The sequence below is a fragment of the Streptosporangium sp. NPDC002544 genome (assembly GCF_040295965.1).
Lineage (GTDB): Bacteria > Actinomycetota > Actinomycetes > Streptosporangiales > Streptosporangiaceae > Streptosporangium.
Window position 1 is genome coordinate 1 of sequence record NZ_JBEOWJ010000015.1, and the last position, 111826, is coordinate 111826.

Sequence of the window (111826 nt, forward strand, 5' to 3'; positions counted from 1 at the left end):
TATGAGCGAGCTGTTCGGGGGTCACGCCCGCATCGAACCACCACACGACCAACCCGACCAGCCACAACAGGCTGACCTAACAAAGCACTACTAGGGTGTGTTTGTGGATCTTTCCGCCTACCGCGGTCGCCCAGACGGCGTCCCGCGGCGGCGTTGTCGTCGTCGCCCATAACTCCGTTATGAGCTCCTTCTCCGCCTTGCGGGGCATCCGTCTGGGCGATCCTCGCCACGGCGAAGATCCACAAAACACACCCCCGGGCGTCCGGTGCCCCGGCGCTCCGTGATCAGGCGTGGCCCGCGGGGATGGTGCCGAGGCGGCCCGCCTGGTAGTCCTCGAACGCCTTGGCGAGCTCCGCCTGGGTGTTCATCACGAACGGCCCGTAGTGCGCGACCGGCTCGCCGATCGGGCGCCCGCCGAGCACGATGACCTCCATGTTGGGGCTCCGGCTCTCCTGGGTGCCGGCCGCCGACAGCGTGATGGTCTCGCCGTCGGTGCCCAGCCCCGGAAGGCTGCCGAAGCCGTCGAAGACGGCCAGCTGGCCAGACTCGATCGGCTGCCGGTCGCCGCCCGCGGTGCCGTGGCCCGACAGGACGTACGCGAGCGCGTTGAAATCCTTGCGCCAGGGGAGCGTCAGCCGGGAGCCGGGGCTCAGCGAGGCGTGCAGCAGGGTTATCGGTGTCCTGGTGGAGCCGGGGCCGGTGAACTCGCCGACCTCGCCCGCGATCAGGCGGACCAGTGCCCCGCCGTCGTGGCTGCTGAGCAGGACGACGTTGGTCCTGCCGATGTCCTGGTACTTCGGTGCGACCATCTTCTCCTTGCCGGGGAGGTTGACCCAGAGCTGGATCCCGTGGAACAGGCCGCCCTTGGCGACCAGCCACTCCGGGGGAGCCTCCTTGTGCAGGATTCCGCCGCCGGCCGTCATCCACTGGGTGTCGCCGTCGGAGATCGTGCCGCCGCCGCCATGCGAGTCGGCGTGCTCCATCACGCCGTCGATCATGTAGGTGACGGTCTCGAAGCCCCGGTGCGGGTGCCAGGGGGTGCCCTTGGGCTCGCCCGGTGCGTAGTCGACCTCGCCCATCTGGTCCATCATGATGAACGGGTCGAGATACTGGGGCTTGATCGTCGCGAGTGCCTTGCGGACCGGGAAGCCCTCTCCCTCGAATCCGCTCGGGGCTGTGGTGATCGCCAGCACCTGGCGCTCGCGGACCGCGTTCAGCGGCTGCGGCAGGCGGGGCAGGGTCAGTAGGTTCTCTACGGTCACGGCCGGCATTGTGGATTCCTTCCTGCGATGTTCGCAGGCGACAACTCAGTTGATGTTTCAACTATTCCATGGCGGACGAGATCGGGGAAACGGGCCGGTCGCGGGTCAGCCGAAGACCGCGGGCGGGGGGACCGGGGTGACCACGGCGTCGCCGTCGTGCAGCGGGCGGGCTCCGGCGATGAACCTGACGATGTCCTCGCCGTACACGCAGCGGGCCTGGGTGAGGCCGCCCGCGGCCCTGCGGGTCAGGTCGGAGACGGGGAGCGGCATCCGGGAGGCGGCGACGATGAGGTTGCCGAAGCGGCGGCCCCGCATGATGCCCGGCTCGGCGAGCAGCGCCACCTGGGGGAAGGTTTCGCGGACGGTGGCGAGCACCCGGCGGGTGAAGGCCAGCCCCTTGCCGTCGGCGACGTTGATCAGCACGGTGCCGGTGGCGCGCAGGACGCGGGCGACGTCTCCCATGTACTCGGAGGTGGCCAGCTCGATCGGCATCGTGGCACCGCTGAAGGCGTCCAGCACGAGCAGGTCGGCCGAGTCGTCCCCGAGCCCGGCGGTGGCGGTGCGGCCGTCGAGGAGCCTGACCTTGAGCCGGGGCACCGACTTCAGCCGGAGCTGGTCCCTGACGAGCTGGACGAGCCCCTCGTCGGGCTCGGCGACGATCTGCCGGGACCCGGGACGGGTCGCCGCGACGTAGCGGGGCAGGGTGCAGGCGCAACCGCCCACGTGCACCGCGTCCAGCGGACCCTCGGCGAGCAGGTCGACGACGTCGGCCATCAGCTGGACGTACTCGAAGTCGAGGTAGGTGGCGTCGTCGAGGTCGACGTACGACTGCGGCACGCCGTCCTTGGAGACCACCCAGCCGGAGGGCCTGTCGAGGTCCTGCAGCAGGTCCACCTCGCCGAAGGTCACCGGATACCGTCCCGGCATCGGCTCTCGCGCTTCCCGCCTGCCCATCAGCTGGATCCTCTTTTCCGCGACGTGAACCCGGAGAGAAACCATATGCCCCGTTTCCACTACGGCGGGTCCCGGCTGGAGGGGACGCCGCTCCACGGCCGCGGCGTGTAGGGAGAATCACAACCTACGATGACGTAACTTACGCTACCGTAGGTTTATGGCCACGACCGTCGCAGAAACGCTCGCCGAGTCCGTCAAGCCCCGCCTCCGCGGCTGGTTGCACGCCGGGGCGCTCCCCGTGGCGCTCGTCGCGGGATTCGTCCTGGTCGCGCTGGGGCCCACTCCGCAGGCGAGGATCGCCGCCGCGGTCTACGCGATCACCTCCGGCCTGCTCTTCGGAATTTCGGCCACCTACCACCGGGGGGTGCTCTCCCCGCGCACGGAGGAGGTGCTCCACCGGCTCGACCACGCCAACATCTACCTGATCATCGCGGGCACCTACACCCCGTTCGCGCTGCTCGCCCTGGACGCTCCGGCCGACGCGGTGGTGCTCGGCGTGATCTGGGCGGGTGCGATCGCCGGGGTGCTCTTCCGGGTGCTGTGGGTCAACGCCCCCCGGTGGCTCTCGACCGCCCTCTACATCGGCCTCGGCTGGACCGCTGTCTTCGTGCTGCCGCAGCTCGTGCGGGGCGCGGGCGTGGTCGCGGTGGCCTTGGTCTTCCTCGGCGGGGTGCTCTACACGGCGGGCGGCGTCGTGTACGCCATGAGGCGGCCAGACCCCTCCCCCCGGTGGTTCGGCTTCCACGAGGTCTTCCACGCCTTCACCGTCGCCGCCTACCTGGTGCAGTACGTGGCGGTCTCCCTGGTGGTCTACGCGGCGGCGTAACGTGCCGTTCTCCGGCGAACTGACCCAGCCCAACCTGCGGCAGGTTGATTTGACTGATTTGTGGTCTCGGAAGGAGTGGTCCCCGGGAAGGGAGACGGTCATCGAGAGGGGCTCGGGCCGTTCGGTCCCGGCACCAGGGCATACATGCCCAGAGTGTCGTTAAACCGAAAAATCTTCACAAGAACCGCCTCCAGCGCGTAATGTCTCCGTGTAGATGTGTCAATGACGGGGGATCATCTCTTCGGATCACCGTGGAGGGGACATGGACGTGCACGCCCGTCTCGCTCGTCATCTACTCGTCGACGGCTACCGGCTGGTGCTGGACCTCGAACGGAGCCGAGGTTCCCGGCTCGTCGACGCCCACACCGGCCGGAGCTACCTGGACTTCTACAGCTTCTTCGCCTCGGCCCCGCTCGGGGTGAACCCGTTCGACGACGACCCCGAGTTCCTGGCGCTACTCGGCCACGTCGCCGCGAACAAGCCCGCCAACTCCGACCTCTACACCTCCCACCTCGCCGACTTCGCCGACACGTTCGCCAGGGTGCTCGGTGACCCCGAGCTGCCGCACCTGTTCTTCGTGGAGGGCGGAGCCCTCGCCGTGGAGAACGCGCTGAAGTGCGCCTTCGACTGGAAGAGCCGTCTCAACGCCTCGCGGGGGCGCTCACCCGAGCTCGGCGGCAAGGTGCTCCACCTCACCCGCGCCTTCCACGGGCGCAGCGGCTACACGCTCTCGCTGACCAACACCGACCCGATCAAGACCGACCGGTTCCCGAAGTTCGACTGGCCCAGGATCGAGGTGCCCGCGATCCACCTCGGCGACGTCGAGGCGGCCGAGGAGAGATCCCTGGCCGCGGCGCGGGCGGCCTTCGAGCGCCATCCCCACGACATCGCCTGCTTCATCGCCGAGCCCATCCAGGGGGAGGGCGGCGACAACCACATGCGGGCGGAGTTCCTGCTCGCGATGGAACGGCTCTGCCACGAGTATGACGCCCTCCTCGTCCTGGACGAGGTGCAGACCGGTGCCGGGACCACGGGCACCCCCTGGGCCTACCAGCAGCTTGGCCTGAGTCCCGACGTGGTGGCCTTCGGGAAGAAGGTCCAGGTGGGCGGGATCATGGCGGGCCGCAGGGTCGACGAGGTGCCGGACAACGTGTTCCAGATCAGCGGCAGGATCAACTCGACCTGGGGCGGAGGGCTGGTCGACATGGTCCGCTCCCGCCGGATGCTGGAGATCGTGGAGCGCGACGGCCTGATCCCGCGTGCGGGCAGGCTCGGCGCCGAGCTCCTCAAGGCGCTGCTGGAGATCCAGGCGGGCTTCCCCGGCCTGGTGGAGAACGCCCGGGGGCGCGGCCTGATGTGCGCGTTCGACCTGCCGGACGCCGCGCGGCGCGACCTGTTGGTGGCCACGCTCAGGGAGGATGAGGGCGTGCTGGTCCTGCCCTGCGGCGAGCGCTCGGTACGGTTGCGTCCGGCGCTCTCGATCGCCTCCGAGGAACTGAGGGAGGGCACGTCCGCCATCGCCCGCGCCCTGGAGGTCTCCCGCCGCCCGAGGCGCCCCGCCCGGTCGGGCCCGACGGCTCCGAAGCGGTCCGGAGACGTCGTGCCGCCCTTCAGCAGTGCTGAGGGTCCTCGCGCGCGGCCCGTTCCAGCCACAGATCGATCGCGGTGACCCGCGAGTCGACCCCCAGCTTGGCGTATATCCGGTTCACATGGTTCTTCACGGTCTTCTCGCTCAGAAACAGGTGCTGGGCGATCTGCCCGTTGGAACGACCCGTCGCGATCAGTTCCATGACCTCGGTCTCACGCCTGCTCAAGCCCGTCACGACTGTGGGTTCCGCGTCGAACGTGGCATCGTCGACTCTCATCCGGCCTCCGTGGTTGCAACACGGTCAGGTCGCCGAAACCCCCGATCCTACGGCGTAGCGATAGCTGCGAGCATAACCCGCAATATCCACTTTTGGTGGGTAACGGGAGTGGAAATGCAGAACGACCGGTCCCGAGGGACCGGCCGTTCTCATGGGGTGAGCGAGGGGACTTGAACCCCCGGCATCTAGGACCACAACCTAGCGCTCTGCCAACTGAGCTACGCCCACCATCGCCGCCGTGGCAGCACATGAAAAGTGTAGCGGTCTTTGGGAGTCGTTTCGTACCGGGTTTCCCGCGAGCCGGTCAGGGTTTTCGCGCGGACACGGTCTCGGCCAGTTCCCTGGCGGTGGCGGAGTCGGGTCCCGGCTGGGGTACGAAGACCGCCGCGCGGTAGTAGCGCAGCTCCCGGATGCTCTCGACGATGTCGGCCAGCGCGCGGTGGCCGCCCTGCTTCTCGGGCGAGGCGAAGTAGACCCGTGGGTACCAGCGCCGGGCCAGCTCCTTCACCGAGGAGACGTCGATCATCCGATAGTGCAGGAAGGCGTCCACGGCGGCCATGTCCCGGGAGAGGAACGACCGGTCGGTGGAGATGGAGTTGCCGCACAGCGGAGCCTTCTTCGGCTCCTTGATGTGTCCCTTGATGTATTCGAGCACCATGGACTCGGCCTCGGCCAGCGTGACGCCCTCGCTCAGCGCGTCCAGCAGGCCGGAGGCGGTGTGCATCTCGCGCACCACCTCCGACATCTGCTCGATGGACTCGGGCGGGGGTTTGATGACCACGTCCACACCTTCGTCAAGCTGGTTCAGCTCGCCGTCGGTGACCACGCAGGCCACCTCGACGAGCGCGTCACGGCCAAGGTCAAGCCCGGTCATCTCACAGTCGATCCAGACCAGCAGGTCACTCATAGCCTTCAGGGTAGTACTCCGTTACGAGAGCTTGAATGACTTGATCACCTTGTCCACCGTTGAGATGCCGAGATTGTCGGGCACGCTGATGTAGGCCAGCGCCGCTCGGCTGCCCTCACCCCGGTCGACGATCAGGAACGCGGCTCGCTCCCGCTTCCACTTCCAGCCGTTGGCCTCGGACTGCTCGGAGAAGTCCAGGTCGAAGACGAACAGCCAGGCGTCCTTGCCGCTCACCTTGACCGCCTTGTCCTCGACGATCTTCCGGCGGTGCGGAGGGCTGTAGAAGTTGGGCTCCACGACCTGCAGCAACGTCGCGGCGACCGAGCGCATGCTCTCGACACCCTGGTAGCCGTACTGGTCGGGAAGCTCGCCGGTCAGCACGTTGCCGACCCAGTTGCCGCCCTTGCCGTCGAAGTTCTCCTGGGCGGTGGCGACGACCGCGCTGGTCCAGGTGAACCCGAGCCCGCTGCCGGGGCTGGGAGGTACCTGCCACGGCCCTTCGGGGATCTGGTAGGACAGGCCGGTCACGGGGTCGGTGATGCGCCCGTCCACCGGCTGGGGCGGCGGGCTCTGCGAGGGCGTCGGCTCGGGGGTCGGCTCCCGGCTGGGTTCCCGGCTCGCCGAGGGAGGCGGCGTACGGGGCGTGACGGGCTCGCCGGCCTCGTTCCTGCTGTCGGGGTTGATCAGATACATCGCGGCGACCACGATCACGACGATCAGGACCAGCGCGCCGCCACCGCCGAGGATCCACGGGAGCGGACCGCTCTTGCGCGGCGGCGGCCCGGACAGGTGAACGCCGTACGGCGGGAGGGGCATCTGCGCCGTGTTGCCGTTCGGCTGCCCAGTGCCCGCCGGCCCCTGCTGCATGGTCTGCTGGTTCCACTGGCCGGTCGGGCCCGTTCCCGCAGGCTCTCCCGGCGAGGGCGCCGTCGCCTGTCCCGCAGGGGGAGGCTGGGAGGAAAAGGGGCCGGTCTGCGATCCCTGAGGCATGCCCTGCCCTGTGGGGACATCCGTCTGATGGGTGGCATCGGTCCACTGGTGGCCGTCCCACCACCGCAACAGCGGCGAGCCGTAGGGATCGGGGTACCAGCCGGAGGGGGTCTGCGTGGTCATGGCCGTCAGAGTAGTAAGAACGGCTTTGTACCGCATTGTGGACCTTGCGGATCACTCATGAACATTTGTAGGTGAAGGTGGCTCTGTCCTGGATCTTCTTGCCCTCGGGGGCCGGCGAGAGCAGCGACAGGGTGATGGTTCCCTTGAAACTTCCCTCGCCCTTGACCGTCCAGTCCAGGCTCACCTTGTGCGAGGTCGCCCCGGACGAGATCTGGTCGGTCTGCACGATCGGCTCCTTGCGGTCGCTCCGCTTCCACTGGTAGCTGACCTCCCCGCCCGCGCCGTTGGTGTGCAGGACACCGGTGATCTTCACCGTCGTGTCGCAGCCCTGGGTCTTCCTGGGGGCGCTGACGTCCACCTTCGTCACCTCAAGCGGTGTCGACGAACCGCGGAACAGCCAGAGCGCCAGCGCGCCCACGACCATCAGCGCGAGGATCGCCGAGGAGAGGATCGTACGACCGCGACGCCGCCGGGCACGGGGGACCGCGGCGGCCCTGAGCCTGTCGGAGGGCGGCTCGGTCTGCTGCTGGTCCCGGCCGGCCCGCCAGATCTGGGCGGCCGTGGTCTCGGCGGGCACCCCGGGGCCGAACCGCAGGACCACGTCCTCGGGCTGGTGCTCGTCGGCCCCCAGGGTTCGCTGCTCGCCGGTTCCCGGAACGTGGAGCAGCGTGACGATCTCCCCCTCGTCGGGGGCGGCCGGCACGGGCGGCGGGGGCCCTCCCCGGCCGGGCGCCTCATACGTCGGCCATCGGTGCAGGGTCTCCGCGAGCCTGTCACGGGTGGTGAACCCGGAGGGCAGCACGTCACGCCCGGCGAGCAGGGCGTCGCGCGCGGCGGCGAGCCCCCGGATGGAGGCCGTCGCCGCCACCCGTTCCAGCAGCCCCGCGGCTTCCCGGTCGGCCGAGGCCCAGGTGGCGGCCAGCCCCCGGGCGAGTGACGCCCAGGCGGCCACGTCCCGCTCCGGCGCGGGCGGGCGGCCGAGCAGCGCGTCGAGCAGCCCCCGCTCGGCGAGCAGCGCCGACCCGTCCGGGGCGATCACCACGGTGCCCGGGTGAAGCTCACCGTGGACGAGCCCGGAGGAGTGGACGGCCAGCAGCGCCCGCGCCGTCTCCATCAGGACCGTGGCCGCGCTGCCCGCGTCGGGCCCGGGTGATCCAGCGGCTATGGACAGCAGGTCGCGCACCGTCGGTGCCGCCGGTTCCGAGGTGATCAGCCAGATCTCGTCCTGGGCCGTGATGAGGTCGGCGATCGGGACCAGCCCGGCCAGGCCGCTCTGCGTGAGCCTGCGGTCGGCGACCACGGCCGCGATCAGCCTCTCGCGGGCCGAGGGATCGGCGACCAGTCGCGGGTCGAACCTGAGCGCGCCTCCCCGCCGTCCGTCGGCCGCGACGGCCGACGACCAGATTCCCAGGTCACCGGCCCAGGTAGGACCGGTCAACCGGAATCCGGCGACGCCGCCCTGGTCAGTGTTCATGATTCTGCCCGTTCCCTGGTTACCGGCGTCTCCTGTGCCGTCCCGCCACGCCGCGCTTGACGGCCAGTGTGACCGGCACGGCACCGCTTGTCACCAGGCCCAGCGCGAGGAGTGCCGAGGGGGCCGTCTCGACGGGGGGCAGGGGCGAGCTGGTGAGCCGAGGGGTTTGCTCGGAGGTCGGGGTTCCCTCGGGGTCCGTCTCGGAGGGGGCGGGTGAGGACGTGGTCGGCCGCGTCGTCGGCTGCGTCCGGGTGGGCGAGGCCGACGGCTGGGTCGGGGCCGTCGTCGGAGCCGTCGTCGGGGACGGCGATCTGGTCGTGGGGGTACTCGGGTTGCCGGGATTGCTGAGCGTGGAGCTCTCCTCGGGGGAGGGAGACTCGGCCGGCTTCCCGGTCGGCTTGCTGGTCGGCCGCGCGGTCGGCTTCCTGGTGGGCGTCGCCGACGCCTTGGGCGTCTTGGAGGGCGTCTTGGAGGGAGTCGTGGTGGTCGGCGCGGGCGGGAGGCCCGAGGCGGTGCTGCTCGGCGTGGGCGTCGCGGAGGGCGCGCCCGCGGTCGGTGACGCCTCCGCGGGCTCGTCAGGCTCGTCGAGCTCGTCGCCGTCGTCCCCGGGGAGCACCGTCTCCAGCGGGTCCGAGGGGGTCGGGTCCTTCGTGACGGCGGAACTCTGCGGCTGGATCTTCGTGGTGCCGCCCGATCCGACCAGTACCACGGTCAGCCCGCCGATCACCGCGATGCAGCCGACGCCAATGAGGATCTTGACGCTCAGCTTGCTGAGCGAGGAGGTCCTTCCCCCCTTGCCGCCGAGCTCGGTCGTGGCCAGCGAGGTGTCGGCCGCCGGGGCGGGCGCGTCCAGCGGGAACAGCCCGGCCAGCAGCCCGACGATCCCCGCCAGGCGGCGGCGGCCGCGCTCCTGCCAGTCGGGGCCGTAGGCGTCGGCGGCCACGGCCTCCAACTCGGTGAGGAACGCGGAGGCGGTCGGCGGCCGGTCGGCGGCGTGCTTGGCCAGGCCGCGCTCCACCAGCCCCTGCAGGGCCGGGGGCACCTCCTCGACCGGCGGCGGCATGACCTGGTGCTGGCGGGCCAGCGCGGCGATGTTCGTGGCCCGGAAGGGGCGGGTGCCGGTCAGGCATTCGAAGAACACGACGGTGGCGGCGTAGACGTCCGTGGAGGGCCCGGCCGGTCCGCCCACCCACTGCTCGGGGGCCATGTAGGGCGGGGTGCCCGCGGGGGCGTCGCCGTCGCCGGAGCGGAGCGCGATGCCGAAGTCGACGAGCTTGCTCTTCCCGTCCGCCTCCACCATCACGTTCTCGGGCTTGAAGTCGCGGTGCACCACGCCCGCCGAGTGCGCGGCGGCCAGCCCCATGAGCGAGCCCTTGAGCACGAGCAGCGCCGCCTCCGGGCCGGTCGGCCCCTCCGAGCGCAGCAGCGCGCGCAGGGCGACGCCGTTGATCAGCTCCATGACGATGGCCGCGCCGTCGCCGGTCTCGACGTAGTCGTAGAGCCGGACGGAGTGCGGGCTGTTCAGGGTGTTGAGCACCCTGGCCTCGTGCCGGAAGCGCGCCACGAAGCCGACGTCGCCCCTGAGCTCGTCGGACAGGTACTTGATCGCTACCAGGACGCCGTCGGCATCGTGCCGCGCCATCACCACACGCCCCGCCGCGCCGGTGCCCAGTTCGCGGATCTCGGTGTATCCGGGGACTCGCCAGGCCGATGGCGTGCCGTACATAACGGTCTCCTCAGTTGTCTGGGCCCCCACCCATAACAGACGGACCGTAGCTTAGCCATAGAGAAACGCATTTCGCGCATTAATCGCGAATCAGTCTCACTTCATAGGGTGATCGGTACGAGCGGCGGGGTCTCGCACGGACAGGCGTGCCCCATGGTGCGTCGTCCCGCCGCGGAGGCTTAACGAACGGGCATGGTTCGTGACGCGATGTGCGCGGGGACGGCCAGGTCCCCGGTCATCGCGGGATCGGGCTCGGGAGCTCCCCAGACCTGGTGGAGCGGCAGGACCCCCGCCCAGATCGGCAACTCGTAGTCCTCCTCCTCGTCGATCGGCGGGCCCTGTCGCACCTTCACCGACGCCTCGGCGAGGGAGAGGGCGAGCACTGTGGTCGCGGCGAGTTCCTTCCTGGTGGGCGCGCGGCTGGCGTCCCACTGGCCGGGGGCCAGCTGCTCGGTGATCGCCCGCAGCCCGGCCAGGTGCTCCTCGCCCTCCTCCACCCGGCGGACACGGCCGTAGACCATGGCGCAGCGGTAGTTGAGCGAGTGGTTGAAGGCCGAGCGGGCCAGCACGATGCCGTCCAGGTGGGTCACCGTGACGCAGACCTCGTCCGCGTTCCGCAGGGAGGTGGCGCCGGTGGAACCGTGCACGTAGAGGGTGTCGCCGATCCGGCCGTAACCGGTGGGGACGACCATGGGGAAGCCGTCGACCACGACGCCCAGATGACAGACCAGCCCGGCGTCCAGCACCGCGTACAGATCCTCGCGAGAGGTCAGGCCCCTGTTCTTCGAGCGGCCGAGGGTGGTGCGGGGAGTCGTAGAGAGCATGGCACTAGCCTAGAGAGAAGTGGATACCGAGAACATGTCCACTTCCATGCGCTTATAGGAGACCACTTTGCCGCGCCTCGCCGTCGACCTGCCCGTTTCGGTGGACCGCGAGTCCGGCACGGCACTCGCCGTCCAGCTCGGTGACCGCCTCAGGGCCGCCATGCGCGACGGCGCCCTCGCCTCCGGCGAGCGACTGCCCTCCACCCGTGCCCTCGCCGGCCAGCTCGCGGTCAGCCGTACCGTCGTCACCGAGGCCTACCAGCAGCTGTACGCGGAAGGCTGGCTCGAAGGACGCCACGGCTCCGGCACCTACGTGGCCGACATGGTGGTCCCTCCCGCGAACGAGCGCGCTCGCGGCCCCCTCGCGCCACCTCCCGCCCTTTCCGGCCAGGATGTCCCGCCGGGGGACGGCGGGCGGGTGATCGACCTGCGTCCCGGGCGGCCGTGGGTCCACGACTACGACCGGGCGGCCTGGCGCAGGGCCTGGCGCGGAGCGGCCGACCTGCCGCCGGCGAGCGACCCCGATCCCCGCGGCCTGCCCAGGCTCCGCACGGCCCTGGCCGAGCACCTGCGCAGGACCAGGGCGATCCCCGTCGGGCCGGAGAACATCATGGTCACCCGGGGCACCGGCAACGGGCTCGACCTGGTCGCCGCCACGCTCCTGCGGCCCGGTGACCGGGCCGGCGTCGAGGAGCCCGGCTACCGCGTCGCCAGGAACGTCTTCGCCGGGAGGGGAGCGGAGATCGTGCCCTGCCCGGTCGACGAGGACGGGGTCGTCGTCGACCGCCTCCCGGATGACCTGCGTGTCCTCTACACCACTCCGGCCCACCAGTACCCCCTCGGCGGCCGCCTGCCCATCCCGCGCAGGGAGCGCCTTCTCGCCTGGGCCCGCCGCACCGGTGCGATCCTCGTGGAGGACGATTACGACGCCGAGTTCCGCTACGACGTCGCGCCGCTGCCCGCCCTGCACGGCCTCGGTCCCGAGCGGGTGGTGCTGCTGGGCAGCCTGAGCAAGGCCCTGACGCCGGACATCGGCGTCGGCTGGCTGGTCGCCCGGCCGAGCCTCATCGAAGCCATCGCCCTGACCAGGGACGGCCTGGCCGACCGCACCGGCGGCCCGGCCCAGCAAGCGGTGGCGGTGCTCTGCGAGAGGGGGGACCTGGACCGGCACCTGCGCCGGATGCGGCTGGAGTACGCGCGCCGCCGGGCCGTGGTCGTCGACATCCTCGGCTCCAGGGTCATCGGCGACACCGCGGGCCTGCACGTCATGGTGGAGCTCGCGGAGCACGCGGTCACGCCGCTGGTCGAGGCCGCCCGTGCCCGTGGCGTGCTGCTCGACTCGATGACCCGCCACTACCACGGGCCGCAGCTGCGGCACGGCCTGGTGATCGGCTACGGCTCCGCGTCGCAGGCGGACGTCAGGCGGGGCGTCTCGGTGGTCGCCGAGCTGATCGGGTGAGAAAGGACCGTTCCCACACCGCCGCGAACCCTGCTCAGGGGGATTGCAGGGACGTTCGCAGGCGGCCGTACGTCTTGAGCGCACGGTCGGCGGTGGTGCGCAGGAGCGGGTTGGCCAGGACCGTGCCACGTGCCTTGCGCACCGGCACCCGAAGCATCCAGTGGACCCCGGCGCCGGGGCTCAGCCGGGCGACCCGGCCCTCCGAGACCTCGTACTCGCCGTTCTTCAGCTTCTCCTTGTACTCCTTCTCCCCGCGGCCCATGTCGATGACTCCGATCCCGGCCTCGGCGGCCTTCTCGGCCATGGCCAGGTGGTGGATCAGGCCGGGGGAGTACTTCGCGAAGGCGGTGTCGTAGGCGGGGAACCAGCCCGCGAGCGTGGTGCCGGTGCGCAGGCCGAAGTGCCCGGCGACCGGCCGGTCGTCCACGTACACCATGTCGAGGACCCCGCCGAAGTGCTCGGTGTCGGTGGCGAGGAACCGTTCGACCAGCTCCACGATCCACGGCCGGGCGAACCTGTCGGTGCGGCCGGTGCGCCGGTACTGCTCGGTCTTCCAGCCGAGCAGCGTGCGCAGCGGCGCCAGGTCGGTGGTGGCGTAGTCGTGCCGGAGCGGCCCGGCGTCACGCTGGAGCTTGCGGCTCTTGTACGCCGTCGAGCGGTAGGTCTTGCCGGAGGTCACCTTGATCGTCTCGATGTACGACTCGAAGCCGTCGCGGAGATCGATGATCGGTGAAGGGTGCCTGCTGTGCCCCGGCTGGAGCAGCGGCTGCCCGGCGATCAGGTGGTCGAACTCGTAGACGGCCAGGCCGCACGCCCTGATCAGGCGCTGCGCGTCGATCTCCACGTCCTTGGCGTGGACCAGCCCCTGCGCGTCGGTCAGGCCCGCGGCCACGGGCATGCCGATGCCCATCGGATGACGTTCGAAGGGGAAGAACCCCACCACGTCCTGTCCTTCGTGCAGCACCGCGACCCGGACGCGTTCCTGCAGGGCGCCGACGGTGACTGTGAATTCCGGCGACAGGAACGGGCTGTCGAAAGCGGCGTCGGCACCCTGGAGAGTTCTCCAGCGGTCGATGTCGACCGGTCCTAGATCACGGGGTTGAACGATTGAGACGCGCATGAGCTCCTACTGGGATGTGCGGGGTCCCCTTACGTCATCCTGTGCAGGATGCCGTAAAGCTCAAGCATGCTGGTAGGGACGTAATGTAACGATAAAGTACGGAAGGGATCTCACGCTGCCAGGGGAGGCAACGTTTCGGGATCTCATTGTGGGGCCTCGGCTGGCGCAGCCAACCCGAGTGGCGTTCTAATGGGGGCCATGAGCACCCCTGGCATCGACTGGTCCCGCCTCGTCGAATGGATCGCGGTCAACGTTCCCGGCGTCGGCGAGCCCACCGGGGTCTCCCTGATCGCCGGCGGCAGATCCAACCTGACGTACGTCGTCGAGGCCCCCGGGCGCCGCCTGGTGCTGCGCCGGCCGCCGCTGGGCCACGTGCTGCCGACCGCCCATGACATGAGGCGCGAGTGGCGGGTGATCTCGGCGCTCGCGCCGACCTCGGTCCCGGTGCCGGAGCCGGTCGCCTTCTGCGACGACCAGGAGGTGATCGGGGCGCCGTTCTACCTCATGGCGCACGTGGACGGCGCGGCCGTGCGGAGCCGGGAGGACACCCGGGATCTCACCCCCGAGCAGGCCCGGAGACTGTCGGAGCGGCTGGCCGAGGTGCTCGCCGCGATCCACGCGATCGACTACGAGAAGGCGGGCCTGGGGGACTTCGGACGCCCCGAGGGATATATGGCCCGCCAGCTGGAGCGCTGGGGACAGCAGTGGGAGCGGTCGAAGACCGGCGAGTTGCCCGCCTACGACCGCCTGGTGGCCCTGCTGCGCGAGCGCCTGCCCGCCCGCTCGGCCTCGACGCTGGTCCACGGTGACTACCGGCTCGACAACACGCTCGTGCGAATCTCGCCGGACCCCGACATCCTCGCCGTCGTCGACTGGGAGATGTCCACGCTCGGCGATCCCCTGGCGGACCTCGGCCTCACCCTCACCTACTGGCAGGACCCCGGCGACACCGAGCGCGCCTCGATCCCGGTCGCGGCGGGCGTCACCGTGGCCCCCGGTTTCCTCACCGCCCGCGAGTTCGCCGCACACTATGCCAAGGTCTCCGGCGCCGACCTGTCCGACCTGGACTTCTACCTGGCCTTCGGCAACTACAAGCTCGCCGTCATCGTGGAGGGCATCCACGCCAGGTTCAAGCAGGGCAAGACCGTCGGTGAGGGCTTCGAGCACATCGGCGCCGCCGTTCCCACGCTCGTCCACCGGGCGCTGCGGGTCCTGGAGGGCTGAACCCGAGGTCACGGTTCCCGACCACTTTCGGCCCCGTGGAGTGCCGCACGGCCCGGTGACCATGGGCGCGACGGGAACTACTTCTGGGTTTCAACCGTCATGCAAGTCGCCATGGATACGCTGGCGACGCGGCCGGTAACGCTTGTCTGTGAAGCAGCTCAGCTCACCGTCACGTCCGTTGTCGCTATGGAACGCTACATTCGTTGACCTGCGAGGATTGAGGAATCGGTGATACCGACTAACGGACGGCACCAGCGACGGCGCCCGGCCTGGCCGGTCGCACTGGGAGCGATGGCGGTAACGGTGGTGCTGGTGGTGGGCATCATCGCCTTCGCCGCCAAACCGGACATTCCCCGTGGACAGCGTATGACAATTCCTCCCACGCAGGCGGCGCCGACACTGGAGGAACCACCCGCGGTCCAGGACTGGCCACGCTGGGGCATCACCCACACCGAGTTCAGCGCCGACAACGAGAGCGGCGAGGTCACCGAGGCCGCCTCCCACATGCTCAGCCGGGTCCCGATGCTGCAGAACCAGCACATCATGGGCTGGGGCGCGGGCAACCCCGAGCCCGCGCCCGGCCAGCACGACTTCCGCGACCTCGACCGTCGCATCAAGTTCATGTCCAAGTCCCAGGCCATCCCGATCATCACGCTCTGCTGCTCGCCCGACTGGATGAAGGGCGGCACCTCCGGCCGGACCGACTGGACGCAGTTGGAGACGGCGCCCCGGCGCGAGCACTTCGACGACTACGCGAAGCTCGCCGCGACGGTCGCCAGGCGCTACCCCACGGTCAAGCACTTCATGGTCTGGAACGAGCTGAAGGGTTTCTGGAACAACGCTCAGAACCGCTGGGACATCGAGGGCTACACCGAGCTCTACAACAAGGTCTACGACGCGCTGAAGGCCGTCGACAAGGACATCAAGGTCGGCGGGCCGTACGTGTCGGTCGGCAGCACCACCGCTCCCGAACAGGGGGCGGAGATCAAGGGGCCGTGGGGGAGCGTCATCCAGCGTGACCTGGAGGCGGTCGAGTACTGGATCGAGAAGAAGAAGGGCGCCGACTTCATCGTCGTCGACGGAGCCTCGGTCACCAGGGAGGCCGGTGCCTACCCCGACGAGTTCACCGCCCTGGGCAAGTTCGGAGCCCTCACCACCTGGCTGCGGCAGAAGAGCGGCGACCTGCCGGTCTGGTGGGCCGAGTGGTACGTCGAGCCGGACAGCAGGGACTGGAGTGAGGAGCGCCGCATCGCGGTGCAGACCGCGGCGATGATGGAGTTCGCCACCAGCGGCGTCACCACCTCGCTCTACTGGAGCCCCCAGCGCAAGTCCACCGGCGACGACCAGGTCTGCCTGGGCTGCCTGTGGCACCCGAGCACCGGTGCGGAGATGCCCATGGCGGGCATCCTGAGCGGCTTCACCAGGTGGTTCCCGCTCGGGACCGAGCTGGAGACGGTCACCTCCTCCAACGAGAAGGTGCGAGTCCTCGCCCAGGAGCGGCAGCTCGTGATGGTCAACACCACCGACGCGGTCGCGAGCACCACCGTGGACGGCAAGCAGTTCGAGCTGAAGCCGTACGAGGTCAGGTGGAGCGAGCGCACCGGCGCGTGAGCCTCGCCGCACCGCTACGGCCCGATCCACCTGGCAGGCTAGGCCCTGTCCTGCGGATCTTTTGCCTACTGCGGTCGCCCAGGCGGCGCCTCGCCGCGTTGTCGGTCACCGCAGCACGCTGCGGCTCCCTCCTCCGCCTTGCGAGACACCACCTGACCGATCCTCGCCACGGCAAGATCCGCAGGACAGGGCCTAGGCGCGCTCAGGACGGGAGGGTCTGCGCCAGTTGGTGAACCAGCGCAGTAGCCATTCCACGGGCCCGTACTGATGGCGGCTCAGCCACCACCGGCTCCACACGGCCTGGACCGTGAAGATGGCGATGCCGATCGACACCACGGTGAACGGGCTGAGCTGGTCGACCAGGCTCATCCCGTAGCCGGTGAAGATCAGTGAGCTGATCAGCGACTGCCCCAGATAGTTCGTCAGTGCCAGCCTGCCGGGAGGCGCGAGCGTCCCGGCCAGGCGAGGTGCCGAGGGGAGCAGACGCAGCAGGGTGGCGGCGTAGGCCGCGGCCAGCAGCGGCGCGGTGACCAGGTTCACCGACTGGCCGACCATGTGGTACGCGTGCCCGCCGTCCGACCAGGTCGCGTGCGTGTAGACCACGGCCCCGGCGAGACCGACGGTGAACCCCGCCCACTGCAGCCGCCGCAGCGTCACGGTGTGCCCGGACAGGTCACCCAGCAGGCGCATCTTGCCCAGTGCCAGCCCGACCAGGCAGGCGGCGAGCACGGTGGGCCCCTGGAAGAAGACCCGCAGCACGAAGATCCTGGCCAGTTTGTGCAGGTGCTCGTTGATGATCATGGATGCGGAGCCGTGCAGGGCCCGGTCGGACATGGCGGCCTGGGCGGCGTTCTCGGAGACCGCCCTCGATGCGTCGGTGCCCAGCGTCGCCAGTAAGGCCAGCAGCAGCATCCCCACCGCCAGCGCCACGGTCAGCGCGATCGCGGAGATCATCGCGGTGCGCGGGGTGATCCGCCGCACCGTCAGCAGGACCAGCCCCACCACCGCGTAGGTGGCCAGGATGTCACCGGGGAACAGCAGGATGCCGTGGGCGAGGCCGAGCAGGAACAGCCCGCCCAGGCGGCGCAGGAACCTGGGGACGAACGCCGTCGCGGAGGCGTGGGCCGAGTCGAGCTGGAGGGTGAAGCTGTAGCCGAACAGGAAGGCGAAGAGCAGATAGAACTTGTTCTCGAAGAACAACGAGACGACCCAGCGCACCTCCCAGTCGAGCGGCGCGGAGAACGACGGCGCCGCCAGCCCGGCCATCCGGTATCCGGAGGCGAGGTAGGTGATGTTGACCACCACGATGCCCAGCAGCGCGAAACCGCGCAGCGCGTCGACCGCCGCGATCCGCCGTCCCGTGCCCTGAGTGGAGGTCCCCGCCAGGCCACGGGGTTCCCCTGTGAACATCCAACCGTCCTTCGACCAGGCTCTGAGACAGGCGTCTCCCGGCAAACGGTGCTCAGTATGGCGCGGGGAGGCCGCCGGCCAAGTGACTTTGTCCTTTATTGAAGTTGGTAGCCGATGACGATGAAGCGCTCCGCGATCACCGCGAGGGCCAGCACGAACGCGGGCACCGCGACGAACAGGATGCGTCTTCTGGTCCGCCGCCCACTCTCGCGGCCGCCCAGGCGGAACACCTCGTAGACGAACAACGCGATCCAGGTCACACCCAGCGCGGCCAGGCCGACCGGTGTCCACGGCGAGGTCGGGTCGCTGCCACCGAGCGGTACCCCGCGCTCGGGGATCTCGGTGCCCTCGGGGAAGGACTTGAGCGTGTAGACGGCGGCGTCCTCGCCGTTGAACACCCGCTTGAGGTCCTTGTGGGCATCCAGCGCGACGCGGAACCGCGGGGCCCAGTCATCGGGGTAGCCGTGGTTGAGCTGCAGATATCCGGCCTGCGCGCGGGTCGCCACCAGGTAGGTGTTGGGCGGGGACGCGCGGAGTTTGTCGAGCACCGAGGAGAGCTGGGCCGGATCCTTGTGCACCAGCACCTGCTCGTAGGAGATCTTGTCGAAGTCCCGTTCGCCCCAAGGAATGATGGGCGTGACCTCCGGACCGAGCACCGGGGAGAGGAAGAGGACGCGGGCACTGGGTTCGTCATGGTCGTAGATGTAGTGCATCGCCGCGACCTCACTCGCCGAGACCCGCTCGAACTGCTCGTTGCCGTACCGGGCGACCAGGAAGACCATCGCCAGGGCCATGGCGCATCCGGCGGCCAGCAGCAGCGAGATCCGGCGCGTCAGCTCCGGGTTGAACCGGATGTTGCGCCTGCGGATCGGCACCGTCTCCTCCGGCGCGTCCTCCGTGCCGGCGGGAAGGTTCGGGAAGAAGGCGTAGGCGGCCAGGATGCAGGCGCCGGGCAGTGCGAACAGGTAGATCCGCAGGCCGATCTCGCCGCCGTAGTTCTGCAGCCCGAGCGCCAGCACCGGGATGCAGAGCAGAAGCAGCGCCGCGCGGTCGCCGACACCGCGCCGCACGCGGCGCAGCAGGCCGATGGCGGCCAGCGTCAGGATGACGCCGCAGATGCCGAGGCGGGCCATCAGGACGAGGGCGTGCCTGGGGTCGCTGCCGTCGATCCGGTCGCCGGTGTTGCTCTGCAGGTTCTGCAGGATCCGGCCCAGCCCGCCGAAGAGCTGGTCGATGTGCCCGCTCCAGAAGGTGACCGTCTGGTAGCTGATCCACGACAGCACGATCAGGCCGAGGAAGAACGGCAGCGCCCAGCTGAGCGAGGTGCGCCGGAGCAGCAGCAGGCCGGTCAGCGCGCCGAGCATCATGAACGGCGTGATCTGGTGCGAGGCGGTCGCGGTGCCGAACAGGCCGATCAGCACGATCAGCATGATCACCCGGTCGTAGGCGCCGGTCGAGTGGGGTAGCTCGCCGGGGGTCAGCCCGTCCAGGCGGGCCAGCAGCCGCCGGACGCGCCCCTTGGCCGGCATCGGTTTGTCGCGGGGCTCGACCTTGCCGAACCAGCGCAGCACGATCGCCACGAAGGCCAGGTAGATCGCGTACGTGAAGCCCTGGGAGGAGAAGTAGTCCTGGCCGATCCACTGGACGATGACGAACAGCAGGGCGGCGAACCAACGGGCCCGGGTGGTGGCGACCACCTGGCGCAGGATCAGCACGAACGGCAGCAGGTACAGCAGGTTCGACAGCAGCGGCGTCCACCGCATGATCGTCGCCAGGTCGGTGACCCCGGCGGCCTTGGTGACGAACGCCACCAGTGCGAAGAACCCGGGCCAGGCGAGGCGGGCGTCGAGGATCGCGGACGACTCGCCGGTGCGGTTGATGTACTCCACGAAGCCGGCGTGCACGTAGGCCGTGGGGAACCTGGCCTCGTCCGAGATCAGGGCCGACGCCCCGTGCAGGGCGAAGGTGATCGCCGCGATCTGGAAGAGCAGCAGGAACTTGCGGTCGGTGTTCTGCGCGATCGTGACGAAGAACGCGACGAGCATCAGCAGGATCGCGGCGAACGCGGTCAGTGGCATGGCCGAGATCAGGCCCAAGGCGTCGATCTTGGTCACGTCGACGCCCCGCAGCGGGCCCGGCGCCACGCGCAGGGCCAGCACGTACATGATCAGACCCTCGATCGTGAGCAACGGGGGCAGCCACACCGCGGCCGACCGCATCACCGTCGTCATCCGCGACGGCCTGGCGGCGGCCGGAGCCGCCTTCTCCGGGCTCCGCTGCGTGCTCTGCGACTCCCGATGGTCCGCTGGAGCCGCCATGGCCTCCGAGGCGGTCTCAGGGGTCCCTGGAAGCGGGCTGGACGTCGCGACGGCCCTTTCCCACGGCCTTCGCTCCGGTGTTCCGCCTTCCGCGGTCACCGGTTCCGCGAGTTCCGGTTCCGCGGGCTCCGGCTCCTCGGGTTCCGGTTCCGCGGGTTTCGGCGTCGGGCGGAGTGGTGCCGAGGGCAGACGCATCTCCGTCGTGGTGTCGATCTCGCTGCCGGAGGCGTCCTCGGCCTCGGGAGCGTCCGCCATGGGCGGTGAGATCGGGCGTGCGGGCAGCCGGATGACGGCGGTGGTCTCCGAGTCGTCGCCGTCGAAGGTGTCCGGAGCCCCGCCGGGAGCCTGGTCGGAGATCACCTCCGGTGGCGCACCCGGCGCGTCGTCGGCGTCATCGGTGTCGTCCGATGCGCTGTCGCCGTCGTCACGAGGACTCTTGGTGGCCTCGCCGCCGGAAACCCCGCCCTTCGGAACCTCGCCGTCACGGCTGTCACCCGGTGCGGCGTGATCGGGAACCCCATCGTCGGGCGCCTCCTCCGGAACCTCCGGAGCCTTGGAGGGCGCCGTGCCGACAGGCTCGCCGCCGGACCCGGCCCGCGCTCCGTCCGAGGGCGCGGGCTGGGTGGGATCGGTCTCCCCGACCTCGGCAGTTTCCGCCGCCGGTGTCGTCGTCACGTCATTACCTGCCCGTTGCCTCACGTCTAACATCATGGCGGCTACGCGGACCGAGGTGCGACGAGCGAACACGAAGTTACGCCATGTTCGACTGCTTTGCGTAGACCGTTGAAGAGCAATACCGCGACCGAATTCCCGCCCGGTGGCACCTGTCCCGCCGCCTTCGCTCCCTCGGGGAAGCGAAGACGAGGGCGGAGAGGGGTGGGCGCACCCGGGAGGGCACCGGCCCGCGGGCCACGCCTCTCCCAGATGCGGACCGGCCGCTCACACCTGGCCGCGCACCCGGCGCAGGCCGTATCTCGTACGTCTGACGACGGCGTACCCCTTCGTCAGCATCCGTTCTCTCATGTAGATCAGCGGGACCTGGTTTCCCTCGACGGCCCGGCTGAACATTCTCATCGACGTGCCCTCGGCGACGGTCAGGCGCGGTAGCGCGAGCACGTCGTGCCGGTCGGCGGCGATGGCGTTGTTCACCGCGCAGGCGGCCCAGTAACCGGCCCGCCTGACCTCGCGCCGCACCCGCACGCTGGAGTAGCCGTACGGGTAGGCCATCGTCGAGACCAGGGAGCCGATCTTGTCCTCGAGCAGGGACTTGTTGCGCCGCAGCTCCTGACGGAGCTCGTCGTCCGGAAGCTGGTCGAGCTGAGGATGGCTGTGGCTGTGCCCGCCGATCTCGATGCCGCACGAGGCGGCCTCGCGCGCCTGGCTCCACGACAGCATCGTGTCCAGCGGCCTGCCCGCCGCGTCCTTGCCCGCGTCGCTGACCCACCCGCTGGTCAGGAAGACGGTCGCGGGGAAGTCGTACTGCTCGAGCAGGGGCAGCGCCTCGCTATGGAAGTCGGCGTACCCGTCGTCGAAGGTCACCACCACCGGCCGCTCCGGGATGGAGCGGCCGTTGTTCTTGTGCAGCGAGGCGACCAGGTCGGCCACCGTCAGCGGCGTGAACCGGTTCTCCTTCAGGTAGGCCAGTTGCTCGGCGAAGGCAGAGGGCCGTACCGCCAGTGGCTTCGTCTCGGCGTTGGGCCGGTCGGAAACCGAGTGGTACATCAGGATCGGTACGCGGATCATGAACGCACCCGCTTCAGTCGAAGGGAACCGATGACGTAACCCCAGGTGGTCCAGGCGAGGCCGACGACGATCGCGCCGGCCCTGCCGAGACCGGACAGATCACCCCGCAGCGCCTCGCCGATCCCGCGCAACGCGCCCAGCGGCAGCGCCTTCATCGCGTGCGCCCGCTCACTCGACAGCCCGTCGCCCGCCCCCACACTCTGGGTGACCAGCGCCTTGGACAGGCCCTCCGCGTAACACCGCGAGCGGAAGTAGGCGAAGGTGGCGCGCGCGGCCGGCACCTTGTGGCCGATCACCGCGGCGGGTTCGAACAGCATCCCCGAACCGGGCATCCGTTGCGAGAGCCGGATGCAGAACTCGGTCTCCTCACAGCCCAGCGGGCGTGGCTTGCGCCCCTGCACGCTGCGGCCGATGCCGGTGTGGAACCCACCGACCTCCTGCACGGCCTCCCTGCGGAAGGCCGCGTTGCCGCCCATGACATTGCGGATCCGCGCCCGCTGCGTGGGCATGCCGCGATAGCTGCAGCCCACGGTCCAGTCGAACTCGTAGGGATACCAGCCGGGCCGGTGCCCGGTGCCCCACAGCGGCCTGGTCAGCCCGCCCACCCCCACGATGGTCGGGTCCTGGAAGCCCTCCTCCAGCGCTTCCAGCCAACCCGGCTCCGCGACGGCGTCGTCGTCCAGGTATGCCACGATGTCGCCGGAGGCGGTCGCCGCGCCGGTGTTCTTGCCACCGGACAGCCCCTTCTCCTGAGTGTTCTCCACCACGACGACGCCGGGGTACTCCTTCTTCAGCCTCAGATGGAGGTCCGGGTTGTAGTCGACGACCAGGATGATCTCGTGCGGCCGGCGGCTCTGGTTCTCGACCGACTCGACGGCTGCTCGGATGTCCTCCCAGCGTTCCTCGGTGTAGACGCAGATGACGACACTGCTTCTCATGGCTACGCGGCGCCCTGGTCCGCCGCGCGGGAGGTGGTGGCCGGCTCGTGCGCCACGGGAGCCGGGTTGCTCCGCCACTCGCGGATGATGGTCTTCAACACCCGGATGCCGTCGCGGACGGCATGCAGGTTGCTCTCGCCGTGGATGCGGCAGCGCTCGTGGCTGGGCACCTCGTGAACCTTGAGCCCGGCCTTGGCGGCGCGGACGTTCATCAGGGTCTCGATCTCGAAGCCGTCGCAGTCGAGGTTGAGCACGTCCAGGTGGCGGGCCCAGAAGGCGTTGTAGCCGTAGCACAGGTCGCTGTAGCTGGTGCCGTACATCCTGTTGACCAGCGCGGTCAGCGTCTTGTTGCCGAACTTGCGGATGAACGTCAGGTCGTCGCTGCCGCCGCCGGACGCGTAGCGCGAGCCCTTGACGAAGTCGGCCCCGGTGACCAGCGCGCCCACGAACTGGATGATCTCACGGCCGTCCGTGGACCCGTCGGCGTCGATCATCACGATGATGTCGCCGGTGCAGGCGGCGAATCCGGCCGAGAGCGCGTTCCCCTTGCCCTTGCCGGTCTGGCGGACCACGCGGATGTTGGGGCGCAGTTTCCTGGCCACGGCGACGGTGTCGTCCACCGAGTTGCCGTCCACCAGGACGATCTCGTCGATCCACTGCGGCAGCGTCGCGAAGACGTGCGGAAGGTTCTCCGCCTCGTTCATGGCCGGTACGACGACGCTGACAGTCGGGGAGATCGCCATGTTGGGGGTGATGGGGGTGAACCGCTCGATGGGCGGCACCGCCCTCAAGGGCGGCTTGTTGTTGTAGTGCTTGGCGACTTCGGGACTCATGATGACGGATGTCCTTCCGGGCGGTCTGTCGTCAGGGGCGACTGGCGGACGGACCCGGGGCCATAGACGATCGAAACGATCGGGGGAAATGGCGAATGCGATGAGGGATGCATGCGAGGGTCCTGGCGAATGGGGTGCGATGACGGGAGCGGTCTAACCCACTCCCCATGGTTCCTTGACGACCGGAGTGCTTGATTGGTTCTGCGCGGGGGAGCGCATACGGCCGAACCCCTTCAGCACACGGTCAGCAAGCCTGTACAAATGCGGGCGATCCGTAACGATCGTTCGTGCTTTGTTGACCGGGGTACGGCCGATCCAGTGGACGGCGGCCGCGGGGGAGGGACGCGAGACGCGGCCTTCCGCGACGAAGAGGTCACCGCTCTTCAGCCAGCTCTTGTACTCGCGCCCGCCCTTGCCCATGTCGACCTGCTGCAGCCCTGAGCCGGCGGCGTGCTCGGCCATGTGCAGGTGGTGCATGATGCCGGGGGAGTAGCGCGCGAACTCGGTGTCGTAGGCGGGAAACCAGCCCACCAGGGTCGTCGCGGTACGGAGGCCGAAGTGCCCGGCGACGGGCCTGTCTCCGGCGTAGACCATGGTCAGGACACCCGCGAAACTCTCGGACTTCTCGGCGTGCATCTCGTCGAGCAACTGGACGATCCACGGCTGGGCGAAGCGGTCGACGCGGCCCGTCCTGCGGTACTGGTCGGACTTCCAGTTGGTGAGCGTGCGGAGCGTGCCGAGGTCGGACGAGTCCCACTCGAAGCGGATCTCGCCCTGCTCGCGGCCGAGCTTGCGCTCCTTGTAGCGGACGGTCTTGAGGTTCTTCGGCGAGTTGGCCTTCACCTGCTCGATGTAGGCCTCGAAACCCACGCTGAGGTCCATCACCGGCGCCGGTCGCACGTCGGACTCGTACGCCGCGAACGTCGGCTGGCCGGGGACCAGGTGGTCGAAGTCGAAGACCGAGAGCCTGCAGGCGCGCAGCAGGGTGCGGACATCCAGGTCGAGCCCGGGAACCGAGATCAGTCCGTGGCAGGTGGTCAGGAAGCCGCCGAGCGGCTTGCCGATCCCGAAGCTGTGCCGTTCGTAGGGGAAGAATCCCACGATCTTGCCGTCGTCCTGGATGACCGCGACGCGGACGTAGTCGCGCAGGCGCCCCATGGCGAGCGCGAACTCCACGGAGAGGAAGGGGTTGTCCAGCGACGGGTCCGCTACCTGTAACTCCCGCCATCGTGAGATCTCGGACTCCCCGAGGTCTCCCGGGCGAACGATGACGATGTTCACCTTGACCTGACCCCCTGTTCGGTCTGCAAGCTCCCGCTCCCCCGATACAACACGCGTAGTACGTATATGAAACCGCCGAGCACCGCGATCGTCGCAACTCCGGCACGAGGCGACCACGCGTCAAAAGTGAGCATGGCAGCGGCCAAGAGAACGTTCACAACCAGGCTTGCCGCTGCCCCCACTGATAGTGCCGCAAGAGGGTCACGATCACGCAACAGTCCTACCACTGCGATGCCTGGGACCGCCAACAGGAACAGGGGGGTGAGAACCAGGCGTAACGGGGTGTCGATGTCCACCAAGGCGATCACGGCCCCCGCGACACATGCGAAGGTGAGCGCCCATTTGAGCACTCTGCGGTTGATCGACATCTCCGAAACTCCCGGTTGGTAATGACGTGACTGATCGCGCCTTCATGTGATCAATCACTCAGCATGGACGTCAATGCCGACGCTCGGCACCAGTCCATGGTTTACCGGATTCCTGGGAGAAGTCTCGGTGTTAGGTAAAACGAGATGCGGGAATCAGCCGATCTCCCCCTCGGAGCTCGCCCCGGTGGAGGGGGTCGGGGTCGGGTCGGGGGCCGGGTCCGGGGGAGGCGCGGAGGCGTCCGCCTCCGGGTTCTCCCAGGAAATCGCGCATCCGGTGTTGCCCCCGGCGGACCTGAACGCGACCCGTCCCGCGCCGCTCTCCGAGGGATCCCTGGCTGTGACCCAGATCACGGCCCTCGCCCCCGCCTTCAGCCGCCCCCGGGCGGGATGCACGTCGAGCCCGCCGGAGGTGGTCGCCGACCAGGAGAGCGTGGCGTTGCGGGCCGCGAGCTGAATCTGCCCGGCGCCCTCTCCGATGTCCGACGGGCACGAGACGGTCAGCCGCCCGGCCGCGGGAGGCGGGGTGGTGGCGCGGGTGGCGCGGGACGGTCCCGCCGAGGACCTGCGGGTCGGCGCCGGACGCGCCGCGGTGGGGGTGGGGGCGGGCATCCCGGTCTCCTGGGTCCTTCGCGGAGTGGGGGTCGGCGCGCTCTCCGTCTCCGGGTCCGCTGTCTCCGACTCCTCCGGCGGCAGGTCGGGCGTCGGCTCCGGGCCGGGCTCCAGCGTGATCAGCGCGGGCTCCGTGCCCGGTGCGGCCTGGGCGTTCCCCAACGCCCCGCCGGCCAGGTCCTGCCCGCCCACCACGACCACCGCCCCGGTGGCCGCCAGCACGCACACCGCCGCCAGCAGCAGCACGGGCCCCCTGCGCCTCCGCTGCCTCCGCCGCTGCGCCGGCAGCACCTCCGTACGCCGCCCCTCACCATCCGGCGGCGTCGCCGCGCGCCGGGACCGGGCGCCCGCGGCGCTCCCCGTGGGAGACGCCGCCTGCCCGGTCCCATGGCTCCCCTCGTCGCGCGCCCGCCGGTTCCTCCCCGCCCGCCGGCGGCCCGGTGGCCGCTGCCCCTCCGCTGGGAAACCGGTCCTGTCGAAGTGGTCGCCCCGGGCGACGATGGAGGCGCGCTCCTCGCTCAGTTCCGGGTTCAGGCAGGTCTCGATCACCCGGCGGCGCAGCGAGAGCGGCGGGTAGGCCAACGGCACCAGGTCCAGCAGCCGCCCGGCCGAGACATGCCGGTCCCTGCGCTCCACGCATACCTCGCAGCGGCCGATGTGGGCCGACAACCGCCTGCGCAGGATCGTGGTGAGGGGGCCCTCCCACGAGTCGACCATCGCCGACAGGTCGGGGCAGTGCGCCCGGCCGACCTTGGCGAGCACCACGGCGGCCGCCGCGTTCTCCAGGTGGTCGCGGGCCCGGCAGAGCCTCGCCGTCACCTGCCTGGAGGTCAGTCCGAGCACCGCGCCGACCTCACCGCCGCCGAGGTCGTGACGGAGCGAAAGCTCCAGCACCTCGCGTTCCTGCCCGCCCAGCTCCGCCATCGCCTCGTGGACCAGGGTGGCCAGCTCCCGCTCGCCCGGGTCGTCGTGGACGTCGGGAGGCGGTGCCGTGCCCCGCGGGCCGCCGCGCTGCTCCGCGCCCGCGCATCGGACCCGTACCAGGGCGTACAGCCACGCGCGCAGACGGCCGGGGTCGCGCAGGCGGTCCACGTGGCCCTGGGCCGTAACCAGGGCGTCGTGTACGGCGCCTGCGGCGTGCTCGCGGTCGCCCAGCAGCGAGTGGGCATAGTCGTGGAGACGCTCGGCGTAGGAGTCGTAGAGGCTCGCGGGCGCCGTCGTGTCGGCGCGCCGCAGCGTCTCAACGAGTTGTTGATCGTCGGTTCGGCCGACGGTCGGCCATCCGGGCACGGACATTCCTCCCCGCGGGACGGGCTCGTTCACGGGCTTCACCACTCGCCCGTTCCAGGCCCCACACGCGTAGGACGTCACCTCCCCGCAACCGGTTGACCAGATGGGTCAATATCATGCCGACCTGGTATGACCTGGGGAAATTGGTACGGCTGGTGCCAATGTGACACCAGCCGTACGCGATGGAGGGTCAGCAGTTGGGCGCGCAGAGCCGGCGCTTCATGCCCTCCAGGAAGAACTTCCTGACCTCCAGGACGTCCTTGGCGATGTACGCGTCACCGCCGGTCGCCTTGGCCAGGGCGTCCATCTGGCGCTTGCCCTTGGGGGCGTCGGGGCCGAACGCGATGATCAGGACGCTGACCGGCTTCTCCGGGTTGAACTGCTCCCTCAGCCGCTTCAGGATCTGCTGGTTGCTGATCCCCCCGTCCGGGTCGTCGTTGCCCGCCCCGTCGGTGAGGATCAGCACCGTGTTGATCTTGTCGCTCTGGTACTCGTCGGTCATCTGCTGGTAGGCGGCGGCGAGGGTGTCGTTGAGCCCGGTGTCGCCGGTCGCCTTGGCCTGGGCGCCGATCAGCTTCTGGTTGATCACGTCCCTGCGCAGCACGCCGTTCATGTCCTCGGTGAGCGGGCCGACCGGGACCGTCTCGCGGTAGTCGACCCCCTGGCCGTCGAGGTGCGTGGAGAACTCCCACAGTCCCAGCTCGCTCTTGGCGGGAAAGAGCTTCATGCCCTCGACGGCGATCCTGCTGATCGCCTGCATCCGGGTCATGCCGGTGCCCGGCACCGGCAGGGCCATGGTCCCCGAGACGTCCAGCAGGGTGACCAGCCTGGTGCCCAGCTTGATCCGGGACCAGGTCTGCGACATCCTCGCGACGGTCTTGCCGTCGGGCGGCTCGATCGCCTGCGGCGCCTTGGCCTGGAAGCCCGCGGAGCCGGAGATCGCCTTTCCGCCCTTGCCGTCCGGGGTGCGGAAGCCCTGGTCCTGCAGGGTCTTCCTGGAGGGCTCGCTGGCGAGTTCCCTCTGGAACGCCTCGGCGGCCTTGCGTACGGCGGCGTCCTTGGCGGTGATCACCACCGGGTAGTCGAGGTTGATGGTCCCCTCGGCCGGATAGAGCGGCACGGCGGGAACCTCGGGCTTCTTGACCTTGTTGAACGCCCAGACACCCTGCTCCGAGGCGATGCCCAGCGGGGCCTTGCTGCCCTTGACGCCGAGGCTGGACAGCAGCGCGTCCTGGTCGCGGACCGTCGAGGTCGATCCCGACAGGTTCTTGAGCGCGCCGACCAACTGCTCCTCGCCCGTGCCCGAGGCCGTGGCCACTCCGGCGGCGGCCAGGAGCGCGCCGAGCCCGGCGGCGTTGAGCGAGGGGTCCAGCACCAGCACGCGCACCTTGCGGCCGGGACCGTCGACGTTGGCCACGTTGGCGGCGCTGATCATGCCACCCCAGCTGGCCTCGCCGAAGCTCTTCTTCAGGTTCGGTATCACCGAACCCGAGGCCACCATGACGATGGGGGAGTGCGCGATGGACGCGCCCGCCTCCGGCACATCCTGGTTCCTCGCCCGCAGGTTCGCCACCCACAGCCCCGAGTCCGGAATCCACAGGTCCATCGGGGCGGCCTTGCCGCCGACCCCGCCCAGGGAGGAGGCCACGGTCGCCGAGGCGCCCTTGGTCACCGCGACGCTGGTGCACCTGCCCTCGACCTCGTGGGCCGCCTTGTTGAAGCGCTCGGCGATCTGGGACAGGGCGGGCTGGATGTCCGGCGAGGCGGTGATCCGCAGCGGCAGCGCGTCACCCGCGCACCCGCGGTCGCGGTTGATGACCACGAACGCGGCCACACCGAGCAGCACCGCGAGGGCGACGGAACCGGCCAGCGGGACCAGCACCTTGCCGCGTCCCCCACGCCTCCGCCTGGGCTGCGCCTCCCTGTAGGAGCTGTAGCCGTCCTCGAGTTCATCCGTACGGTGACGTCCCACGGTTCCCTCTTCGATGTCGATGTCAGGAAGCTAGCGGGTCACCCTATCGGGAGGTTGTCCGCAATATTCACGGAACTGTACTTGGAACGGTTACTGTGGCAAAACACCCCTTTTGGTGCTGTTATCACCATATGTGTTTACAGTGACACTCTGCGCGCCGGTGGCCGCCGGTGCCGGGAGTGCTCGTCCGCCGGTGGGGGAGGCGCGTGGTCAGTGCCGGCAGGAGTGCCCGTGCCATGCCCTGCGTCCCTCCCGCACCGCCACCGCCGCCAGCAGTACCGCCATGGCGGGATCCACCCACCACCACCCGGCGGTGTTCAGTGCCAGTCCGGCCAGCACCCCCGTGGCGAGCAGCGCGCACATCAGGTTCTGCGTCCCCTCGCCGGCGGTCGCCGCCGAGCGCAACCGGACGGCCAGCCGCCGCTTGGCCACCCCCAGAAACGGCATGCCGATCGCGCTGGTCGCCGTCACAGCGATCCCGAGCAGGCTCGGCAGGGGCCGGTGGCCCGCGTCCAGGTCGTGCGCCACATGCAGCACCAGGTAGGGGGCCAGCAGCCAGAAGCTGACCGCCACCGCCTTGCGTGCCCGCTCCTCGGCGTGTGCGGAACCGGTCCTCGAACCGGTGAACCGCCAGACCACGATCAGGCTGGCCGCCGCCTCCACCAGAGCCGACGTGCCCCAGCCGATGAGGGCGACGGAGTGCGCTCCCAGCCCCGCGGCGATGCCGAGCACGCTCTCCGCGCCCAGCCAGAGGAGGGTGGCCATGGAGAGCAGGCGGGCCCTGCGGGCGTCGCGCAGCCACTCGACGCTGGGCGCCAGCACAATCTGGTCGGTCACGACAACCCCCGAATCCCCGATCAACGGCGTTCGGTAATCTAGTCGTCACAGAGTGTAGGAATGCCGGGAAGCGGCAAAGCTCCCCACAGTGCCGTCTCCGCCGCTCCCCAGGGAGACGGTCTCTCGCCTCCCTGGAGCAAGCCTCGACCGTACGGCGGCGTGCCCGCGCGCTGTGTTCGTGTCACAGGATGGACCTGCCCCAGTGGATCGTCGGAGGGAAACCCGTGCCGTTCACGCCCAGTCATGTGGCCGCGGTGCTGCCGCTGATCTCCTCGGAGCGGATGCGCCGCCTGCTCGATCCCTGGGCGCTCGCCCTGGGGGCCATGGTGCCCGATCTGCCGATCTTCTTCCCGTTCCTGCCCGACTACATGATCTGGCACTCCTACAAGGGCGTCCTCACGATCGACCCGTTCGCCGTCGTCGTGCTGCTGGCGGTCTTCCATCTGGTGCTTCGCGACCCGCTGACCGCGCTCCTGCCCCCCGGCCTCGCCGGACGCGCCGCGGCCCTGACCCCCGGCATGTACGGGGTGCGGCGGCTGCCCGCCGTGATCGCCGGAGGCGCGGTGGGCGCCCTCACCCACAAGCTCTGGGACTCCTTCACCCACTCCTACAGCTCCGCCATGTGGGGCTGGAGCTGGCTGGACACCCGGGTGGCGGACGTGCTTCCGCTGTTCCGCCTGCTGCAGTACACCTCCACGGTGGTCGGCCTGGCGGTCGTGCTCTGGTGGGCCTGGCGCGGCCTGTCCAGGATGGAGCCCCGGCCGGTTCCCGAGCGGCTGATCATCCCCGCCCGCGGGCGGATGGCCGTGTTCCTGGCCACCGCCCTGTCCATCCTGCTGGGCGCGATCGCCTGGCCCATCGCCTTCCCGCCACATGGCATGGCCGAACTCGTGACGAGGCTGGGCGCGGGAGTGGTCGTCGGCTGTTCCGCCATGCTCCTCGTCCACGCGCTGATATGGCAGCTCAGGCGGGTCATGGCAGTATTCGAGGGTGCCTGAAGCCATCGACCCCCACCTGGCCGACCAGTTGGCCGACTACGCCGATCTGCGCGACGTCGAGCTGCGCAAGAGCCTGGAGGCCGAGCACGGCCTCTTCATAGCCGAGGGGGAGAAGGTCATCCGACGCGCCGTCGCGGCGGGCTACCCCGTGCGCTCCGTGCTGCTCACCCCCCGCTGGGCCGAGCCTCTCGCCGACCTCCTCGACACCCTCGAAGGCCGGGTCCACATCGTGGACGACGCGGTCATGGAGGGTGTCACCGGCTTCCAGGTCCACCGAGGCGCCCTCGCCGCGATGGAACGTCTTCCCCTGCCGGCTACCGGAGAGGTCCTGTCCGGCCGCGCCTCCTCCCCGGAGAGAGGGGCCCCGGAGCGGGGCGCCGGTCGTGATCCCGGACGGCTGCCCGGCGCCCGGCCCCGGCGCATCCTGGTCCTGGAGGACCTGGTCGATCATGGGAACGTCGGCGCGATCTTCCGGTGTGCCGCCGCCCTCGGGGTCGACGCGATCGTCCTCTCGCCGCGTTGTGCCGACCCTCTCTACCGGAGAGCGGTCAAGGTGTCGATGGGCGCGGTTTTCGCGATCCCCTACGCCCGCATGGACAACTGGTACGAAGGACTGGAGGAGATCCGAGCGGCGGGATACCGGACGCTGGCGTTGACCCCGGATCAGGGCGCCACACCCATGGACACCGCCGAGATGAGTGACCGGGTGGCGTTGCTGCTCGGGTCGGAGGGGGACGGGCTGTCCTCGCGCTGGTTGCGGGAGGCCGACGAGCGGGTGTGCATCCCGATGAGCTCCACCGCGATGGCCGCGGGCGTGGACTCGCTCAACGTGGTGGCCGCCGCCGCGATCGCGTGCCACGGGTTGATGCGCGGTGCCTCCGCGGGAGAGGCGCGAAGGTAGTGGAAGCCGCCCCGCACCGCCGGCCTCACCGTGCGGGCTCGGCGGCCCCTGGTCATGGCCAGGGGTCTTCCTCGCCGGGTTCACGGAGAGAAGCCGCGGGCTCGGTTTTCTCGGGGGTGGGAAGCCGGATCTCCGATGTCATGTCCAGGGTGACGGCGGTGGTGGCGGCCAGGGTCGCGATGAAGACGGTCCACAGGAAGGGCGACCAGCCGGGGAAGGCGTGGCTGTTTCGCATGAGCTGAACGGACCACGCGGCTATCTCCGAGATAACGCCGAGAGCGATCGCGCCCCCGAGAACAAAGGCAAGGAACCGCGTCGCGTCCAGCAGGTCCATCTCGTCGGTGATCAGTTTTCTGGCCATCCGGAGAACCTGGTAACCGGTGAAAAGGAAGGCCATGAGGCAAGCGACCGCCAGCAGCAGGCCGAGAACCGCTGTCGTCCAGGGGCTCAGGGCGGCCTTGACGAGCCACGGCCATGCCGTCTGAATCCACCAGGTCCACGCCGAGACGATCGCGGCGCGGGTGGATCCGCGGCTGATCGGTGCTATCAGCGCTATGCCGAATACGACGAGAAGATAAATCGTCACCTTCAGCGGGCCGTGCGGGCCGATCGCCCAGAACAGGATCAGAAGCAGCACGGCCAGAAACGACAGGTCTACCCACGAGGACAGGTTCGCCTTGAGTAGGGGCGGCGGGAGATAGAGGAGCGGCAGGAGGTCCTGTTCGCCGCGGAGATACGGCATGAAGCCCTGCGGGTTGCCCTGGTAGACCTCCCACGTGTTCCAGAGCACGTTGGTGGCGTAGAAAAATATGATCCATCGCGCCAGCTGCCTCCGTCGCGATGGACGACTCGATGCGATGGCAGACCACCTCTTTCGAATCCAGACGAATTCAAAGGGCCATGTCGCAAAGCCCACTATTGACTTTGGTCGCTGTCGTCTTCGAGCTTCGGCACGGGAACGCCTGGATGCGCCTCCCCACCCTGTGCCCCCCCACGAGGAATACTCCCGATCGCGCAGCCTTGACTTCGGCACGTCTTCCCTCCGGGCGCGTCTCCAGGGCACCAATGTCATGCGCTTCAGCTCTTATCAGGGTATTGCCCCAGGCGCGTGTGCGGGAAGAAATGTCGGACGCGTGGCCATTGGTCCATTCGGAAGATCTTGGGAACGGCGGAGGCCGCTCTCCGCGCGGTCGCGCCCGGAGAGGCGGTGCCCGAGAAGGCCGTCCGCTAACCCGGTGACTTACTTAGGGGGTAATTGTGGCAATATGTAATTTAATGTGGTTTTGTCGCATTCTTGTCGGCGATCCTCTTCCGGCTTCACCGCCACGGACCTCCCGCCGGCCGAGGTGGCGAGGTAGACCCGGCCCATGCCCCCTTCTCCCAGCAGCCGGACGATTCTGGATGGTCCGATGGCCGCGGTCTCGTCATCCCCGAGAAAGGTCATTGCCGGATGTTGCCGATACGCATGCGTTTCGTCAGGTCGATGATGCTCCAGGGGGCGGCCAGGCAGGTGTGGTTCGTACCGCCTGATCACAGCTCGGGCGGCGTCTGCTCGCTCGCCCAGTCCAGGAGCCGTGTCGCGGTCTGGAAGCGCCGGTCGGCGCTGGACTCGCCGAGGATGACGCCGATGAGGCGGTGGCCGTCGCGGTCGGCGGCGAACGACAGGCAGTATCCGGCGGCGCTGGTGTAGCCGGTCTTGAGGCCCAGGACCCCGGGCGTCTTGCCGAGCAGCTTGTTGGAGTTGGTCCAGGAGTGCGCCCGATGGACCTTGGACTTGGCCACCACGTGGCGCCTGCTGGAGGCTATGGTCCGCAGCACCGGGTCGCGCAGCGCGATGTCGGCCAGCTTCGCCTGGTCCAGGGCCGTGGAATGGCCGGGGGCGGGCCTCGGCAGGCCGTCGGCACTGGCGTAGGCGGTGTCGACCAGGCCCATGGAGCGGGCGGTGGCGTTCATCTTCGCCACGAACCTCGCGTTGCCCGGCCCGTAGACCCGGGCCAGGGCGTGGGAGGCGTCCGCGGCCGAGGGGAGCATGACCGCGTAAAGCAGGTCCCTGACGGTCAACCGCTCCCCGGCGCGCAGGGAGGCGTGGGTCGCGCCGTTCGAGGCCGCGTGCTGCACATCCGCCGCCTGGATCGTGACGGTGTCGTCCAGCCTCGCCTCCCTGAGCACGACGTACGCCGTCATGACCTTGGTCAGGCTGGCCACCGGCATCCGCTTGCCGGCCTGCTTGCTCAGGTGGACCGCTCCGGTGCCCGTGTCGTACAGGTACGCGGCCCGTCCCGGCACCGAGGGCACGGAGGCACGCCCCTGCCAGGCGGGCGCGACGCCTCCGGTGGTCAGGGCGGATACCGGGGGGCCGGTGGCCAGGGCCGGCGTCGGAGACGCGGTGACCAGGGTGGCCGTGGCGACCAGCGCCGCGCGGGTGATGAGGCGGATTCCCCCGTGATGCATGCGAGCCATGCTGGCAGAGGCCACCGTCGATATGCGGAAGTTGGCTGTTTGGCTATGGAAAAGTTGACATCGGCGTCGGGTGGGTGAGACCGGGAGAGGCGGCTCTCGGGTGCCGCACGTCAAACGGCCCGGGGGAGGGTCAGGGAGCGGCGACCTGGCTGTCCGCCTCGCTGCGGGCGACTCGGCGCCGGCGCCGGCGGACGAACCAGGCGATCACCGCGACCGCCGCCACCGCCACCAGGACCGCCAGGAGCGGCGACCGCGCGACCAGCTCCAGCCAGCCCCAGATCACCGAGTACAGGCCGAAGGACGTCACCGGCACCCAGGTCAGGCAGCCGAGCGCGCTGGCCACGACGTACCAGGGATAGGAGATCCGCAGCACCCCGGCCACCCAGGGCAGCGTGTGGCGCAGCCCGGGCACCCAGAAGCAGGCGTAGACGGCGAGCGCGCCCCACTTCCTGACGACCTTCTCGACCCGCAGGATGTTCTCCTGGCCGATCTTGGTGCCCAGCCGGGAGGTGTAGAGCCTGGAGCCCAGGACGTGGCCGACCCAGTAGTAGACCTGGAACGCGCCGAACAGGGCCACGCCGCCGACGATCACCCAGAGCCACAGGGGCATGCCCAGGAAGGACGCGGAAGTCGGGTCAGGGATACCCGCCACAACAGATCGCACTCTGAACGTCACCGCCACGGTTGCTCCGCCTGCTTGACTCGATATTAGGGCAGGCTTACCTCATCCGTTATGGCGGAGCCCCCTCAGGCACGCAGACTGCAAGCGGACGTCAACTCCAGAGCAACCACCCTGGCATACACCTGGGAGTAACAAAGGAAGGTGTCTGTGATGGGTTCGCGTAGCAGTGTGGCGCCGGTGGTGGCGAGTGGAACCGCGAGTGTCGCCAAGCTGCTCGTCGCCACCCTTGCCTTTACCGGAGCCTACCTGGGGGTGGAGACCGCTTACGGCACCGGTGCCCGGACCTCGGCCGGTACGGAGAGCACGGCCGGTACGGCGACGCGGGCACCGGCGCGGACCGTGGTGCTCTCCTCGCAGTCGGTGCCGGCCACCGCGGAGCAGGCCCCGGTGGCCGGTGAGGTCACCGTCAGCGAGCTCGACGCGTTCGGTCCCTGCGACAGGCCCTACCGGGTCCAGGGCGTGGTCGGCAACGACGACCCCCGGGCCGCCGTCTCCTACGGCTGGCGCCTGGAGCGCTGGAGCTCGAAGACCCACCGCTGGTACGCCTATCTGGGCACCGGCTCCGGTTTCACCGGCGAGACCCAGACCGTCGAGTGGCAGCCCAGGATCGTCAACAACCCCGGCTGGTACCGCGCCGTGCTCTCGGTCTCCGGGGACGCCCCGCTGCGCAGCGAGAAGTTCAGGGTCGCCTGCTGAGTCGTGTCAGCCGCCGAGGGAGCGCCGCGCCGCCTCCACCCACCGGCTCACGCCGACCCGCTCGGCCACCGCGAGGGCGTTCTCGTAGTGTGGCCGCACCGCGTCGGTGAAGCCCAGCCGCAACGCCAGGTCGCCCAGGGTCAGGGCGACCGGCCAGAGTGCCACCACGCCGGTGCCGGCGCCCGCGATCCGGTCGGCGAACGGCTTCAGCGTGTCGTACGCCTCGATCATCCGCTCCCGGTCGTCCAGCAGCATGCCCGCCAGGGCCCGCCAGATCATCGCCAGCTCGTAGAGGAAGTCCGGGCGCACCGGCGTCTTCACCGCGATGACGGCCCTCGCGTCGCGATGGTGGCCCGCGGAGGCGAGGGCCACCGCGTAGGCGTCGAGTGTCCATTTGGCCCCGCGCTGGTGCGCCTCGGCCAGCGGCTCGACCATCTCGGCGGCCTGCCCGTTGACCAGGTTCAGGCAGAACGTGGTGATCAGCGGCAGGTCCTGGCGGCCCTCCAGCATGCCGGCCCTGGCGGTCAGCCGGGCGGCGTCGCGGTAGGCGCGCTCCGCCCCGGCGAAGTCACCGGCGATCATCAGGCGCTGCCCGGCGTACCAGGCGACCACGGCGGCCGGCGCGGGCAGGCCGTACTGCCTGGCCAGCTTCTCGGTGGCGGCCACGTGCGCGTCGGCCTCGGCGAACGCGCCCGAGGCGGCCGCGCACTCCATCAGCACGAGGTGGGCCAGTGCCTGCACCGAGATCTGCCCGGTCGCCCTGCCGACCTCCAGCAGTTCCCTGCCGATGACCTCGCGCTCGCCCACCGGCGTGATGCCGTACGACTGGCGCAGCCGCCCGCTCAGCGCGGTCGCGAGCAGGGCGGGGTCGCCGGACCGCCTGGCCAGTTCCTCGGCCTCCAGCGAGGCCTGCTCGCCCCGGGGAGTGGCCGACCCCTCCAGCTCCAGGGCGAGCGTGGCCAGCAGGCTCGCCCGCAGCGACTGCTCACCGGCGGGCAACTCGACCAGCGCCTGCTCGGCGACGTCGACGATCTCCCAGGCGGTACGGGTGAAGTCGCGGGCCATGCCCTTGTGCGGCACCGCCAGCGAGGCGGCCACCCGGGCGGTGAGCTCCAGGTTGCCCAGCGGCAGTGCGGCGTCCATCGCCTCACGCCGCCGCCTGCGGGCCGCGGCCATGTCGCCGCAGAGCGCCAATGCCTTGATCAGCCGCAGGGTCAGCAGCAGGCGCTCCCTGGTGCTGTCGGGGGTGTGGGTGATGCCCGACCTGTCGAAGGCGGCGATGGCCTGCTCCCACAGGGTGGCGGCCTCGCGGTGGGCGAAGCGGCGCTCGGCCTGCTCGGCGGCGAGCTGGGCGTAGTGCACGGCCTTGATGGCGGTCTCGCTGGTGCCCGCCGAGTCGTAGTGGTGGGCCAGCGCGGCCACGTCACCGGGATTCCTGCGCTCGATCACCGCGGCCACCGCGGCGTGCATCCGGGAGCGGCGCAGGCGGGAGGCGTCGGAGTAGAGCGTGTCGCGGACCAGGTCGTGGTCGAATCGGAGCATGCTGGGGCCCGGTTCGGTGACCAGCCCGGCGAGCAGCGCCGCCTCCACCGCGTCGACCACGGCGTCCTCGTCGCCGGAGACGTCGACCAGCACGTCCACGTCGACATCGCGGCCGATCACCGCGGCCTGCAGCAGGATCTGCTGGGCGGCCGCGGGCAGCCGGGAGATCCGCCTCCGCAGCACGTCACGGACGCCCGACGGCACTCCGGAGATCACTTCGGCGGCCGTCGCGCGGTCGCTCACCGCTTCGGCGTCGAGCAGGCGCACCGTCTCGCGGACGAAGAAGGGGTTGCCGCCGGTGCGCTCGACGATGCTGTTGACCGCGTCCTCGTCGACCTCGCGCACGCAGGTCGCCCGGACCAGCTCGGCCACCGCCTTGGTGTCGAGTCCGGTGAGACCGACCCGGACGGGACCGAGCCTGGCCAGCGCGGCCAGCACGTCGGCCTGCTGGTCACTCAGCTCGCTGTCGCGGCAGGTCACCACCAGCAGCACCCGGCTGGTGGCCAGCAGGCTCGGCAGCGCGCGGAGCAGCGCCAGCGTCTGGTCGTCGGCCCAGTGCAGGTCCTCCAGGGTCAGCAGGATCGGCGTCTCCTTGGCGACGGCGGCGAGGTAGCCGCCCACCGCCCGGTGCAGCCGGAATCCGCCGGAGGCCTGGTCGTCGTCGGGCTCGGGGGCCGCGTCGTCCAGCAGCGGGGCCAGCAGCGCGGCGTACTCGCCCGGACCGGCAGCGCTCACCAGGGTGCGCAGGATCTCGACCCAGGCCCAGCCAGGGGGGGTGGCACTGCTGTCGGGGCAGGCCCCGGAGGAGATGCCCCACCCGTCGTCGGACAGCCGCCTGTTGAGCTGGCGGACCAGGGTGGTCTTGCCCGCGCCCGCGTCACCGCTGATGATCGCGACCGTGAAACGGCCGGTCCTGGCCGCGGCGGTGGTCAGCCTGCTCAGCTCCGCGTCGCGGCCGACGAACGGCTCGGGCTCCAGCGGGGGAAGCTCCACCTGGGCCACCGTGGGCCGGGGCGGCCAGGTGTCGGCGGTCACCTGCTGGCGCTGCCTGGCCGGCGGCGGGGCGGCGAGCTGCAGGCCCGGGTCCTGGGACAGGATGTCGGACTCCAGCTTGCGCAGCGCCGGGCCGGGGTCGATTCCGAGCTCCTCGGAGAGGATCGTGCGCGCCCTGCGCAGCGCCGCCAGCGCTTCGCCCTGCCGCCCGCAGCGGTACAGGCCCAGGGCCAGCAGCCGCCAGCCCTCCTCACGGAGCGGGTGCTCGGTGGTCAGCGCCTCCAGGTCGGGCACCGCCTCCGCGGGCATGCCCATCCGCAGGCCGCTGTCGGCGTACCGCTCACGGGCCACCAGACGCAGCTCGGCGAGCCGGTTGACCTCGGCCTCGGCCCACGGCTGGTCGGCGAAGTCGGAGTACGGGGTGCCGCGCCACAGACCCAGGGCCTTCTCCAGGCGGGGCCGCGCGGAGGCGGGGTCGTCGCCCTCCAGGTGCTCTCCGGCGGTGCGGACCAGCGTCTCGAAGCGGAGCGCGTCGACCTGCTCGGGGGCGGCGCGCAGCGCGTAGCCCGAGGCCACGGTCACCAGCAGCCGGTTGGGACCTCCGCGTGGCCGGCCGGGCTCCAGCACCCTGCGCAGCCGGGAGATGTAGACCTGAAGGCCCGACTGCGCGCCCTTGGCCGCGTCGTCGTCCCACAGGTCGTACAGCAGGGAGTCGACGGGAACGACCTGCCCGCGCGCGACGAGCAGGCGCGCCAGGACCGCACGTTGACGGAGCCCGCCCAGGTCGAGCTGGTCCTCACCGGAATGCGCCTCGACCGGGCCGAGAACTCGGAACGCCACCATGTCAGCCGCCACGCTATGTGGGCCTTCCAATCGCACACAAGGTATTTCCCAATCTAGCGGCCGATCGACTCCTTTTCAGGGGCCGGTGCGGCGTTCTCACGCCGGCGCAGGAACGACCACGCGCCGAGCGCCAGTCCACCGAAGGGGATTTCGACAGTGTAGGTCCAGAACCCGAAAAGCAGTGCGGCGGCGGTGGCGGAGTCCAGCGGCGCACCGAAGAAGACCAGCGCGCCGATGGTTCCCGCCTCCATTATCCCCGTACCGCTGGGGGTCACCAAAGCCGTGGTCAGCACCCGGGACAGGGCGAAGGCGGCGATCGACTGGGCCAGACCCGGGTAGGCGCCGGTCGCGTGCAGGCAGACGACCAGGATCAGCCACTGGAAACCGAGGAAGAAGATCATGGCCAGGGTCAGCCCTGCCCAGCGGTTCCGCACGATCTCGGAGGTGTCGGCCCGCAGCTTGGCCAGCGCCGCGGAGGCGGTATGGCGGCCGGGGCGGATCCGAGGGGGGAGCAGGCGGGCGAGGGCGTCGAGGACCCGGCCCAGGACGCCCGCGGCACGGTCCCAGTAGAGCGCGACGGTCACCACGGCGACCAGCGCCAGGATGGACGTCGCGCCCGCCCAGCCGGCACTGGTCACCGCGGGGCTGAGCGGCTGCCCGCTGAACAGCAGGGCCACGATTCCCACCGCGGGCAGCAGGAACCGGAACAGGGTGTTCCAGATGCCGCTGGTCAGCGTGGAGACCATGACGGCCCGGACGGGAAAGCCCCAGCCCTTGGTCATCGCGAACGTCATCGCCACTCCGGCCGCGCCGCCGAAGGGGAGCAGGTTGCTCACCGCGCTGCCGCCCGCGTTCAACGTCAGGGCCTGCAGGTGGGTCAGGCCGGGCAGGGAGGCGGTCAGTACGAACGTGTAGGCCAGCAGGCTGAGCAGCCAGACGCCGGTCATCAGCGCGACCTCTCCGAGACCCAGCCCGGCGAACTGGGCGCCGATCTGTGACCAGGAGACGTGCTTGCCCGTCAGGGCCGCCACTATCTGGGGCAGGAAGATCACAAGTGTGGCGGCCAGCGCCAGCGACGCGACCGACAACCCAACCTGGAGCAATCTGCTCTTCACGTAACACCCCCGCCCCAGTGTGCCGCTTCCGGACTCATCCTCGGGGAGGAATTTCGAACGGATGCCTCAGGCGGGAGCCCAGGGGGACGTCCCGCCTGACGTACCACTCGGTGCCGAAGACCAGCCGGTAGAGGGGTTGGGGGATCTTGAGCATGACTCCGAGCGTGCGGGTGTCGGCGCCGGTGGCCTGGGAGGCGTGGGCGGCCATGCTCGCCCGTTTCTGGCGGGCGAAGCGCCGCACGCCGACCCGGTGGGTGATCACCTCGCCGGGGGAGTAGGCCCGCTCGAAGGCACGGATGTCGAGCTGCGGGTAGAACCTCCGGACGAGCCGCAGCCCCCGCAGCAGGGGGTCACGGTTGACCGTGGCCTCCAGCACGATCGGGGTTTTCGCGATCTCGGCGGCCCGGCCGCCGACCCGGTGCACCTGGACGTGGTCGGGGTGCCCGTAGCCCCCCGCAGGATCGTAGGTCGTCAGCAGGTCGGCCTTCTCCTCGGTGAGGATGGCGGCCAGCCGCCGGGCGGCCTCCTCCGTGTCGGCGTCGATGAAGGCGTTGTCCGGCCTGTCGTCGGCGATCCCGCCGTCGGGAGCCAGCCCGGAGTCCCCGTAGCCGAGGTTCACCACCCGGGCACAGCCGAGCGCGGCCGCCGACGCGTACAACTCGGCCATCCGGGCGGCACCCAGTGCCTCACCGGGTTCGAGGTCGGCCTGGCCTCGCTCACCCGAGGTCGCCACGACGAGCACCACCCGGTGTCCCTCGGCGGCGAGCATCGCCATGGTGCCCGCGGTCAGCAGGGCCTCGTCGTCGGGATGGGCATGAAAGAACACCGCTGTCTTGACGTTGCTGATCAGGCTGACTCCGTTCGCGAGGGCTGGATGTGCCCTCGGGGGCACGCAGGCATGATCTCACGCGGGTCTACGCTGGCATCGTGAGGATCCTCCACATCAGTGACTGTTACCTGCCGCGCCTGGGTGGGATCGAGGTGCAGGTCGCCGATCTGATCCGGATGCAGCGGGAGGCCGGTCACCATGTCGAGGTGGCGACCGCCACCCCGGGGGAACCCCTTCCCGGAGTGCACAGGATCGTCGCGGGACTCCCCTTCGACCTGCCGGTCCACCCGTTCGGGGTGGGACACCTGCTCCGTCTGGTGAAAGCGCGGCGCCCCGAGGTGGTGCACGTGCACACCGGCGCGGTCTCGCCGTTCGCCTGGATGGGCGTGCGGGCGGCGACGCGGGCGGGGGTGCCCCTGGTCGTCACGGTGCACAGCATGTGGGACCCGGTCACCAGGGCGCTCTACCGAGGGCTGCGGCTGCTGTTCGGATGGCACCGCTGGGGACTGGTGGGCACCGCGGTGAGCGAGGCGGCCGCCCTGCCGATCCGCGCGGTGGCCGGTCCCGGCGTGCCGGTGCACGTGGTCTCCAACGGCCTGGACGTCTCCGGCTGGCGCACCGTACCCCCTGCAGTGGAGTCCGTTTCCATGGATTCCGTACGGTCCGACCCGGTGCATGTCGTCGCGGTGGGGCGGCTGGCGCCCCGCAAGCAGCCGGTCCGGCTGCTGCGGCTCCTGCGGGAGGCCCGTGCCCTGGTGCCTCGGGAGACGCCGATGCGGGCCACGATCGTCGGGGACGGCCCGGCCCGATCGCGGATGGAGCGCTATCTGAGGGCCAACGGGATGACCGGCTGGGTCTCGCTTCCCGGCCGCTACAGCCGCGACCAGATCCGCGAGCTGCTCGCCGCGACGGACGTGTTCGTCGCTCCCGCGCCCCGCGAGTCCTTCGGGCTGGCGGCGCTGGAGGCCAGGTCGGCGGGGGTGCCGGTGGTGGCGCGTGCGCAGAGCGGGGTGGCCGACTTCGTCCGGCAGGGCAAGGAGGGGTTGCTCGGGCGGAGCTTCGACGACCTGGTCGCGTCGGTGGCCAGACTGGTGCGCGACCGTGAGCTGCGCCAGGCGATCGCGGCGAACAACCGGGAGACCGAGCCCGTCCGCAGTTCCTGGCCCGCGGTGCTCGAAGGCTTCGAACGCTGCTACGAGCAGGCCCGCGCCCGCGGGGCCTGACGGGTCCGGCCCGGTGCGGGCGGGGGAGCACCCCGCCGCCTCGGGCCGGCGCTTCCCCGCCCCGGGCCCGCGCGGGTGGGGGCCGGGGCGGGGTGAAACGGGCGAGGCCCCTGCCGTGCGGTGGCAGGGGCCTCGGGAGATGTTCGGTACGGCCGCCGCGCCGCACTGCCCCCCGCAGGCGGAGCGGCGGCCGTACCGGGAGTGCCTCCTGTCGCCAGGAGGCACGGGTCCGGTTACGAACAGGCGGCGGCGAGCTTGGTGGTCGCCTCCTGCATCTTCGACCCGAATGACGTGACGGCCGTAGCGGCGGCCGTTGGGTCGTTCGGGTCGATCTTGATCGACTCGAACGACGTGGCCAGGTCGGTGAGCGCGGTGGCCACATCGCCGTCGGCCGTGCCGGCCAGCGCCTTGAGGTCGGCGGCGAGCTTGGCGGTGGCGTCGTTCAACTTGTTGACGTCACCGGCGCCCGCCGTGGCGGAGGTGGTGTAGTCCGTGAAGATCTTCGTCCAGGCGGCCTCGGTGCAGATCGCGTCGTTGCCGGACGAGCCGCCGCAAGCGGCGGTCATCGATATGAGAGCGGCTCCCGCGACGGCGACAGCGATACGGCGGGAGGAAAGGGCGCGGAACATTTCTGCCTTTCATTGCATTTCGTGACAGGTGAGACGGTAAGCATAGAGACTTGCGCGCCACTTTCACGGCGCTTACAGAAGTGACTCAAGTGACCTGGTGTGATTTCGCCCTCGCGGTGGGTAAGAGCGGGGTATGGCTGAGGTGATCGTCGAATCCGGTTCCGGTCAGCGCTCGCTCAAGCGGGTCATCGGGCGCAGGGTCCTGCTTCTGTTCGTGGTGGGCGACATCCTTGGCGCGGGGATCTACGCGCTGGTCGGGAAGGTCGCGGGCTATGTCGGGGGAGCCCTGTGGCTGCCCTTCCTCGTCGCCTTCCTGCTGGCGGCACTGACGGCGACCGCCTACGCCGAACTCGTCGGTAAATATCCGCAGGCCGCGGGTGCTGCGCTTTATGTGAACAAAGCGTTCAATATCCCCTTTGTCACTTTTATCGTGGCGTTCGCGGTGATGATGAGCGGGATCACCTCGGCGAGTGCCGCCGCACGGGCCTTCGGCGGCAACTACCTCGCGGAGTTCGTCACGCTGCCGGTCGTCGTCGGCGCGTTCATCTTCCTCGGCCTGGTCACCCTGGTGAACTTCGCCGGCATCTCCGAGTCCATCAAGGTCAACGTGGTGCTGACGATCATCGAGGCGTTCGGCCTGCTGGTCATCATCGCGATCGGGATCTACGCCCTGCTGTCCGGTGACGGCGAGCCGTCCCGGGCCCTGGAGTTCCACCCGGTCAACGGCGCCTTCCTCGGCGTTCTGGGAGGCACGGCACTCGCCTTCTACGCGCTGCTCGGTTTCGAGGACTCGGTCAACCTCGCCGAGGAGGCCAAGAACCCGCAGCGGGACTTTCCCAGGGCGCTCTTCGGCGGCCTGGCCGCCGCGGCGATCATCTACCTGGGGGTCGCGTTCACGGCGACCATGCTGGTCGACACCAGGACGTTGACCACCTCGTCCGGCCCGTTGCTCGAAGTGGTCAAGGTCGCCGGACTGGCGTTCCCGCCCAAGTTGTTCGCTCTGATCGCGCTGCTCGCGGTGGGCAACACCGCGTTGATCAACATGCTCATGGCCTCGCGCCTGGTCTACGGCATGGCGCGGGAGGGGATCGTGCCGCGAATCTTCGCGTCGGTCCACTCGACGAGATCCACCCCGTGGGTGGCCATCGTCTTCACCGTGGGGGTCGCGGCGGTGCTGGTCGCCACCGGCGACGTGGGCAACCTGGCCGACACCACGGTGCTTCTACTGCTCTGCGTCTTCATGATCGTCAATATGGCCGTGCTGGTCTTGCGCAGGGAGCGCGTGGACCACGAGCACTTCCGGGCGCCGAGCTGGATGCCCGCCCTGGGGGCGCTGGTCTGTCTCGTCCTGGCGCTGCCGGTCACCGGCAGGGGGGCGGACGTCTACATCCGAGCGGGGGTCCTGCTCGCGATCGGGATGATCCTCTGGTTCGTCAACCGGCTCTTCCTGTCAGAAGGGCAGCGCTCGTCCTGAGGGGGTGCGGAGGTCGAGGGGGGCGGGTTTCCGGGGTGGCCGAGGCTTTTGGAGGATTAAGACCTTTTTCATGTCGTACTCCCTCCTTGTTGGAGTTTGAGAGAGACTACGCCAGCTGACTGACTTTTTTCGCGGATTTTTTCGCCGAGCGCGGACCGCTCGGGGGTGGAGGTATCGTCCCCGGGGTCCCGGCTGTGTCGTTGGTGGCGTTTGAGGGGTTGGGGGCGCTATGTCCGCAGAGTACGGAGGGTATGTTTCCGGCAGGGACCCCGTCTGTTCCAAGCCGGAGACCTTGTGGCCGTGCGGGGAGGCTCAGCGGCGGAGCACGAAGGCCCTCTCGTCGTCGCCGATGCCGACCGAGCCCACCGCCCACAGCGTGCCGGTGCCCGGCACCCGGACCAGACCGGTGTCGCCGACGTCGTCGGTCTCGTCGTACTGCTGGGTGGCGGTGTAGGCGCGGAACAGCGGACCGTGCTCGGGTGACCAGGCGGTGCCGTCGAAGTGCCGGATGAGCACCTGCCCCGGGTGGTCGGCGTCGACGCCGCCGATCCACAGGTCGCCGGGTCCGAGTTCCCTGTATCACCACCGGTGGGCCGTGCCCGCCAGGATTGGAACCGCCTGTTCGGGGGCACCTGGCACATAGTCAGGAGGGGATACCGATGTCGAGGGGCGAAGGCGGTGCGGGATTCCAGATCCGAACCGACAGGCACCGTCACTTCACAACCCTGTACGCGGCGGGGGCGCTGGACTACGGGTCCTCACCCCTGTTGAGGGAGCAGGCCGACGTCGCCCTGCGGGCGACCGATCACCCGCGCCTGGTGATCGACCTCACCGAGGTCACCTTCTGTGACTCCACCGGGTACGGCGTACTGATGTACGCCCTCACCCGCGTCCGCCGTCTGACGGGCTCGCTCGTCCTCGTCGGCCTCTCCGCCGCGATGAGGAACCGGCTGAGCCGCCTCGGAGTAGCAGAGCTGTTCGACACCCGCCGTACGGTTGAGGAGGCGATGAAGGTGTTCCCCGGAACGATGTGAACGACCGGTGAGGCCGGCGTGCTCCGTGGCCCACCGGGGTGGTTCACACCGTATGAGACAGTTGTGTTGCTTGGGACAAGGTAGGTCAGAAGGTTGGTCATGTTCGTGGGAAATGAGGCGGAGCCTGCTTTCACCGCCACCTCGGGGTTGCACGGCACCGCGCTCGTCGTGCGGGCGAGTGGGGAGCTCGATCACTACCACACGCCGGTGCTGCGGGAGGAGATGGGAAGGGCGTGGAGTGCCCTGCCCTCGCAGCTTCTCATCCTCGACCTGTCGGCCCTGACCTTCTGTGACTCCTCGGGGATCGGCGAGTTGCTCCAGGTTCGCCACCACGGCCTGAGCGAGGGAGTGCGGGTCATCCTCACCGGAGTTCAGGGCAACCTCGCCCGGCGGCTCAACCTGGCCGGTCTGACCCAGGTGTTCGAGATGTTCCCTTCCGTGGCCGAGGCGCTGGAAGCGGCCTGAGGCGAGGTTCCGCACGACGCGCGACCACCGTGCGAGATCAAACGGTGCCCTCGCCGACAAAGGTCTCGAAGAGCCGCTCGCGATCGATCGCGGTCGTGATGAACGTCTGGCTGCCGGCGGCCGGCCGCGCGCCCCACGCGCCGCCCTCCTCCCGGACCATCTCGACCTCCGCCCAGCCGGCGATGGCGTGGTCGATGGCCACGCAGGCCGCGGTGGGGTCGTGCAGCAGCTTTCCCCCCGGCTTCTTGCGCAGGTAGTGCTCCATGCCCGAGAACACCAGGGCGAGTCCGGCCGCGCGGTCCCGGTACGGCCGCAGCCGCTCGTGGAACTCCCGGTCGTAGCGAACTCCGTGGGTGACGTTCTTGGACACCAGTTCGCGCCGGGCGATCCGGTCACCGGACGACAGCGCGAGCCGGGCCGCCTCGGGGGCGCCGTTGAAATTGAACGTCGGGCACGCGGTACGGCCGTCGAACTTCGGCAGCCGGTGCTCGGGCGGCACGATGTTGTCACCGGCGAACCCGCCCTGGGCCACCCACCGGCTCAGCCTCACCCCCGCCTGCTCGTCGAGGAACCGCCGGAGGTTGTGCAGCGGCCCGCCGGTGAGAAGCGTGGCCCGGGGGTGGCGCTCCAGGGTCCGGGCGATCAGGGCGCCGGGCGGGGCGTCCGGCAGAGCCGGCACGGGAGCGCCGAGCCAGCGGTGATGGAAGGCGGACACATGGTCCTTGCCGGTGCCGGGATCACTGGCGCCCACCGGGACGTCGTCTCGGCCGACCAGTCTGAGCACGTGCCGGACCAGCCCTACCTGGGCCGCTGACCCGGGGGTGACGGTGACGGCGCGCAGTCGTACCGCCGGATGGGTCGCGACCAGGCACAGGGTCAGCACATCGTCGGGATCCTGGGTCTCCAGATCGAGCAGTAGATCCAGCATCGCGTCTCGTGACCTTCCCCGCGCCATGGTGAAGAGCATTGAATGTTCGTTGACCATACGAAGTCAGTGCAGAACGAAGCCAGCCATTTATCGCGTTCGCGCTTCAGAACATTCGGAATTCCTGGCGCGTCCAACCGGTCGGCGACTCACAGCGACGGAGTGATCGGATGGGCGCGTTAACAGCGAGAGATCCACAGCGAATCGGGCAGTACTGGCTGGCCGGACGGCTCGGCGAGGGGGGTCAGGGTGTCGTCTATGAAGCCTATGACGAACAGGGCGCACGGGTCGCGCTCAAGGTGCTGCACGCCTCCAACGATCCCGGGTTGCGGGACCGCTTCCAGCGCGAAGTCACCGCGGCTCAGCGGGTGGCGTCTTTCTGTACGGCTCGCGTGCTCGATGCCGATGCGAACGGGGACAAGCCATACATCGTCAGCGAGTACATCGAGGGGGCGAGCCTGCGCCAGGTGGTGCGGAGCGGACGCCGGTTCACAGGAGACGATCTGCACCGGCTGGCCACCGCGATCGCCACAGCACTCACCGCTGTGCACGATGCCGGGGTCGTTCACCGGGACCTGAAGCCGGACAACGTGCTACTGGCGGCTGACGGGCCGCGGGTCATCGACTTCGGCATAGCGCGGACCGAGGAGATGTCGCTGAGCTCGGCCGGAGTGGTCGCGGGCACGCCGCCGTACATAGCCCCGGAGGTGTTCACCGGAAGGCATGCCGAGGCGGCGGCGGATGTTTTCGCCTGGGGTGCCATCATGCTGTTCGCCGTCACCGGTCAGGACGCCTTCCGGGCCGAAAGCCTGGGCGCGACGATGCATCGGGTGCTGTCGCTGGAGCCGGATCTGAGTGCGTTGCCGGCTTCGATGAGGGCCTTGGTGGCCGCGGCACTGGCGAAGGATCCCGACGCACGGCCGTCGGCGCGGGAGTTGCTGCTGGCGTTGGTGAGCGGCAGCGGAGCCGGTGCCGCTGGGCTGCTCAGCGCGGGCAGTGCGCGGGCGCGTGGGATCCGAGCACCCGAGGGGGCGGATCCGGGGCTTGGCATGTTGGCCGAACAGGCGTACAAGGCGTTGAGCAGCGCCGAGCGGGAGCTGGTGCCAGATGTCTTCCTGCGGCTGGTGGTCATCGGCGAGGACAACGTGGAGACCGCCCGCCCGGCATCGACGGCCGACCTGCTGCAGGAGCGGCCAGAGCCAGAGCGAGCCGCGGTCCAACGCATCCTGGAGACGTTCTCCTACCTGATCTCCACTCGCGAAGAGGAGATCAGCCTGTTGCGTCCGGCGGTGTTACGCGCCTGGCCGCGGCTGCGCCGATGGGTGGATGCCGATCGGGACGGACTGGCGATCCTGGACGGGCTGACCACCGCGGCCCGACACTGGGAAGAGCACGAACGCAAAGACGGGGACCTGCTTCGCGGCAATCGCCTGGAGACCGTCCAGCGATGGGCGGCCGCCGGTCGTCGCCAGCTGACGCTGACCCGGCTGGAACGCACTTTTCTTGAGGCCAGTACCCGCGCCGTGACCCGTGGCGTCAGGCAACGCCGTCTGGCTGTGATCAGCCTGGTGATTCTGCTGATCGGGGCATTGGCGGGAGCTGGTGCCGCTGTCAACGCGGCCAACAACGCCGACGTTCAGCGGTCGATAGCCGAGGGGGAGCGGACCAAGGCGGAGAAGCAGGCCAGGGTGGCTCTGTCTCGCCAACTTGCGCTGCAGAGCGCAGAACTCAGAACAGCCGATCCCAAGATAGCCCAATTGCTTGCTGTCACATCACGGCATTTTGCTCCCACTCCCGAAGCCCGCCACATCATGCTCGACATTCTCGCCGACCCGGCACGAGAAGAACTGGTCGGCCACACCAATTCCGTGAACGCGGTGGCTTTCAGTCCCGATGGGACCGTTCTCGCCACCGCGAGTGACGACGGGACCGCTCGGCTGTGGGACGTGGCCACTCGTCGGCAGGTCGGTCAGCCTCTCACCGGCCACACCGACATCGTACGTGCGGTGGCTTTCAGTCCTGATGGGACCGTTCTCGCCACCGGTGGCCTGGATAAGACCGTCCGGCTGTGGAATGTGGCCACTGGCAGGCAGGTCGGGTCTCTCACCGGTCACACCGAAGGCGTGAACGTGGTGGCTTTCAGTCCTGATGGGACCGTTCTCGCCACCGGCGGCTTGGACAAGACCGTCCGGCTGTGGGACGTGGCCACTGGCAGGCAGGTCGGTCGGTCTCTCACCGGTCACAACAATTCCGTGAACGCGGTGGCTTTCAGTCCCGATGGGACTGTTCTCGCCACCGGTGGCTTGGATAAGACCGTCCGGCTGTGGGACGTGGCCACTCGCCGGCAGGTCGGCCGCCCCCTCACCGGTCACACCGATTTCGTGAACGCGGTGGCTTTCAGTCCCGACGGGACCGTTCTCGCCACCGCGAGCGACGACAGGACCGCTCGGCTCTGGGACGCGGCCACTGGCAGGCAGGTCGGTCAGCCTCTCACCGGCCACACCAGGACTGTGCACGCTGTGGCCTTCGGCCCCGGCGGAAGCATCCTCGCCACGGTGAGCGACGATGACACCGCCCGCCTGTGGGACGTGGCCACCGGCGAGCAGCTCGGCCAGCCCCTCAGCGGCCACACCGATTCCGCGAACGCCGCGGTGGCCTTCAGCCCCAACGGTGCGACCCTCGCCACCACAGGTCGCGGCGAGACCGTCTGGCTCTGGGATGTGGCCACCCACCGCCAGATCGGCCGGTCTTTTACCGGCCCCGACTTCGCACGTGCGGTGGCTTTCAGTCCCGACGGCACGACTCTGGCCATCTCAAGGGACGACAAGAGTGCTGTCCGGCTCTGGGACAGGGAGACTCACCGCCAGATCGGCCGACCCCTCACCGGCCACACCGAATTCGTGAGCGCGATGGCGTTCAGCCCCGACGGCGCGACTCTGGTCACCGCAAGCGACGACAAGAGCGTCCGAATCTGGGACGGGGACACTCACCGCCAGGTCGGCGAACTCTCCATCGGTCCCGGCTTCGTGAGCGCGGTGGCCTTCAGCCCCAACGGTGCGACCCTCGCCGCCGCGGGTGACGACAACGCCGTCCGGCTGTGGGATGTGGCCACCCGTAAGCAGGTCGGTCAACCCCTCACCGGTCACACCAGAACCGTGAACGCGACGGTTTTCAGCTCCGATGGCACAACTCTGGCAACCGTCGGTAACGACAACACCATCCGCCTCTGGAGCGGAGTCACTCACCGCCAGATCGGCCAACCGCTTGCCGGCCGTAACTTCGCAGCGCTCACACTGGCCTTGAGCCCTCGCGGTACGACCCTCGCCACCGCGGGTGACGACAACGCCGTCCGGCTGTGGGACGTGGCCACCCGTAAGCAGGTCGGTCAGCCTCTCACCGGTCACACCGACGTCGTACGCGCGGTGGCCTTCAGCCCCGACGGGACCGTTCTCGCTACCGCGGGTGACGACGGGACCGTCCGCCTGTGGGACGTGGCCACTCGCCGACAGATCGGCCAACCCCTCACCGGCCACACCGACATCGTGAACGCTGTGGTCTTCAGTCCCGACGGGACCGTTCTCGCCACCACAGGCGTGGACAAGACCGTCCGGCTCTGGGAGGTGGCAACGCCCGCCGACCCGTTCTCCTCTCTGTGCGCCATCGCCGGGCGATCCCTCACTGCCGAGGAATGGGCGCAATATCTTCCAGAGGTGTCGTATGAAAATGTCTGCTAGCTCGAATGTCGCAGTGGTCGAAGCGTTCTGGAGCGTTTCACCGCCGCCGTATGGTCGGGCGGTTGATGGTCGAACCGAGTCTGGACACCTGGCGTGGGACCGTGCTTCCCGAGCATCTGATCGGCAAGCTGGACTTCACCGATCCCTACGCGGATGTGGTGGCGCACACGCTGTGAACGCCGATCGTGCCGCGTCCCTCGGCACCGGACCCCTGAGCGGCCGATGCCCTCGGGGACGCGGTTGTCCGTACGCTGGACGAGGCCACCGTGTCGCCGCGGTCCCGGCAGGAGTCGGAGGCGATCATCTACGCTCCGAGTGTGATCCACCGAGGGGGAGAGGGGGCTTCCATGGCCGAGGAACCGTCGAGGCTGGCCGGCCTGCTATACGAGATCGGGCTGCTCAAGCGCTACAGGCGCACGGGCTGGCTGGTCGCGGGAGTACGGGACCCGGAAAGCATCGCCGACCACTCCTTCCGGACGGCGATCATCGCAAGCGTGATCACCGCGTTGGAAGGCGGCAACCCCGAGCGCGCGGCCTTCATGAGCCTGTTCCACGACACGCAGGAGACGCGGGTCACCGACATTCCCTACCTCGCCAAGCCCTACCTGAAGGCGGCACAGAACGAGGATGTCACCGCCGACCAGGTGCGCGGTCTCCCCGGGCCCGTGGCGGAGATGGTGAGCGGCGCGGTCGGTGAGTACGAGGAGAAGACCAGCCTCGAAGCCGTCTGCGCCCGCGACGCGGACAAGCTGGAGTGCCTGATCCAGGCGATCGAGTACCGCGAGCAGGGGCATCAGAACGTGCAGCCGTGGATCGACAGCTCTCTCGCCGCGCTGAAGACGCCGTCCGCCAAACGCCTCGCGGACGAAGCACTCAGCACGGGGTCGCTGGAGTGGGTGACACGCGTGCTCAACGGGGAGCGGGACATCTGACGCTCGCCGGCCGACCTCGGGCGGGGACCTTGAGGAAGAGCGAGGCGGGTGCGTCCTGCGGAGCACGGACCTTCCCCCGGCCCGAAGGCCGGGGGAAGGTCCGTGCGGGAGCGCCCGTCTGCCAGGGCGCGCGTCCTGCCTGAGACCGGCCTGCCGCCGCGGCTCCGTGCACCGGCTCGCCGGCCGGTCGGGTCGCCCGCCGCCGCGTCCTGGACATCTACTCGGAACTCGCGCTCGCCGGTCCGCTGGAACGGATTCCGGCGCCGGACAGCCGGCGGTTGAAGGAGCTTCCGATCAGGAGCGACGGCCGCGCCGCCGGTCAACTCCTCCCGACGAAGAAGGCGGGGGTTCGCCGGTGCCAGGGCATGACCTGTTCCAGCTGGGAGGAGATCTGGAACAGCAGGTCCTCGCGGCCGTACGGGGCGATGAGCTGGACGCCGATCGGCAACCCGTTCTCGCTCTGGCAGAGTGGCAGGCTGATCGCCGGGTGGCCGGAGGCGTTGAAGACCATCGTGAACGGCCCGTAGTCGAACAGCGAGTCCAGCCACGTGGCGAAAGTGTGACCGGGGTCGTTGTAGCGCAGGGTGCCGTGGGGCGCGGGCAGGCGTCCCAGCGTCGGGGTGATCAGCAGGTCGTGCCCGGTGAGGAACATGGCCACCGATCGGGTCACTCGGTTCTGCGCGTCGAAGGCGTTCATCATGTCCATCGCCGTGTATGCGCCGGCCACTCGTATCAACTGCCGGGAGACCGCCTCCAAGTGGTCGGGGTCGGGTTGCCGGGGCGCTCGCAGCAACATCGAGGCGATCGCGACGCCTTCGGCCATCGCGCTCGCCAGCACATCGTCCCAGTCGAGCTCGGGACGGCCGAAGGTGACAGCATGGCCCAGCCGTTCCAGCATGTGCCCGACCTGGACGGCCGCCGCGGCCACCTCGCCGTCCACTTCCGCCCCCGACCAGGCCTCGGTGGTCACCGCCACCCGCAGTGAGCCGGGGTCAACGCCCAACTCGCCGGCGTACCGGCCGCTCGGGGGAGGCGCGGTGTACTTGTCGCCGACGCCAGGCCCGTGTACGGCGTCAAGCAGGTGGGCGGCGTCGCGGACGGTGCGGGTGAGCCCGAACTCGTACGCCATGCCGAGCATCGGCTCGCCCATGCCGGGACCGCACGGGACCCGGCCCCGGCTCGGCTTGAGCCCGACCAGCCCGCAGCAGGACGCGGGAACCCGGATGGACCCGGCGCCGTCGCTGGCATGCGCGAGCGGGACGGCACCGGCCGCGACCAGGGCTGCGGCGCCGCCGCTCGATCCGCCGACGCCGCGATCACGATCCCAGGGGTTGCGGGTGGGCCCGTACCTGAGGGATTCGGTGGAGAAGCTGAGCACCATCTCCGGCACGGTGGTGAGGCCGAGCGTGACCAGCCCGGCGGCCCTGAAGCGGGTCATCAGGTCGGTGTCGCGCTGGGCGGGGATGCCCGGCAGTGCCCGGCTGCCGAGGAAGAACGGCACGCCCTCGGCCACCGGTCCGTGGTCTTTGATCAGGAACGGCACCCCGGCCAGGGGGCCGTCCACAACGTGGCCGAGCGCGGGATCGAACGGGGGGAGCGCCAGCCCGTTCAGCTCGGCGTCCGCGATCGCGATGGCCTCTCGGGCGACGGCTTCGACCTCTGTGGCGGTGACCTCGCCCGCCTTGATCAGGTCACGGAGGCCGATGGCGTCAAAGCTCGCGTATTCGTGAATTTGCATGATGAGTCCTTGGTTTCGCACATCGATGACTGGGGGGTGGTCGGCGACCATCCCCTTGGCGGAATCGATGTGCTACTACGCTCGGAACATCAGGTTCATCGTGGCAGCCGCCGGCCCGGCGGTCGAACGAATTCACGGGCCCGGCAGGCCGACGGCGTTGCCGTCCGGTCGCCGTTCTCGGAAGTGCTGAGCCGGCCGTACGTTGCGCACTGGGCCCCGTTCTCGGAAGTCCTCGCCTCGAAAGGCTGTGGACCGACCTGCTCAACGCGTTGCGGTTCGGTCAGGACGACGCGGCCATGTTGAAGATCTCGAAGATGCTCTACGGGTACCGGGGGATCGTCCGAGGGCCTTCGTGCGATCTCGCCGGCCGAGGGGGTCAGGCGGCGACCTGTTCCCGGTGGAGCCGGGCGCTGCCGACGCGGCCCTCGCGCTCGCGGAGGATGGTGCGGAGCACCCGAAGGCCGTCGCGGACGGCGTGCAGGTTGCTGGCGCCGTGGATCCGGCTGCGCTCGTGGCTGGGGACCTCGCGGATGACGAGTCCGGCCTGGGCGGCGCGGATGTTCATCAGCGTCTCGATCTCGAAGCCGTCGCAGTCGAGGTCGAGCACGTCCAGGTGGCGGGCCCAGAAGGCGTTGTAGCCGTAGCACAGGTCGGTGTAGCGGGTGCCGTACAGCCGGTTGGTCATCTTGGTCAGCACCGTGTTGCCGAGCGAGCGGATCGGGCTGATGTCGTCGGATCCTCCGCCGGGGGCGCAGCGCGAGCCCTTGGCGAAGTCGGCGCCCTCGACCAGCGCGGTCACGAAGGCGTGGATCTCCTTGCCGTCGGTCGATCCGTCGGCGTCGATCATGACGATGATGTCACCGGTCGCGGCGGCGAAACCCTCGGTGAGAGCGTTGCCCTTGCCTTTGCCGGTCTGCCTGACGACACGCAGTCCGGGCCGGAGGGCCTTGGCCACGGCCACCGTGTCGTCGATGGAGTTGCCGTCGACCAGGATCACCTCGTCGATCCAGGACGGCAGGGTCGCGAAGACGTGGGGGAGGTTCTCAGCCTCGTTCATAGCGGGAACGACCACACTGACACTGAAGGCGAAAGGGGCGCTGTTCATGCGTATAAGGTCTACCGAACCGCCTGCAGAACGCTTGAAAGCCCCTTGCAAGCCCGTCCGGGGCGGAAGGCCGGTCGCCCCGACCTCCCCCTGAGGGAACGGGGAAGGTCTCTTTGCCGACGGTCAGAAAGGGAGCGTACGACCAGAGGGACTGCGCAGGTCGAGCGGTACCGGCCTGCGGGGGGGACGGGGGCGTTGCACGACCAGGATCCTTTTCACGATGCCGCTCCATTCTGGGCTGGATCACCGGGTGTTACCCATGTCAGCCCCAAGAATCACCTATCTCCGTATCACATGAAGAACACTGGCCACACGCTCCGCGGCCGTGGCGACGTCCTCCGCGTGGCCGATGCGACCGGCCCAGGACAACCAGAACCACCACTCGCCGTCGTCCTCATGGGCGGCCAGTACGTCCTCGCTCCTGGCGGGGGCCATCGGGTTGATCACATGGAGCCTTGGATAAAGCCCCGCTGCCGACCTCAGGCGTACCTGGAAGGCGTGTGCCTCCAACTGGGCTGCCAGCCGACGCAGGTGGTCGACGGCCTCGCCGCGTTCTGCCATCATCCGGATCACTCCTGGCGGACACTCGTGACTTGCCTCTTTGCAGAGTGCGGTTTCGTGGCACTTGAGGCAATCGGTCCTTCCGCAAACCCCCTCGGGATCAGTGGAATAGACCGGAAAGTCATGGATGTTCCGTGGAGAAACCGCGAATAAAGGGAATCCGGTGCACGGACGCGTTTACGCTGTGGTGCGCCCTTGTTAATGTTGTGTAAACAGCGACCGGGAGAGGGACGCCGTGGCCCGAGGTGAGCACTCGCCCGCATGTGCGCGACGCTGGCGCGAGCAGGCGGCGTCCAGGCAGTGGACCCACTGGCAGACCGCGCAGGCCATCCACGGCTGCTGCGGGGTGAGCCTGCTCAAGGCACACCGCCTGGCCAGGGGATGGTCGGCCAGGCAGTCCGTTCAGGAGCTGGAGGAGCTCTGTGAGCGCCAGGACCTGGGCGAGGCGCGGGCCAGCATCGACCTGCTCAACGCCTGGGAGAACAACCGGGCCAGACCGCGCCCGCAGACCATCGATCTGCTGGCCCGACTGTACCGCGCGAACGCCGTCAGGTTGGGCCTGGCCGGAGATTACTGCGAGGACGGCGGAGGCGCCAAGGTCGTGGTCGTCTCCGGCGGCGAGGGACGCTCGCCCTACCAGGCCGAGGAGCGGGAACGGTCCGAAGACGACATCGAGCGACGGGCGCTGTTCCACCACGCTCTGCTCGGCTCGCGGTCCGTGATGACGGGCCGGCTACTGGCCGAGGTGGAGCGGACCCGTCAGGACCTGGACCGTACGCTCGCCATCTCCACCGTCTCCGAGGAGCAGCTCGACCGGCTCGACGAGCAGGTGCTGCGTTACCGGCGCGAGTACATCAGCAGCGCGCCGGTGCCGATGCTCTACCGGCTCATGCTGGAGCTGTCGGACGTCAGGACGCTCTCCCTGACCCGTCAGCCCGCGATGGCCCAGCGCCGCCTGCTCAACGCCACGGTCATGCTGGCGCTGCTGTCGGCCGACGCGCTGATGAAGCTCGGCGACACCCGCCAGGCCCACGCCTGGTACGGCACCGCGCGCAACGCCTCCGACGACATGGGTGACGTGCGGTTGCGCGCCCTCGTCCGGGCACAGCAGGCGATGCTGCCGTACTACTACGGAGACCTGGCCGAGACCGTGCGGCTGGCGCGCGAGGCCAGGATGCTCGCGGGGAGCGCGCCCAGTTCCCCGGCGGCGCTCGGCGCGGCGGCCGAGGCGCGGGCACTGGCCCGGATGGGCGAGCACAAGGCGGCCAGGGTCGCGCTGGCCGAGGCGGAGCGGATCTTCGCCAGGATGCCTCCCGAGGGCCACGACCACCTGGCCTTCCGCTTCTCCGAGCGGCGGCTGCAGTTCTACCGGATCGGCACCCTGATCGAGCTGGGGGAGGATGTCGACTGGAAGCCGGGGCCCACCAGCCCTTCGGAACCGTACGCCATCGACCCGGTGCTGATCCTGCTCGACCAGGCGGCGCACCTGGTCCGCGACGGCAAGATCGACGACGCCTGCCATCTGGCGGAGAAGGCACTGCTTCAGGTCCCGCAGGAGCACCGCACCTCCATCGTGCTCAACCGCGCGAGGGCGCTGCTGTCGGAGGTGCCGCAGACCAGGCACAGGGCGGCGGCGGTGCGCCGCCTGAACGACCTGGTCACCGGCGCGGCTCCGGTCAGCTGATGGGGTCGCTCGCCGAGGAGGCCTTCACCGTCCTGCGGGAGGTCTGCGAGGATCTCGGCATCGATCACCGGGACGCGGAGTTGCTGCGGGTGCGCAGCAACGCCGTCTTCAAGCTGCGTAGCGAGATCGTGGTCAGGATCGCCACCGCGCCCAACGCGCTGACCCGGCTGCCGCTGGTTCTCGCGGTGGCCCGCTGGCTCGCCGAGCAGGGGTTCCCCGCGGTGCGCCCGGCCGATGAGATCTCCGAGCAGCCCGTGGTGCACGAGGGCAGGGTCGTCACGTTCTGGCACTACGTGCCGGCCAGCGGCCGCCCCACCACCACGGAGCTGGGTGAGATCCTGCGCAGCCTGCACCTGCTGCCGGTGCCGCCGATGGCTCTGCGGCGGTTCGTCGACCCGCTGTGCGAGGTGCGCCGCGCCGTGGACCGCTCCGAAGAGCTCACCCCCTGCCAGCGGGCCTGGCTGCGCGACCGCATCGCGGAGCTGACGGAGCGCTGGCTGGACCTCGGCGTGGACGACGAGCCCGTGCTGCTGCACGGTGACGCCTGGATCGACAACCTGCTGCGTTGCACGGACGGCCATGTGGTGCTCTGCGACTGGGACGGCGTCGCGGTCGGCCCCCGTGAGTGGGACCTGGTCCACACCTACCACGGCCAGCGGCGCTTCGGACTGACCGCCGCCGACGTGGACGCGTTCGCCGACGCGTACGGCAGCGATCTGCGTTCCTGGCCGGGATACTCCACTCTCATGGAGGTCAGGGACATCTACGCGGTGGGCATCCACATCCGCAACGCCGCCGCGGACCCCTTCTCCCGGCGCGAGTTGCCTCGCAGGCTCGATTCCCTCACCCGAGGTGAACAACATGCTCGCTGGTACATGGCGGAACCCGCTAGTGTCTCTCAATAAAGATCTTCAAGCGGGGACAGAGCATGCCAAAGGTCACGCTTCGTAATACTTTTCATGTCCGTAACACTCCGGAGGCGCTCCGTGCCCACCTGAGCCAGCCGCAGAGCTACATTGGGCTCTCGCCCATGGTGGTCGCGGTCAAGGACATCGAGCAGGGGGAGGCCGAGACCCGCTACACCTCGGTGGAACGCTTCAAGTTCCTCGGCGTCGTCAAGTACGACAACATGATCAAGGTGACGTTGCGGAACACGCCGCGGACCGTCGAGGGCGAGGTCGACAGTCCCGGCGGGGTGCGTCTGGAGTACCGGTTCACTCTCAGCGAGAAGGACGGGGGAACCGAGGTTGAAGACATCCTCGTGGTGCACGCCTGGGTCAGGCCGATGCTGGGCTACGCCGCGAAGAAGGCTCGCGAGGTGCAGCTCGCCCGCGCCGGGATCCTGGCCGCCCGCCTGGGTTCCGCCTCCTAGGCCTCGGCGGCCGAAGCGGGACGCGTGAGAGCGCCCACGGTCACCGGGAAGGTGATGGCGATCCTCGGCGCGTTCCTGCCGGGAGACGTGAGGCTGACGCTCACCGAGATCTGCCGCCGGGCCGAGCTGCCTCCCGCCACCGGCCACCGGCTGGTCGGGGAGCTGGTGGCGGGCGGCTTCGTGGAGCGGCTCCCCGACGGCTCCTACCGGGTCGGGATGCTCCTGTGGCAGATCGGTGCCCAGGCGGCGGAACCGCGGGAGCTGCGTGAGCTCGCCCTGCCGTACATGGAGGACCTCTACGCCGCGACCCGCGAGAACGTGCAGCTCGCGGTGCTCCGCGGCGACCGGGCGCTGTACGTGGAGCGACTGCGCGGGCCCACCTCCGTGCCGATCGTCTCGCGGGTGGCCGGAGGGCTGCCGCTGCACGCGACCGGGGTCGGCAAGGTCCTGCTGGCCTTCGCGGACCCGGAGACGGTGGAGCGGGTGCTCGCCGGGGAGCTCACCCCGCACGCGCCCAACACGGTGGTGGACCCCACGCGGCTCCGTACCGAGCTGGAGGAGGTCCGCCGGACCGGGGTCGCCTGCACGCAGGAGGAGATGTCGGTGGGCACCTGCTCGGTCGCGGTGCCGGTACGGGGGGCGGGCGGCCGGGTGGTGGCGGCGCTGTCACTGGTGGCCTGGCGGCACAGCGCCGACCCGCGCCGGCTGGCATCCGCCGTGCGGACCGCGGCCGGGGCGCTCTCCCGAGATCTCGCCGCCCTCCAGCGCTGAAAGATTTCCGCTGAACGGAAGAGTGACGCGTGCGGGGGTGGACGGTGCGGAATGCTCGACGCATGCGAACTCAGGTCGGGATCATCGGAGCGGGCCCCGCCGGGCTGCTCCTCTCCCATCTGCTCCACCTGCGGGGCATCGACTCGGTGGTCCTTGAGGCACGGAGCAGGCACTACATCGAGCAGCGGGTGCGGGCCGGGGTGCTGGAGCAGGGCACGGTGGACGTGCTCAGCGAGGCGGGCGTCGGCGACCGGATGCGCGCCGAGGGGCTGCCGCACCACGGCATCGAGCTGCGGTACGGCGGGGCCGGGCACCGCATACCCTTCGAGGAGCTCGTTCCCGGCCGGGCCATCACCGTCTACGGCCAGCAGGAGGTCGTCAAGGACCTGGTCGCCCGCAGACTGGCCGACGGAGGGAAGATTCTCTTCGACGTCCCGGACGTCGCCCTGCACTCGTTGGAGAGGAACCCCTACCTCACCTTCCAGGGGGAACGCCTCGACTGTGACGTCATCGCCGGGTGCGACGGCTTCCACGGCGTCTCGCGGCGGTCGATCCCCGAGGGTGTCCTGACGGTCTTCCAACGGGACTATCCCTTCGCCTGGCTCGGCATCCTCGCGCGGGTCCCTCCGTCGGCCAAGGAGCTGATCTACTCCCATACCGAGCGGGGCTTCGCGCTGCACAGCATGCGTTCTGAGGAGATCAGCCGCTTCTACCTCCAGGTTCCCCCGGACGCCTCGCTCGACGACTGGCCGGACGAGCGGATCTGGGCCGAGCTGCGGGCACGCCTGGAGACGGTCCCCGGGTTCACGCTGGCCGAGGGGCCGATCATCTCCAGGGACATGTCGGCGATGCGCTCGTTCGTCGCCGAGCCCATGCGCCACGGCAACCTCTACCTCGCCGGGGACGCCGCCCACATCGTGCCGCCCACCGGAGCCAAGGGGCTCAACCTGGCGGTCGCGGACGTCCGGCTGCTGACCGCGGCCCTGGCCGAGTTCTACGCGACGGGTTCCAGCGACCTGCTGGACGCCTACTCCGACAGCTGCCTGAAGCGGGTCTGGCGCGCCCAGCACTTCTCCTGGTGGATGACCACGCTGCTGCACACCTTCGACGCCGACGACCCCTACGGGCGGCGCCTGCAGACCTCACATCTCGACTACGTCACCTCCTCAGAGGCCGCCGCGACCACGCTCGCGGAGAACTACGTCGGCCTGCCCTTCGATTTCGGAGCCCGCCCGTGACCCGCACAGATCCGCACCCGCACCACCTCACCCCCGGCTATCTCAGCACCCTGCTCCGCGCCCCCTCGTACCCGCCGGTGCGACCCGCCCTCGATCCCGAGGCGGCGGAGCTGCTCGACCCGGTCTACGGCCACCGGCCGGTCGGGCCGCTGGACCACGACCTGACCAGGCAGCACGCGGGCGAGCCGATCGGCGAGCGCATCATCGTCACGGGCCGGGTCCTCGACAGCCGGGGCCGGGCGGTGCCGAACACGCTGCTGGAGGTCTGGCAGGCGAACGCCACCGGCAGGTACGCCCATCCGGTGGATCAGCACCCGGCCCCGCTCGATCCCAACTTCACCGGGTTCGGCCGCTGCCTGACCGACGCCGAGGGCCGCTACCGGTTCGTCACGATCAAGCCGGGGTCCTACCCCTGGCGTAACCACCCCAACGCCTGGCGCCCGGCGCACATCCACTTCTCGGTGTTCGGCACCGCCTTCAGCCAGCGTCTGATCACCCAGATGTACTTCCCCGGCGATCCGCTGTTCGCCTACGACCCGATCTTCCAGTCGGTCCCGGAGCCCAAGGACCGCGAACGGCTCATCTCCGCCTTCGACCTGGATGTCACCGAGCCCGAGTGGGCGCTCGGCTACCGCTGGGACGTCGTGCTGGGCGCGACCCCGTTTGAGGAGGAGTGATGTCGCAGACCCCGTCGCAGACCGTGGGCCCGTTCTTCGGGTACGCGCTGCCGTACGCCGAGGGGCCCCTCGTCGTGCCCAAGGACCATCCGGACGCGATCGAGCTGCGTGGCCGGGTGCTGGACGGTGCGGGTGAGCCGGTGGCCGACGCGCTGCTGGAGATCTGTCAGCCGGGGCTGTTCGGTCGTTGCGAGACCGGGGCCGACGGCTCCTACCGCTTCCGCACGGCCAGGCCCGACGGCTACATCCCCCTGCTGATCTTCGCGCGCGGCCTGCTCAAGCCGGTCTGGACCCGGGTCTATCTCAGCGCGGAGGCGCGGTTCCCCGCAGAGGTGGACCCGTCGCGCCGGAGCACGCTCGTCGCGACGCCGGAGGGGGAGCGGTCCCACCGGTTCGACGTCCGCCTCCAGGGTGACGGCGAGACGGTGTTCTTCGCCTACTGAGCTCAGCGTTCGCCGGGGCGGACCAGACCGTGCTCGTAGGCGTACCTGACCGCCTCGGCGCGGTCGCGCAGGGCGAGTTTGGCCAGCAGACGGTTGATGTGGGTGCCGACCGTGGACTCGGCGACGAAGAGGGTGGCGGCGATCTCCGAGTTGTTCAGGCCGCGGCCGATCAGGGTGAGGACCTCCCGCTCCCGCTGGGTGACGGTCGGCGGGAGGGGAGAGGTGCCCACATAGCCCGCCATGACCCGGGCGGTGACGGCGGGGTCCAGGGTGCCCAGGCCGCGCGCCGCCGTGCGGATCGCGGTGAACAGCTGCTCGGGCGGCGAGGTCTTGAGCAGGAAGCCGCTCACCCCCGTGCGCAGGGCCTCGTCGAGGTTCTCGTCGGTGTCGTACGTCGTCAGGATGAGGACCTTGGGCGGGTCCTGGTCGGCCAGGAGCTCGCGGGCCGCGGCGATGCCGGACATGCGGGGCATCGCGATGTCGAGCAGCACCAGGTCGGGCCCGAGACGCCTGGCTGTCTCCACGGCCTCGCGCCCGTCCGCGGCCTCGCCGATCACCCGGATGTCCGGCTGGGTGCCGATGATGAGCCGGAGCCCGCGGCGGATCATGGCCTGGTCGTCGGCCAGTACGACGGTGATGGTCATTCGGCTCTCCTTCACGGTCTCCCGCTCAACCGGCGGGTTCCTCCCCGGTGGCCCGCACCGCCAGCGGGAACGAGGCACTGACGCCGTAACCGCCGTCTCGCAGCGGCCCGGTGGCGAGCCGCCCGTGGAAGAGCGCGACCCGCTCCCGCATGCCGATCAGGCCGTGCCCGGCGCCCTGGGGGCCGGTGTGGCCGTTTCTGGGGCCGTCGTCGACGATCTCCAGGCTGAGCGTACGCGGCAGGTGGGAGACGGTGACCGTGACGCGTGCCGGGCCCGCGTGCTTGAGCGTGTTGGTCAGCGCCTCCTGGATGATCCGGTAGGCCGACAGCTCCAGCCCGGCCGGGAGCGGCCGGGCCTCGCCCTGCACGGTCAGCTCTACCTCCAGCCCGGCGGCGCGTACCTGCTCCACCAGGTCCTCCAGCCGGGCCAGGCTGGGCTGCGGGGCCAGCCCGTCCTCGCCGGAGTCGGTGCGCAGCAGGCCGAGCATGCGGCGGAGCTCCTCGACCGCCTCGCGGCCGGCCTCCTCCACCACGGTCAGCGTCTCGCGCTCGACCAACTGGTCGGGGCGGAGCATCAGCCTGGCCGCGCCGGCCTGCATGACCATGACGCTGACGCTGTGGGCGACCACGTCGTGCAGCTCGCGGGCGATCCGGGTGCGCTCCTCGGCCACGGCCTTGCGGGCGAGCAACTCGCCGCGTTCTCGCGCCTGGACCGCGACCTGCCGGTGCCGCCACACGGCGAAGCCCGTGCCGCCGGCGATCGAGGCCATCACCGCGGCCACCGCCATGTCCCCCGGGCCGAAGGGGTGGTCGACGGCCAGCATCATCGACCCGATGAAGAGTCCGGTGACCACGAGCCCGAACACGGTCTTGGGGTCTCGCGGGGAAGTCTCGCTGACCAGGGTGAACAGCAGGATGAGCTGGGTGTAGAACTGCCAGGCGGCGGCGAGGTCGCCGAAGTACGCGAAGCTCACCGCGCTCGCCAGCGAGTAGACGGTCAGGACCGTGAACGGGGCACGGCGCCGTACGAGCACCAGGGCCGCCGCGGCCATCACCGCGACCAGCCACAACGGGGACTGCTCGTGGTCGAAGGCCGACGTGCGCCCGCTGAGCTCCTCGGCGAGCCCGAACACGGCCATGACCGCCGCGATCAGCCAGTCGACGGCGGTGGGCGGGAAACGGCGGCTCATGACGCGGGGAGGAGGGGGGTGCGGCATGACGTGAGGCTAAGGGGCGGGAAGGGAGGTTGACATCCGTCTTCGGGGGGATTGCGGGTCAAGGCAGGCCTTGATGACGGTGAGGGGCACGGTACGTAGTTTTCGAGCCATGTTCACTCTTGCCAATCCTGACGCGTTCCGTCGCGGGGCCGCGGGCGTCAGCCTGATCCTCGCCCCCCTCTGCCTGCTGCTGGGCATGATCGTCGATCCCCTGGAGTTCGGAGTCGAGGACACCCTCGGCTATGCCGACAACCCCGGGGCCACCGGGGTCAGTGCGACGCTCCTGCACTACGCCTGGGTGCTCTGGGTGCCCGGCGTGATCGGCATGGTTCACCTCGTCCGGCGCAGAGGGGTCGTCCTCGCCCACCTGGCCGGGGTGGTCACCGTGCTCGGTCTGATCAACTTCTCCTCGCTGATGATCTCCGACTTCTTCGACATCGTGCTCTACCAGCAGCTCCCCGTGGAGACGGCGACGAAGATCCTGCAGGACGCCGCCCAGCCCGCGCTGATCGTCGCCTGGCAGATCCCGGGCATGGTCGGCTCCTTCCTCGGCCTGGTCCTGGTGGCCGTGGCGTACGCCCGCGCGGGGCGGGCCGGGTGGTGGTTCCCGGCCGGCGTGTTCGTCGGGCTGGTGGTCTGGCTGGTCGGCGCGCGGCTGTGGAACCCGCTGCTCGGCTACTCGGGCCCGCTTCTCCTGCTGGTCGTCTTCGGCGCCGTGGGCGTGGCGATGATCCGGATGAGCGACGAGGAGTGGAACCCGGCCCGCGCGCCGGTCGGTGCGTGACCGCTTCTCGACGGGCGGCGTGCCCGCGGGAAGCAGGCCTCACCCCGAGGGCGACCCTGATGAGGGCCGCCCTACCATCGCGGATCTTCGCGCAGGTCAGGGAGGTGGCGCGGGGACCGTCCCCGGGAGGACGGCACCATCTGGCCCCGAGATCCTTACGGGACCGTTCAGGGACGTCAGGGGGCTCTCTCCGATATTCCGGAATCTTGATCGTCGCCATCGTTGAGGCATGGGAAGTCAGGCGTTCACAGGATCTGCGATGATCTTTGGCGGTTACGCGGCGATCGGCGCCGGGGCGGCCACGATGCTCGGGCTGCACGTGGTCACCGGTCTCGACCCGGTGCACACGGTGATCAGCGAGTACGCGTTCGAGGCGGACGGCTGGTTGCTTCCCCTGTCGCTCACGCTCTTCGCCGCCGCCGCGACGATCATCGGGGCCATGCTGGCCCGGCGGGGCGAGGACCGCGCGGCGGCCCTGCTGGTCGGAATCTGGGGCCTGTGCATGTTGCTGATCGGCGCCTTCCCCACCGACGAGCCGGGCGTGCCGCTGTCGATGTCCGGTGGCATCCACAGGTACGCGGCGTTCGTGGCCTTCCTGACGATGCCGGTCGCCGGACTGCTCCTGGCCAGGCGGCACGCGGCCGGTCCGTACGCCCGCACGATCCGGCTGCTCAGTCTGGCCTCCCTGGGCGTGCTGGTCCTGGTGGTCCTCCCGTACGTGGTGCGGATGGTCGGCGTGGACCTGGCGGGCGAGGACATTCCCGCCGGGGTGACGCAGCGGCTGGTGGTGGGCTTCGAGGTGGCGGTGCTGGCCATGCTGGGCCTGATGGCCGGAACCAGGGGCCGTACCCGCCGCCCGCTCCCAGCGGCCGCTCGTGGCTGACACCCTCGCGATCCGGGGTGACCTACTCCCGGTCCGGGGGAGGCCGGAGCGCGCGAAACACGGACGGGTCCGGCTGCCGATCGGTAACCCTCGCCGCTCCTTTTCCTGACTTTTCATTATTTGTCGTACGGCTGCCCTACGCTCCGGAAGCGTCGATCAACGGAGAGGGTGGAGCATGACCGCGCGGAGCACGTACCTGGAGCTGTCCGAGGACGGCGGGAGCTCGCACAAGTTCTACGAGGTGGTGCTCGACGGGACCCAGGTGACGATCAGGTACGGCCGCATCGGCGAGTCCGGTCAGTCCAAGGCGTCGGCCTTCGCCAGCGTGGCGAAGGCCGAGGCGGCCGCCGCGAAGAAGATCAACGAGAAGATCCGCAGGGGTTACGCCCCCGCTGTGCAGGGGGTGCGCCAGCGCCGCGCGGTCACCAGGCGCAGCGTGGAGAGCGCCCGTTCCACCGCCACCCAGGCACCGGTGCTCTGGCGCTTCGCCAGCGGTGCGGCGGCGTTCGGCATCTTCGTCGACTCCGAGCGCTGCTGGGTCGGCAACCAGCGCGGTGACGTCTACACCGTCACCCACGGCGGCACCGTCACCGGCCGTTTCCGGCTCCCCGACGGGGTCAAGTGCATCGTCGGCGACGATTTCTGGATCTACGCGGGCGCCGACGACGGCAAGGTCTACGACCTCGGCGGCAAGGTTCCGAGGGTCGCGTACGAGATCGCCGAGGATGTCGACATCTACTGGCTGGACATCCACGACGGTGTGCTGGGCGTCTCCGACCGCGCTGGGCGGATCACCACGATCGACCACGAGGACGAGTTCCAGTGGGCGCGCAAGGGCAGGGGCGACTCGGCCTGGATGGTCCGCTGCGACGACGAGGCCGTCTACCACGGACACTCCACCGGGGTGGCCCGATATGACGCCGCGGACGGGGCACCGGTGTGGGAGACGCCCATCAACGGCGCGGTGCTGTTCGGCTGGCAGGAGGCCGGTTCGGTCTACGCGGGCACCTCGCGCGGCGCCGTGCACCGGCTGCGCAAGTCGGACGGCGTCAGCCAGGCGGTCTACCGCTGTGACGCCACGGTCTTCTCCTGCGCCACCGCCCCCGAAGGCCGCTACGTCTTCGCCGGTGACAATCACTCCTCGATCTACTGCTTCGACCAGGGCGGCGAGCGCCTGTGGAAGCTGGCCACCGGTTGCGGCTCCGCCTTCTCCATGCAGTATCTCGACGACCGCCTCTACATCGTGACCACCGACGGCACCCTGGCCTGCATCGACGTGGCCGAGGAGGCGATCAGGGCGGCCCAGGGGGGCAGCGTCCCCGAGTCTGTCGACGTCAAGGCGTCCGCCGGGCTGACGGTGGTGGAGCCCACCACCGCGCTGGAGACCGTGGTGCTCGACACGGTCTCGCACACCGGCGAGGGCGTGGTGGTGGAGTGCTTCCGCGAGGGCGAGCGGCTCCGGGTACGGGTGGTCAGCGAGGGCTACGACACGCGGCGGAACGTGCAGTTCCCCAAGGGCGTGCGCGAGGCCGGGGCACGCTATCTCGTCGAGGGCGTCCGCTTCTCCGAGCGGGGCGGTTTCTACCGGGCCTACGGCGACATCAGGCGCCTGCTCTGACCGTGCGGCGAAGCCGGCTCCCCGGCCGGGAGCCCGTCATGGGCCGAGACCGCTCGGCCCATGACGGGGGTGGTCAGGCCGCCGGGGCGGTCCACTTCTGGTTGGCGTTGCCGCTGCACTCCCAGATCTGCAGGCGGGTGCCGTTGGCGCTGGACTGGCCGGTGGCGTCCAGGCACTTGTTGGAGGCGGGGTTCACGATGTCGCGGGTCCCGCTGTAGGTCCACTGCTGGGCCGCGGTGCCGTTGCAGTCGTAGAGCTGGATCTGCGTTCCGTTGGCGGTGCCGGCGGCGGTGACGTCCATGCACTTGCCGAGGGCGCGGATGGTGCCGTCGGTGCCGAGGGTCCACTGCTGGGCGGCGGTGCCGTTGCAGTCGTAGAGCTGGACGGCGGTGCCGTTGGCGCTGTTGGCGCCGGCGACGTCGACGCACTTGCCGCCGATGCCGGTGATCTGCCCGGTACGGCCGCCGTTGCCGCCGCCCTGGGCGTAGACGCGGACGTAGTCGATGGTCAGCTGCTGGGGGAAGGTCGTGGAGGCGTCGGGCGAGCCGGGCCAGTTGCCGCCGACGGCCAGGTTGAGGATCATGAAGAACGGGTGGTTGTAGACCCAGGGGTTGCCCCGGGTGTCGGCGGAGGTCTTCCTGGAGTACTGGATGCCGTCGACGTACCAGGTCACCGAGCCGGGCTCCCAGTCGATGGTGAAGGTGTGGAAGGCGTCGGCGAAGGCCTGACCGCCGGGGAGGGTGTAGCTGCCGCTCAGCGGGCTGCCCCCCGAGTAGCCGGGGCCGTGCAGGCTGCCGAGCACCTGTCCCGGCACGCTGCCGACGTTCTCCATGATGTCGATCTCGCCGCTCGCGGGCCAGCCGACCGATCCGATGTTGTCACCCAGCATCCAGAACGCCGGCCACATGCCCTTGCCGCGGGGAAGCTTCATCCGCGCCTCGAAGCGGCCGTAGGCGCGGGTGAAGGTCGCGGCGGTGGTCAGCTTCCCTGAGGTGTACTCGCAGGAGCCGTACCAGCAGCCGTACCCGGCGGGGTTGCCCTTGCGCGCGGTGATGACCAGGTTGCCGGCGCCGTCGTGGGCGATGTTCTCGTTGCCGACCGTGTAGTACTGCCGCTCGTTGTTCCCGAAGCCGCCGCCACCGACCTCGCGGCGCCACTTGGCGGCGTCGGGGCCGGTGCCCGCGGCGGCGTTGAACTCGTCGGACCAGACGAGGGGGCCGGGAGCCGCGGCGACCTGGGCGGCGGTGGTCTGGGCGGTGGTCTGGACGGTGGCGGTCTGGGCGCCCGCGGCGGAGGGGGCGAGGGCGGCGGAGGTGAGGAGCATCGCCGCGAGGAGGCCGCCGATTCGCGCGAGCGGGGTTCGCGTGCGGCGTGGGCAGGGGGGCGGGCTGGTGGAGATCATCGGTACTTCCTTTCGAGCCGATGTCCGCTGGAGGGGAGATGGCATGGTCCGGTGGCCCCGTACCGGACGGTGACCGGAAAGTCACCGGTTCCCGGTCGGGGCGGACCGGTCGGGGCTCAGAAGCCGGCCGTGACGCGGGTGAACTCCCAGTTGGGCTGGGCGATGCCGCTGCACTCGGAGCTCGCGTTGCCGCCGGGGCAGGGGCGGTCGCGGTTGACCGCCCAGTAGGCGAGACGGGTCAGGCCCTTGGACTTGGCCCAGTCGCGGATCTGGGTCCAGGCCGCCACCGTGGTCAGCTCGTTCTGGTCGGACAGGCCGTTCATGCCGGAGATGCCCATCCGGGCGTACGCCTGCGCGTCGGTCCAGCCGTTGGCCGCCTTCAGCGCGTTCTTCAGGCCCTCGGAGGAACTGACCGTGGCGTTGTAGATGTTCGAGGCGCCGAAGTTGAACGGCATGATCGTGTAGTTGTCGATCGGCACGGCCAGTGCCTTGGCCTGGTTGATCAGGCGGATACCGGCCGCGCTCGGGCCGCCGGTCCCGGTGCCGAAGGTGACGGCGATCTTGACGTTGGGGTTGTTCTGCTTGACGATCTTCAGGCCGTTGAGGATGCGGTCCTGGACGGTGTAGTTCTCGAACTCGTCGCTGTTCTCGATGTCGAAGTCGACGACCGCCGGGCCGACCGCGTTGATGACCTGCTGCACCGCTCCCGCGTAGGCGGCCGGGGTGGAGCAGTTCGGGCCGAGCTTGTTGCCCGACCAGCCGCCGAAGGAGACCTGGACGCTGCCGCCCGCGGCCTTGATCTGGTTGATCGCGGTCTGGTCGGCGCCGCCGGTCAGCGGCCTGGAGCCGTCCCAGCGCGGGGTGCAGCCGCCGCCGGACAGGATGAACGCCATGGTGAAGGACTTCACGCCGGTGGCACTCATGACCGTCGCCGGGTTCGGCGGGTTGCCCCAGCCCATGTAGAGGTACGGAGCTCCGGCCATCTTGCCCGGGGGAGTCGTGGGAGGGGGACCGCCGTCGCTCGGGGCGGTCCACTTCTGGTTGGCGTTGCCGCTGCACTCCCAGATCTGCAGGCGGGTGCCGTTGGCGCTGGACTGACCGGTGGCGTCCAGGCACTTGTTGGCGGCGGGGTTCACCAGGTCGTTCGCGGCGCTGTAGGTCCACTGCTGGGCCGCGGTGCCGTTGCAGTCGTAGAGCTGGATCTGCGTTCCGTTGGCGGTGCCGGCGGCGGTGACGTCCAGGCACTTGCCCAGCGCCCTGATGGTGCCGTCGCCGTTACGGGTCCACTGCTGGGCGGCGGTGCCGTTGCAGTCGTAGAGCTGGATCGCGGTGCCGTTGGCGCTGCTGGCGCCGGCGACGTCGACGCACTTGCCGCCGATGCCGGTGATCTGCCCGGTGGCGGCGGCGGCCGGTGACGCGACCGTCACACCGGCGAGGGCGAGGGCGACGACGGTGAGCATCCCGCCGAGGGTGGTCGGGAGCGGCGTGCGACGGCGCCGGGGAGGCGACTGTCTGGCGGCCATACGCGGATTTCCTTCCGTCTTGGGGGGCGTGCGGGGGGCCGGACATGACGAGCGTGCTTTTGCGAATGGCCGTACGTGACCCGGTGGGCCTGACGTGTGGCGGCGCGCCGCTCGGCGTGCCCTGAGGTCCTGCCGCGACGGATACGGCAGGGGGAGGCGAGATCTTGCCCGGAAGGGGAGCGGTCGGCGCGCCTCGCATCCGCCAACGCCCCGCGTTGGAGAGAGCGAGTCATGGGGGGTCCCTTCAAGGCAAGGTCTCGCTTGCCCGGGACCTTAGGTCAGACTTCGTTCTCCAGTCAATACAAGAGGTAAAAAAAGTCGCACAGTCCGATTCGCCCGCCCGTGCGAAACGCTGTGATCTGTGCGGAGGCGCGAGGCGGCGACCTGCGGATGGGACCGTTCCAGGGGGTGGTCCCTGTCAGAGGGGTCCGTCAGAACGCCCGCGATCCGCTGACGGCGCGCGCGGGGATCGTGCGGCGTCGGCGGCCCGTTCGCGGAGGCCACCGGGCCTGTCCCCGTCGGGGTCCCGTGCGGCACCGGCGGCCTCCTGCCCGGAAGCCGCCGGCGCCGAGGGCTTCTCACCCGCCGTCCGGATCATCCGGTACGGATCAGGGGCGACCGCCGGAGCCGTCGAGCCCGGCGCGGCGCAGGGCGTCGGCCATCGCGCCGCTCGGCGCGTTACGCTGCCGGCCCCCGCGGTCCTGCCGCTGCCGGTCGCCGCGTCCCTGCCCGCCGCCTTGCCTGCCGCCGTCGCCCTGGCGCTGACCGCCACCGCCACCGCCCTGCTGGTCGCGCTGGTCGCGCGGTCCTCGCGGGCCGGACGGCTTGACGTCGTCGTCCAGGCGCAGGGTGAGCGAGATGCGCTTGCGGGGGATGTCGACGTCGAGCACCTTCACCCTGACGATGTCACCGGGCTTGACCACCTCGCGCGGGTCCTTGACGAAGTTGTGCGACAGCGCCGACACGTGCACCAGGCCGTCCTGGTGCACGCCGACGTCGACGAAGGCGCCGAAGGCCGCCACGTTGGTGACCACGCCCTCCAGCAGCATGCCGGGGGTGAGGTCGGAGAGCTTCTCCACGCCCTCCTTGAAGGTCGCCGTCTTGAAGGCCGGGCGCGGGTCACGGCCCGGCTTCTCCAACTCGGAGAGGATGTCGGTGACGGTCGGCAGCCCGAAGGTGTCGTCCACGAACTCCGCCGGGCGCAGGGCCCGCAGCACCGTACCGTTGCCGATCAGGGTGGTGATGTCACCGCCGGTGCTCTGCAGGATGCGCCGCACCACCGGGTAGGACTCCGGGTGCACGCTGGAGGTGTCGAGCGGGTCGTCGCCGCCGCGGATGCGCAGGAAGCCCGCGCACTGCTCGAAGGCCTTCGGGCCGAGCCTGGCCACGTCCTTCAGCGCCTTGCGGGAACGGAACGGGCCGTTGGCGTCGCGGTGCTGGACGATGTTCTCGGCGAGCCCGGAGCCGATGCCCGACACCCGGGTGAGCAGCGGTGCCGATGCGGTGTTGACGTCGACGCCGACCGCGTTCACGCAGTCCTCCACCACCGCGTCGAGGGAGCGGGAGAGCTTGGTCTCGGCGAGGTCGTGCTGGTACTGGCCGACGCCGATCGACTTGGGGTCGATCTTGACCAGTTCGGCCAGCGGGTCCTGGAGCCGCCGGGCGATCGACACGGCGCCGCGCAGCGACACGTCCATGCCGGGCAGCTCCTGCGAGGCGAACGCCGAGGCGGAGTAGACCGAGGCCCCGGCCTCCGACACCACGACCTTGGTCAGCCCGGGGACCAGCTTCACCAGCTCGCCCGCGAGCTTGTCGGTCTCGCGCGAGGCGGTGCCGTTGCCGATGGAGACGAGTTCCACGCCGTACTTCTTCGCCAGCGTGGCGAGGGTGGCCAGCGACTGGTCCCACTGGCGGCGCGGTTCGTGGGGGTAGATCGTGTCGGTGGCCAGCACCTTGCCGGTCGCGTCGACCACCGCGACCTTCACGCCGGTGCGCAGCCCCGGGTCCAGCCCCATGGTCGCGCGGCTCCCCGCGGGCGCGGCGAGCAGCAGGTCGCGCAGGTTCGCGGCGAACACCCGGACCGCCTCCTCCTCGGCGGCCTGCCACATGCGCGTCCGCAGGTCGATGCCGAGGTGGACGAGGATGCGGGTGCGCCAGGCCCAGCGGACCGTGTCGGCCAGCCACGCGTCGGCGGGCCTGCCCTGGTCGGCGATGCCGAAGCGGTGCGCGACGCGGCCCTCGTAGGTGCCGGTGGGCTCCGGCTCCGGCTCCAGGGTGAGGGTGAGGACCTCCTCCTTCTCCCCCCGGAACATCGCCAGGATCCGGTGCGAGGGCAGCTTGGTGAACGGCTCGGCGAAGTCGAAGTAGTCGGAGAACTTGGCGCCCTCCGCCTCCTTGCCCTCGCGGACCGCGGCGACCAGGCGCCCCTTCGTCCACATCCGCTCGCGCAGCTCGCCGACCAGGTCGGCGTCCTCGCCGAACCGCTCGACCAGGATCGCGCGGGCACCGTCAAGCGCGGCGGCGGCGTCGGCCACCCCCTCGCCGACGAACGCCTCCGCCGCGGCCCGCGGGTCGACCGACGGGTCCGCCAGCAGGCCGTCGGCGAGCGGTTCGAGCCCCGCCTCCCTGGCGATCTGCGCCTTGGTCCGCCGCTTGGGCTTGTAGGGAAGGTAGATGTCCTCCAGGCGGGCCTTGGAATCGGCCGCCATGATCTGTGCCCGCAGGGCGTCGTCGAGCTTGCCCTGGCCTTCGATCGATTCCAGGATCGCGGTGCGCCGCTCCTCCAGCTCTCGCAGATAGCGCAGCCTCTCCTCCAGAGTGCGCAGCTGCGTGTCGTCGAGCATCTCGGTGGCTTCCTTGCGGTAGCGGGCGATGAACGGCACGGTGGCGCCGCCGTCGAGCAGGTCCACCGCCGCCTGCACCTGTCGCTCGCGCACACCCAGCTCTTCGGCGATCCGCTGATGAATAGACGTGGTCACGATCTCTCTTCCTTCTTGATGGCGGTCCCAAGCTACCGCCTCACCTCCCCGGCGGGTCGGAGAGCCGGAGGCGGGAATCACGCGGGAGCCGGAAAAGAACCGCGCACCACGTCGCTGTCCAGCCGCGCGCGGAGCTCCAGGGTGAGGTCACACGGACCCCCGGCACGCCGCGGTGCCGGTGCCGCTGAGGTGGAGCCCGCCGCCGGTGATCCGCGCACCGCCGCCCAGCGCGAGGGGCATGGCGAAGGAGCCGATCGCCACCGGTTCGAGGACCGGGTGGGGACGCTCGCGGACGCGTTCGGCCTCAGCCGACCGGGAACGGGCGCCCGCCCCGGGGTGCCGCTAACCGCAGGTGATCTCGGTGAAGGTCGGGGGGGTGGCGGCGGCTCCCACGAAGCCGATGTCGGTGGCGGTCGCTCCCGGCCGCAGCGGCGGCCTGTCGCCCAAGGCGTGGATCATCGCGACGGGGCCGCTCTGCATGTGGGTGCCGTTCCACGCCTGGGTGAGGGTCGCCCCCTGCGGCAGCATCCACTGGATGTACCAGCCGCCCAGCGGCTGCTCACCGTCGTTGGTGATCGTCGCGGCGCCCCGGTAGCCGCCGGGCCACGACTCCACCAGGGTGACCGTCGCCCGGCACTTCGCCGCGGCCGGGAGCGCGGCCGAGGTGTCTCGCTGGACGGCCGGGGAAGGCGGTGGCGCCGAGGTGGTCTGAGGGGGGAGCGGGGAGGGGAGGTGCGCCGCGGTGTGCCCGCCCTCCGGTGCCCGGCCTGCGCAGGCCACCGCGATCAGGGCCACCGCCGCGCCGAGCGAGACGAGACCCAGCAGTTGCGCGATCTTCGTGGTGGGCGGCACGGGAATCCCTTCCGCGAGGACACGGGCCCGGTACGGACATGGCGGGGTGAGACGGGGAAACGCGCGTGGTCCCGCCGGCGCCCGTCGGGCACCGGCGGGACCACGTCCCGTTATGGGCTGGTACAGGTGACGGTCGGGGAGCCGCTGGTGCCCGAGGCGGTGAACCCGAAGGTGGTCGAGCCTCCGGCCGCTATCGTCCGGTTCCAGTCGGCGTTCTTGGCCGTGACCGCGGACCCCGATGTGGTGTACGTGCCGTTCCACAGGCTGTTTATGGCACTGCCGCTGCCGAGCGTCCACTTCGCGGTCCAGCCGTTGATGGCGGCGGAACCCGGGTTGCTCACGGTCACCTCGGCCTGGAAGCCGCCCGACCAGGAGTTGATGGTCTTGTAGGAGGCGCTGCACGACCCGCCGGGGCCGGGCGTCGGCGTCACGGTCGGCGTCACGGTCGGTGTCGGGCTGGGGGTCGGGTTGGTGCCCGGCCGGCCCACGCCGGTCACCTCGCCGTTGCCACCGTCGAAGACCACGTCGGAGCAGTTGTAGAACGTCTCGGCCGAGTCGGAGCGCTTCCACACCGAGTAGATGATGTGGCGGCCCGTCTTGTTCGAGGGCAGCGTGGCGTTCCAGTAGTAGTGGGCGTCGTTGGTACCCGGTGAGCCGACGCTCTGCGGGTGGTCGGCCGTGTGGAAGGGCGTGCTCTCCAGGTCACCCCAGGTCAGTGCCCGGTTGGGGTTCCAGCCGTCCTTGGTGATGTAGAGGTAGAACCAGCCGGGGTGGGCGGCCCACTTGTTGTACTTGAACTGGATCGACGCGCCCGAGGTCAGGTGCGTCACCGGCCAGTCGGCGCTCGGCAGGTCGTACCCGCTGTAGCCGGGGTTGCCGCCGCTGCACGCCTGACCGTCCGGGATGAACCCCTGGGTCCGCCCGGCACCGTCGGACCGCAGCACGCTGAACCAGTTGTAGAGCGAGTTGGCTCCGCTCTGGGCCACCGCCGCCGAGCAGGCCGGGTTGATGGGGACGATGTTCCCCTGCGGGGAGAGGCCGTCCTGCCAGCAGAAAAAGGTCCGGCTGCCAGGCGTCATCATGGCGCCGTGCGCCGAGGCCGACTGGGGAATGAGGACGACGGCGAGCAGTGCGGTCATTAATGTGGCCACACTGGCGACAGCCATACTTCGCCATTTACTCACAGAATTACCCTCCCTTTCGAGGGATGACGAGTAGTTGATCAATGGCGGTGAGGCGCTCACGCGAGACGGACTCTAGGTCGTCGGTCCAGGGGTGTAAATGGAGTGCCTTTCCCGTTATCCGATGACAGGCTGTCGCAGCAGGTCGGAGGGGTGGAGGGCGGTTTTGCGAGATGAAAGGTTCACAGCCTGAGCGTGTTCCGGTGCGGTTTTCGCGCGAGGGCTTCCGGATGGTGCGGGGAATGCCATGCGGAAAACGCCAAGACCGGCCGGAACGGTGTTCCGGCCGGTCTTGGCGGCGAGGGCGGACCCGGTGTGACTACTGCTTTCTCTCCGTCGCGGCGAGCTTCTCGAGCGCGGGGCCCGCGAGCCGGTACCTCTCCCACTCGTCCTGTGGTTCCGCGCCGAGCGACCGGTAGAAGTCGATGGCGGGGGCGTTCCAGTCGAGCACCGACCACTCGAACCGGTCGTAGCCGCGCTCCACGCAGATGCGGGCCAGTTCGGTGAGCAGTTCCCTGCCGTACCCGCCACGCCGGTGCTCGGGGCGGACGAAGAGATCTTCGAGGTAGACCCCGTGCGTGCCGGTCCAGGTCGAGTAGGAGACGAACCAGATCGCGAACCCCGTGGTGCTGTCCCCGTCGGTGGCCATGTGGCAGAACACGCTGGGGGAGGGGCCGAAGAGCGCCTCACGGAGCAGGTCCGGGGTGTTCTTGACCTGATCCGGCGCCTTCTCGTACTCCGCGAGGCCGTGGATCATGTCGATGATCGTCGGAATGTCATCCGGTGTTGCGGGGCGAATCATGCTTGCAGTCTACTGACGATCAAAGGCGGGCGTTACCCGGAGACTGCCTGTCGCCGCAGGTCAGAGGTGTAGTCGCGGGTCACGTCGGGCTCTCGGGTGCGGTAGGCGCGGGGTACGGGGGACCGCGCCAGCAAAGCGGATTTTTAGTAATAAAACATGACATATATCGCGGTGTAGCTGTGCGGGTGGCTCCTCCCGTAAGTTGGCTGCTGATCGAAGTGCGGGTCGTTGAGAGAGGCGGGTCACCATGTCGACAGAGCCCACGGGGGAGCGGTTGGCGGAACTCAGGCAGGCGTTCGCGGCCATCGACGCCGACGGTGACGGATTCATCACGGAGGCGGAGTTCAGCGGGCACTTCCCCGACCTGCCCGCGGAGGCCATCGGGTCGCTGAACCGGGACGGCGACTCCGACGGCGACGGCCGCTTCTCGTTCGAGGAGTTCGTCCGCCTGGTCTCCCGCGGCTGATCCGCCCGCCCGCTCTCCTCGGGGAGCGGGCGTGTCCGGCAGCCGTGTCCGCGGTCCGGCTCACGATCCCGCCGCGGGGCCGATCGCCGGAGGGCCGCCGGGAATCAACGTGAGGCGATGACGCTCTCACCGGAGAGTTCGCGCACCGACTCCTCGACCGTGGAGGCGATGGGAAACGCGTCTCGCAGTTTGGTCAGATCGAGCAGGCGGCCGAGGAATCCGTGCACGCCGACGAGGCGCAGCCAGCCCTTCCGCTCGTAGGCGCGCCGCAGGCTCGTCAGCAGCACCCAGATGCCCGTGGAATCGCAGAATTCCAGCTCCGTCGTGTCGACGACCAGGCAGACATGGCCCCGCCTCATGAACTCCGCGAGCCTCTCCTCAAGCAGGGGAGCCGATGATTTGTCCAGATCGCCGATCAGGGTCACTACGGAGAACTGCGGACGCGCGTCCACGGTGACGGAAAGCCGAGTCATATCGCCCCGCTGTCTACGGCAGTTGGAGACAGCGCCCTGTCGGGAGCCGTGCAAGGACTGGTGCCATCGGCACCACCGTACGCCCGTGGCTTGTGACAGTTCAACGGGTGACCGTGAACCGCCGGATGTCGGGACGGCGCCCGACGCGAAGCGGACCCGCTCGGGGAGACGCCGTTTGCCCGTTCCGCCTCCGGGCAGGCCCGGAAAATGGGAACCACAGGCCTGGCAGTGCTCACGGTCAACGCGGGATCATCGAGCCTCCAGCTTCACCTCGTCCGCGACGGCGAGGTCCTGCGCACCGAGCACAGCGAGCGGAGTCCCGATCCCGGGTCGGCGGAGCGGACGATCGGGGACTTCATCGCCGACGTCCCGGACGGCGACCTCGCCGCGGTCGGCCACCGGCTGGTACACGGCGGTGAGGCCGTACGGAAGCCGACGGTCGTCGATGACGACGTGCTGGACGCGGTAGGAGAGTACGCGGACCTTGCCCCGCTGCACGTGCCGCCCGCGCTCGCACTCGTCGAGGCCGCCCGGCGCCGGCTGCCCGGCCTTCCGCACGTGCTCTGCCCCGACACCGCCTTCCACGCCGCGCTTCCGGACCGCGCCGTCACCTACGCGCTGCCCGCGCGGTGGAGGAGCCGGTACGGCCTGCGCCGCTACGGCTTCCACGGTCTGTCCTACGCCTGGGCGCTGGGGCGGGCCGCGGAACTGCTTGACCGGCCCGTTCGCGCACTCCAGGTCGTCCTGACCCATCTCGGCGGGGGCTCCTCGGTGTGCGCGGTCCGCGAGGGCCGCAGCGTGGACACCTCGATGGGGTTCACCCCGCTGGAGGGGGTGCCGATGAGCACGCGTTCGGGGAGCGTCGACCCCGGCATGCTGCTCTGGCTGCTGTCCGGTTCCCGGCTCACGCTCGACGAGCTGCGCGACGGCCTGGAACACCGGTCGGGACTGCTCGGACTCTCGGACGGGGAGTCGGGCGACACCCGGGAACTGGTCGCCTCCGGCGCCCCCGCCGCGGCCCTGGCCCTGGAGGTGTTCGCGTACCGGGTGAGCCGGGAGATCGCCGCGGCCGCGACGAGCCTGGACCGGCTGGACGCGCTCGTCTTCACCGGGGAGATCGGCTGGGATCAGCCGGAGGTCCGCGAAGCCGTCTGCCGCGGGCTCGCGCTGCTCGGGATCGAGCCGCCCGTCCGCACAGACCTCGACGTCGACGGGATGGTCAGCGCACCCGGCGTACCCGTGCCCGTGCTGGGGATCCGTCCGAGAGAGGAGCTTCAACTCGCCCGCGACACCCTCGGCGTGCTCGGCGGTCATCAGTGAGAACCCGGTCACCGTCCGCGGGCGGGGCAGCCTGCCTTTTCACGCCCTCGCGGGGACGGGAAGGGGCAGGTCGCCCCGATGATCGCGGAGACGGCGCAACGGCATGTCCCGCGAACGGGACTCCGTTTCATGCGTGGTTGCCAGACCTTACGAGGCGGATACCGAGTTCGTGACCGGCGGCCCCGCCGTGAGCGTCTGCCGCATCGGCTTGCCGACGCTGGGCGCCGAGGTGATTCCCTCCGGCGCTTCCTGGACGTCCACCGGGTTGATCCGGCCGCCGTGCTCGTCGTGGTGATCGGCGTCGGCGTCGTCGAACCACACGCCGCCGTCCGCGAGATAGCGGAAACGGATGGGCTGCCGTGCGGGGACGGTCAGGCTTACCTGGTAGGTGCCGTTCTCCTTGCGTTGCATGGGGTGGGCGTAGGGGTCCCAGCCGTTGAAGTCGCCGACCAGTGAAACCCCTCCCCTGGCCGGGCCCTCCGCTATGGTGAAAGTCAGCTTGACCTGGCCGTTCTTGGTCGGCTTACCGCGCTTGATCACTGAAATCCTCCTGACATCACTGTCTCCGTGCGTAACGTGCCGTGATCTCGGTTGCGGAAAGACGTGAAGATCACGCCAACTACCGGGTCGCGCCGACAGGGACGTGACGCGACCGGGAGGCCGACGCTCAGTCACGGCCGAACCGTCGATCCCATATGGATCGTTACCGCCCGTAGCGGCGGGACAACCCGGGCAGACCGACTTTTGATCGGCATCACGTCCGACCTTGACCCGAGCATGGCGGTCGGCCGATCCACGGTCGGAGACAGGTCGGGTGTCGGCCAGGATGGTGGAGTGGACATAATGCCGATCTCCCCGTCGTCGCTGGTGGAGGAAGTAGCGGACCGGGTGGACGCGGAGCCCCGCGACTCCTGGGTGCGCGTCGCGCTCGACGGAGCGCCGGCGGCGCGGCCCGGGGATCTCGCCGACGAGCTGGTCGACCCGCTCCGGCTCCGCGGCCGGGAGGTGCTCCGTGTCCTCTCCGCCGACTTCCTGCGCCCGGCCTCGCTCCGTTTCGAGTACGGCAGGACCGATCCTGACTCCTTCTACACCGACTGGTTCGACTACAAAGGGCTGGTCCGCGAGGTTCTGGGGCCGCTCGCTCCCGGCCGGTCGGGGAAGGTGCTGCCCACGCTGTGGGACAGCACGATCGATCGGGCCACCCGCGCGCCCTATGTCACCGTCCCCCCAGGTGGGGTGCTGCTGCTGGCCGGTCCGCTGCTGCTGGGCAGGGGGCTGCCGTTCGACCTGACCGTGCACCTGAGGCTCTCGCCGGGCGCGCTCGCCCGGCGCACCCCGGACGAGGAGCGCTGGACGCTGCCCGCCTACGCGCGCTACGAGGCGGAGGTCGCGCCGGCGCGGGTCGCCGACATGGTCGTCCGCGTCGACGACCCGAGACATCCGGCCCTGGTCACAGCGCCGTGACCCGCCTTCCGGCGGGCGGAGCGGGAATGCGGGCCGGGCACGAAGGCGGGGTGCGTCCCGGTGGACACGCCCCGCCTTCGATCATCCAACGGCACGGTCAGGTGGCGCCTCGCCGCGTTGCCGTCGGTCACCGCGGCCCGCCGCGGCTCCCTTCTCCGCCTCGCGAGGCGCCACCTGACCGATCCTCGCCAGAGCAGGATCCGCGAGACAGGGCCTAGACACCCGCGCGCGAGGGCATTCTGCCCTCGGCGTACGTGCCGTGGAGCATCTCCTGCTCCTGTGGCCGCATCTCGTCGCGGGCCTCCTCCATGCGCAGCGCGATCCCCATCCCGAAGAAGGTGGGTGCCCACTCACCGATGAAGATCCCCCACCGGTCCGCCCGGTCGATGCCTGCCTTCTCCGCCGAATTCGATGCCAGCCACGCCGCGAAGGACAGGCCGACCGAGGCGATTCCGGCGATGTACATCGCGTTGGACTTCACGCCCATTTTGTGAAGCGTACTGATCATTTCATCCCCCTGATGGTGGTTCGCTGTTATGGTTACCCTGGGAAATCATAGATAACCGAATGTGACGAACCGCAGGTAGGGGCCTCTTGGTGCCGGTGGTCCCGTTCACTCCTTGCCGAGGCGCTTGAGGAGGTCTTCGCGCCTGGCGTCGAGCTCGCTGACGAGGATCTCCTGCTCGTCGGCCTGGTTGATCATCATTGATCGTTCGACGGAGTCGGTGGGGCCGAGCTCTCCGACCTGCCTGCGTATCTCGGCGACCTCGTTACGCAGTCTCTCCAGATCCTCTTCGACCTGCCGCAGTTCTTCCTGAAGGCTCATCTGCTGTCCATACCCCTGCTTTCGGCCTCGACTCCCGGCCGTGGCCGTCTCGCCGTGCCCGCCGATCCGGCCTCGCACCCGCCCGGTGACGGGAACCTGACCGGCCCGGCCGGTGTACCTCCCGCATGAGACGAATCCTTATCCTCCTGGCGTTCATCGTCCCTCTGCTGGCCCTGGCCGCACCGGCGCGGGCCGGAGGCTGGGCGATCACCGTGATGGACCCGGTTCCCACGAAGACGGACCCGGACACGACGTACACGCTCGGCTTCTGGCTGCTCCAGCACGGCACCCACCCGTACCTGGGCGAAGACCTGGGCGAGGTCGCGCTGAAGTTCACCGACGGGAAGAAAAGCCTCAAGTTTGTCGGAGTGGAGTTGAAGGAGCCCGCCCACTACGCCACCGCGATCTCGCTGCCCGAGGGAACGTGGGAGGTGGAGGCCGTCCAGGGCTGGTTCGCGCCCTACCGGATCGGCACCCTCACCGTGCCGGGAGGGCTGGAGATCGCCCCGGTTCCCAGTGAGTTCAGGCAGTCGATCGCCGCCCAGCCGCCGCAGGAGCACTGGGGGGCGATCCGGCCGCCGGCCGTCCCTCTGGGCGATGCCGCCTCCAGCGCTTCCGCCACGCCCGTCGCCACCCCGGCGGCGGCGCCCGCGGGGGGTGCACCCGGCGATGTGACCACCGTGGCGGTCGTGGAGGGCGGCTCCTGGTGGCGGCCCTCGTATCTGGTCGCGGGGCTCCTGGGGGTCACCGCCTTCGCGGCGCTGGCCTACCGGGTGCGGCGGCGCTGACGGCCGCGTCCTCCGCGGCCGTTCTCACGGGCAGGGGGTACGTCCGGGAAGGTGCCGCCGAGGAGGTCGTGCGGGGTGCCGGGGACCGCGCCCCGCGGTCCGGGGAGGAGTAGCCGGTTCGGCAGGGGAGCCCGTGGCACAGGGGCGTCACGGGCTCCTCACGCCGGTCAGGTGGTCAGTCATCGTCCCGGTCGTGGTGGTCGTCCCGGTCGTCGTGGTGATCCCGGTCGCCGTGGTCGTCCCGGTCTTCGTGGTCGTCCCTGTCGTCCCTGTCGTCCCTGTCATCCCGGTTGCCGTGGTCGTCCCTGCCGTCGGAGGCGCTGTCGTCGGTGTCGTCGTCCACGGCCTCCCGGTCCTGCTCCAGGATCGCGCCGGTGGCGGCGTCGACGTCGAAGTCGTGCTCGACATCGCCTTCGCGGAGCTCGACCTCCCAGTTGGCGGGAGTCTCGTCGCCGTCGAACTCGACCTTGACGAGCTTGGCGCCGGGCACCTTCTCCTGAGCGATCCTGACGGCCTCGTCCCGCGAGATCTCGGCCTCCGCCTCGCCGGGCGCGGGGGTGCTCTCGGCGTCGGGCGTCGGATTCACCGGCGCGGGAGTCGTCGCCGTGCCGCTGGGGGCCGGGGTGGGCGTCGTGGTTCCGGCGGAGGCGACCGCGCCACCTCCGGCGATGACGGCGAGGAGTCCGGTGGCGGCGATGGTGAGTTTCGTAGTGTTTCGCATGTCCCCGAGCTTGCCGGGTGCCCCATTAGCGCCACGCTGCGCCAACCCTAAAAGCAGGTTAAGGTCCGCCGGTCGGTTCAGCGGATGGTTTCGCCCGCCGAGAGGGAGAGCAGGCCGAGTCCCTCGCGGGCCGGCAGGTCGTGCCGATCACCTGGGCCGGGCTGAACCCGGCGCGCCGGCCCCGCGTACCTGTGGGTGAAAGCGACCTCGAAACCGACCGGCACGAGCACGGACCCGAGCGGCGGTCCCCGGCTCGTGGCCGGGCGCGATCCGCCGTCGCGCCCGCACGCCGTCGATGACGCGGATCTCCACGCTGGAAGGATCGGGATGGACGACCTCACTGCCTCTGTCGGGACTTCTCGCTCCCACATCGAGACTCCGTGCCCTCCATGGTGCGAGCGTGCGCACTCCACCACCTACGTCACCCACGCGGCCGACATCGCCGAGGTGCACAACCCCGACGGGTCCACGGTGACGGTCACGCTCTCCCAGCACCTCCAGCCCGGGTACGTGGGGGAGCAGGTCGTGCGCGTCTACACCCGCCTCGGCGAGGAGACCGGCATCGCCGACCTGTCGCCCGGCTCGGCCGAGGCCGTCGGGCGCTCGATCGTCGCCTTCTCCCCCGACGGGGCCGTGCGCACGTACGGGCTGGCCCTGCAACGGGCCGCCGCGCACCTGCTGCTCGGTGGGCTGGAGGTGCCCCGGGACGGCGAGACGGGCCGCGTCCCCGCCGAGTCGCCCTCGCAGGAGAAGCTGTTCCGGATCGCGTTCCTGTCCGGCTACCTCAACGTGACGAAGGCGCCGGGACCGTTGAACGGGGGAGTGGTCGAGCGCCGCCTCAGCCGGGTGCTGTCGCCGAGGGAGACGAGCGAGCTGTGCGACATCGTGCGCGGCATGCTGTCCCGCCGTACCGCGGCCGGCCGGGGTGTCCCGCACGACGACACCTGCGACCTCGCCTCGGGCCGGTGGCCTCGGCGAGATTTCGGGCACGGGTACTGAGTCGAAAAATGAGCTCTTATGAAATATTTGTCGATGTATGCACACGCGATTGCAAGTGCGTGCGCAAGTACGTGCCAAGCGGGACTGTGAGATTCGCACCGTATATGTGAAACTGTGGCACCGTAGGAAGGTGCGACAGGGAGCCGATATGGCCGGACAGACCGCCGAGGACGGCGGCGCGCAGAGCGGTGTTCTCACCTACGCGGGGGGTGGCGGCCCCACCATCCTGCGCATTCTCCTCGGTGCCCAGCTGCGGAGGCTGCGCGTCGCCAAGAACATCACCCGCGAGCAGGCCGGCTATGCCATTCGCGCCTCCCACGCCAAGATCAGCCGGCTGGAGCTCGGGCGAGTCGGTTTCAAGGAACGCGATGTCGCGGATCTGCTGACGATGTACGGGGTGACCGATACCGAGGAAAGGGCCCCGCTGCTGACACTGGCCCGTCAGGCCAACGCGCCCGGCTGGTGGCACAAGTACGGCGACCTGCTCCCCAACTGGTTCGAGGTCTACGTCGGGCTCGAAGAGGCGGCCTCGACGGTCCGGACCTACGAGGTGCAGTTCATCCCCGGCCTCCTGCAGAGCCCCGAATACGCGCGGGCCGTCATCATGCTCGTGCACGGCGGCGCCTCGGCGAGCGAGGTCGACCGCCGGGTCTCGCTCCGTATGGCCCGTCAGCAGCGGCTGACCAGGCCGGGCGCTCCGACGCTCTGGGCGGTGATGGACGAGGCCGTGCTGCGGCGGCCCATCGGCGGGCCCCAGGTGCTGCGCGCCCAGATAGACCACCTGCTCGAAGCCGTCGAGCTGCCCAACGTCAGGCTGCAGATCATGCCGTTCGACCGGGGCGGCCACGCCGCGGCGGGCGGTCCGTTCTCCATCCTGCGCTTCCCCGAGCGGGACCTGCCCGACGTGGTCTACATGGAACAGCTCACCAGCGCCCTCTACCTGGACAAGCTCGACGAGACCGACCACTACATGCAGGTCATGGACCGCCTGTGCATCCAGGCGTACTCCCTCGCCGAGAGCCGGAGGTTCCTGGAGGACCTTCGCGAGGAGCTCTCGGGCTGATCCGGGAGGGCCGTTCGCCGGTGGGTTCCGGGGGGATGCGCTGCCCGAGAGTTTGGGGCCGTCCTAATTGTCGATCAGATGATATGTCGTTTCATGATCTGAAATGCCCGCTGCTCGTCTAGCATGCCGGGAAAGAGTGGTGAAGGCGAGGATATGACTGAGCGCGAGCAGGCCCCAGCGGGAATCGACCCCACGGTCCCGAGTGTGGCCCGTATGTACGACTACTACCTGGGAGGCAAGGACAACTTCGCCTCCGACCGGGCGGCCGGTGACAGGATCGTGGAGTTTGTCCCCAACGTGAAGGACGTGGCGCGTTCAAACCGCGCCTTCCTCGGGCGCACCGTGCGGCATCTCGCCGCCGCGGGGGTCCGCCAGTTCATCGACATCGGCACCGGCCTGCCGACGCAGGAGAACGTGCACCAGGTCGTCCTGCGCGAGGCGCCCGACTCCCGGATCGTCTACGTCGACAACGATCCCATCGTGCTCGTGCACGCCCGCGCGCTGCTCGCCGACAACCCGCAGACCACCGTGATCTCCGGGGACCTGCGGGAGCCGGATGCGATCCTGGATCACCCCGAGGTCCGCGAGCGCATCGACTTCGACCAGCCGGTCGCCGTCCTCATGGTCTCCATCCTGCACTTCGTCGCGGATGACAAGGAGGCCGCCGACATCGCCACCTCCTTCGGGCGGCGGCTGGCCTCGGGCAGCCACGTGGTGATCTCCCACGTCACCTCCGGCGACCTCAGCGAGGAGCAGGTCCGCCAGGGCCGTGGTGTCTACGGCACGACCACCGCGGGCGGTGTCTTCCCCCGCACCCTCACCCAGATCCGCGAACTGTTCGACGGGCTGGAGATCCTCGAACCCGGTCTGGTGCCCGTCTACGACTGGCGGCCCGACCCCAGCGACGTCGTCATCCCGCCGGGAGCCGGCGCCATCACGGTGGGAGCCGTCGGCCGGGTTCCCTGACCGGCGCCCCGTACCGTCCCGCTCCCGCGCGGGTCGCCATGCTCCTCATCCGGGAGCGGTGGTCCTTCGCGCGGGGGCGCGGCCCGTCAGGACGGCCGCAGAGACCTGACGATCAGGTCGAGGCCGAAGTCGTGGCGCTCCTCGAACGTGCCGTCCGAGAGGTGGCCGAACACCCGCGTCAGAGCTGGATGCGTGTTCGGGGAGCCGGAGATGCTGCGCACACGCACTTCCCCACCGGCGGGGTGGGTCTCAACGTGGGCCTCCGGGAGGTCATCGCCGCGCTCCCGACATGATGCCTTTCAGGCAATTTCTATTGCCTGAAAGGTTGACGTCCCGAAGAGCGTTCGGTGATGCTGTGCATCACGGTGACCGGCGTCATAGCTGGGCGCGGAAGGAGGGTACGCACCATGGCGACATTCGTGCTCGTACACGGTTCCTGGGGTGGTGGCTGGATCTGGGGGCGGGTGCGCCCGGCGCTGGAGGCGGCCGGGCACCGCGTGCTCGCACCCAGTCTCACCGGCCTCGGAGACCGTCACCATCTGGCGGGGCCCGAGGTGGGCCTGGGTACCCACGTCCAGGACATCGCCCGGCTGCTGGAGTGGGAGGACGTCGGCGACGCCGTGCTGGTCGGGCACAGTTACGGCGGGATGGTGGTCACCGGCGTGAGTGCGGTCACCGACCGGATCGCCCAGGTCGTCTACGTCGACGCGTTCGCGCCGTGGAGTGGCCAGTCCGCCTTCGACATGCTGCCCTGGCTGCGTGAGATGCTCGTGCCGTCGGACGGGGTGCCGCCGTGGGCGGTCGCGCCGATGGACTTCGCGGCGCTGGGCGTGTCCGATCCGGCCGATCAGCGGTGGCTCGCGGCCAAGTCGACCCCGCAGTCGCTGCTGACGCACGAGGAGCCCGTCGGGCCCGGCAGCGAGAAGGTGCTCTCCTCGGTTCCGGTCACCTACCTTCACTGTGCGGGCCAGCCGCTGTTCGACGGCATCGCCGCCGGGGCGGCCCAGCGGGGTTTCCGGTTGGTCACCCTCGACGGCTGCGGTCACATGGTGATGGTCACAGATCCCGGGCGGCTGACCGCCGAGTTGCTGTCACTGGTGTAGCGGCCCGGCGTGAGGGCGGCGTCGGGTGGTGCGCGGGAGTGGTCGCCGAGGTCGACACGATCAGCACGGTGGCCGTGTCCTCGCCGTCGTTGGCCAGGCTGTGCGTGCGTCCGGAGTCGAACTGGACGGCGTCGCCCTCGTTCAGGGTGATGGGCTCGCCGTCCAGGGCGAGCCGGGCGCTGCCCGACAGCACGTGCAACCACTCCTCGCCCGAGTGCCGGGCGTCTTTCGAGTGCCTGCCGGGGGGAATCTCCACGCGCAGCACGGATACGGTCGAGTGCGGGCCGCTGAGCACGGTGTACAGCCCGTCCGGACCGCGGTGCACCGTCGCGTCGGCGGAACGCAGCAGATAATAGCCGTCGCCGCCGCGCTCCTCGACCAGTTCGCCGACCGATACGCCATAGACCCTGGCCAGCTGTAGCAGGGTGCCGATGGAGGGCTGGCGTTCCCCCTTCTCCAGACGCGACAGGTACGGAGCGGACAGCCCGGTCTGCTCGGCGAGCGCGTTCAGTGTGATGCCGCGCAGCGAGCGCAGCTCTCTCAACCGCTGGGCGACCAGCAGGTCGATGTCGGACCCGTTCTCCATGACGCGCACGTTACACGCCTCAGAGGCAACCGGCCGTTGCTCAACGGGCAACCTCCCACCTGGACCTTCGGGTGCGAGGGCGCACTTCTATTTGCCTCTAAGGCAACTTATATTGCCTTTTAGGTTGATTGCGTCGCGGGGTGGCGTACTCCGGGCGTATGACACGAAGGGCAGGACCGATGAAGACCAGTGCCGAGAGCCGTGACGCCGGTGCGCGAGCCGCCGAGGAGCTCGACCTTCCCCCGCTGGCGGAGGGGGCCGGCTCGATCGCCGAGGAACGGCTGCACCGCAAGCGGCAGCTGGCGGCCGCCTTCCGGATCTTCGCCAGATACGGCTACGACGAGGAGGCCGTGCTGGCACACCGCCAGTTCGGCAATGCCAACATGGCCCGGCACAACTTCCGGCTCCTCGCCGATCTGGTCTTCGAGCAGGAGCCCGATGTCCTCGACTGACGGCGAGGACGTGGCCGGGTGCCTCCTTGCCGTGCCTGGCCCGTCGGCTGACCTCCAGGATGCGGGCGGGCGGTGAACTTATCGGGGTGGACAGGCGTATCTCCAGGATGTTGACACATTCGTGCCAGTCCGGTGTCGCCAGGAACGCCCGCGTGATCGCCGCGGCGATCCTCGCCCTGTCGTTCTCCCTCGCCTGCAGCGCGGACCGGCCCGCGGGAGCCCCCGTCGCCGCGGCGGGCAACGTGGTCCCCGCGGGGCCGCCGCCCACGGTCGAGCAACTCGCCGAGAAGGTCGGCTGCAAGGTCAGGATCCAGGTCGACGCGGTCGACATCCGTACCGGAGCCTGTAAGACCCCCGTCGGCCGGTTCTTCATCAGCACCTTCGTCACCCAGCACGGCAAGGACCAGTGGATGGACCAGGCGCCGGAGTACAACCCTCATCTCGTCGGGGAGTTGTGGACCGTGCTCGGCGCCAGGCAGGTCCTGGACGAGCTGCGCGAGACGCTCGGAGGCGACCTGCACCTGACCGACCACCGGGTGAGCCCCACCCCCACACCGCCCGCCGGGTGACGGCCGGGGCTCGGCCCGTGTCAGGAATGCCCGCCTGGCACGGGCCGAGGCCGCCGTACCGCCCGGATACCGGGTGCGTCAGCCATCCGGAAGGGCGAACTTTATCCCTGAATGAAATGGATACGGCATTGCCTGCGGATTCGTCGATCCGTAGCATCCGTCACATGTCCATCACGCGTGAGTTCGCCTATGCCTCGTCCTCGCGTCCCGCTGACGGCGAGTGCGTGTGGTACCGCTCCAAGGGTGACGTCTACGACCTGATCCGTACGGGCAGCGACGGGGACTTCCGGTATCACGCCTTCCACGCCCGCGACGGCCGCTATCTCCAGGCGTTCGCCTCCTGGCAGGACGGCATGGAATGGATCAGGGAGCGCGTCGAGGACGAGTAGGGCCGCCTGCCGCGGACACGTCGGGTACGAGGCGCAACGCCGGACGCTGGTCGGGCAGGTCGAGCAGCTCACGCACCCGGGAGACCGGCCAGGCCAGCTGGGCGGCGAGCCGCTCCATGGTGAGGCCGGTCTCGCCGACGGCCAGGTCGAAGGCCTGGCGCAGCAGCACGGGCCGCTCGCCGGGGTAGCCGCTGATCGGCTCGGCGGCGAAGCCCGGCTGGTCGCGGAGCGTCCTGAGCCGCTGGTAGGCGCGGCTCGCCGCCGAGTCGGAGATCAGCCCGACCTCGCGGCAGCGGTACAGCAGGGAGTCGACGGACACGCCCCAGGTGCGCTTGAGCTCGACCAGCCTGCGCAGGTCGAGGCGGCCGGGCAGCTCGGGCAGGATGCTGTCGCGCGGGGTGAGGAACTCGGCGGCGAAGACGTCGGCCTCGCGCTCCTGCTGGCTGTCTCCCGAGGCCGTGTCACCGTGCAGCACCAGATGGCCCAGCTCGTGGGCGGCGGTGAAGCGGTAGCGGTGGATGTCGTCGAACCGGTTGGCGGTCAGCACCACGATCGGGCGCGGCAGCTGGGAGGTGGAGAAGGCGTCCACCGTGGTGGCGTCCTCGTCCGGCGGAGGGAGGACCACGACGATCCCCTGCGCCTCCATGTGCCGGACGACGTGCGACAGCGGGCCGGTGCCCAGCCGCCAGAGCCGCCGCAGGGCGCGGGCGGCCTGGACGGGGTCGCGGGGCAACTCGACACCGGAGTGGACCTCGCCGCCGGAGAAACCGGGAAGGGCCACGTCCGGCAGCCTGACCTGCTTCTCCAGAGCGTGGGCCAGCTCCCAGACCTGCTCGACGAAGGCCGCGGCCTTGGCGCGCTGGTGGGCACGGGTGGAGCGCAGGCTCCTGAAGTGCGCCATGGACCCGTCCAGCTTGCCGTGCGGGCGGCCGAGCAGGAAGAACGCCGGTGGCACACCGAGCACGTCGGCCAGACGGGGCACGAGCTCGGGGCGTGGACGGGTCATGCCCGTCTCGTACTGCCCCACCGCCGCGGGGGTGACGCCGATCCGCTCGGCCAGGTCCTTCTTCGTCATCCCCGCCAGCTGCCGCGCCTGGGTCAGCCGCGCCTGGTCGAACGCGTCGGTGACGGCCTGCGGGCTCGGGCCGCCCTCGGCGACGCCGGACGGGGGGGTCTGGTTACGGTTGCTCATTGTCGCCGGTGACCGCGGTTTCCTCTGGTGCCTCACTGCCTACGGGGAAGATCTTGCCATTCTTCCGCTCGGCTGAAGACCGCGTGCTCAGCGCGAGGTCGGGCAGGAGACCGCCGTCGAAACGCGACGCGGCACCGGGCTCCGTCGCCCACAGGCCGCTGAGGGGACCTGTGGAGGCGGCCGGCAGCGGGATCGGCTCGTGGTGCAGCCAGCGGATCCTGCCGAACTCGTCGACGAGCTCCGCCTCGCCCCAGTAGAGCCGCAGCAGGCCGGCCTGCGCGTTGCCCGCGTAGGCGACCGGGACCAGCCGGGTCTCGTCGGGCAGCCCGGTGAGCGCGGGGCGGACCGTGGCCGGACCGTCCGCCCCCGCGGACAGGTCCAGCTCCTCCTGGGCACTTCCCCCGTCGAGCGCCAGGTCCAGTTCCTCCTGACGGTAGGAGGTCGCCGGGCCGAACCGGTCGAACAGCTCACGGACCAGTGAGGAGATGCGGCCGTCGCTGATCCGGGCCTCGGAGATCGGCGTGCGGTCGTCCTCGGCGTAGCGGAACGGCAGCAGCAGGTTTCCGCCGAGCACCACCAGGTGGTGCGCCGAGCCATGCGGCCTGACCAGCCGGAAGCCCGGCTCGTCACGCAGTCCCTCGGCAAGCGCCTCGTAGCGCCTGGCCATCATGGTGAAGCCGTAGGTGTACCGCTTGTCGCTGTGCGCGGAGCTCTGCGCGTCCTGCGCGTTGCCCATCGCCTCAAGCAGCGAGGCGGCCAGCTGCCGCCGTACGACCTCGGCACGCTCGCCGAACCGTTCCCTCGCCCAGCTTGACCCCGCCTGGCCCGGCTTCGCCTGTGCCACCCCGGCCTGGTCCGGCGACGACGACCATCTGCCCATCGGCGACCTCCGCTCACGCTTCGCCCGGTGTCAGACGATCGCCGCCGACACTTCATTTCCGTGCATCGTACTCCCGCTGTGACTCTATTTGATGTTGCCCATCCCCCGTGTCGCCGGCGGCCCCGCTCGGTGGGGGAGGCTCCTTGCGGATCCGCTCGGCCTCCTCGTCGGTGAACAGCCGGGAGCGGATGAGGAAACGCACCCCCTCCGGGGCCTCAAGGGAGAATCCTCCGCCGCGGCCGGGGACCACGTCCACCGTGAGGTGGGTGTGCCGCCAGTAGGCGTACTGGGAGGCGCTGATCCAGAACGGGGTGTCCAGGGCCAGCACGCCCAGCAGCAGGTCCGCGCCGCCGACCCGGAACTCGCCCCGGGGGTAGCACATGGGCGAGCTGCCGTCGCAGCAGCCGCCCGACTGGTGGAACATCAACGGGCCGTGCCGTTCGTGGAGCACGGTCAGCAGTTCCTCGGCGGCGGGGCTGAGCCGCACCCGCTCCACTCGGAGCGGGCGCGGCTCACCGGTGGGGCCGGTCGGCATCAGAAGAAGCCCAGTCTCTTGGGCGAGTAGCTGACCAGCAGGTTCTTGGTCTGCTGGTAGTGGTCCAGCATGACCCTGTGGTTCTCGCGGCCGATGCCCGACTGCTTGTAGCCGCCGAACGCGGCGTGCGCCGGATAGGCGTGGTAGCAGTTGGTCCACACCCGCCCGGCCTTGATCGCCCGGCCGAACCGGTAGGCGGTGTTCATGTCGCGGGTCCACACTCCGGCGCCCAGGCCGTACAGGGTGTCGTTGGCGATCTTCAGGGCCTCGTCCTCCGAGTCGAAGGTCGTCACCGAGACGACCGGCCCGAAGATCTCCTCCTGGAAGACGCGCATGTCGTTGGTGCCCTTGAAGATCGTCGGCTCGATGTAGTAGCCGCCCTCCAGGCCGGGAACCGTGCGCGGGCCGCCGCCGGTGAGCAGCTCGGCCCCCTCCTTCAGCCCGATGTCGATGTAGGACAGGATCTTCTCGTACTGGTCGTTGCTCGCCTGCGCGCCGATCATGGTGGCCGGGTCCAGCGGGTCGCCGCCGACGATGGCCCTGGTGCGGTCGAGTGCCCTGCTCATGAACTCGTCGTAGATGGACGCGTGGATCAGGGCCCGCGAGGGACAGGTGCACACCTCACCCTGGTTCAGGGCGAACATCACGAAACCCTCGATGGCCTTGTCCAGGAAGTCGTCGTCGGAGGCCGTGACGTCGGGAAGGAAGATGTTGGGGCTCTTGCCGCCGAGCTCCAGCGTCACCGGGATGATGTTCTCCGAGGCGTACTGCATGATCAGCCGCCCGGTCGTGGTCTCGCCGGTGAAGGCCACCTTGGCCACGCGCGGGCTGGAGGCCAGCGGCCGGCCCGCCTCCGCGCCGAACCCGTTGACGACGTTGATCACACCGGGCGGGAGCAGGTCGGCGATCAGCTCCATCACCAGCAGGATGCTGGTGGGGGTCTGCTCGGCGGGCTTGAGGACGACGCAGTTGCCCGCGGCCAGGGCGGGGGCGAGCTTCCACACCGCCATCAGGATGGGGAAGTTCCACGGGATGATCTGGCCCACCACGCCCAGCGGCTCGTGGAAGTGGTAGGCGACGGTGTCCTCGTCCAGCTGGCTGATCCCGCCCTCCTGGGCGCGGACGACCCCGGCGAAGTAGCGGAAGTGGTCGACGGCCAGCGGCAGGTCCGCGGCGAGCGTCTCGCGTACCGGCTTGCCGTTCTCCCAGGTCTCGGCGACGGCGAGCCGCTCCAGGTTCTCCTCGATACGGTCGGCGATCCGGTTGAGGATGATCGACCGTTCGGCGGGTGAGGTCCGGCCCCAGGCCTCGGCCGCGTTGTGGGCGGCGTCCAGCGCCAGGTCGACGTCGGCCGCTGTGGAGCGGGCCACGCTGGTGAAGGTCTGCCCGGTGACCGGGCTCGGGTTGTCGAAGTAGGCCCCGTCCACCGGGGGCACCCACTCGCCGCCGATGAAGTTGTCGTACCGGGAGGCGTAGGTGACGATGCTTCCTTCGGAACCGGGTGGTGCGTAGACCATGGTTTCGCCCTCCTTCACATGGCTGTAACAGAGCCAACGATGGATGGGCGAGGTTGGTGAAAGGTTGGCGTCAGAGTGGACGGTGCCGGGGCCGCCCCGGGCGGCCCGGGGCGGCACGGGGGCCATGGGCGGGCGGTGCCAGATGATCGTCCGGGGCCTCCGGACGGGCGACGGTGCCGAGGGGCGGCCGAGGGGTGAGGTCAGTCGTTCCGCGCCGTGCGGTGGCGGGCGAGGGCCACCGCCCTGCGCGGGTCACCGGGCCCGAGGACCGCCAGGGCCCGCTCGTGTATCTCCAGGTCGTACGGGTGCAGCTCGCCGAAGCGGAACACCGGTCCCGGGCCATGCCACCGGAGCACGGCCTCGCGCAGCGCGACCTCGATGTGCTCGCGCCAGGTCCTGATCCCCGGCGCGTCGGACCACGGCAGCAGGGGGCCGCCGTAGAGCCGCGCCGCCTCCTCCACCCGCCCGGCGCGGAGGGCGGCGAGCACCTCGGCGGCGTCGCAGCCAACGGGCGCGGTCAGCTCGTACCGCCGGGTGGCCAGCGCGCCCGAGAGCGCCCGCCGCAGGTGGGAGACCTCCGCCTTGAGGGTGGTCGCGGCGACGTGCCGCTCGCCGTACAGCTCGTCCATCAGCCGCTCGGGGGACATCCCGGGTCCCTGCGGTCCCGCGAGAGCGAGCAGGGTGAGGATCTCCAGCTGGCGAGGGGGCAGCCGGACGGGAACGCCGTCACGGGTCAGCCCGGCGCCGCCGAGGGCGCGCAGCCGCAGACCGGAGCCGCCGTTCCGGCTGGGACCTTCGGCGAAGGAGCCCTGGATGGAAGGCGAAGGCCCACCCGCGGAGGGAGAGCCCATCCGTTCGGCCAGGCGGCTCTCGATGCCGCCGACCAGGGTGTGCAGCGCGGGCATGGCCAGGGGGTGCGAGCGCTCCCAGGTGCTCGACAGGTCGAGCACGCCGAGAACCTGGCCGCCGGGGGCCCGGATCGGGGCGCAGTAACAGACCCACCCGTGCAGGGCCCGCACGAGGTGCTCGGCCGAGAACACCTGGGTCGGGCGGCCGGTGCGCAGCGCGAGGGAGAGGGCGTTGGTGCCCATGGCCTGCTCGTCCCAGCGGCCCCCGGGGGCGAAGTTCACCGCCTCGGCCCGCCGTCGCATGACCCGGCCGCCGCAGGTCCACATGATGGTGCCCGTCTCGTCGGTGACCGCCGCGATGAAACCGCCGTCCTCGGCGATCCCGCGCAGCTCGTCGGCGACCGCGGTCAGCGGCTCGCGCAGCGGCGACTGCCGCCAGCGCTGGCGGGCCTCGCCTTCCTCGGGGGCGCTGTCCTGCTCGGGTCGCACCGTCGCGATGGACCGGCGCCAGGAGTCGACGATCTCCGCCCTGAGTTGTCGGTGGCCATGCGGGTGCCCGCCCTGGAGCCAGCGTGTCCACTCCAGTTCCAGGTTGGTGCGATGCCGACGCAGCGCCTGGTTTCCTTCCATGACCCGCCTCAAACCCGTTGCCGCCTACCGTGATGATGCCTCACCCCGCGCCACGGCGCACCCCTTCGGGCCGGCGCCTCATGGGAATCGCAGCGTGGAGGCCCCGTCGTTCACGGCGGGGAGGAAACGCCAAGCTTTGGGCGCCGTGGGAATCTGAACGGTTACGAAATTCGGCCGAAGACCTGCGAGACGCCTGGTCGTACCGTGAAAGATGTGGGTATGTCGACTGTTGATCTCGATGCCAAGGCGGAGAAGGCTCTGAACGAGCTGACCTCTGATGGCCGTTCGGCGACCGAAGCCGTTCGCGAAGCGCTCATCATCGCTCAGCGTCTCCACCGTATGGAGTTGGCCCGGGTCGCAGCCGAGAGGCTGGCAGGCGATCCCGCGGACAGGGCCGAAGCAGAAGCGATCATGAGAGACACGGGGCATCTGCGTGCATGGTGACACGCACCGGCTATCTGCTCTTCGTGGTGCGATGACCCATGAGCGGTGAGGTGAGCGTTCCATCGCTGGGTTTCCTATCGAATCTATTGGCCCTCGGGGATGGAAGGTGAAGGCCGCCCGCGACGGTTGTCGGGGCGGCCGGGGGCGGTGTTCTAGCTTCGGTCGAACTCGTTGGCCTTCACGCCGTTGATGAAGGCGTCCCACTCGGCGGGGGTGAAGAAGAGCTTGGGGCCTTCGGGGTCCTTGGAGTCGCGTACGGCGATCAGCTCGGGATGCTCGGCCTTGTGGCCGGGGGCGTCGACGACATCCTTGAGCTCCGCGACCTCAACGCAGTTTCCGCCGTTGTTGCCGCTGAGGCTTGACCTACGCCATTGCGCCTTGCTCAGGTCCATCTTTCCTCTGCCGTTCTCTTGATGAGGTCTATCGACATGCCAAGCGGTAGAGCCTCTATGCGAATGGCCTCGAACTGGGTCACCGCTGCCGCGACATCGTCCCGATCGCTGGTGGTGAGTCCGCGAATGGCCGTGTCCAGATACGCTACCTCGATTCCGCCTTCCAATGTGGCGATCGCGAATCCCGCCAGAATGCCCGTGCGTACGCATCCGCGCGGTACGACTTGCACGCTTATCTGGGAATCGGCGATCGCCGTTAAATGTTCTAGCTGTTCGCGAACGATTTCGGGGCTCCCTACCAGCCGATGCAGGGCCAGTTCGTCGATCACGCATCGAAGAGTGGGAGGCGCTGGATTCTCGCGGGTCAGGATTTCCTGTCGTGCCAGACGGGCCGCGGTCGCCGCATCATTCCCCAGTAGGGCATGCGCGTAAGCCTCGGTTTGCAGGAGACCGGGCATCACCATCGGTTCGTATATTCGGAGAGTGGTGGCTTCCTGCTCCGTGTCCTTCCACTTCCCGAACCATGTCGGCAGGGCTTGTCCCTTTCTCCAGTCGAGGAGGCGGCGGAGGGCGCCGCCCGTGTTGAGGACCGCGTCGCAGGCGTCGGCGAACTCCGGGCTGGCCGGGATCTGGCCGGTCTCCACCCCGCTGATCAGGGACTCGCTGAAATGGATCTTCTCGGCCAGTTGACTCTGGGTGAGCCCAGCCGCTTTCCGGTAGTGCTTCAGCTCCCGGCCCCATATTGCCTGAGGTGTGTAAAGGTCGACCACGATGCCCTCCTTGCCGGAATTCAACAACGGCCGTGCGAATCCCCAACGCTCGTCGGTGGTAACCGTTCGACTACCAAGCGTAGCCATATCGCGGCACGCTGGCCATATGGATTCCAAAGAAGAGAGGGAGGCCGGAAAAGAGGCTCTCAAGGCGTACGCGGCACTGATCGAATATCGCTACACGCTGGACCCTTCCCTGGCCGTGCTGGGGGAGAGATGGATACCGCGTGAAACGAGAAACGTGGCCTCCGCCCGCCGATTCGTCCGGGACATTGCCACCGACTGGAACACGTCGGAAGACATCCCGGAAATCGCCGAACTCCTGGTCTCCGAACTCGTCACCAACGCGATCGCATACGGCTCGCCGGACGTTCCAGAGCCGACCGCCATCCGTGTCAGAACCACCAGGGAGAAAGAATTGATGACCGTGGACGTCTATGACTCCTGCATGGCCGTCCCCCGGATGAGACAGACCGACCACCTGGCGACCTCCGGCAGGGGCCTCACCATCGTCGAAGACCTCTCCCACAACTGGGGCTGGACCCTCAACCCCTACGGAAAGTCCGTCTGGTTCCAGTTGGTGGCATGGCCCTGAATGTTTTCGCTCATGCCAGAGGAGATGGGGGAGCGAGGGTTCCGGCGGCGAGGGCGTGGGTCAGGGCGGTGGCGGCGGTCTGGCCCGAGGTGGTCAGCTCCCGGAGTTCGGCCTCGAAGGTGAAGATCCTGCGGAAGGTGTCGCCGTACCTTCGCTGCTCCTCGACCGAGAGGCGCGGCACCTGGGCGCGGCGCGGGTCGAAGCGGGTGGAGCCCGACTGGGTGCCGGTCGTCGCACCCGGGGAGAGCGCCCGGACGAAGCCCGCGAGGAAGAACGGGTCCAGCCGGTCGGGGTCGGGGCGCAGCAGGACGAGCCGGGGGCCGAGCAGCAGGCCGGTCTCCTCGATCACCCGGGTGGCCAGGCCGCCGGTCCCGATGGCGGCGACCACGTCTCCGGGCTCGATCCTGACCCGGCCCTCGGGGCGGGTGCGCGTCTCCACCGCGCCCCCGTCCAGGACGTGCCGGTCGGTCAGCACCGGATCGCCCGAGCCGTCGATCTCGAAGCGCCCCGCCTGCCAGACGGCCAGCGCCCCGATCCGCTCCAGTTCCGCCAGCGTGACGGACGGCAACTCCTGACCGGTGCCGGGGACGGCCTCGGGGACGAGGGTGGCCAGCCGCCCGAGCCGCTCGGCCAGGCGCTCGCGGAGCAGGAGATAACCCTCCGCGGAGACCTGCTCCTCGGTTCCGAGATACCGGGAAGGGGTGACGTCGACGTCCTCGTCGACCAGCTCGATGATCGGGACCGTCCGGCTCTCGCCCGGCCTGTCGACGTCGAGGTCGGGGTCCGCGCGGAACTCGTGCCACCGCTCGGCCACCGCGTCGAGGTTTCCCAGGTCGGCCTCGGCCATCAGGACGCGGGAGGGGGTGCGGTCGTCGGCGGTGGGCTTGCGCAGCACCCAGATGTGCACGGGCAGCGCGGTGCCACCCGACGCGACCTTCGGAGGGAGGCCGATGACGGCCCGCAGGGTCCCGCGCCGCAGCAGGTTGCTGCGGATGCGGCGGCCCGAGCGGCGGTTGGCGGCGATCGCGGGCATCAGCAGCACCGCGACGCCACCCGGCGCCAGGTGGGCGAGCGCGTGCTGGACCCAGGCCAGCTCCGACTCCATCTTGGGCGGCAGCCCGTACTCCCAGCGCGGGTCGCTCGTCAGCTCGTCGTATCCCCAGTGGCGCTCGTTGAACGGGGGATGGCACACCACGGCGTCGACGGTCAGGTCGGGCCAGGCGTCATGGCGCAGCGAGTCGCCCGTCCTGACCTCGCCACCGGTCTCCGGCGTACCGCCCGCCGCCCTGCCGCCCGCCCGCTTCCGGCCGGCCGCCGGCGTCTCGTCACCCGCTCCGGCCAGTGCCAGGCGTGACTGCGCCAGCCGGGCGAGGGAGTCGTCGTACTCCTGCCCGTACGCGCGCAGCCCCGGGGCCGCCGCGGCGAGCAGGACGCCGAGACCGCAGGCGGGGTCGAGGACGGATTGGGCGTCGGGCCCCGCCAGGTGGGCCATGAAGTCCGCGATCTCGGCGGGCGTCTCGGCCAGGCGGCGCGAGTGGACGTCGGCGTAGCGGTCCAGCAGGAAGCGGATGGCCCCAGGGCCGCCCTCCTCCTCGGCGTACCGCCTGATCAGCTCCCACGCGGGGGCCGGGACGGTGTGGGGCCGGCCCTGGCCGAGCAGGAGCTCGGCGGCCTCGGCGACGACCTCGCCGAGCCTGAGGTCGTCGCCGGCGGCGCGGACCTGCTGCCAGACGCGCTCGCGTAGCGGGAGCTCGGCCACCTTGCCCTGCGCGAGCAGCCACGCCTCGACGGCGCCGAGTGAGAAGGTCGGGCTGGTCGCCGTCCCGCCCACGGGCTCGGGGAAGTCCTCGTGCCGTCGCCGCCAGTTGCTCACGGCCGCGCGGCCGACGCCCGCCATCCGCGCGATGTCGGCGGCGGTGACGCTCGCTTCGTCCCCTGCCATCGCCAGCCTCCGTTTTCCCACGTCAGCTCATTTGACATGTGGACGACAACTTATCTCACGGCGTTGACGGGCGTCGATCGGCGGCATCGGGTACGTGTATTTGGTTCACGCGACGAGGGGGCCGGCGTAAAAGGACCTGCGAATTGTCGGTGGGGCAGGCAAGGATGACCCCATCATGGTTATCCACCCGTCTCTCCCGTTCACCGCCACGACGTCCCCGAGCGGGGACATCGTGGTCTTCTACGTCGGCACCGAGCCCCGGATGACACCGGAGCAGGCGCTCGCGTTCGCCGACCAGCTCCGTGACCTCGCGGCCGGTGCGTCGCGCCCGGGTCGCCGGGAGCACCGGTCGGCGGGCACCGGATGTCCTGACCGTGCCATGGCGTATTCGCGATAATCCCTTTCACTCTCCGTGGTCATTGCGTAACGTTCTGCCTGTCGTGGCTTCCGGAAAGGGGGGCCGCCTCATCGATTCGCCGTGCTCCCGATGCCCAAGGGCGCTCCCGAGGACGTCGAAGTCGGATACGGAAGGACGGAACATGCAACCCTTCGAGCTCCCTGACTTCTACCTGCCGTATCCGGCCAGGCTGAACCCCCACGTGGAGACCGCGCGCGAGCACACCAGGGCCTGGGCGCACGACATGGGCATCCTCGATCCCGACCTCGGCATCTGGGACGAGGACAGGCTGGAGGCGATGGACTACGGCCTGCTCTGCGCCTACACCCACCCCGACGCGCCCGCCGGTGAGCTCGACCTCATCACCGACTGGTACGTGTGGGTGTTCTTCTTCGACGACCACTTCCTGGAGGCCTTCAAGCGCAGCGGTGACCTGGCCGGGGCCAAGGAATACCTCGACCGGCTGGCGGCCTTCATGCCGGTGCACCCCACCGGGCCCGCTCCCGAGCCGGAGAACCCGGTGGAGCGCGGCCTGGCCGACCTGTGGGCCCGCACCATCCCGGCCATGTCCGCCGACTGGCGGGCCCGGTTCGTTGAGAGCACCAGGAACCTCCTCGACGAGTCCCTCTGGGAGCTCGCCAACATCAACGCCGGACGCGTCGCCAACCCGATCGAGTACATCGAGATGCGGCGTAAGGTCGGCGGCGCCCCCTGGTCGGCCAACCTGGTGGAGCACGCCGCGGGCGCGGAGGTCCCGGCCGCCGTCGCCGCCAGCAGGCCGATGCGGGTGCTGAGGGATACCTTCGCCGACGGGGTGCACCTGCGCAACGACCTCTTCTCCTACGAGCGGGAGGTCGGCGACGAGGGCGAGCTCAGCAACGGGGTGCTGGTCTTCGAGCGCTTCCTGGGCTACGACACCCAGCAGGCGGCCGACGCGGTCAACGACCTGATCACCTCCAGGTTGCACCAGTTCGAGAACACCGCCCTCACCGAGTTGCCGGCCCTCTTCGAGGAGCACGGCCTGGACCTGAAGTCCCGCATCGACGTCCTCGCGTACGTCAAGGGGCTCCAGGACTGGCAGTCGGGTGGCCATGAGTGGCACATGCGCTCCAGCCGCTACATGAACGGCGCCTCGCAGACCTCCCCGGTCGCCCCGGCCCTCCTCGGCGGTCCCACCGGCCTGGGCACCTCGGCGGCGCGCATCAGGCTGGCGCCCGGCATCACCGGCCCGGGTGGGATCAGGAGTCACCTCCACGTCCCCCTGCAGAAGGTGGGGGCGGTGCCGCTGCCCGAGATCTACATGCCGTACCCGGCCAGGATGAACCCCAACCTGGACAGCGCCCGCCGCCACGCGGTGGAGTGGGCGCGCGAGATGGGGATGTTCGAGCAGCTACCCGGCTTCCCCGGGCTGGCCATCTGGACCGAGCGCAAGCTCGACGGCTACGACTTCGCCATCTGCGCCGGGGCGATCAACCCGGACGCGCCCGGCCCCGAGCTGGACATCTCGACGTTCTGGCTCACCTGGGGGACCTACGCCGACGACTACTTCCCGGTGGTGTTCGGACCCCGGCGTGACATGCTCGGCGCGAAGGTGTTCAACGAGCGGCTGTCGGCGTTCATGCCGCTCGACCTCTCCGCCACCCCGCCGCCGGCCAACCCGATCGAGCGTGGCCTGGCCGACCTGTGGTTCCGTACCGCGACCCCCATGTCGGAGAGCGCGCGTGCCGGGTTCCGCCGGGCCGTCGAGGACATGACGGAGAGCTGGCTGTGGGAGCTGGCCAACCACATCCAGAACCGGGTTCCCGACCCGGTCGACTACATCGAGATGCGCCGCAAGACCTTCGGCTCCGACCTCACCATGAGCCTGTCCCGGCTGGCCCACGGCCAGTCGGTGCCGCCCGAGGTCTACAACACCCGGACGATGCGCGGGCTGGACGACTCGGCCGCCGACTACGCCTGCCTGGTCAACGACCTCTGCTCCTACCAGAAGGAGATCCAGTTCGAAGGCGAGCTGCACAACTGCGTGCTGGTCGTGCAGGACTTCCTCAACTGCGACCTGCGACAGGCGGTCGACATCGTCAACGACCTGATGACGTCTCGAATGCGGCAGTTCGAGCACACCGTCGCCACCGAGATCCCAGCTCTGTTCGACGACTTCGACCTCGACGGGGAGGCTCGGGAAACAGTCAACGGATACGTGGCGGAGCTGCAGGACTGGATGGCGGGCGTCCTGCTCTGGCACATGAAGACCCGCCGCTACGACGAGTCCGAGCTGAACTACCCACCCGCGACGACACGGCCCCTCGGCGCCCCCGCCGGGCTCGGCACCGCGGCCGCTCACCTTGGGGCGTCCGCGCACCGATACCTCGCGGCGGGTCTTTGAACATCGATGTGGCCGAGCGTGCCCTGTGCTCTCGCAGGGCCGCTTCCGGGCAGGCGGACAAAGATGCCGCGCTGCCGTAGCGCGAGGCGGCGTTGACCGGATAGAAATACGTCAACCCTTCATTTAAGGCTTGACGTAAGCATGGCGGCACCGAGAGAGCGCTCTCTCGGTGCCTCGGCGTCGTCATGCCGCCCGTGCTCGATAGGCAGGTCGATGAGAACAGCCCGCGACCAGGATGTGCGTGTGACCTCGCGTACACGCAGAGGCATCTCCCTAATCCGTCTCCTCGCGCTGGCCGCCTCGGCGGCGGCGCTCGCCGCCACCGGCCTGGTGTCCGTGGCGGGCCCCGCCGCCGCGCACCCGGGCGGGGAGCCGGACTTCGGGCCCAACGTCTTCGTGTACGACCCGTCGACGCCTGCCCCCCAGATCCAGGCCAAGCTCGACGAGATCTTCACCCGGCAGGAGAACAACGAGATGGGCACGGACCGCTACGCCGTGCTCTTCAAGCCCGGCCGCTACGACGTCAACGCGAAGCTCGGCTACTACACGACCGTCGCCGGCCTCGGCCAGTCGCCGGACGACGTCGACATCCACGGCGCGGTACGGGTCGTCGGCCAGCCCGACCCGACCTCGGCGGCGGGCATCTCCGCGCTCACCAACTTCTGGCGCTCCGCCGAGAACCTGTCCGTGACGCCGACCGACTGGTCGAACCAGTGGGCGGTGTCGCAGGCGTCACCGATGCGACGGGTCCACATTCGCGGCACCCTCTGGCTGGAGCCGGGGAACGGCGGATTCTCCAGCGGCGGGTACATCGCCGACTCGAAGGTCGACGGGGTCACGATCAACGGCTCGCAGCAGCAGTGGCTGACGCGCGACAGCGTGCTCGGCGACGTCTGGACCAACGGGGTCTGGAACCAGGTGTTCTCCGGCGTGGTGGGTGCTCCCGAGGGAGGCTTCCCCAACCCGCCCTACACGACGCTGCCCACCAGTCCGGTGACGCGCGAGAAGCCCTTCCTGTACGTCGACGGCTCGGGCGCCTACCGGGTCTTCGTCCCGGCCCTGCGCCGCGACACCTCGGGCACGACCTGGGCCGACGGCCGGCAGCAGGGCTCGTCGCTGCCGATCCGTGACTTCTTCATCGCCAAGCCGACCGACAGCGCGCGGAAGATCAACCAGGAGTTGTCGCGCGGCAGGCACCTGCTGCTCACCCCGGGCGTCTATCACCTCGACCGGGCCCTGCGGGTCAAGCACAAGGACACCGTGGTGCTCGGGCTCGGCATGCCGAGCCTGGCCCCCGACACCGGTGACGCGGCACTGCGCGTCGAGGACGTCGACGGCGTCCGGATCGCGGGTGTGCTCGTCGACGCCGGGCGGCGCGAGTCCGACACGCTCGTCGAGGTCGGCGGCGACCGCAACAGCCACCGGGACCACGCCAGGAACCCGATCTCGCTGCAGGACGTCTTCTTCCGCATCGGCGGACCGTGGGTGGGCAGGGCGAAGACGAGCCTCGTGGTCAACAGCGACGACACGATCATCGACAACATCTGGGCCTGGCGCGGCGACCACGGCAACGGGATCGGCTGGACCCAGAACACGGCGGACACGGGCGTCGTGGTCAACGGCGACGACGTGACGGCGTACGGCCTGTTCGTCGAGCACTACCAGAAGTACCAGACGATCTGGAACGGGGAGAGGGGCCGGACGATCTTCTACCAGAGCGAGCTTCCCTACGACCCGCCGAGCCAGGCGGCCTGGACCAGCCCGACCGGTAAGGGCTGGGCGTCGTACAAGGTCGGCCGCGGGGTGCGGACCCACGAGGCGTGGGGCCTGGGCGTCTACTCCTACTTCAACCAGGGAGTGGACATCCGCACGGACCGGGCGATCGAGGTGCCCAAGACCCGGGACGTTCGCTTCCACAACATGGTCACGGTCTTCCTCAACGGCAGCGGCGGTATCGAACGGACCATCAACGAGGCGGGCACCCCCGTCGTGGGCTCCTACGGAACGAGCAACGTGGTCAGCTACCCCTGACCCGATCCGGCCGGTGAACGGCGCCGCCCAAGGAGGGCCGTGGTGCGCGGGCCTCCTTGGGCGGTGTCCAACGGACGTGTTCCCGCACCGGCGGGGGCACGTCCCGCTCCGGCCCGCGCAGCAGCGACGGGAACGACGCCTGGACCGGCAGTGGCCTCGGGGCTCCGAATACAGGTCAGCCGGTGTCGGCTGTCGCTGTCGCCCGGTTGTTTCGTGGCCGGGCGATCAGGCTGCGTTCCGTTAGGGCGCCGAACACCAGTCCGAGGGCGGCCGATACGAGCCCGACGAGCATTACGCGCAGCAGCAGTGCGCGCATCGTCATAGCGCGTCCCGTCTGCTGGTCAGTGACAGGGGAAGCCGAGGAGATGCCGGCCGTCGTGGACGAACTCGTGGACGAATCGCCGTCATAGTCAGGTTGATGACAACGTACGATGCGGGTCGGGTTCCGTCCGTGGGCCGGAAGGAAACCAAAGGCATCCACAGACGCCATCCCCCGCTCACCATCCGGAGCCGCCACGTGACGATCCGTTTGATCTTGGTCTGTCATGGTCCCACCGTCGCGCTCTCCCGGGCGTTCTTCCCGGCCGACGAGCCGCTCACCGAACGAGGCGGACACGCGGCAGGGCACGGGTGGGAGTCCGCGGCGACGGCCTGGTGCAGCCCCGCCGCCGCGGCCAGGGAGACCGCGGCGGCGCTCGGACTGGACCCGTCGATCGAGCCCGCGCTGCGCGACTGCGACTACGGGCGCTGGCGCGGCCGCGGGCTCGCCGAGGTTCAGGCCGCCGAACCCGAGGCGATCCAGGAATGGCTCACCGATCCCGCCGCCAGGCCGCACGGCGGGGAGTCGATCGTGGATCTGATCGAGCGGACCGGCGACTGGCTGGCGGGCCTGTGGCGGGATTCCTTCCACGGTCGCGCGGTCGCGGTGACGCACGCCGCGGTCATCCGGGCCGCGCTGGTGAACGTGCTCGCCGCGCCTCCCGCCTCGTTCTGGCGCGTCGACGTCCCGCCGCTGGCCCGGGTTCAGCTCACCGCCCACCACGGCCGCTGGCAGCTGCGCGCGACCGAGCCTGACCGGCCGCCGGTCTGACGGAGAGCCACGACCTCAAGCACGCCGGGCGGCGCGGTGATGAGAGTTCCCTCCCTGCGCCTCGGCATCAAAAACTCATGAGAAAAGCCCATATAGCCGTATATTGCTTTTCGGGGGCACTCGAAAATGCTTGTCAAAATGCGGCGAGCCCGGGTTTCGGTACGGCCATCCTCCTCCACCTCTGGTGAAGAGTGTCTGCTCAGAGGCATCTGACGCGGGTACCTGTAACGAGAGGTTCGACTATGCCGTCCAGGGGAGGTCACACCCGGCCGCGGGTGGGCACCGTGACAGGGATCGCCGACGCCTCGGGCCCAGCCCCTTCGACGCGTGGCCTCGGAGTCCACGGACTCACCACCGGGCTGATCCGCCATCCGCCGTGCCAGAGGTGAAGAACGACCGGCCATCCGACGTGCCGCTGGCCGGTCTGACCGTCATCAGCGGACTCGTGGACGCGATCAGCTACGTGGGCATCGGCCAGGTGTTCATGGCGAACATGACCGGAAACCTGCTCATTCTCGGCTTCGCCGCGGGCGACCCGTCCAAGTTCCCGCTCGTCGCGACGGCCATCGCCGTCATGGGATTCTTCCTCGGGGCCGGGCTGGCCGGGCAGCTGGTCGAGAGGGTTCCGAACGTCCGCCGCAGGCTGATCCTCGCCATGGCCATGGAGACCAGCCTGTTCGGCATCACCACAGTGGGCTCGTTCCTCCTGCCCACCACCCAGGCCGGCCGCTACCCGCTGATCGTCGCCCTGGGAGTCGCCATGGGCGGGCGGAACACCGTCGTGCGCCGTCTCAAGATCCCCGACATCAGTACGACCGTGGTGACCGGCACGTTGGCCAATCTGGCGGCCGATTCGGTTCTCGGCACCGGCAGGCACACACGTGCCCGCCGTCGCGCCGGGGAGATCGTCGCGCTCGTCCTCGGTGCCTGGGCCGGCGTCCTGCTGCTGCGGAACTTCGGGTTCAACGCCACACTGGTGGTGCTGACCGTCCTGATGGCCCTGACAACCGTCCTCTACATCTGGCGCACGTCACCGGCGCGCGCCCGCTGACCTGTTACCGGTCGCGGAAGCAGAGCAGCTGGAAGGAGCGCGGCGGGGGATCCGTTTGGTGAGACGGAAAGGGCCGCCGCGCCATGCCCGCGCTCCTACCCCGACGCGGGACGGCTTCACGATCAGCTCTCAAATTTGACGTCAACGACGAAGTTCACCTCGGTGGCGCCGAGCGAGCCGGTGACCAGCCAGCAGCCTGGATGGGGGAAACCCACGGTGCTTGCCTGAAAGCCGCGTGTCCCGTAGCCGGATGAGAGTTCCTCCGTCACGGTCTCGCCGGTCCGGAGAGAGGTGGCACCCAGTTTCAACCGGCCGTCGAACGCTCGCCACCATCCCATCTTCAGATGGTGTTTGCCGTCCGGCCAGCGGACGGCGCGCGAGTCGGAGGTAGGCAACGCCACCCACAGGCCGCCACCGCCGTAGAGGCCGTCGTTTCCGGAGTTCCAGCGAATCGCCTCGGGAGGTGGCGGGGCGGGGCGGTCGGCGGGTCTGGTGACCGGGCACGGCAGGTCTTTTCGCAGAGTGCCCGGCTGCGGCCCGATCCTGGTCGGCGCGAGTGTCGGCCCGGGTGTCGGTCCGGTGGACGCCGACTCCGTGGGTGGTCTCCGTACGTCCGAGGCGCAGGCGGACGCCGCGGCGGCAATGATGATGCCAAGCAGCGGGATCAACGCTCTCAGGTCACCTCTGGTGCAGGTCATGGCGGACTCCTGGGGGCCGGGGGAGAACAGGGCTGTGCGTCATTGATACGTACGAGCGCGATGTCACGATCCCGAGAGGTGGCCGACGGGAGGCTGTGACCTTGGTCACCCGGACCCGAGTGCGCGGGCCGACACGGAGCCACATGATGCTCTGCGGCCGTGGCGGGAGATCAATGTGCCTGCCCGGCGAGCCATTCGACGAGCGGTGGCCTGACCGCGGCACACAGCGGCTGGTTCCTGGCATCGGTGAGGCGAAGACGGGCCAGCAGCAGCCCGGAGCGCGTGGCGGCCTTGGCGGTGGTCGGGTCGACGGCGTCGAGCATCAGCTTGGCTCGCCGGAACAGGGTGAAGGTGCCGGCCTCCCCCAGGGTGCCCCATGACAGATAGATGAACCGGCCTTCGGGGCGGCCCTGGATATGGGGACCTTTGAGGTCGATGCCGGACGGGGTGGTGGTCGCGGTGCACTCCAGCGTCCAGGTCGCCGACGCGGCGTCGCCGGGCTGCGGGTCGAGCAGCTCCTCTCGCTGGTTTCGGCGTTGGACCGCGACGTGGATGTCGGTGTAGCCGGGGAAGCCAGGGGCGGTGGCGCAGGTGCGGCCTGGCAGGTCGAAGGCCTCGATCCGGATCTGCATGGGATCATCTTCTCGCAAAAGGCGGGGCCGTCAGCGGCGGTGGCGTGTGGCGGCCCCGGCTGGATGCGGGAATCTTCTCTGCCGTGGCATCGACTACCGGGGCGAGCAGAGCGTGCCTGCGGGGGCCAACGTCAGCCTCGTCAGATACCGGTCGGCGTACCCCGTCACGCACGGGTCCTTCGCCCGCAGGTAGACGACGTGAACGGGGCCGTCATAGCGGACGGCGACCGAGCCTGGGATCCTGCTCACCAGGAGCTCGGTGACCGGAAAGTCACGATCGCCGCCGAGTCCCAGCACCGAAGGCAGTCCGGCCGGCAAGGGGCGCGGCGGGTTCACCGGCCGGTGCCGCCAGCCGGAGCAGGCCAGGGCCTCCAGCCCGGTGCCCACCCCGCCGCCGAAGTCGCGGGAGATCCGCTCGCTGTAACGGCGGTCGCTGACGAGCGCCTCGTACCCCAGTCCGACCAGGCCGTCCGGGCACCGGGTCGCCGCCGCGCCCGGCGAGCTCCAGCTCGCGGAGACGCCCAGGATCTGCTCGCCGAACCAGGCGAAGTCGCCCTTACTCGCCTTGAGCAGCGCGCCGGCGAACTCCGGTGACCTCTCCGGAACGGGGAGGACCATCCGGGCCAGCGCCTTGAGGTGCAAATCGGTCAGTCTGATCTCACCCAGCCGGGCGGAGGCATACGTGACGGGCCTGCGGCCGGTGCTCTTGATCAGCTCGCGCCAGAGCTTACGCACGTTCCGCCCCCGCAGGGCGCACGCGTCGTCACCGGCACACCAGGTGGTGAAGCGCTTGAACGCCGCCTCAGTGGTGCGCAGTTGCACGCGTTCCATACCGCGCCAGCCCACCGTCGCGTCGGGCGTGCTGTCGAAAACCACTGCTCGGACGTGCCCAGGGTAAAGCCGCGCGTACGCGGCGGCCGGAACCCCGCCGTAGGAGAAGGCCAGCATGTTGAGCCTGTCCTGGCCGAGGGCGATGCGGATCGCCTCCATGTCCCTGGCCACCGAGTCCGAGTTCAGGTGGTCGGCCAGAGCAGTCGTGTCGTCCTGGCGGCACCGATCGACCAGGCGTTCCAGTGCGGCGGCCTGGCCGAGCAGCGCGGTGAGCTGGTGACCCATGGCCTGCTCGACCAGGTCAGGCGATCGGCCAGCGCCGCGATCGGCCCCGGCCCGCCCGCCCCGGCCCTTCTATCCGCTTGGCCAGGCCGAGCGCCGCGCGTCCGGAAGCGCCCGCTAGCATCGGGGTCTCCTGGTCCCGCCTCGCGGATGCCCCCACCGCGGCCGATTCGCGACGGAGCCCGCGTGCCCACGATCGACCCCCGACGTCTTCTTGTCCTCCGTGCCTTCGTGCTGTCCGACTCGGTCACCGCGACCGCGGCGGCGCTGCACCTGACGCCGTCCGCGGTGTCGCAGCAGCTCGCGGCGCTCGAGCGCGAGGTCGGCCACGCGCTCGTCGTACGCACGGGGCGCAAGCTGGCGCTCACGCCGGCCGGGCGTATCCTCGCCGGGCACGCCGAGGAGATCAACTCCCGGCTGAAGATCGCCGAGGCCGACCTGGCCGCGCACGCGGGCGGTGTCCTCGGGCAGCTCCGGATCGGCGCCTTCCCCACGGCGATCAGCTGGTTGGTGGCACCCGCCATCGTCGAGCTGCGCCGCCAGGCGCCGGGCGTCGACGTCACGGTCGTCGACGCGGAGGCGCACATGAGCCACCGGATGCTGATGCGCGGCGATATCGACGTGACCGTCAGCCTGGAGTACGAGTCCGACCCCGAGCGCGACTCCCCCGACATCGTGAAGTTCCCGCTCTACATCGAGCGGTTCAAGGCCGTCCTCCCCCACGCGCACCCGCTGGCCGGCGAGGAGGGCATCGGGCTCACCCAGCTCACCGAGGAGGGCTGGATCATGCCCTCGCCCGGTAACCCGTGCCGCACGATGGTGCTGCAGGCGTGCGCCGAGCTCGGCTTCCACCCGCCGATCACCCACGTCTCGGACGACTACCGCGCCGCGCTGGCGCTGGTCGCCGCCGAGGCGGGGATCTGCCTGGTGCCGGAGTCCGCGCTCTCCGCCCGCGACGCCGACTGGGTGACGATCCTGCCGACGCGCGGCATCGCGCCGCTGCGCAAGGTGATCATGACGACGCGGCGCGACAACCAGGGCCACCCCGTCGTACGTGCGGGGCTGGAGGCGATGCGGGCCGCTGTCGCCCAGCCGGACTCGGAGATCTACGGCCCGCTCGCGCGGTCCGACACCTTCAGCGTCGAGTGACGGCTCCGGCCGACGGCGCGTTCTCGCGGAGGAAGGCGTCGACGTGCCGGTGGTACTCGTCCGGCTTGTCGCGGCGCACGCAGTGGTGGGCGCCCTCGATCACGACGACGTCGAAGCCGGGCGCGACGGCCGTGAGGCGCTCACGGGAGTGCTTGTCGACGATGACGTCGCCGGTGCCGGTGACGAGCAGCGCCGGTACGCCGGCCGGGCCGACCGTGATCTGCCGCGCGGTCGGCGTCCAGATCCGGCGCCTCTCGTGGACCCGCTGCTCCATGTAGTCGATGTCGACGGCCTTCATCGCCTCGGCGAGTGGGCGCAGTTCCTGCTCCGCCCAGTGGGGCTTGAGCTCGCGCTGCATGTCCATGAGCTCCTCGACCGACGCCGTGTCGGCGTAGTCGAAGGGGTCCTTGGTGGTCTGCTCGACGCTGAGCCACGGGTTGGGACCGGCCTCCGGCACCCACCACGGCGGGTCCTCGAGCACGACGCCGGCCACGAGGTGCGGGGCGTCGGCGGCGACGAAGGCGGCGATCCGCGCGCCCATGGAGTGCCCGACGACGAGCGTCTTGCGCCCGGTCTCGTCGAGCATGTCCTTGAGGATGTCGATCGCGTCCTGCACCATCACGTCGGTGGACGAAACGCCCTCGTGCTCGGGCAGGCGGCTGGGCGACTTCCCATGGCCCCGGGCGTCCGGCGCCACGATGTGGTAGTCGCCGCACCAGCGGTCGACGGCGTCGCCGAAGCACGCGCCGGACTCCACGGCGCCGTGCAGGATGAGGATGGCGGGCGCATCTGCTGCGTCCCGCCCGTACTCTCGGACGAACAGGTCGGTTCCCACGTGTCCTCATTCAGTACTCTGTCGCGCCGGCCTCCGGCCGGCTCACGACGGGGTGGTCGTTCGGTGAGTCATGGTCATGATCGTGGCACGCCTGGTCGGCGTCGCGCAACGCTCCCGCAGGTCAGGCCGGCAGCTCCGCCTCCGGTGTCGCCTCGACCAGCGCGCGCGTGCAGGGGTGCTGCGGGGAGCGGAAGATCTCGTCGGACGGGCCGGTCTCGACGATGCGGCCGCGCTGCATGACGGCGACGCGGTCGCTGTAGAGCCGGATCACCGCCAGGTCGTGGCTGACGTGGAGGAACGAGATCCCCTGGTCGCGCTGCAGGTCGGCCAGCAGGTTGAGGATCTGGGCACGCACCGACACGTCGAGCGCCGAGGTCGGCTCGTCCGCGATGATCAGGTCCGGCTTGAGGGCGAGCGCGCGCGCCACGGCGACGCGCTGGAGCTGCCCGCCGGACGCCTCGTGCGGGTAGCGCCCCAGGTAGTCGGCGCCGAGGCCGACCGACTCCAGCAGCGCGACCAGCTCGGCGGTCGACGTCGTCTCGCCGTGCGCACGGAAGACGTTCTCCAGCGTCTGCCGCACGGTCTGCAGCGGGTTCAGCGACGCCAACGGGTCCTGGAAGACCATGGCGACGTTGCGCCGCAGCCGCCGCAGTCCTCGCCGACCGAGGCGGGCGACGTCCTGCCCGTCCGTACGGACGGTGCCGGACGTCGGCACCACCAGGCCGTTGGCCATCCGCGCCAGCGTGGACTTGCCCGAGCCGGACTCGCCGACCAGGCCGAGCGCCTCGCCCCGCTCGACGTGGAGCGAGACGCCGTCGACGGCGAGGAAGCCCTTGCGCCCGCGGCCGAAGCCACCGGCGGCGCGGTAGCGCTTGCTGACGTCGGTCATCTCCAGGATCGGCTCGCTCACCGGGCGACCTCCTGCGGTGCGGGGAGACGATCGAGGTGGCAGGCCGCAAGGTGCAGGCCGCCCCCCTCGCTGGTCGGGCGGACGGTGGGCAGCGGTGTCTCGACGACACAGCGCTCGCCGACCTGGTCCGCGAGGCCGCAGCGCGGCGCGAAGGCGCAACCCGGTCCGGCGTCGCGCAGCGACGTGGGGGCGCCGGGGATGGCGCGGAGCCGGGTCCGCTCCCCTCCGGTGTCGAGTCGGGCGTCCAGCCGCGGCGTGGCCGCGCGGAGACCGGCGGTGTACGGGTGGGCGGGCTGCTCGAAGATGTCGCGGAGGCTGCCGTACTCGGCCTGGCGGCCGGCGTACAGCACGAGGACGTCGTCCGCCGCGCTCCCCACCACTCCGAAGTCGTGGCTGATCAGGAGCATCGCCATGCCGTACTCCTGCTGGAGCTCGCGGAGCAGGGCCAGGATCTGCGCCTGCACCGTCACGTCGAGCGCGGTGGTCGGCTCGTCGGCGATGAGGAGCGCCGGCCGGTTCACCAGGGCCATCGCGATCACCGCGCGTTGCCGCATGCCGCCGGAGAACTCGTGCGGGAAGCGGCATACGGCGTCCGCGGGCTCGGGGATGCCGACCCGGTCGAGCATCTCGACCGCACGGGCCCGCGCAGCGCGGCGGGTGACCGACGGGTTGTGCAGGCGGATCGCCTGGGCGATGTGCGCGCCGATGTCGAGGTACGGGCTGAGCGCGGACATCGAGTCCTGGAACACCATGGCCACGTCGGAGCCGCGGGCCCGGCGCAGCTCGCGCTCGTCGGCGGAGAGCATCTCCCGGCCGGCGACGACGATCCGGCCCCGGGCGCTCGCCCCGCGCGGCAGCAGCCGCATGATCGCCCGGCCGGTGATCGTCTTGCCCGACCCCGACTCGCCGACCACGGCGAGCGTGCGGCCGCCGTCCAGCCTCACGGAGAGGTCCCGGACGACATCGGCGGTGACGCCGCCGCTGGTGAACGAGACGCACAGGTCCTCGACCTGGAGTACGGGGTCAGGCACGGCGGATCCTCGGATCGAGAAGCGGCATCAGCAGGTCGGCGATCAGGTTGCCGATGATGATGAGGAAGGCGGAGAAGAGCGTCACCCCGACGACGATGCTCAGGTCGGACTCGTTCACGCCGGACAGCAGCAGGTCGCCGAGCCCGTGCAGGCTGAACACCTTCTCCGCGATCACCGACCCGCCCAGGAGCGCGGTGACGTCGAGCGCGAACATCGCCACGACCGGCACCATCACGCCGCGGACGGCGTGCCGGTTCACCTGCCGGGCCGACGCGCCGCGCGCGGTCATCGCGACGAGGTGGTCGGCCGAGAGCTCGTTGAGGAGCTGGGTGCGGGTGACCCGGATGTAGCCGGCGGCGAGGATGAACGACAGCACCATCCACGGGCCGATCAGGTGCCAGGCCCAGTCCGCCGGTGACTCCGAGAACGACACGAAGCCGGAGTACGGCAGCGCGTTGAGCATGAAGCCGAAGACCTGGACGACGAGCAGGCCGACGAGGAAGGTCGGCACCGACAGCCCGAACATCGCGAAGCCGGTCGAGAACCGGTCGACGATCCCGCCCTTGCGTATCGCCGACAACGCGCCGAGGCCGATGCCCACGACGAGGCACAGGACGGCCGCGCCGACCGCGAGCGACAACGTGACGGGCAGCCGCTCGACGATGAGCGTCGTGACGTCGCTGCGGTTCGGGAATGAGTAGCCGAAGCAGGGTGCCTGGCAGTGCACCTGCTGGGCGCCCTCGCCGTATGTACGGCCGACGAAGAGACCCTTCACGAACTCGGTGTACTGCCACACCGCGCTCTGGTCGGTCTGCATGTAGGCGCTGACCTTGGCCCGGGTCTCGGGCGGGCACGGCTTGCCGCACATGGCGCGGGCCGGGTCCTTCGAGGCCCCGAAGAAGAGGGCTATCGTCACGAAGGCGATCGCGAGGAGCATGAACACCGCGGTGACCATGCGGCGGGCGATGTAGACGATCATGCAGCATCCTCCGTGCGCACGTCGAGGACGTCGCGGAGCGCGTCACCGGCGAGCGTGGCGCCGAATACGATCAGGAACACCACGGCGCCCGGGAAGAGCATGTACCAGACGTCCGCACCGCTGTAGATCCACGGCAGCGAGTCCGAGAGTAGTTTGCCGAGGTCGGGGACGTCGCCACGCAGGCCGACGCCGAGGAACGACAGTCCCGCGACGACGCTGACGTTGCCAGGCAGCGACATCGCGAACAGGACGACGACCAGGCCGAAGAGGTGCGGCAGCATCTCTCGGCGGATGATCTGCCAGGGCGGAGCCCCGGTCGCGCGCGCCGCCTCGACGAAGGCGCGGGCGTTGACGGCGCCGGCCTGGGCGCCGATGATCCGGGCCGGGACGGTCCAGCCGAAGAAGGCCAGTACCAGTACGAGGACCAGGCCCCGCGGCATCTCCGGCGGCACGATCGCCATGATCGCGATGACGAACATCAGGCCCGGGAAGCCGAACATGAAGTCGATCACCCGCCCCGCGACGGCGTTGAGCCAGCCGCCGAAGTACCCGATCGCCGTACCGAGGACGGCGGCGAAGGCGATCGACAGGATGCTCGCCCCGAACGCGATGAACAGCGACGAGCGGATGCCGTAGACGATCTGGGCGAACAGGTCGACGCCCGTCACCGGGACGACGCCGAGCCA

Annotated in this window: 106 protein-coding genes, 1 tRNA gene and 2 pseudogenes (1 of these 109 cut by a window edge); 44 read left to right on the top strand and 65 right to left on the bottom strand. The window is 69.9% G+C overall.

Going from position 1 to position 111826, the window contains the following annotated elements; genetic code table 11:
- Positions 1-284 precede the first annotated feature (284 nt).
- Together ABT061_RS22800 and ABT061_RS22805 are read right to left on the bottom strand one after the other, a co-directional pair.
- Entirely contained in the window at positions 285-1271 is a 987-nt protein-coding gene (locus tag ABT061_RS22800) for a pirin family protein (RefSeq protein ID WP_350921132.1), read from the bottom strand.
- Between the two features lie 96 nt (positions 1272-1367).
- Positions 1368-2216, bottom strand: a complete 849-nt coding sequence (locus tag ABT061_RS22805) for a spermidine synthase (RefSeq protein WP_350921134.1) — start codon at positions 2214-2216, stop codon at positions 1368-1370.
- Between the two features lie 157 nt (positions 2217-2373).
- Here ABT061_RS22805 and trhA point away from each other — a divergent pair, with 157 nt between their 5' ends.
- Complete coding sequence (trhA, locus tag ABT061_RS22810; RefSeq protein WP_350921137.1) at positions 2374-3042, top strand: PAQR family membrane homeostasis protein TrhA; 669 nt, start codon at positions 2374-2376, stop codon at positions 3040-3042.
- A 262-nt stretch (positions 3043-3304) separates the two neighbouring features.
- Positions 3305-4711: an L-lysine 6-transaminase gene (lat, locus tag ABT061_RS22815; protein WP_350921139.1), complete on the top strand. Its 1407-nt coding sequence runs from the start codon at positions 3305-3307 to the stop codon at positions 4709-4711.
- Here the strand turns inward: lat and ABT061_RS22820 are convergent.
- The 7 genes from ABT061_RS22820 to ABT061_RS22850 all read right to left on the bottom strand — a co-directional run bounded on the left by ABT061_RS22820 (position 4653) and on the right by ABT061_RS22850 (position 10951).
- Positions 4653-4907 carry a helix-turn-helix domain-containing protein gene (locus ABT061_RS22820; RefSeq protein ID WP_350921141.1) on the bottom strand — a complete coding sequence of 85 codons (255 nt, stop codon included), beginning with the start codon at positions 4905-4907 and terminating at the stop codon, positions 4653-4655. The genes lat and ABT061_RS22820 overlap by 59 nt on opposite strands.
- 152 nt (positions 4908-5059) lie before the next feature.
- A tRNA-His gene (locus ABT061_RS22825) sits at positions 5060-5135 on the bottom strand.
- A gap of 76 nt (positions 5136-5211) precedes the next feature.
- Positions 5212-5814: an oligoribonuclease gene (gene orn / locus ABT061_RS22830; RefSeq protein WP_350921144.1), complete on the bottom strand. Its 603-nt coding sequence runs from the start codon at positions 5812-5814 to the stop codon at positions 5212-5214.
- A gap of 21 nt (positions 5815-5835) precedes the next feature.
- Positions 5836-6927: a DUF2510 domain-containing protein gene (locus ABT061_RS22835; protein WP_350921146.1), complete on the bottom strand. Its 1092-nt coding sequence runs from the start codon at positions 6925-6927 to the stop codon at positions 5836-5838.
- Positions 6928-6982: 55 nt separating this feature from the next.
- Positions 6983-8401 carry a protein kinase family protein gene (locus ABT061_RS22840; RefSeq protein WP_350921148.1) on the bottom strand — a complete coding sequence of 473 codons (1419 nt, stop codon included), beginning with the start codon at positions 8399-8401 and terminating at the stop codon, positions 6983-6985.
- A 19-nt stretch (positions 8402-8420) separates the two neighbouring features.
- Positions 8421-10127 (bottom strand): serine/threonine-protein kinase, encoded by a 1707-nt coding sequence (locus tag ABT061_RS22845; RefSeq protein ID WP_350921151.1) that lies wholly within the window; start codon positions 10125-10127, stop codon positions 8421-8423.
- A gap of 179 nt (positions 10128-10306) precedes the next feature.
- The gene (locus ABT061_RS22850; protein ID WP_350921153.1) at positions 10307-10951 is read right to left on the bottom strand and encodes a pyridoxamine 5'-phosphate oxidase family protein; all 645 of its coding nucleotides are present in this window, start codon (positions 10949-10951) and stop codon (positions 10307-10309) included.
- 67 nt (positions 10952-11018) lie between these two features.
- Here ABT061_RS22850 and pdxR point away from each other — a divergent pair, with 67 nt between their 5' ends.
- Complete coding sequence (gene pdxR, locus ABT061_RS22855) at positions 11019-12410, top strand: MocR-like pyridoxine biosynthesis transcription factor PdxR (protein WP_350921154.1); 1392 nt, start codon at positions 11019-11021, stop codon at positions 12408-12410.
- 34 nt (positions 12411-12444) lie between these two features.
- On the opposite strand, the gene ABT061_RS22860 is transcribed toward pdxR, so the two are convergent.
- Complete coding sequence (locus ABT061_RS22860) at positions 12445-13530, bottom strand: GNAT family N-acetyltransferase (RefSeq protein ID WP_350921157.1); 1086 nt, start codon at positions 13528-13530, stop codon at positions 12445-12447.
- A gap of 198 nt (positions 13531-13728) precedes the next feature.
- Here ABT061_RS22860 and ABT061_RS22865 point away from each other — a divergent pair, with 198 nt between their 5' ends.
- Positions 13729-14754: a phosphotransferase family protein gene (locus tag ABT061_RS22865; protein WP_350921159.1), complete on the top strand. Its 1026-nt coding sequence runs from the start codon at positions 13729-13731 to the stop codon at positions 14752-14754.
- A gap of 291 nt (positions 14755-15045) precedes the next feature.
- Positions 15046-16365 (top strand): GH39 family glycosyl hydrolase, encoded by a 1320-nt coding sequence (locus ABT061_RS22870; protein ID WP_350921161.1) that lies wholly within the window; start codon positions 15046-15048, stop codon positions 16363-16365.
- Positions 16366-16557: 192 nt separating this feature from the next.
- Here ABT061_RS22870 and ABT061_RS22875 read toward each other — a convergent pair whose 3' ends face one another.
- The 10 genes from ABT061_RS22875 to ABT061_RS22920 form a co-directional block, all read right to left on the bottom strand.
- Positions 16558-17775, bottom strand: a complete 1218-nt coding sequence (locus ABT061_RS22875; RefSeq protein WP_350921163.1) for a DUF418 domain-containing protein — start codon at positions 17773-17775, stop codon at positions 16558-16560.
- Between the two features lie 95 nt (positions 17776-17870).
- Positions 17871-20768: a hypothetical protein gene (locus ABT061_RS22880; RefSeq protein ID WP_350921165.1), complete on the bottom strand. Its 2898-nt coding sequence runs from the start codon at positions 20766-20768 to the stop codon at positions 17871-17873.
- A gap of 264 nt (positions 20769-21032) precedes the next feature.
- Positions 21033-21836, bottom strand: coding sequence for a polysaccharide deacetylase family protein (locus ABT061_RS22885; RefSeq protein WP_350921168.1), 804 nt, complete (start codon positions 21834-21836; stop codon positions 21033-21035).
- The gene (locus ABT061_RS22890; RefSeq protein ID WP_350921170.1) at positions 21833-22774 is read right to left on the bottom strand and encodes a glycosyltransferase family 2 protein; all 942 of its coding nucleotides are present in this window, start codon (positions 22772-22774) and stop codon (positions 21833-21835) included. The genes ABT061_RS22885 and ABT061_RS22890 overlap by 4 nt, the downstream gene beginning before the upstream one ends.
- Before the next feature lie 2 nt (positions 22775-22776).
- Positions 22777-23607: a glycosyltransferase family 2 protein gene (locus ABT061_RS22895; RefSeq protein WP_350921173.1), complete on the bottom strand. Its 831-nt coding sequence runs from the start codon at positions 23605-23607 to the stop codon at positions 22777-22779.
- A 153-nt stretch (positions 23608-23760) separates the two neighbouring features.
- Positions 23761-24888 (bottom strand): GNAT family N-acetyltransferase, encoded by a 1128-nt coding sequence (locus ABT061_RS22900; protein WP_350921175.1) that lies wholly within the window; start codon positions 24886-24888, stop codon positions 23761-23763.
- Positions 24885-25256, bottom strand: a complete 372-nt coding sequence (locus tag ABT061_RS22905) for a hypothetical protein (RefSeq protein WP_350921177.1) — start codon at positions 25254-25256, stop codon at positions 24885-24887. The genes ABT061_RS22900 and ABT061_RS22905 overlap by 4 nt, the downstream gene beginning before the upstream one ends.
- 153 nt (positions 25257-25409) lie before the next feature.
- Positions 25410-27155: a sigma factor gene (locus ABT061_RS22910; RefSeq protein WP_350921180.1), complete on the bottom strand. Its 1746-nt coding sequence runs from the start codon at positions 27153-27155 to the stop codon at positions 25410-25412.
- A gap of 190 nt (positions 27156-27345) precedes the next feature.
- Entirely contained in the window at positions 27346-29127 is a 1782-nt protein-coding gene (locus tag ABT061_RS22915) for a substrate-binding and VWA domain-containing protein (RefSeq protein WP_350921182.1), read from the bottom strand.
- 210 nt (positions 29128-29337) lie between these two features.
- Positions 29338-29964, bottom strand: a complete 627-nt coding sequence (locus ABT061_RS22920) for a cation diffusion facilitator family transporter (protein ID WP_350921184.1) — start codon at positions 29962-29964, stop codon at positions 29338-29340.
- Between the two features lie 188 nt (positions 29965-30152).
- On the opposite strand from ABT061_RS22920, the gene ABT061_RS22925 reads away from it, so the two are divergent.
- Positions 30153-30962 (top strand): DUF4184 family protein, encoded by an 810-nt coding sequence (locus tag ABT061_RS22925; protein WP_350921187.1) that lies wholly within the window; start codon positions 30153-30155, stop codon positions 30960-30962.
- Positions 30955-31863, top strand: a complete 909-nt coding sequence (locus tag ABT061_RS22930) for a TrmH family RNA methyltransferase (RefSeq protein ID WP_350921189.1) — start codon at positions 30955-30957, stop codon at positions 31861-31863. Before ABT061_RS22925 ends, ABT061_RS22930 begins: the two co-directional genes overlap by 8 nt.
- A gap of 52 nt (positions 31864-31915) precedes the next feature.
- On the opposite strand, the gene ABT061_RS22935 is transcribed toward ABT061_RS22930, so the two are convergent.
- From ABT061_RS22935 to ABT061_RS22945, 3 genes are all read right to left on the bottom strand, one after another.
- Positions 31916-32779: a hypothetical protein gene (locus tag ABT061_RS22935; protein WP_350921191.1), complete on the bottom strand. Its 864-nt coding sequence runs from the start codon at positions 32777-32779 to the stop codon at positions 31916-31918.
- A 614-nt stretch (positions 32780-33393) separates the two neighbouring features.
- Positions 33394-34314, bottom strand: a complete 921-nt coding sequence (locus ABT061_RS22940) for a D-alanyl-D-alanine carboxypeptidase family protein (RefSeq protein WP_350921194.1) — start codon at positions 34312-34314, stop codon at positions 33394-33396.
- 139 nt (positions 34315-34453) lie between these two features.
- The gene (locus ABT061_RS22945; protein WP_350921196.1) at positions 34454-34975 is read right to left on the bottom strand and encodes a DedA family protein; all 522 of its coding nucleotides are present in this window, start codon (positions 34973-34975) and stop codon (positions 34454-34456) included.
- A gap of 180 nt (positions 34976-35155) precedes the next feature.
- Here ABT061_RS22945 and ABT061_RS22950 point away from each other — a divergent pair, with 180 nt between their 5' ends.
- Positions 35156-35701 carry a hypothetical protein gene (locus tag ABT061_RS22950; protein ID WP_350921198.1) on the top strand — a complete coding sequence of 182 codons (546 nt, stop codon included), beginning with the start codon at positions 35156-35158 and terminating at the stop codon, positions 35699-35701.
- A 6-nt stretch (positions 35702-35707) separates the two neighbouring features.
- On the opposite strand, the gene ABT061_RS22955 is transcribed toward ABT061_RS22950, so the two are convergent.
- From ABT061_RS22955 to ABT061_RS22965, 3 genes are read right to left on the bottom strand one after another with little or no spacing between them, the layout of a single operon-like run.
- Entirely contained in the window at positions 35708-39079 is a 3372-nt protein-coding gene (locus ABT061_RS22955; protein ID WP_350921201.1) for an ATP-binding protein, read from the bottom strand.
- A gap of 53 nt (positions 39080-39132) precedes the next feature.
- The gene (locus ABT061_RS22960) at positions 39133-40194 is read right to left on the bottom strand and encodes a lysylphosphatidylglycerol synthase transmembrane domain-containing protein (RefSeq protein ID WP_350921203.1); all 1062 of its coding nucleotides are present in this window, start codon (positions 40192-40194) and stop codon (positions 39133-39135) included.
- Between the two features lie 34 nt (positions 40195-40228).
- A complete protein-coding gene (locus tag ABT061_RS22965) occupies positions 40229-41086 on the bottom strand; it encodes a PIG-L deacetylase family protein (protein ID WP_350921206.1) in 858 nt (285 codons plus the stop codon).
- A 35-nt stretch (positions 41087-41121) separates the two neighbouring features.
- On the opposite strand from ABT061_RS22965, the gene ABT061_RS22970 reads away from it, so the two are divergent.
- Complete coding sequence (locus tag ABT061_RS22970; RefSeq protein ID WP_350921208.1) at positions 41122-42246, top strand: glycosyltransferase family 4 protein; 1125 nt, start codon at positions 41122-41124, stop codon at positions 42244-42246.
- Positions 42247-42479: 233 nt separating this feature from the next.
- Here the strand turns inward: ABT061_RS22970 and ABT061_RS22975 are convergent, their stop codons facing one another.
- Positions 42480-42812 (bottom strand): DUF8711 family protein, encoded by a 333-nt coding sequence (locus ABT061_RS22975; protein WP_350921210.1) that lies wholly within the window; start codon positions 42810-42812, stop codon positions 42480-42482.
- Positions 42813-43008: 196 nt separating this feature from the next.
- On the opposite strand from ABT061_RS22975, the gene ABT061_RS22980 reads away from it, so the two are divergent.
- Positions 43009-44349, top strand: coding sequence for an APC family permease (locus ABT061_RS22980; RefSeq protein ID WP_350921213.1), 1341 nt, complete (start codon positions 43009-43011; stop codon positions 44347-44349).
- 312 nt (positions 44350-44661) lie between these two features.
- On the opposite strand, the gene ABT061_RS22985 is transcribed toward ABT061_RS22980, so the two are convergent.
- Positions 44662-44865, bottom strand: coding sequence for a hypothetical protein (locus ABT061_RS22985; RefSeq protein WP_350921215.1), 204 nt, complete (start codon positions 44863-44865; stop codon positions 44662-44664).
- A gap of 143 nt (positions 44866-45008) precedes the next feature.
- Between ABT061_RS22985 and ABT061_RS22990 the strand changes: the two genes are divergently transcribed.
- Positions 45009-45383, top strand: coding sequence for an STAS domain-containing protein (locus tag ABT061_RS22990; RefSeq protein ID WP_350921218.1), 375 nt, complete (start codon positions 45009-45011; stop codon positions 45381-45383).
- Between the two features lie 99 nt (positions 45384-45482).
- A complete protein-coding gene (locus ABT061_RS22995; RefSeq protein ID WP_350921220.1) occupies positions 45483-45848 on the top strand; it encodes an STAS domain-containing protein in 366 nt (121 codons plus the stop codon).
- Between the two features lie 37 nt (positions 45849-45885).
- Here ABT061_RS22995 and ABT061_RS23000 read toward each other — a convergent pair whose 3' ends face one another.
- Positions 45886-46815, bottom strand: coding sequence for a nucleoside hydrolase (locus tag ABT061_RS23000; RefSeq protein ID WP_350921222.1), 930 nt, complete (start codon positions 46813-46815; stop codon positions 45886-45888).
- A gap of 128 nt (positions 46816-46943) precedes the next feature.
- On the opposite strand from ABT061_RS23000, the gene ABT061_RS23005 reads away from it, so the two are divergent.
- Positions 46944-50507: a protein kinase domain-containing protein gene (locus ABT061_RS23005; RefSeq protein ID WP_350921225.1), complete on the top strand. Its 3564-nt coding sequence runs from the start codon at positions 46944-46946 to the stop codon at positions 50505-50507.
- A gap of 347 nt (positions 50508-50854) precedes the next feature.
- The gene (locus ABT061_RS23010; protein ID WP_350921227.1) at positions 50855-51439 is read left to right on the top strand and encodes an HD domain-containing protein; all 585 of its coding nucleotides are present in this window, start codon (positions 50855-50857) and stop codon (positions 51437-51439) included.
- 319 nt (positions 51440-51758) lie between these two features.
- On the opposite strand, the gene ABT061_RS23015 is transcribed toward ABT061_RS23010, so the two are convergent.
- The 3 genes from ABT061_RS23015 to ABT061_RS23025 all read right to left on the bottom strand — a co-directional run bounded on the left by ABT061_RS23015 (position 51759) and on the right by ABT061_RS23025 (position 54846).
- On the bottom strand, positions 51759-53177 hold the full coding sequence (locus ABT061_RS23015) for an amidase (protein WP_350921230.1): 1419 nt from the start codon (positions 53175-53177) through the stop codon (positions 51759-51761).
- Positions 53178-53553: 376 nt separating this feature from the next.
- Positions 53554-54282: a glycosyltransferase family 2 protein gene (locus ABT061_RS23020; protein WP_350921232.1), complete on the bottom strand. Its 729-nt coding sequence runs from the start codon at positions 54280-54282 to the stop codon at positions 53554-53556.
- A gap of 279 nt (positions 54283-54561) precedes the next feature.
- Entirely contained in the window at positions 54562-54846 is a 285-nt protein-coding gene (locus ABT061_RS23025; RefSeq protein ID WP_350921234.1) for a hypothetical protein, read from the bottom strand.
- A 232-nt stretch (positions 54847-55078) separates the two neighbouring features.
- On the opposite strand from ABT061_RS23025, the gene ABT061_RS23030 reads away from it, so the two are divergent.
- From ABT061_RS23030 to ABT061_RS23060, 7 genes are all read left to right on the top strand, one after another.
- On the top strand, positions 55079-56527 hold the full coding sequence (locus tag ABT061_RS23030; RefSeq protein WP_350921237.1) for a helix-turn-helix domain-containing protein: 1449 nt from the start codon (positions 55079-55081) through the stop codon (positions 56525-56527).
- Complete coding sequence (locus ABT061_RS23035) at positions 56527-57432, top strand: phosphotransferase enzyme family protein (RefSeq protein ID WP_350921239.1); 906 nt, start codon at positions 56527-56529, stop codon at positions 57430-57432. Before ABT061_RS23030 ends, ABT061_RS23035 begins: the two co-directional genes overlap by 1 nt.
- 23 nt (positions 57433-57455) lie before the next feature.
- Positions 57456-57899: an SRPBCC family protein gene (locus tag ABT061_RS23040; protein WP_350921241.1), complete on the top strand. Its 444-nt coding sequence runs from the start codon at positions 57456-57458 to the stop codon at positions 57897-57899.
- 24 nt (positions 57900-57923) lie between these two features.
- The gene (locus tag ABT061_RS23045; protein ID WP_350921243.1) at positions 57924-58670 is read left to right on the top strand and encodes an IclR family transcriptional regulator; all 747 of its coding nucleotides are present in this window, start codon (positions 57924-57926) and stop codon (positions 58668-58670) included.
- Positions 58671-58732: 62 nt separating this feature from the next.
- Positions 58733-59908 carry a 4-hydroxybenzoate 3-monooxygenase gene (locus tag ABT061_RS23050; RefSeq protein WP_350921245.1) on the top strand — a complete coding sequence of 392 codons (1176 nt, stop codon included), beginning with the start codon at positions 58733-58735 and terminating at the stop codon, positions 59906-59908.
- Positions 59905-60585 carry a protocatechuate 3,4-dioxygenase subunit beta gene (gene pcaH, locus ABT061_RS23055; RefSeq protein WP_350921248.1) on the top strand — a complete coding sequence of 227 codons (681 nt, stop codon included), beginning with the start codon at positions 59905-59907 and terminating at the stop codon, positions 60583-60585. Before ABT061_RS23050 ends, pcaH begins: the two co-directional genes overlap by 4 nt.
- On the top strand, positions 60585-61028 hold the full coding sequence (locus ABT061_RS23060) for a peptidase associated/transthyretin-like domain-containing protein (protein ID WP_350921250.1): 444 nt from the start codon (positions 60585-60587) through the stop codon (positions 61026-61028). The genes pcaH and ABT061_RS23060 overlap by 1 nt, the downstream gene beginning before the upstream one ends.
- 2 nt (positions 61029-61030) lie before the next feature.
- Here the strand turns inward: ABT061_RS23060 and ABT061_RS23065 are convergent, their stop codons facing one another.
- Positions 61031-61672 carry a response regulator gene (locus ABT061_RS23065; protein ID WP_350921253.1) on the bottom strand — a complete coding sequence of 214 codons (642 nt, stop codon included), beginning with the start codon at positions 61670-61672 and terminating at the stop codon, positions 61031-61033.
- Between the two features lie 25 nt (positions 61673-61697).
- Complete coding sequence (locus tag ABT061_RS23070; protein ID WP_350921255.1) at positions 61698-62888, bottom strand: sensor histidine kinase; 1191 nt, start codon at positions 62886-62888, stop codon at positions 61698-61700.
- A gap of 109 nt (positions 62889-62997) precedes the next feature.
- On the opposite strand from ABT061_RS23070, the gene ABT061_RS23075 reads away from it, so the two are divergent.
- The 3 genes from ABT061_RS23075 (at position 62998) to ABT061_RS23085 (ending at position 66173) form a co-directional block, all read left to right on the top strand.
- Positions 62998-63672, top strand: coding sequence for a hypothetical protein (locus tag ABT061_RS23075; RefSeq protein ID WP_350921258.1), 675 nt, complete (start codon positions 62998-63000; stop codon positions 63670-63672).
- A 259-nt stretch (positions 63673-63931) separates the two neighbouring features.
- The gene (locus ABT061_RS23080) at positions 63932-64555 is read left to right on the top strand and encodes a DUF998 domain-containing protein (RefSeq protein WP_350921260.1); all 624 of its coding nucleotides are present in this window, start codon (positions 63932-63934) and stop codon (positions 64553-64555) included.
- Between the two features lie 175 nt (positions 64556-64730).
- On the top strand, positions 64731-66173 hold the full coding sequence (locus ABT061_RS23085; protein ID WP_350921262.1) for a WGR domain-containing protein: 1443 nt from the start codon (positions 64731-64733) through the stop codon (positions 66171-66173).
- Positions 66174-66246: 73 nt separating this feature from the next.
- Here the strand turns inward: ABT061_RS23085 and ABT061_RS23090 are convergent, their stop codons facing one another.
- From ABT061_RS23090 to ABT061_RS23115, 6 genes are all read right to left on the bottom strand, one after another.
- Positions 66247-67575: an RICIN domain-containing protein gene (locus tag ABT061_RS23090; RefSeq protein WP_350921265.1), complete on the bottom strand. Its 1329-nt coding sequence runs from the start codon at positions 67573-67575 to the stop codon at positions 66247-66249.
- 116 nt (positions 67576-67691) lie between these two features.
- Positions 67692-69098 (bottom strand): ricin-type beta-trefoil lectin domain protein, encoded by a 1407-nt coding sequence (locus ABT061_RS23095; RefSeq protein WP_350921266.1) that lies wholly within the window; start codon positions 69096-69098, stop codon positions 67692-67694.
- Positions 69099-69706: 608 nt separating this feature from the next.
- Entirely contained in the window at positions 69707-72076 is a 2370-nt protein-coding gene (locus ABT061_RS23100; RefSeq protein WP_350921267.1) for a Tex family protein, read from the bottom strand.
- A gap of 342 nt (positions 72077-72418) precedes the next feature.
- The gene (locus tag ABT061_RS23105; protein WP_350921270.1) at positions 72419-72928 is read right to left on the bottom strand and encodes a cellulose binding domain-containing protein; all 510 of its coding nucleotides are present in this window, start codon (positions 72926-72928) and stop codon (positions 72419-72421) included.
- A gap of 110 nt (positions 72929-73038) precedes the next feature.
- Positions 73039-74067, bottom strand: coding sequence for a lytic polysaccharide monooxygenase auxiliary activity family 9 protein (locus tag ABT061_RS23110; RefSeq protein WP_350921272.1), 1029 nt, complete (start codon positions 74065-74067; stop codon positions 73039-73041).
- Between the two features lie 361 nt (positions 74068-74428).
- Complete coding sequence (locus tag ABT061_RS23115) at positions 74429-74911, bottom strand: GNAT family N-acetyltransferase (RefSeq protein ID WP_350921275.1); 483 nt, start codon at positions 74909-74911, stop codon at positions 74429-74431.
- 247 nt (positions 74912-75158) lie between these two features.
- Here ABT061_RS23115 and ABT061_RS23120 point away from each other — a divergent pair, with 247 nt between their 5' ends.
- Positions 75159-75377: an EF-hand domain-containing protein gene (locus tag ABT061_RS23120; protein ID WP_350921277.1), complete on the top strand. Its 219-nt coding sequence runs from the start codon at positions 75159-75161 to the stop codon at positions 75375-75377.
- A 104-nt stretch (positions 75378-75481) separates the two neighbouring features.
- Here ABT061_RS23120 and ABT061_RS23125 read toward each other — a convergent pair whose 3' ends face one another.
- Entirely contained in the window at positions 75482-75850 is a 369-nt protein-coding gene (locus tag ABT061_RS23125; protein ID WP_350921280.1) for an STAS domain-containing protein, read from the bottom strand.
- 207 nt (positions 75851-76057) lie between these two features.
- Between ABT061_RS23125 and ABT061_RS23130 the strand changes: the two genes are divergently transcribed.
- Positions 76058-77170, top strand: a complete 1113-nt coding sequence (locus tag ABT061_RS23130) for an acetate/propionate family kinase (protein ID WP_350921282.1) — start codon at positions 76058-76060, stop codon at positions 77168-77170.
- Positions 77171-77317: 147 nt separating this feature from the next.
- Here the strand turns inward: ABT061_RS23130 and ABT061_RS23135 are convergent, their stop codons facing one another.
- Entirely contained in the window at positions 77318-77710 is a 393-nt protein-coding gene (locus ABT061_RS23135) for an isoamylase early set domain-containing protein (protein ID WP_350921284.1), read from the bottom strand.
- A gap of 303 nt (positions 77711-78013) precedes the next feature.
- Here ABT061_RS23135 and ABT061_RS23140 point away from each other — a divergent pair, with 303 nt between their 5' ends.
- The gene (locus tag ABT061_RS23140) at positions 78014-78634 is read left to right on the top strand and encodes a nucleoside/nucleotide kinase family protein (protein ID WP_350921618.1); all 621 of its coding nucleotides are present in this window, start codon (positions 78014-78016) and stop codon (positions 78632-78634) included.
- A gap of 214 nt (positions 78635-78848) precedes the next feature.
- Here the strand turns inward: ABT061_RS23140 and ABT061_RS23145 are convergent, their stop codons facing one another.
- Positions 78849-79121: a hypothetical protein gene (locus ABT061_RS23145; RefSeq protein ID WP_350921287.1), complete on the bottom strand. Its 273-nt coding sequence runs from the start codon at positions 79119-79121 to the stop codon at positions 78849-78851.
- Positions 79122-79247: 126 nt separating this feature from the next.
- Positions 79248-79460 carry a hypothetical protein gene (locus ABT061_RS23150; protein WP_350921289.1) on the bottom strand — a complete coding sequence of 71 codons (213 nt, stop codon included), beginning with the start codon at positions 79458-79460 and terminating at the stop codon, positions 79248-79250.
- 125 nt (positions 79461-79585) lie between these two features.
- Between ABT061_RS23150 and ABT061_RS23155 the strand changes: the two genes are divergently transcribed.
- A complete protein-coding gene (locus ABT061_RS23155) occupies positions 79586-80248 on the top strand; it encodes a hypothetical protein (protein WP_350921292.1) in 663 nt (220 codons plus the stop codon).
- Between the two features lie 175 nt (positions 80249-80423).
- On the opposite strand, the gene ABT061_RS23160 is transcribed toward ABT061_RS23155, so the two are convergent.
- Complete coding sequence (locus ABT061_RS23160; protein ID WP_350921294.1) at positions 80424-80969, bottom strand: PepSY domain-containing protein; 546 nt, start codon at positions 80967-80969, stop codon at positions 80424-80426.
- 327 nt (positions 80970-81296) lie between these two features.
- Between ABT061_RS23160 and ABT061_RS23165 the strand changes: the two genes are divergently transcribed.
- From ABT061_RS23165 to ABT061_RS23175, 3 genes are all read left to right on the top strand, one after another.
- Positions 81297-81968: a DUF6907 domain-containing protein gene (locus ABT061_RS23165; RefSeq protein ID WP_350921296.1), complete on the top strand. Its 672-nt coding sequence runs from the start codon at positions 81297-81299 to the stop codon at positions 81966-81968.
- A 148-nt stretch (positions 81969-82116) separates the two neighbouring features.
- Positions 82117-83031, top strand: a complete 915-nt coding sequence (locus tag ABT061_RS23170) for a Sco1979 family transcriptional regulator (protein ID WP_350921298.1) — start codon at positions 82117-82119, stop codon at positions 83029-83031.
- 153 nt (positions 83032-83184) lie between these two features.
- Positions 83185-83997, top strand: coding sequence for an SAM-dependent methyltransferase (locus ABT061_RS23175; RefSeq protein ID WP_350921300.1), 813 nt, complete (start codon positions 83185-83187; stop codon positions 83995-83997).
- An 86-nt stretch (positions 83998-84083) separates the two neighbouring features.
- On the opposite strand, the gene ABT061_RS23180 is transcribed toward ABT061_RS23175, so the two are convergent.
- A complete protein-coding gene (locus ABT061_RS23180; RefSeq protein WP_350921633.1) occupies positions 84084-84218 on the bottom strand; it encodes a hypothetical protein in 135 nt (44 codons plus the stop codon).
- On the opposite strand from ABT061_RS23180, the gene ABT061_RS23185 reads away from it, so the two are divergent.
- Together ABT061_RS23185 and ABT061_RS23190 are read left to right on the top strand one after the other, a co-directional pair.
- Positions 84186-84290 (top strand): FAD-dependent monooxygenase, encoded by a 105-nt coding sequence (locus ABT061_RS23185; RefSeq protein ID WP_350921621.1) that lies wholly within the window; start codon positions 84186-84188, stop codon positions 84288-84290. The two genes, ABT061_RS23180 and ABT061_RS23185, sit on opposite strands and share 33 nt — an antisense overlap.
- A 114-nt stretch (positions 84291-84404) precedes the next feature.
- Complete coding sequence (locus ABT061_RS23190) at positions 84405-85100, top strand: alpha/beta fold hydrolase (protein ID WP_350921303.1); 696 nt, start codon at positions 84405-84407, stop codon at positions 85098-85100.
- Here ABT061_RS23190 and ABT061_RS23195 read toward each other — a convergent pair.
- A complete protein-coding gene (locus ABT061_RS23195; RefSeq protein WP_350921305.1) occupies positions 85054-85686 on the bottom strand; it encodes a helix-turn-helix domain-containing protein in 633 nt (210 codons plus the stop codon). The two genes, ABT061_RS23190 and ABT061_RS23195, sit on opposite strands and share 47 nt — an antisense overlap.
- A gap of 179 nt (positions 85687-85865) precedes the next feature.
- Between ABT061_RS23195 and ABT061_RS23200 the strand changes: the two genes are divergently transcribed.
- The 3 genes from ABT061_RS23200 (at position 85866) to ABT061_RS23210 (ending at position 87096) form a co-directional block, all read left to right on the top strand.
- Positions 85866-86138, top strand: a complete 273-nt coding sequence (locus ABT061_RS23200; protein ID WP_350921308.1) for a hypothetical protein — start codon at positions 85866-85868, stop codon at positions 86136-86138.
- A gap of 107 nt (positions 86139-86245) precedes the next feature.
- The gene (locus ABT061_RS23205; protein WP_350921309.1) at positions 86246-86707 is read left to right on the top strand and encodes a hypothetical protein; all 462 of its coding nucleotides are present in this window, start codon (positions 86246-86248) and stop codon (positions 86705-86707) included.
- 164 nt (positions 86708-86871) lie between these two features.
- Positions 86872-87096: a hypothetical protein gene (locus tag ABT061_RS23210; protein ID WP_350921311.1), complete on the top strand. Its 225-nt coding sequence runs from the start codon at positions 86872-86874 to the stop codon at positions 87094-87096.
- Here the strand turns inward: ABT061_RS23210 and ABT061_RS23215 are convergent.
- The 5 genes and pseudogenes from ABT061_RS23215 to ABT061_RS23235 form a co-directional block, all read right to left on the bottom strand.
- Positions 87071-88288 (bottom strand): helix-turn-helix domain-containing protein, encoded by a 1218-nt coding sequence (locus tag ABT061_RS23215; RefSeq protein WP_350921314.1) that lies wholly within the window; start codon positions 88286-88288, stop codon positions 87071-87073. The two genes, ABT061_RS23210 and ABT061_RS23215, sit on opposite strands and share 26 nt — an antisense overlap.
- Positions 88275-89168: a hypothetical protein gene (locus ABT061_RS23220; RefSeq protein ID WP_350921316.1), complete on the bottom strand. Its 894-nt coding sequence runs from the start codon at positions 89166-89168 to the stop codon at positions 88275-88277. The genes ABT061_RS23215 and ABT061_RS23220 overlap by 14 nt, the downstream gene beginning before the upstream one ends.
- 148 nt (positions 89169-89316) lie before the next feature.
- A pseudogene (locus ABT061_RS23225) lies at positions 89317-89703 on the bottom strand (DUF779 domain-containing protein); the annotation flags it as partial.
- The gene (gene adh / locus ABT061_RS23230; RefSeq protein WP_350921319.1) at positions 89703-91220 is read right to left on the bottom strand and encodes an aldehyde dehydrogenase; all 1518 of its coding nucleotides are present in this window, start codon (positions 91218-91220) and stop codon (positions 89703-89705) included. The pseudogene ABT061_RS23225 and the gene adh, both read right to left, overlap by 1 nt.
- A 200-nt stretch (positions 91221-91420) precedes the next feature.
- A complete protein-coding gene (locus ABT061_RS23235; RefSeq protein WP_350921321.1) occupies positions 91421-92698 on the bottom strand; it encodes a GAF domain-containing protein in 1278 nt (425 codons plus the stop codon).
- A 219-nt stretch (positions 92699-92917) separates the two neighbouring features.
- On the opposite strand from ABT061_RS23235, the gene ABT061_RS23240 reads away from it, so the two are divergent.
- Positions 92918-93142, top strand: a complete 225-nt coding sequence (locus ABT061_RS23240) for a hypothetical protein (protein ID WP_350921324.1) — start codon at positions 92918-92920, stop codon at positions 93140-93142.
- Positions 93143-93294: 152 nt separating this feature from the next.
- Here ABT061_RS23240 and ABT061_RS23245 read toward each other — a convergent pair whose 3' ends face one another.
- Together ABT061_RS23245 and ABT061_RS23250 are read right to left on the bottom strand one after the other, a co-directional pair.
- Entirely contained in the window at positions 93295-93534 is a 240-nt protein-coding gene (locus ABT061_RS23245; protein ID WP_350921326.1) for a DUF397 domain-containing protein, read from the bottom strand.
- A complete protein-coding gene (locus ABT061_RS23250; RefSeq protein ID WP_350921329.1) occupies positions 93525-94304 on the bottom strand; it encodes a helix-turn-helix domain-containing protein in 780 nt (259 codons plus the stop codon). The genes ABT061_RS23245 and ABT061_RS23250 overlap by 10 nt, the downstream gene beginning before the upstream one ends.
- 106 nt (positions 94305-94410) lie before the next feature.
- Here ABT061_RS23250 and ABT061_RS23255 point away from each other — a divergent pair, with 106 nt between their 5' ends.
- On the top strand, positions 94411-94899 hold the full coding sequence (locus ABT061_RS23255; RefSeq protein WP_350921331.1) for an ATP-binding protein: 489 nt from the start codon (positions 94411-94413) through the stop codon (positions 94897-94899).
- Between the two features lie 10 nt (positions 94900-94909).
- On the opposite strand, the gene ABT061_RS23260 is transcribed toward ABT061_RS23255, so the two are convergent.
- A complete protein-coding gene (locus ABT061_RS23260) occupies positions 94910-96841 on the bottom strand; it encodes an HsdM family class I SAM-dependent methyltransferase (protein ID WP_350921333.1) in 1932 nt (643 codons plus the stop codon).
- Between the two features lie 175 nt (positions 96842-97016).
- Between ABT061_RS23260 and ABT061_RS23265 the strand changes: the two genes are divergently transcribed.
- The 3 genes from ABT061_RS23265 (at position 97017) to ABT061_RS23275 (ending at position 101652) form a co-directional block, all read left to right on the top strand.
- On the top strand, positions 97017-97238 hold the full coding sequence (locus ABT061_RS23265; RefSeq protein WP_350921336.1) for a hypothetical protein: 222 nt from the start codon (positions 97017-97019) through the stop codon (positions 97236-97238).
- A gap of 142 nt (positions 97239-97380) precedes the next feature.
- Entirely contained in the window at positions 97381-99621 is a 2241-nt protein-coding gene (locus tag ABT061_RS23270; protein ID WP_350921338.1) for a family 2 encapsulin nanocompartment cargo protein terpene cyclase, read from the top strand.
- A gap of 243 nt (positions 99622-99864) precedes the next feature.
- Complete coding sequence (locus ABT061_RS23275) at positions 99865-101652, top strand: pectate lyase-like domain-containing protein (protein WP_350921340.1); 1788 nt, start codon at positions 99865-99867, stop codon at positions 101650-101652.
- Between the two features lie 175 nt (positions 101653-101827).
- Here the strand turns inward: ABT061_RS23275 and ABT061_RS23280 are convergent, their stop codons facing one another.
- The gene (locus tag ABT061_RS23280; protein ID WP_350921343.1) at positions 101828-101968 is read right to left on the bottom strand and encodes a hypothetical protein; all 141 of its coding nucleotides are present in this window, start codon (positions 101966-101968) and stop codon (positions 101828-101830) included.
- Positions 101969-101993: 25 nt separating this feature from the next.
- Positions 101994-102050, bottom strand: a pseudogene (locus ABT061_RS23285) (CbtB domain-containing protein); the annotation flags it as partial.
- Positions 102051-102169: 119 nt separating this feature from the next.
- Between ABT061_RS23285 and ABT061_RS23290 the strand changes: the two are divergent.
- The gene (locus tag ABT061_RS23290) at positions 102170-102742 is read left to right on the top strand and encodes a histidine phosphatase family protein (RefSeq protein WP_350921344.1); all 573 of its coding nucleotides are present in this window, start codon (positions 102170-102172) and stop codon (positions 102740-102742) included.
- Positions 102743-103118: 376 nt separating this feature from the next.
- Positions 103119-103793: a YoaK family protein gene (locus ABT061_RS23295; protein WP_350921345.1), complete on the top strand. Its 675-nt coding sequence runs from the start codon at positions 103119-103121 to the stop codon at positions 103791-103793.
- A 122-nt stretch (positions 103794-103915) separates the two neighbouring features.
- On the opposite strand, the gene ABT061_RS23300 is transcribed toward ABT061_RS23295, so the two are convergent.
- From ABT061_RS23300 to ABT061_RS23310, 3 genes are all read right to left on the bottom strand, one after another.
- Complete coding sequence (locus ABT061_RS23300) at positions 103916-104491, bottom strand: hypothetical protein (RefSeq protein WP_350921348.1); 576 nt, start codon at positions 104489-104491, stop codon at positions 103916-103918.
- 170 nt (positions 104492-104661) lie between these two features.
- Positions 104662-105123, bottom strand: coding sequence for a DUF5990 family protein (locus tag ABT061_RS23305; protein WP_350921350.1), 462 nt, complete (start codon positions 105121-105123; stop codon positions 104662-104664).
- 93 nt (positions 105124-105216) lie between these two features.
- Entirely contained in the window at positions 105217-106239 is a 1023-nt protein-coding gene (locus ABT061_RS23310; RefSeq protein ID WP_350921352.1) for an alpha/beta fold hydrolase, read from the bottom strand.
- Positions 106240-106422: 183 nt separating this feature from the next.
- On the opposite strand from ABT061_RS23310, the gene ABT061_RS23315 reads away from it, so the two are divergent.
- Positions 106423-107385: a LysR family transcriptional regulator gene (locus ABT061_RS23315; protein ID WP_350921354.1), complete on the top strand. Its 963-nt coding sequence runs from the start codon at positions 106423-106425 to the stop codon at positions 107383-107385.
- On the opposite strand, the gene ABT061_RS23320 is transcribed toward ABT061_RS23315, so the two are convergent.
- The 5 genes from ABT061_RS23320 to ABT061_RS23340 all read right to left on the bottom strand — a co-directional run.
- Positions 107372-108220: an alpha/beta fold hydrolase gene (locus ABT061_RS23320; protein ID WP_350921356.1), complete on the bottom strand. Its 849-nt coding sequence runs from the start codon at positions 108218-108220 to the stop codon at positions 107372-107374. The two genes, ABT061_RS23315 and ABT061_RS23320, sit on opposite strands and share 14 nt — an antisense overlap.
- A gap of 121 nt (positions 108221-108341) precedes the next feature.
- Entirely contained in the window at positions 108342-109130 is a 789-nt protein-coding gene (locus ABT061_RS23325; RefSeq protein WP_350921359.1) for an ATP-binding cassette domain-containing protein, read from the bottom strand.
- Entirely contained in the window at positions 109127-110161 is a 1035-nt protein-coding gene (locus ABT061_RS23330) for an ABC transporter ATP-binding protein (protein WP_350921361.1), read from the bottom strand. The genes ABT061_RS23325 and ABT061_RS23330 overlap by 4 nt, the downstream gene beginning before the upstream one ends.
- Positions 110154-111140: an ABC transporter permease gene (locus tag ABT061_RS23335; protein ID WP_350921363.1), complete on the bottom strand. Its 987-nt coding sequence runs from the start codon at positions 111138-111140 to the stop codon at positions 110154-110156. Before ABT061_RS23335 ends, ABT061_RS23330 begins: the two co-directional genes overlap by 8 nt.
- A protein-coding gene (locus ABT061_RS23340) for an ABC transporter permease (protein ID WP_350921365.1) crosses the window boundary here: on the bottom strand, positions 111137-111826 show its 3' portion. Its footprint extends 240 nt past the window's final position; 690 of the gene's 930 nt are visible here — the last part of the coding sequence; its start codon lies off the right edge, out of view — the gene reads right to left on this strand; it ends in the stop codon at positions 111137-111139. The genes ABT061_RS23335 and ABT061_RS23340 overlap by 4 nt, the downstream gene beginning before the upstream one ends.

Coding starts and splice junctions, on each gene's coding strand:
- ABT061_RS22990 (WP_350921218.1), top strand. CDS start 45,009: ATGTCGAGGGGCGAAGGCGGTGCGGGATTCCAGATCCGAACCGACAGG.
- ABT061_RS23300 (WP_350921348.1), bottom strand. CDS start 104,491: ATGACCTGCACCAGAGGTGACCTGAGAGCGTTGATCCCGCTGCTTGGC.
- ABT061_RS22905 (WP_350921177.1), bottom strand. CDS start 25,256: ATGTCGATCAACCGCAGAGTGCTCAAATGGGCGCTCACCTTCGCATGT.
- ABT061_RS23305 (WP_350921350.1), bottom strand. CDS start 105,123: ATGCAGATCCGGATCGAGGCCTTCGACCTGCCAGGCCGCACCTGCGCC.
- ABT061_RS23200 (WP_350921308.1), top strand. CDS start 85,866: ATGAAGACCAGTGCCGAGAGCCGTGACGCCGGTGCGCGAGCCGCCGAG.
- ABT061_RS23140 (WP_350921618.1), top strand. CDS start 78,014: ATGCCGATCTCCCCGTCGTCGCTGGTGGAGGAAGTAGCGGACCGGGTG.
- ABT061_RS23125 (WP_350921280.1), bottom strand. CDS start 75,850: ATGACTCGGCTTTCCGTCACCGTGGACGCGCGTCCGCAGTTCTCCGTA.
- ABT061_RS23270 (WP_350921338.1), top strand. CDS start 97,381: ATGCAACCCTTCGAGCTCCCTGACTTCTACCTGCCGTATCCGGCCAGG.
- ABT061_RS23260 (WP_350921333.1), bottom strand. CDS start 96,841: ATGGCAGGGGACGAAGCGAGCGTCACCGCCGCCGACATCGCGCGGATG.
- ABT061_RS23245 (WP_350921326.1), bottom strand. CDS start 93,534: ATGGACCTGAGCAAGGCGCAATGGCGTAGGTCAAGCCTCAGCGGCAAC.
- ABT061_RS23065 (WP_350921253.1), bottom strand. CDS start 61,672: ATGACCATCACCGTCGTACTGGCCGACGACCAGGCCATGATCCGCCGC.
- ABT061_RS22885 (WP_350921168.1), bottom strand. CDS start 21,836: ATGATCCGCGTACCGATCCTGATGTACCACTCGGTTTCCGACCGGCCC.
- ABT061_RS23235 (WP_350921321.1), bottom strand. CDS start 92,698: ATGGAAGGAAACCAGGCGCTGCGTCGGCATCGCACCAACCTGGAACTG.
- ABT061_RS22840 (WP_350921148.1), bottom strand. CDS start 8,401: ATGAACACTGACCAGGGCGGCGTCGCCGGATTCCGGTTGACCGGTCCT.
- ABT061_RS23265 (WP_350921336.1), top strand. CDS start 97,017: ATGGTTATCCACCCGTCTCTCCCGTTCACCGCCACGACGTCCCCGAGC.
- ABT061_RS22800 (WP_350921132.1), bottom strand. CDS start 1,271: ATGCCGGCCGTGACCGTAGAGAACCTACTGACCCTGCCCCGCCTGCCG.
- ABT061_RS23160 (WP_350921294.1), bottom strand. CDS start 80,969: ATGCGAAACACTACGAAACTCACCATCGCCGCCACCGGACTCCTCGCC.
- ABT061_RS23185 (WP_350921621.1), top strand. CDS start 84,186: ATGCGTGTTCGGGGAGCCGGAGATGCTGCGCACACGCACTTCCCCACC.
- ABT061_RS23080 (WP_350921260.1), top strand. CDS start 63,932: ATGATCTTTGGCGGTTACGCGGCGATCGGCGCCGGGGCGGCCACGATG.
- ABT061_RS23145 (WP_350921287.1), bottom strand. CDS start 79,121: ATGGGCGTGAAGTCCAACGCGATGTACATCGCCGGAATCGCCTCGGTC.
- ABT061_RS22860 (WP_350921157.1), bottom strand. CDS start 13,530: ATGCGCGTCTCAATCGTTCAACCCCGTGATCTAGGACCGGTCGACATC.
- ABT061_RS23035 (WP_350921239.1), top strand. CDS start 56,527: ATGGGGTCGCTCGCCGAGGAGGCCTTCACCGTCCTGCGGGAGGTCTGC.
- ABT061_RS22820 (WP_350921141.1), bottom strand. CDS start 4,907: ATGAGAGTCGACGATGCCACGTTCGACGCGGAACCCACAGTCGTGACG.
- ABT061_RS23130 (WP_350921282.1), top strand. CDS start 76,058: ATGGGAACCACAGGCCTGGCAGTGCTCACGGTCAACGCGGGATCATCG.
- ABT061_RS23095 (WP_350921266.1), bottom strand. CDS start 69,098: ATGGCCGCCAGACAGTCGCCTCCCCGGCGCCGTCGCACGCCGCTCCCG.
- ABT061_RS23220 (WP_350921316.1), bottom strand. CDS start 89,168: ATGGGCAGATGGTCGTCGTCGCCGGACCAGGCCGGGGTGGCACAGGCG.
- ABT061_RS23215 (WP_350921314.1), bottom strand. CDS start 88,288: ATGAGCAACCGTAACCAGACCCCCCCGTCCGGCGTCGCCGAGGGCGGC.
- ABT061_RS23255 (WP_350921331.1), top strand. CDS start 94,411: ATGGATTCCAAAGAAGAGAGGGAGGCCGGAAAAGAGGCTCTCAAGGCG.
- trhA (WP_350921137.1), top strand. CDS start 2,374: ATGGCCACGACCGTCGCAGAAACGCTCGCCGAGTCCGTCAAGCCCCGC.
- orn (WP_350921144.1), bottom strand. CDS start 5,814: ATGAGTGACCTGCTGGTCTGGATCGACTGTGAGATGACCGGGCTTGAC.
- ABT061_RS22870 (WP_350921161.1), top strand. CDS start 15,046: ATGGCGGTAACGGTGGTGCTGGTGGTGGGCATCATCGCCTTCGCCGCC.
- ABT061_RS23070 (WP_350921255.1), bottom strand. CDS start 62,888: ATGCCGCACCCCCCTCCTCCCCGCGTCATGAGCCGCCGTTTCCCGCCC.
- ABT061_RS23075 (WP_350921258.1), top strand. CDS start 62,998: ATGTTCACTCTTGCCAATCCTGACGCGTTCCGTCGCGGGGCCGCGGGC.
- ABT061_RS22835 (WP_350921146.1), bottom strand. CDS start 6,927: ATGACCACGCAGACCCCCTCCGGCTGGTACCCCGATCCCTACGGCTCG.
- ABT061_RS23000 (WP_350921222.1), bottom strand. CDS start 46,815: ATGCTCTTCACCATGGCGCGGGGAAGGTCACGAGACGCGATGCTGGAT.
- ABT061_RS22940 (WP_350921194.1), bottom strand. CDS start 34,314: ATGCATCACGGGGGAATCCGCCTCATCACCCGCGCGGCGCTGGTCGCC.
- adh (WP_350921319.1), bottom strand. CDS start 91,220: ATGGTCTACGCACCACCCGGTTCCGAAGGAAGCATCGTCACCTACGCC.
- ABT061_RS23085 (WP_350921262.1), top strand. CDS start 64,731: ATGACCGCGCGGAGCACGTACCTGGAGCTGTCCGAGGACGGCGGGAGC.
- ABT061_RS23280 (WP_350921343.1), bottom strand. CDS start 101,968: ATGCGCGCACTGCTGCTGCGCGTAATGCTCGTCGGGCTCGTATCGGCC.
- ABT061_RS23150 (WP_350921289.1), bottom strand. CDS start 79,460: ATGAGCCTTCAGGAAGAACTGCGGCAGGTCGAAGAGGATCTGGAGAGA.
- ABT061_RS22805 (WP_350921134.1), bottom strand. CDS start 2,216: ATGGGCAGGCGGGAAGCGCGAGAGCCGATGCCGGGACGGTATCCGGTG.
- ABT061_RS23175 (WP_350921300.1), top strand. CDS start 83,185: ATGACTGAGCGCGAGCAGGCCCCAGCGGGAATCGACCCCACGGTCCCG.
- ABT061_RS23005 (WP_350921225.1), top strand. CDS start 46,944: ATGGGCGCGTTAACAGCGAGAGATCCACAGCGAATCGGGCAGTACTGG.
- ABT061_RS23025 (WP_350921234.1), bottom strand. CDS start 54,846: ATGATGGCAGAACGCGGCGAGGCCGTCGACCACCTGCGTCGGCTGGCA.
- ABT061_RS23240 (WP_350921324.1), top strand. CDS start 92,918: ATGTCGACTGTTGATCTCGATGCCAAGGCGGAGAAGGCTCTGAACGAG.
- ABT061_RS22895 (WP_350921173.1), bottom strand. CDS start 23,607: ATGAGTCCCGAAGTCGCCAAGCACTACAACAACAAGCCGCCCTTGAGG.
- ABT061_RS23010 (WP_350921227.1), top strand. CDS start 50,855: ATGGCCGAGGAACCGTCGAGGCTGGCCGGCCTGCTATACGAGATCGGG.
- ABT061_RS22980 (WP_350921213.1), top strand. CDS start 43,009: ATGGCTGAGGTGATCGTCGAATCCGGTTCCGGTCAGCGCTCGCTCAAG.
- ABT061_RS23155 (WP_350921292.1), top strand. CDS start 79,586: ATGAGACGAATCCTTATCCTCCTGGCGTTCATCGTCCCTCTGCTGGCC.
- ABT061_RS23120 (WP_350921277.1), top strand. CDS start 75,159: ATGTCGACAGAGCCCACGGGGGAGCGGTTGGCGGAACTCAGGCAGGCG.
- ABT061_RS22995 (WP_350921220.1), top strand. CDS start 45,483: ATGTTCGTGGGAAATGAGGCGGAGCCTGCTTTCACCGCCACCTCGGGG.
- ABT061_RS23195 (WP_350921305.1), bottom strand. CDS start 85,686: ATGGAGAACGGGTCCGACATCGACCTGCTGGTCGCCCAGCGGTTGAGA.
- ABT061_RS23165 (WP_350921296.1), top strand. CDS start 81,297: ATGGACGACCTCACTGCCTCTGTCGGGACTTCTCGCTCCCACATCGAG.
- ABT061_RS22875 (WP_350921163.1), bottom strand. CDS start 17,775: ATGTTCACAGGGGAACCCCGTGGCCTGGCGGGGACCTCCACTCAGGGC.
- ABT061_RS23015 (WP_350921230.1), bottom strand. CDS start 53,177: ATGCAAATTCACGAATACGCGAGCTTTGACGCCATCGGCCTCCGTGAC.
- ABT061_RS23210 (WP_350921311.1), top strand. CDS start 86,872: ATGTCCATCACGCGTGAGTTCGCCTATGCCTCGTCCTCGCGTCCCGCT.
- ABT061_RS22925 (WP_350921187.1), top strand. CDS start 30,153: ATGGACCTGCCCCAGTGGATCGTCGGAGGGAAACCCGTGCCGTTCACG.
- ABT061_RS23170 (WP_350921298.1), top strand. CDS start 82,117: ATGGCCGGACAGACCGCCGAGGACGGCGGCGCGCAGAGCGGTGTTCTC.
- lat (WP_350921139.1), top strand. CDS start 3,305: ATGGACGTGCACGCCCGTCTCGCTCGTCATCTACTCGTCGACGGCTAC.
- ABT061_RS22950 (WP_350921198.1), top strand. CDS start 35,156: ATGGGTTCGCGTAGCAGTGTGGCGCCGGTGGTGGCGAGTGGAACCGCG.
- ABT061_RS22845 (WP_350921151.1), bottom strand. CDS start 10,127: ATGTACGGCACGCCATCGGCCTGGCGAGTCCCCGGATACACCGAGATC.
- ABT061_RS22890 (WP_350921170.1), bottom strand. CDS start 22,774: ATGAGAAGCAGTGTCGTCATCTGCGTCTACACCGAGGAACGCTGGGAG.
- ABT061_RS22865 (WP_350921159.1), top strand. CDS start 13,729: ATGAGCACCCCTGGCATCGACTGGTCCCGCCTCGTCGAATGGATCGCG.
- ABT061_RS23205 (WP_350921309.1), top strand. CDS start 86,246: ATGTTGACACATTCGTGCCAGTCCGGTGTCGCCAGGAACGCCCGCGTG.
- ABT061_RS23110 (WP_350921272.1), bottom strand. CDS start 74,067: ATGACCGCACTGCTCGCCGTCGTCCTCATTCCCCAGTCGGCCTCGGCG.
- ABT061_RS23090 (WP_350921265.1), bottom strand. CDS start 67,575: ATGATCTCCACCAGCCCGCCCCCCTGCCCACGCCGCACGCGAACCCCG.
- ABT061_RS23310 (WP_350921352.1), bottom strand. CDS start 106,239: ATGGGTCACCAGCTCACCGCGCTGCTCGGCCAGGCCGCCGCACTGGAA.
- ABT061_RS23050 (WP_350921245.1), top strand. CDS start 58,733: ATGCGAACTCAGGTCGGGATCATCGGAGCGGGCCCCGCCGGGCTGCTC.
- ABT061_RS23115 (WP_350921275.1), bottom strand. CDS start 74,911: ATGATTCGCCCCGCAACACCGGATGACATTCCGACGATCATCGACATG.
- ABT061_RS23040 (WP_350921241.1), top strand. CDS start 57,456: ATGCCAAAGGTCACGCTTCGTAATACTTTTCATGTCCGTAACACTCCG.
- ABT061_RS23190 (WP_350921303.1), top strand. CDS start 84,405: ATGGCGACATTCGTGCTCGTACACGGTTCCTGGGGTGGTGGCTGGATC.
- ABT061_RS22955 (WP_350921201.1), bottom strand. CDS start 39,079: ATGGTGGCGTTCCGAGTTCTCGGCCCGGTCGAGGCGCATTCCGGTGAG.
- ABT061_RS23020 (WP_350921232.1), bottom strand. CDS start 54,282: ATGAACAGCGCCCCTTTCGCCTTCAGTGTCAGTGTGGTCGTTCCCGCT.
- ABT061_RS23060 (WP_350921250.1), top strand. CDS start 60,585: ATGTCGCAGACCCCGTCGCAGACCGTGGGCCCGTTCTTCGGGTACGCG.
- ABT061_RS22850 (WP_350921153.1), bottom strand. CDS start 10,951: ATGCTCTCTACGACTCCCCGCACCACCCTCGGCCGCTCGAAGAACAGG.
- ABT061_RS22975 (WP_350921210.1), bottom strand. CDS start 42,812: ATGACCGCCGCTTGCGGCGGCTCGTCCGGCAACGACGCGATCTGCACC.
- ABT061_RS23335 (WP_350921363.1), bottom strand. CDS start 111,140: ATGATCGTCTACATCGCCCGCCGCATGGTCACCGCGGTGTTCATGCTC.